The sequence below is a fragment of the Mucispirillum schaedleri ASF457 genome (assembly GCF_000487995.2).
Lineage (GTDB): Bacteria > Chrysiogenota > Deferribacteres > Deferribacterales > Mucispirillaceae > Mucispirillum > Mucispirillum schaedleri.
The window spans coordinates 1,477,742-1,593,084 of sequence record NZ_CP097562.1; the positions used below are offsets into that span (position 1 = coordinate 1,477,742).

General features: G+C 31.5%; 108 protein-coding genes and 1 riboswitch (1 of these 109 cut by a window edge). Of the genes, 53 read left to right on the top strand and 55 right to left on the bottom strand.

Translation table 11 applies throughout. The annotated features are described in order from the left end of the window. Positions 1 to 27: 27 nt before the first annotated feature. The 7 genes from N508_RS06985 to N508_RS07015 form a co-directional block, all read right to left on the bottom strand. On the bottom strand, positions 28 to 3,237 hold the full coding sequence (locus tag N508_RS06985; RefSeq protein WP_023275712.1) for an efflux RND transporter permease subunit: 3,210 nt from the start codon (positions 3,235 to 3,237) through the stop codon (positions 28 to 30). Positions 3,238 to 3,240: 3 nt separating this feature from the next. Further along, a complete protein-coding gene (locus N508_RS06990) occupies positions 3,241 to 4,284 on the bottom strand; it encodes an efflux RND transporter periplasmic adaptor subunit (RefSeq protein WP_023275713.1) in 1,044 nt (347 codons plus the stop codon). Positions 4,285 to 4,394: 110 nt separating this feature from the next. Continuing rightward, the gene (locus tag N508_RS06995; protein ID WP_023275714.1) at positions 4,395 to 4,538 is read right to left on the bottom strand and encodes a CcmD family protein; all 144 of its coding nucleotides are present in this window, start codon (positions 4,536 to 4,538) and stop codon (positions 4,395 to 4,397) included. A 13-nt stretch (positions 4,539 to 4,551) separates the two neighbouring features. Further along, positions 4,552 to 5,226, bottom strand: a complete 675-nt coding sequence (locus N508_RS07000) for a cytochrome c biogenesis protein (RefSeq protein ID WP_023275715.1) — start codon at positions 5,224 to 5,226, stop codon at positions 4,552 to 4,554. Between the two features lie 157 nt (positions 5,227 to 5,383). Beyond that, positions 5,384 to 6,058: a heme exporter protein CcmB gene (locus tag N508_RS07005; RefSeq protein ID WP_023275716.1), complete on the bottom strand. Its 675-nt coding sequence runs from the start codon at positions 6,056 to 6,058 to the stop codon at positions 5,384 to 5,386. After that, on the bottom strand, positions 6,045 to 6,791 hold the full coding sequence (locus tag N508_RS07010; protein ID WP_023275717.1) for an ABC transporter ATP-binding protein: 747 nt from the start codon (positions 6,789 to 6,791) through the stop codon (positions 6,045 to 6,047). The genes N508_RS07005 and N508_RS07010 overlap by 14 nt, the downstream gene beginning before the upstream one ends. 360 nt (positions 6,792 to 7,151) lie before the next feature. Then, positions 7,152 to 7,589 (bottom strand): cytochrome c maturation protein CcmE, encoded by a 438-nt coding sequence (locus N508_RS07015; protein ID WP_023275718.1) that lies wholly within the window; start codon positions 7,587 to 7,589, stop codon positions 7,152 to 7,154. 177 nt (positions 7,590 to 7,766) lie between these two features. Between N508_RS07015 and N508_RS07020 the strand changes: the two genes are divergently transcribed. After that, positions 7,767 to 8,522, top strand: coding sequence for a cytochrome c biogenesis CcdA family protein (locus N508_RS07020; RefSeq protein ID WP_023275719.1), 756 nt, complete (start codon positions 7,767 to 7,769; stop codon positions 8,520 to 8,522). Between the two features lie 282 nt (positions 8,523 to 8,804). On the opposite strand, the gene N508_RS07025 is transcribed toward N508_RS07020, so the two are convergent. The 9 genes from N508_RS07025 to recJ form a co-directional block, all read right to left on the bottom strand. Next, the gene (locus N508_RS07025) at positions 8,805 to 10,700 is read right to left on the bottom strand and encodes a motility associated factor glycosyltransferase family protein (protein ID WP_023275720.1); all 1,896 of its coding nucleotides are present in this window, start codon (positions 10,698 to 10,700) and stop codon (positions 8,805 to 8,807) included. Between the two features lie 10 nt (positions 10,701 to 10,710). Then, positions 10,711 to 11,748 (bottom strand): pseudaminic acid synthase, encoded by a 1,038-nt coding sequence (gene pseI / locus N508_RS07030; protein ID WP_023275721.1) that lies wholly within the window; start codon positions 11,746 to 11,748, stop codon positions 10,711 to 10,713. After that, positions 11,745 to 12,218, bottom strand: a complete 474-nt coding sequence (pseH, locus tag N508_RS07035; RefSeq protein ID WP_023275722.1) for a UDP-4-amino-4,6-dideoxy-N-acetyl-beta-L-altrosamine N-acetyltransferase — start codon at positions 12,216 to 12,218, stop codon at positions 11,745 to 11,747. The genes pseI and pseH overlap by 4 nt, the downstream gene beginning before the upstream one ends. Positions 12,219 to 12,323: 105 nt before the next feature. Next, on the bottom strand, positions 12,324 to 12,509 hold the full coding sequence (locus N508_RS07040) for a hypothetical protein (protein ID WP_023275723.1): 186 nt from the start codon (positions 12,507 to 12,509) through the stop codon (positions 12,324 to 12,326). Next, the gene (locus tag N508_RS07045; protein WP_023275724.1) at positions 12,506 to 13,321 is read right to left on the bottom strand and encodes a cytidylyltransferase domain-containing protein; all 816 of its coding nucleotides are present in this window, start codon (positions 13,319 to 13,321) and stop codon (positions 12,506 to 12,508) included. Before N508_RS07045 ends, N508_RS07040 begins: the two co-directional genes overlap by 4 nt. After that, a complete protein-coding gene (pseC, locus tag N508_RS07050) occupies positions 13,321 to 14,460 on the bottom strand; it encodes a UDP-4-amino-4,6-dideoxy-N-acetyl-beta-L-altrosamine transaminase (protein ID WP_023275725.1) in 1,140 nt (379 codons plus the stop codon). The genes N508_RS07045 and pseC overlap by 1 nt, the downstream gene beginning before the upstream one ends. A gap of 1 nt (position 14,461) precedes the next feature. Continuing rightward, entirely contained in the window at positions 14,462 to 15,463 is a 1,002-nt protein-coding gene (pseB, locus tag N508_RS07055; protein WP_023275726.1) for a UDP-N-acetylglucosamine 4,6-dehydratase (inverting), read from the bottom strand. Between the two features lie 15 nt (positions 15,464 to 15,478). Then, positions 15,479 to 17,620, bottom strand: coding sequence for a RelA/SpoT family protein (locus N508_RS07060; protein WP_023275727.1), 2,142 nt, complete (start codon positions 17,618 to 17,620; stop codon positions 15,479 to 15,481). A 147-nt stretch (positions 17,621 to 17,767) separates the two neighbouring features. Next, complete coding sequence (gene recJ / locus N508_RS07065; protein ID WP_040636854.1) at positions 17,768 to 19,525, bottom strand: single-stranded-DNA-specific exonuclease RecJ; 1,758 nt, start codon at positions 19,523 to 19,525, stop codon at positions 17,768 to 17,770. Positions 19,526 to 19,715: 190 nt separating this feature from the next. Between recJ and N508_RS07070 the strand changes: the two genes are divergently transcribed. Genes N508_RS07070 through N508_RS07095 form a run of 6 tightly spaced genes read left to right on the top strand, consistent with a single transcriptional unit; the run spans position 19,716 to position 24,372 of the window. After that, the gene (locus N508_RS07070) at positions 19,716 to 20,675 is read left to right on the top strand and encodes a biotin--[acetyl-CoA-carboxylase] ligase (protein WP_023275729.1); all 960 of its coding nucleotides are present in this window, start codon (positions 19,716 to 19,718) and stop codon (positions 20,673 to 20,675) included. Beyond that, the gene (locus tag N508_RS07075) at positions 20,672 to 21,232 is read left to right on the top strand and encodes a biotin transporter BioY (RefSeq protein WP_023275730.1); all 561 of its coding nucleotides are present in this window, start codon (positions 20,672 to 20,674) and stop codon (positions 21,230 to 21,232) included. The genes N508_RS07070 and N508_RS07075 overlap by 4 nt, the downstream gene beginning before the upstream one ends. Continuing rightward, positions 21,216 to 22,184 (top strand): biotin synthase BioB, encoded by a 969-nt coding sequence (bioB, locus tag N508_RS07080; protein WP_040636856.1) that lies wholly within the window; start codon positions 21,216 to 21,218, stop codon positions 22,182 to 22,184. Before N508_RS07075 ends, bioB begins: the two co-directional genes overlap by 17 nt. Then, the gene (gene bioD / locus N508_RS07085; RefSeq protein WP_023275732.1) at positions 22,181 to 22,852 is read left to right on the top strand and encodes a dethiobiotin synthase; all 672 of its coding nucleotides are present in this window, start codon (positions 22,181 to 22,183) and stop codon (positions 22,850 to 22,852) included. Before bioB ends, bioD begins: the two co-directional genes overlap by 4 nt. Before the next feature lies 1 nt (position 22,853). Next, positions 22,854 to 24,209: an adenosylmethionine--8-amino-7-oxononanoate transaminase gene (gene bioA / locus N508_RS07090; protein WP_023275733.1), complete on the top strand. Its 1,356-nt coding sequence runs from the start codon at positions 22,854 to 22,856 to the stop codon at positions 24,207 to 24,209. A gap of 1 nt (position 24,210) precedes the next feature. Continuing rightward, positions 24,211 to 24,372 (top strand): hypothetical protein, encoded by a 162-nt coding sequence (locus N508_RS07095; RefSeq protein ID WP_023275734.1) that lies wholly within the window; start codon positions 24,211 to 24,213, stop codon positions 24,370 to 24,372. Positions 24,373 to 24,575: 203 nt separating this feature from the next. Here N508_RS07095 and N508_RS07100 read toward each other — a convergent pair whose 3' ends face one another. The 6 genes from N508_RS07100 to modD form a co-directional block, all read right to left on the bottom strand. Beyond that, positions 24,576 to 24,872 carry an FAD assembly factor SdhE gene (locus N508_RS07100; protein ID WP_023275735.1) on the bottom strand — a complete coding sequence of 99 codons (297 nt, stop codon included), beginning with the start codon at positions 24,870 to 24,872 and terminating at the stop codon, positions 24,576 to 24,578. Positions 24,873 to 24,877: 5 nt separating this feature from the next. Then, positions 24,878 to 25,423, bottom strand: a complete 546-nt coding sequence (locus tag N508_RS07105) for a 2-oxoacid:acceptor oxidoreductase family protein (protein WP_023275736.1) — start codon at positions 25,421 to 25,423, stop codon at positions 24,878 to 24,880. Continuing rightward, the gene (locus N508_RS07110; RefSeq protein ID WP_023275737.1) at positions 25,423 to 26,250 is read right to left on the bottom strand and encodes a 2-oxoacid:ferredoxin oxidoreductase subunit beta; all 828 of its coding nucleotides are present in this window, start codon (positions 26,248 to 26,250) and stop codon (positions 25,423 to 25,425) included. The genes N508_RS07105 and N508_RS07110 overlap by 1 nt, the downstream gene beginning before the upstream one ends. Then, positions 26,250 to 27,377: a 2-oxoacid:acceptor oxidoreductase subunit alpha gene (locus tag N508_RS07115; RefSeq protein WP_023275738.1), complete on the bottom strand. Its 1,128-nt coding sequence runs from the start codon at positions 27,375 to 27,377 to the stop codon at positions 26,250 to 26,252. The genes N508_RS07110 and N508_RS07115 overlap by 1 nt, the downstream gene beginning before the upstream one ends. 1 nt (position 27,378) lies before the next feature. Then, positions 27,379 to 27,570, bottom strand: a complete 192-nt coding sequence (locus N508_RS07120) for a 4Fe-4S binding protein (protein ID WP_023275739.1) — start codon at positions 27,568 to 27,570, stop codon at positions 27,379 to 27,381. A 124-nt stretch (positions 27,571 to 27,694) separates the two neighbouring features. Next, entirely contained in the window at positions 27,695 to 28,546 is an 852-nt protein-coding gene (gene modD, locus N508_RS07125) for a ModD protein (protein WP_023275740.1), read from the bottom strand. Between the two features lie 131 nt (positions 28,547 to 28,677). Here modD and N508_RS07130 point away from each other — a divergent pair, with 131 nt between their 5' ends. After that, positions 28,678 to 28,911 carry a hypothetical protein gene (locus N508_RS07130; protein WP_023275741.1) on the top strand — a complete coding sequence of 78 codons (234 nt, stop codon included), beginning with the start codon at positions 28,678 to 28,680 and terminating at the stop codon, positions 28,909 to 28,911. A 171-nt stretch (positions 28,912 to 29,082) separates the two neighbouring features. Next, positions 29,083 to 29,979 carry a hypothetical protein gene (locus N508_RS07135; RefSeq protein WP_023275743.1) on the top strand — a complete coding sequence of 299 codons (897 nt, stop codon included), beginning with the start codon at positions 29,083 to 29,085 and terminating at the stop codon, positions 29,977 to 29,979. 279 nt (positions 29,980 to 30,258) lie between these two features. Here N508_RS07135 and N508_RS07140 read toward each other — a convergent pair whose 3' ends face one another. Beyond that, a complete protein-coding gene (locus N508_RS07140) occupies positions 30,259 to 30,567 on the bottom strand; it encodes a hypothetical protein (RefSeq protein WP_023275744.1) in 309 nt (102 codons plus the stop codon). Positions 30,568 to 30,811: 244 nt separating this feature from the next. Between N508_RS07140 and N508_RS07145 the strand changes: the two genes are divergently transcribed. The 3 genes from N508_RS07145 (at position 30,812) to N508_RS07155 (ending at position 33,410) form a co-directional block, all read left to right on the top strand. Further along, entirely contained in the window at positions 30,812 to 31,003 is a 192-nt protein-coding gene (locus N508_RS07145) for a hypothetical protein (RefSeq protein ID WP_251930596.1), read from the top strand. Positions 31,004 to 31,029: 26 nt separating this feature from the next. Continuing rightward, complete coding sequence (locus N508_RS07150) at positions 31,030 to 32,802, top strand: ankyrin repeat domain-containing protein (RefSeq protein WP_251930598.1); 1,773 nt, start codon at positions 31,030 to 31,032, stop codon at positions 32,800 to 32,802. Positions 32,803 to 32,996: 194 nt separating this feature from the next. Further along, complete coding sequence (locus N508_RS07155) at positions 32,997 to 33,410, top strand: hypothetical protein (protein ID WP_023275746.1); 414 nt, start codon at positions 32,997 to 32,999, stop codon at positions 33,408 to 33,410. A 6-nt stretch (positions 33,411 to 33,416) separates the two neighbouring features. Here the strand turns inward: N508_RS07155 and N508_RS07160 are convergent, their stop codons facing one another. Further along, the gene (locus N508_RS07160) at positions 33,417 to 33,716 is read right to left on the bottom strand and encodes a hypothetical protein (protein WP_023275747.1); all 300 of its coding nucleotides are present in this window, start codon (positions 33,714 to 33,716) and stop codon (positions 33,417 to 33,419) included. Then, positions 33,709 to 34,542 carry a sulfite exporter TauE/SafE family protein gene (locus N508_RS07165; protein ID WP_023275748.1) on the bottom strand — a complete coding sequence of 278 codons (834 nt, stop codon included), beginning with the start codon at positions 34,540 to 34,542 and terminating at the stop codon, positions 33,709 to 33,711. Before N508_RS07165 ends, N508_RS07160 begins: the two co-directional genes overlap by 8 nt. Positions 34,543 to 34,874: 332 nt before the next feature. Between N508_RS07165 and fmt the strand changes: the two genes are divergently transcribed. The 6 genes from fmt (at position 34,875) to N508_RS07195 (ending at position 41,813) form a co-directional block, all read left to right on the top strand. Beyond that, the gene (gene fmt, locus N508_RS07170; RefSeq protein ID WP_023275749.1) at positions 34,875 to 35,801 is read left to right on the top strand and encodes a methionyl-tRNA formyltransferase; all 927 of its coding nucleotides are present in this window, start codon (positions 34,875 to 34,877) and stop codon (positions 35,799 to 35,801) included. A gap of 370 nt (positions 35,802 to 36,171) precedes the next feature. Further along, positions 36,172 to 37,053, top strand: coding sequence for a zinc metalloprotease HtpX (gene htpX, locus N508_RS07175; protein WP_023275750.1), 882 nt, complete (start codon positions 36,172 to 36,174; stop codon positions 37,051 to 37,053). 242 nt (positions 37,054 to 37,295) lie between these two features. Next, the gene (locus N508_RS07180) at positions 37,296 to 38,780 is read left to right on the top strand and encodes a hypothetical protein (protein WP_143815587.1); all 1,485 of its coding nucleotides are present in this window, start codon (positions 37,296 to 37,298) and stop codon (positions 38,778 to 38,780) included. 81 nt (positions 38,781 to 38,861) lie between these two features. Next, positions 38,862 to 39,605 (top strand): DUF4241 domain-containing protein, encoded by a 744-nt coding sequence (locus N508_RS07185; RefSeq protein ID WP_023275752.1) that lies wholly within the window; start codon positions 38,862 to 38,864, stop codon positions 39,603 to 39,605. Positions 39,606 to 40,296: 691 nt separating this feature from the next. Further along, positions 40,297 to 40,527 carry a hypothetical protein gene (locus N508_RS07190; protein ID WP_076654127.1) on the top strand — a complete coding sequence of 77 codons (231 nt, stop codon included), beginning with the start codon at positions 40,297 to 40,299 and terminating at the stop codon, positions 40,525 to 40,527. Positions 40,528 to 40,538: 11 nt separating this feature from the next. Further along, the gene (locus N508_RS07195) at positions 40,539 to 41,813 is read left to right on the top strand and encodes an SH3 domain-containing protein (RefSeq protein WP_023275754.1); all 1,275 of its coding nucleotides are present in this window, start codon (positions 40,539 to 40,541) and stop codon (positions 41,811 to 41,813) included. Between the two features lie 14 nt (positions 41,814 to 41,827). Here the strand turns inward: N508_RS07195 and N508_RS07200 are convergent, their stop codons facing one another. Next, on the bottom strand, positions 41,828 to 42,769 hold the full coding sequence (locus N508_RS07200) for a radical SAM protein (protein WP_023275755.1): 942 nt from the start codon (positions 42,767 to 42,769) through the stop codon (positions 41,828 to 41,830). A gap of 236 nt (positions 42,770 to 43,005) precedes the next feature. After that, positions 43,006 to 43,944: a DDE-type integrase/transposase/recombinase gene (locus N508_RS07205; RefSeq protein WP_076654125.1), complete on the bottom strand. Its 939-nt coding sequence runs from the start codon at positions 43,942 to 43,944 to the stop codon at positions 43,006 to 43,008. Positions 43,945 to 44,114: 170 nt separating this feature from the next. Between N508_RS07205 and N508_RS07210 the strand changes: the two genes are divergently transcribed. Continuing rightward, positions 44,115 to 44,471 (top strand): hypothetical protein, encoded by a 357-nt coding sequence (locus N508_RS07210; protein WP_023276935.1) that lies wholly within the window; start codon positions 44,115 to 44,117, stop codon positions 44,469 to 44,471. A 10-nt stretch (positions 44,472 to 44,481) separates the two neighbouring features. Here N508_RS07210 and N508_RS07215 read toward each other — a convergent pair whose 3' ends face one another. Continuing rightward, a complete protein-coding gene (locus N508_RS07215) occupies positions 44,482 to 44,841 on the bottom strand; it encodes an Hpt domain-containing protein (protein ID WP_023276936.1) in 360 nt (119 codons plus the stop codon). Between the two features lie 222 nt (positions 44,842 to 45,063). Here N508_RS07215 and N508_RS07220 point away from each other — a divergent pair, with 222 nt between their 5' ends. The 4 genes from N508_RS07220 to N508_RS07235 all read left to right on the top strand — a co-directional run bounded on the left by N508_RS07220 (position 45,064) and on the right by N508_RS07235 (position 49,056). Continuing rightward, positions 45,064 to 45,660, top strand: a complete 597-nt coding sequence (locus tag N508_RS07220; protein ID WP_023276937.1) for an HD domain-containing protein — start codon at positions 45,064 to 45,066, stop codon at positions 45,658 to 45,660. 249 nt (positions 45,661 to 45,909) lie between these two features. Continuing rightward, positions 45,910 to 46,395 (top strand): TlpA family protein disulfide reductase, encoded by a 486-nt coding sequence (locus N508_RS07225; protein WP_023276938.1) that lies wholly within the window; start codon positions 45,910 to 45,912, stop codon positions 46,393 to 46,395. Positions 46,396 to 46,397: 2 nt separating this feature from the next. Further along, entirely contained in the window at positions 46,398 to 48,038 is a 1,641-nt protein-coding gene (locus N508_RS07230; RefSeq protein WP_023276939.1) for a putative manganese-dependent inorganic diphosphatase, read from the top strand. A 94-nt stretch (positions 48,039 to 48,132) separates the two neighbouring features. Beyond that, positions 48,133 to 49,056 carry a GmrSD restriction endonuclease domain-containing protein gene (locus N508_RS07235; RefSeq protein ID WP_051350822.1) on the top strand — a complete coding sequence of 308 codons (924 nt, stop codon included), beginning with the start codon at positions 48,133 to 48,135 and terminating at the stop codon, positions 49,054 to 49,056. Positions 49,057 to 49,150: 94 nt separating this feature from the next. Here N508_RS07235 and N508_RS07240 read toward each other — a convergent pair whose 3' ends face one another. Both N508_RS07240 and N508_RS07245 read right to left on the bottom strand, forming a co-directional pair. Next, a complete protein-coding gene (locus N508_RS07240) occupies positions 49,151 to 50,221 on the bottom strand; it encodes a Fic family protein (RefSeq protein ID WP_040637439.1) in 1,071 nt (356 codons plus the stop codon). Positions 50,222 to 50,344: 123 nt separating this feature from the next. Further along, entirely contained in the window at positions 50,345 to 51,283 is a 939-nt protein-coding gene (locus N508_RS07245) for a DDE-type integrase/transposase/recombinase (protein WP_023276087.1), read from the bottom strand. An 824-nt stretch (positions 51,284 to 52,107) separates the two neighbouring features. Here N508_RS07245 and N508_RS07250 point away from each other — a divergent pair. After that, complete coding sequence (locus N508_RS07250; protein ID WP_023275756.1) at positions 52,108 to 54,057, top strand: methyl-accepting chemotaxis protein; 1,950 nt, start codon at positions 52,108 to 52,110, stop codon at positions 54,055 to 54,057. Between the two features lie 348 nt (positions 54,058 to 54,405). On the opposite strand, the gene N508_RS07255 is transcribed toward N508_RS07250, so the two are convergent. The 5 genes from N508_RS07255 to rpsF form a co-directional block, all read right to left on the bottom strand. Then, positions 54,406 to 55,347, bottom strand: a complete 942-nt coding sequence (locus N508_RS07255; RefSeq protein ID WP_023275757.1) for a cation diffusion facilitator family transporter — start codon at positions 55,345 to 55,347, stop codon at positions 54,406 to 54,408. After that, entirely contained in the window at positions 55,331 to 56,368 is a 1,038-nt protein-coding gene (locus N508_RS07260) for a DUF2232 domain-containing protein (protein ID WP_023275758.1), read from the bottom strand. The genes N508_RS07255 and N508_RS07260 overlap by 17 nt, the downstream gene beginning before the upstream one ends. A gap of 61 nt (positions 56,369 to 56,429) precedes the next feature. Beyond that, positions 56,430 to 56,660, bottom strand: a complete 231-nt coding sequence (rpsR, locus tag N508_RS07265; protein ID WP_023275759.1) for a 30S ribosomal protein S18 — start codon at positions 56,658 to 56,660, stop codon at positions 56,430 to 56,432. 29 nt (positions 56,661 to 56,689) lie between these two features. Continuing rightward, entirely contained in the window at positions 56,690 to 57,103 is a 414-nt protein-coding gene (ssb, locus tag N508_RS07270; RefSeq protein WP_023275760.1) for a single-stranded DNA-binding protein, read from the bottom strand. 20 nt (positions 57,104 to 57,123) lie between these two features. Next, positions 57,124 to 57,564 carry a 30S ribosomal protein S6 gene (rpsF, locus tag N508_RS07275; protein ID WP_023275761.1) on the bottom strand — a complete coding sequence of 147 codons (441 nt, stop codon included), beginning with the start codon at positions 57,562 to 57,564 and terminating at the stop codon, positions 57,124 to 57,126. A 178-nt stretch (positions 57,565 to 57,742) separates the two neighbouring features. Here rpsF and N508_RS07280 point away from each other — a divergent pair, with 178 nt between their 5' ends. From N508_RS07280 to N508_RS07300, 5 genes are all read left to right on the top strand, one after another. Continuing rightward, positions 57,743 to 58,642: an RluA family pseudouridine synthase gene (locus N508_RS07280; protein ID WP_023275762.1), complete on the top strand. Its 900-nt coding sequence runs from the start codon at positions 57,743 to 57,745 to the stop codon at positions 58,640 to 58,642. Position 58,643: 1 nt separating this feature from the next. Further along, on the top strand, positions 58,644 to 59,381 hold the full coding sequence (locus tag N508_RS07285) for a tetratricopeptide repeat protein (protein ID WP_023275763.1): 738 nt from the start codon (positions 58,644 to 58,646) through the stop codon (positions 59,379 to 59,381). A 14-nt stretch (positions 59,382 to 59,395) separates the two neighbouring features. Then, entirely contained in the window at positions 59,396 to 60,505 is a 1,110-nt protein-coding gene (locus N508_RS07290) for an AI-2E family transporter (RefSeq protein WP_023275764.1), read from the top strand. 192 nt (positions 60,506 to 60,697) lie between these two features. Continuing rightward, on the top strand, positions 60,698 to 61,480 hold the full coding sequence (locus N508_RS07295; RefSeq protein ID WP_023275765.1) for an IclR family transcriptional regulator: 783 nt from the start codon (positions 60,698 to 60,700) through the stop codon (positions 61,478 to 61,480). Continuing rightward, positions 61,480 to 61,950, top strand: a complete 471-nt coding sequence (locus N508_RS07300) for a pyridoxamine 5'-phosphate oxidase family protein (RefSeq protein ID WP_023275766.1) — start codon at positions 61,480 to 61,482, stop codon at positions 61,948 to 61,950. Before N508_RS07295 ends, N508_RS07300 begins: the two co-directional genes overlap by 1 nt. Here the strand turns inward: N508_RS07300 and N508_RS07305 are convergent. The 4 genes from N508_RS07305 to N508_RS07320 all read right to left on the bottom strand — a co-directional run bounded on the left by N508_RS07305 (position 61,945) and on the right by N508_RS07320 (position 65,713). After that, the gene (locus tag N508_RS07305) at positions 61,945 to 62,178 is read right to left on the bottom strand and encodes a helix-turn-helix domain-containing protein (protein WP_023275767.1); all 234 of its coding nucleotides are present in this window, start codon (positions 62,176 to 62,178) and stop codon (positions 61,945 to 61,947) included. The two genes, N508_RS07300 and N508_RS07305, sit on opposite strands and share 6 nt — an antisense overlap. A 625-nt stretch (positions 62,179 to 62,803) precedes the next feature. Then, positions 62,804 to 63,307 (bottom strand): hypothetical protein, encoded by a 504-nt coding sequence (locus tag N508_RS07310; protein WP_023275768.1) that lies wholly within the window; start codon positions 63,305 to 63,307, stop codon positions 62,804 to 62,806. Next, positions 63,300 to 64,433 carry a homoserine O-acetyltransferase MetX gene (metX, locus tag N508_RS07315; RefSeq protein WP_023275769.1) on the bottom strand — a complete coding sequence of 378 codons (1,134 nt, stop codon included), beginning with the start codon at positions 64,431 to 64,433 and terminating at the stop codon, positions 63,300 to 63,302. Before metX ends, N508_RS07310 begins: the two co-directional genes overlap by 8 nt. Continuing rightward, on the bottom strand, positions 64,433 to 65,713 hold the full coding sequence (locus tag N508_RS07320) for an O-acetylhomoserine aminocarboxypropyltransferase/cysteine synthase family protein (protein ID WP_143815585.1): 1,281 nt from the start codon (positions 65,711 to 65,713) through the stop codon (positions 64,433 to 64,435). Before N508_RS07320 ends, metX begins: the two co-directional genes overlap by 1 nt. 76 nt (positions 65,714 to 65,789) lie before the next feature. Further along, a riboswitch (SAM riboswitch) is annotated at positions 65,790 to 65,900 on the bottom strand. Between the two features lie 113 nt (positions 65,901 to 66,013). Between N508_RS07320 and N508_RS07325 the strand changes: the two genes are divergently transcribed. Further along, positions 66,014 to 66,484, top strand: coding sequence for a hypothetical protein (locus tag N508_RS07325; RefSeq protein ID WP_023275771.1), 471 nt, complete (start codon positions 66,014 to 66,016; stop codon positions 66,482 to 66,484). Here N508_RS07325 and N508_RS07330 read toward each other — a convergent pair. Both N508_RS07330 and N508_RS07335 read right to left on the bottom strand, forming a co-directional pair. Next, complete coding sequence (locus N508_RS07330; RefSeq protein ID WP_023275772.1) at positions 66,481 to 67,758, bottom strand: MFS transporter; 1,278 nt, start codon at positions 67,756 to 67,758, stop codon at positions 66,481 to 66,483. The two genes, N508_RS07325 and N508_RS07330, sit on opposite strands and share 4 nt — an antisense overlap. A gap of 1 nt (position 67,759) precedes the next feature. Continuing rightward, positions 67,760 to 68,044, bottom strand: a complete 285-nt coding sequence (locus N508_RS07335) for a hypothetical protein (protein WP_143815584.1) — start codon at positions 68,042 to 68,044, stop codon at positions 67,760 to 67,762. A 471-nt stretch (positions 68,045 to 68,515) separates the two neighbouring features. On the opposite strand from N508_RS07335, the gene N508_RS07340 reads away from it, so the two are divergent. Continuing rightward, a complete protein-coding gene (locus tag N508_RS07340; RefSeq protein ID WP_023275774.1) occupies positions 68,516 to 68,926 on the top strand; it encodes a hypothetical protein in 411 nt (136 codons plus the stop codon). On the opposite strand, the gene N508_RS07345 is transcribed toward N508_RS07340, so the two are convergent. Then, positions 68,923 to 69,555 carry a MarC family protein gene (locus N508_RS07345; protein WP_023275775.1) on the bottom strand — a complete coding sequence of 211 codons (633 nt, stop codon included), beginning with the start codon at positions 69,553 to 69,555 and terminating at the stop codon, positions 68,923 to 68,925. The two genes, N508_RS07340 and N508_RS07345, sit on opposite strands and share 4 nt — an antisense overlap. Positions 69,556 to 69,998: 443 nt before the next feature. Here N508_RS07345 and N508_RS07350 point away from each other — a divergent pair, with 443 nt between their 5' ends. From N508_RS07350 to N508_RS07360, 3 genes are read left to right on the top strand one after another with little or no spacing between them, the layout of a single operon-like run. Further along, positions 69,999 to 71,519 carry a hypothetical protein gene (locus tag N508_RS07350; RefSeq protein WP_023275776.1) on the top strand — a complete coding sequence of 507 codons (1,521 nt, stop codon included), beginning with the start codon at positions 69,999 to 70,001 and terminating at the stop codon, positions 71,517 to 71,519. 13 nt (positions 71,520 to 71,532) lie between these two features. Beyond that, entirely contained in the window at positions 71,533 to 72,048 is a 516-nt protein-coding gene (locus N508_RS07355; protein WP_023275777.1) for a hypothetical protein, read from the top strand. A gap of 23 nt (positions 72,049 to 72,071) precedes the next feature. Then, on the top strand, positions 72,072 to 72,875 hold the full coding sequence (locus tag N508_RS07360) for a cytochrome c3 family protein (protein WP_023275778.1): 804 nt from the start codon (positions 72,072 to 72,074) through the stop codon (positions 72,873 to 72,875). A 313-nt stretch (positions 72,876 to 73,188) separates the two neighbouring features. On the opposite strand, the gene N508_RS07365 is transcribed toward N508_RS07360, so the two are convergent. Further along, entirely contained in the window at positions 73,189 to 74,085 is an 897-nt protein-coding gene (locus N508_RS07365) for an IS3 family transposase (RefSeq protein WP_143815547.1), read from the bottom strand. Continuing rightward, the gene (locus N508_RS07370; protein WP_023275779.1) at positions 74,016 to 74,573 is read right to left on the bottom strand and encodes a hypothetical protein; all 558 of its coding nucleotides are present in this window, start codon (positions 74,571 to 74,573) and stop codon (positions 74,016 to 74,018) included. The genes N508_RS07365 and N508_RS07370 overlap by 70 nt, the downstream gene beginning before the upstream one ends. Before the next feature lie 171 nt (positions 74,574 to 74,744). Between N508_RS07370 and N508_RS07375 the strand changes: the two genes are divergently transcribed. After that, positions 74,745 to 75,119, top strand: a complete 375-nt coding sequence (locus tag N508_RS07375; RefSeq protein WP_023275780.1) for a RidA family protein — start codon at positions 74,745 to 74,747, stop codon at positions 75,117 to 75,119. Between the two features lie 99 nt (positions 75,120 to 75,218). Here N508_RS07375 and N508_RS07380 read toward each other — a convergent pair whose 3' ends face one another. Then, a complete protein-coding gene (locus N508_RS07380; protein ID WP_023275781.1) occupies positions 75,219 to 76,721 on the bottom strand; it encodes a catalase in 1,503 nt (500 codons plus the stop codon). A gap of 633 nt (positions 76,722 to 77,354) precedes the next feature. Between N508_RS07380 and N508_RS07385 the strand changes: the two genes are divergently transcribed. From N508_RS07385 to allE, 5 genes are read left to right on the top strand one after another with little or no spacing between them, the layout of a single operon-like run. Continuing rightward, positions 77,355 to 78,338 (top strand): ABC transporter permease, encoded by a 984-nt coding sequence (locus tag N508_RS07385; protein ID WP_023275782.1) that lies wholly within the window; start codon positions 77,355 to 77,357, stop codon positions 78,336 to 78,338. Further along, a complete protein-coding gene (locus N508_RS07390; RefSeq protein ID WP_023275783.1) occupies positions 78,325 to 79,188 on the top strand; it encodes an ABC transporter permease in 864 nt (287 codons plus the stop codon). Before N508_RS07385 ends, N508_RS07390 begins: the two co-directional genes overlap by 14 nt. Positions 79,189 to 79,190: 2 nt before the next feature. Further along, positions 79,191 to 81,866 carry a M66 family metalloprotease gene (locus N508_RS07395; RefSeq protein ID WP_023275784.1) on the top strand — a complete coding sequence of 892 codons (2,676 nt, stop codon included), beginning with the start codon at positions 79,191 to 79,193 and terminating at the stop codon, positions 81,864 to 81,866. Then, complete coding sequence (locus tag N508_RS07400) at positions 81,866 to 82,573, top strand: outer membrane beta-barrel protein (RefSeq protein WP_023275785.1); 708 nt, start codon at positions 81,866 to 81,868, stop codon at positions 82,571 to 82,573. Before N508_RS07395 ends, N508_RS07400 begins: the two co-directional genes overlap by 1 nt. Before the next feature lie 60 nt (positions 82,574 to 82,633). Further along, on the top strand, positions 82,634 to 83,422 hold the full coding sequence (gene allE, locus N508_RS07405; protein WP_023275786.1) for a (S)-ureidoglycine aminohydrolase: 789 nt from the start codon (positions 82,634 to 82,636) through the stop codon (positions 83,420 to 83,422). A 162-nt stretch (positions 83,423 to 83,584) separates the two neighbouring features. On the opposite strand, the gene ilvC is transcribed toward allE, so the two are convergent. The 4 genes from ilvC to ilvD are packed head-to-tail and all read right to left on the bottom strand — an operon-like array spanning position 83,585 to position 88,573. Continuing rightward, positions 83,585 to 84,601, bottom strand: a complete 1,017-nt coding sequence (ilvC, locus tag N508_RS07410) for a ketol-acid reductoisomerase (protein ID WP_023275787.1) — start codon at positions 84,599 to 84,601, stop codon at positions 83,585 to 83,587. Between the two features lie 48 nt (positions 84,602 to 84,649). Further along, positions 84,650 to 85,180 carry an acetolactate synthase small subunit gene (ilvN, locus tag N508_RS07415; RefSeq protein ID WP_023275788.1) on the bottom strand — a complete coding sequence of 177 codons (531 nt, stop codon included), beginning with the start codon at positions 85,178 to 85,180 and terminating at the stop codon, positions 84,650 to 84,652. 6 nt (positions 85,181 to 85,186) lie between these two features. Beyond that, the gene (gene ilvB / locus N508_RS07420; protein WP_023275789.1) at positions 85,187 to 86,881 is read right to left on the bottom strand and encodes a biosynthetic-type acetolactate synthase large subunit; all 1,695 of its coding nucleotides are present in this window, start codon (positions 86,879 to 86,881) and stop codon (positions 85,187 to 85,189) included. A gap of 33 nt (positions 86,882 to 86,914) precedes the next feature. Continuing rightward, positions 86,915 to 88,573 carry a dihydroxy-acid dehydratase gene (ilvD, locus tag N508_RS07425; RefSeq protein WP_023275790.1) on the bottom strand — a complete coding sequence of 553 codons (1,659 nt, stop codon included), beginning with the start codon at positions 88,571 to 88,573 and terminating at the stop codon, positions 86,915 to 86,917. Positions 88,574 to 89,371: 798 nt separating this feature from the next. Here ilvD and N508_RS07430 point away from each other — a divergent pair. From N508_RS07430 to N508_RS07440, 3 genes are read left to right on the top strand one after another with little or no spacing between them, the layout of a single operon-like run. Next, positions 89,372 to 89,773: a hypothetical protein gene (locus N508_RS07430; protein WP_023275791.1), complete on the top strand. Its 402-nt coding sequence runs from the start codon at positions 89,372 to 89,374 to the stop codon at positions 89,771 to 89,773. Next, positions 89,773 to 90,792, top strand: coding sequence for a restriction endonuclease (locus tag N508_RS07435; protein ID WP_023275792.1), 1,020 nt, complete (start codon positions 89,773 to 89,775; stop codon positions 90,790 to 90,792). Before N508_RS07430 ends, N508_RS07435 begins: the two co-directional genes overlap by 1 nt. A 17-nt stretch (positions 90,793 to 90,809) precedes the next feature. Beyond that, positions 90,810 to 91,229, top strand: coding sequence for a leukotriene A4 hydrolase C-terminal domain-containing protein (locus tag N508_RS07440; protein WP_023275793.1), 420 nt, complete (start codon positions 90,810 to 90,812; stop codon positions 91,227 to 91,229). 81 nt (positions 91,230 to 91,310) lie between these two features. On the opposite strand, the gene N508_RS07445 is transcribed toward N508_RS07440, so the two are convergent. After that, positions 91,311 to 92,603 (bottom strand): NCS2 family permease, encoded by a 1,293-nt coding sequence (locus tag N508_RS07445; RefSeq protein WP_023275794.1) that lies wholly within the window; start codon positions 92,601 to 92,603, stop codon positions 91,311 to 91,313. A gap of 204 nt (positions 92,604 to 92,807) precedes the next feature. On the opposite strand from N508_RS07445, the gene N508_RS07450 reads away from it, so the two are divergent. From N508_RS07450 to N508_RS07495, 10 genes are all read left to right on the top strand, one after another. Beyond that, positions 92,808 to 94,658, top strand: coding sequence for a M1 family aminopeptidase (locus N508_RS07450; RefSeq protein ID WP_023275795.1), 1,851 nt, complete (start codon positions 92,808 to 92,810; stop codon positions 94,656 to 94,658). A gap of 9 nt (positions 94,659 to 94,667) precedes the next feature. Beyond that, on the top strand, positions 94,668 to 96,842 hold the full coding sequence (locus tag N508_RS07455; protein WP_023275796.1) for a ChaN family lipoprotein: 2,175 nt from the start codon (positions 94,668 to 94,670) through the stop codon (positions 96,840 to 96,842). Positions 96,843 to 97,031: 189 nt separating this feature from the next. Continuing rightward, entirely contained in the window at positions 97,032 to 97,532 is a 501-nt protein-coding gene (locus N508_RS07460; protein ID WP_023275797.1) for a thioredoxin family protein, read from the top strand. 251 nt (positions 97,533 to 97,783) lie between these two features. Next, positions 97,784 to 98,026 carry a hypothetical protein gene (locus tag N508_RS07465; RefSeq protein ID WP_023275798.1) on the top strand — a complete coding sequence of 81 codons (243 nt, stop codon included), beginning with the start codon at positions 97,784 to 97,786 and terminating at the stop codon, positions 98,024 to 98,026. A 2-nt stretch (positions 98,027 to 98,028) separates the two neighbouring features. After that, positions 98,029 to 101,766 (top strand): DNA polymerase III subunit alpha, encoded by a 3,738-nt coding sequence (gene dnaE, locus N508_RS07470; RefSeq protein WP_023275799.1) that lies wholly within the window; start codon positions 98,029 to 98,031, stop codon positions 101,764 to 101,766. After that, positions 101,766 to 102,605: a bifunctional hydroxymethylpyrimidine kinase/phosphomethylpyrimidine kinase gene (gene thiD, locus N508_RS07475; RefSeq protein WP_023275800.1), complete on the top strand. Its 840-nt coding sequence runs from the start codon at positions 101,766 to 101,768 to the stop codon at positions 102,603 to 102,605. The genes dnaE and thiD overlap by 1 nt, the downstream gene beginning before the upstream one ends. After that, entirely contained in the window at positions 102,598 to 103,332 is a 735-nt protein-coding gene (locus N508_RS07480; protein ID WP_023275801.1) for a class I SAM-dependent DNA methyltransferase, read from the top strand. The genes thiD and N508_RS07480 overlap by 8 nt, the downstream gene beginning before the upstream one ends. A gap of 1 nt (position 103,333) precedes the next feature. Continuing rightward, on the top strand, positions 103,334 to 104,707 hold the full coding sequence (locus N508_RS07485) for an LPP20 family lipoprotein (protein ID WP_023275802.1): 1,374 nt from the start codon (positions 103,334 to 103,336) through the stop codon (positions 104,705 to 104,707). Between the two features lie 8 nt (positions 104,708 to 104,715). Beyond that, positions 104,716 to 105,840 (top strand): WD40 repeat domain-containing protein, encoded by a 1,125-nt coding sequence (locus N508_RS07490; protein ID WP_023275803.1) that lies wholly within the window; start codon positions 104,716 to 104,718, stop codon positions 105,838 to 105,840. 141 nt (positions 105,841 to 105,981) lie between these two features. Continuing rightward, entirely contained in the window at positions 105,982 to 107,139 is a 1,158-nt protein-coding gene (locus tag N508_RS07495; RefSeq protein WP_023275804.1) for a Fic family protein, read from the top strand. A 30-nt stretch (positions 107,140 to 107,169) separates the two neighbouring features. Here N508_RS07495 and N508_RS07500 read toward each other — a convergent pair whose 3' ends face one another. From N508_RS07500 to rhuM, 5 genes are all read right to left on the bottom strand, one after another. Further along, positions 107,170 to 107,862, bottom strand: coding sequence for a M48 family metallopeptidase (locus N508_RS07500; protein ID WP_023275805.1), 693 nt, complete (start codon positions 107,860 to 107,862; stop codon positions 107,170 to 107,172). A 3-nt stretch (positions 107,863 to 107,865) separates the two neighbouring features. Further along, positions 107,866 to 111,042 carry a type I restriction endonuclease subunit R gene (locus N508_RS07505; RefSeq protein ID WP_023275806.1) on the bottom strand — a complete coding sequence of 1,059 codons (3,177 nt, stop codon included), beginning with the start codon at positions 111,040 to 111,042 and terminating at the stop codon, positions 107,866 to 107,868. A gap of 26 nt (positions 111,043 to 111,068) precedes the next feature. Beyond that, positions 111,069 to 113,237, bottom strand: coding sequence for an AAA family ATPase (locus N508_RS07510; protein ID WP_023275807.1), 2,169 nt, complete (start codon positions 113,235 to 113,237; stop codon positions 111,069 to 111,071). Between the two features lie 33 nt (positions 113,238 to 113,270). Continuing rightward, on the bottom strand, positions 113,271 to 114,470 hold the full coding sequence (locus tag N508_RS07515; RefSeq protein WP_023275808.1) for a restriction endonuclease subunit S: 1,200 nt from the start codon (positions 114,468 to 114,470) through the stop codon (positions 113,271 to 113,273). Between the two features lie 61 nt (positions 114,471 to 114,531). Next, positions 114,532 to 115,343, bottom strand: the 3' portion of a protein-coding gene (gene rhuM / locus N508_RS07520) for a RhuM family protein (RefSeq protein ID WP_023275809.1). 178 nt of this gene lie beyond the right edge of the window; 812 of the gene's 990 nt are visible here — the last part of the coding sequence; its start codon lies beyond the right edge, outside the window; it ends in the stop codon at positions 114,532 to 114,534.

A 115,343-nucleotide genomic window follows, 5' to 3' on the forward strand; every position in this document is an offset into this window, starting at 1 on the left:
ATCTAGAGCCTTTGCCCCCCCCCTAGCTTATTTCCCCTTATTCAGCAGGCGTTTTATATCCCTGTTTCTGCCAAAGTTTTTTAGCGGCAGTATATTTTTCAGTCTTGCAAAAAAGTTCTGTTTTTCTGTATCCTGCATATCTCCTGTATTTTCATCTTTTTTTAATCCGCCTCCTGTAAAAGAGTAAAGCACTGGAACTATAATCAATGTAAGCATAGTAGAGAATGCAAGCCCAAAAATTACTGCATTTGCCATAGGTCCCCAATACTGGCTCATTTCAGCTCCTGTTACAAACTTCATATTTTTAAAATCTATTCCATAGCCTGTAGCCATAGGAAGCATACCTAAAATAGTTGTCCATGCTGTAAGCATTACAGGGCGGAAACGGACTGCTCCTGCTCTAATTATTGCATCTCTTGCTGCCATTCCTTCTGCCCGCAGCTGGTTTGTATAATCTATCAGCACAATTCCATTATTTATAACAACTCCTGCCAAAGAAATAGTGCCTATACCTGTCATAATAATGCCAAAATTTGTATTTGTTATAACAAGCCCCCAAAATATACCGCCTATTGAGAGCACAATAGTAAATAATATTATAAATGTTTGAGATACAGAATTAAACTCTATTAAAAGCACCATCAGTATTAAAAACAATGCTGCAAGCAGAGCCTGTCCTAAAAACATACCTGCTTCCTGCTGGTCTTCTGTTTCTCCTGTATAGTTCATTGTATATCCTGACGGCAGTTCAAAATCTTTTAATATTTTCATAACATCCTGCATAACTTCCACACTGCTTCTGCCTTCTGCATTGGCTGTAACATTAACAACTCTTTTGAAATCTATCCTTGTAATAGTGCCAAAACCTGCACTTAATGTTACATCTGCCACAGAGGATATAGGCACATATTTACCCTGCGGTGTATTTATCATAAGGTTTTTTATATCGTCTATACTTTTTCTCTGTTCATCTGGCAGCCTGACTTTAATGTCATATTCATCATCGCCTTCTCTGTATTTGCCAACCTCAATACCATAAACAGAGCCGCGAACAGCCTGAGCTATACTTGAAGTATTAAGACCTAATAGTGCTGCTTTTTCTCTATCTACATCTATTCTTATTTCCGGCTTTGATTTTACATAATCATCCTTTAAATCCACAAGTCCCGGTATCTGCTCTATTGTTTTTTTCACTTTTGCTGCAATACTTCCAAGCACATCAACATCTCTGCCTGATATTTCTATACTTACAGCAGCACCAGTAGGAGGCCCCATCTGCTCTTTTTCCCACACAACTTCTGTACCGGGGAAGAAATTAAGCCGTTCCCTAATCCTGTTTATAGTGGCAGGGGATGGCTCGTTTCTATCTTCAAAATCTAAAAACTCTATTGTAAGCCTGCCTCTGTGGGTTGCTGTCCCACCTGCATCTGAATAGTCTGCAGCAGCACCACCAACTTCTCCAAGTGTAAGTTTTATATCATTTTCATTAAGAGTGGCTTCTCTAAATTTATTTACAAATCCGTTAGTTGTGGCAGCATTTGTGCCTTCTGGTGCATTTGCTCTTATAAAAACACGGGCAGGGTCGCTTTCTGGGAAAAACTCCACTCCAAGCCCTCTTGCCCCAAATAAAAACATAGGCAGTATTACAAAAAATATGGCTGCAAATAGTGCTGTGATTCTATGATTTAATGCAAAATTTACAGTTTTCATATAAAACTGTATAAATTTTCCAAACTTTAAATCGTTTTCTTCCCCTATGTGTTTATCATTTACCCGCATAAAAGTTGAGCTTATAACAGGATTAAAAACAAGTGCGACAAATAAAGATGAAAGTAGAGTAATAATAAGTGTAATTGGCAGGAATTTCATAAATCCGCCAATAACACCCGGCCAGAATGCCATAGGCAGAAATGCAAATACTGTTGTTAATGTGGAAGCTACAACAGGCCAGCCTATTTCTTCTGATGCAGCAATTGCCGCTTCCACTCTGCTTTTGCCTTCCTGCATGTGTCTGTATATATTTTCAACTATTACAATGGCATTATCCACAAGCATACCAAGAGCCATAATTAATGAAAACAATACAAGCATATTTAATGTTATTCCTAGAGCCTGCAGCACCATAAAAGATATAAGCATACTAAAAGGTATAATTACAGCTGCAAAAAGTGAATTTAATTTACCTAAAAATAAAAACAGCACTAGAAATACAAGTATAAAACCTGTAATCATATTATTTTCAAGTTCATTAACCATTGATTTAATGTCTTTTGATATATCAGTAGTCAGTGTAAATTTAACAGCCGGTGGATACTCTGCCTCTGCATCTTTTATAGCATTTTTAACATCGTTTGCCATTTCTAATATATTTGCACCAACCCGTTTTTTAATAGATACGGATATGGCAGGCACACCATTTAATGAAGCATAGGAATCTTTATCTTCAAAAGAATCAAGCACTCTTGCAACATCTCTTAAATATACAGGTATTCCATTCTTTACTGTAACAACTATATCTTCTATTTCCTTAGCATTAGTATATTCTCCGGGTATGCGGACAAGATATTTACCCCTGCCAATATCAAGAGAACCGCCGGGGATATTGATATGCTCACCCTGCACAGCATTTGCTAAATCATTCATTGTAAGCGAATAAGACTGCAGCCTTTCATAATCAAACACAATAAGTATTTCTCTATCTCTTGTTCCTGATAAATCTACTTCTAAAACACCTTTTATGCTTTCAAATTTATCCTGCATTTCATCAGCTATTTTCTTTAAATCATGTTCAGGCACATCGCCAGAAATGGCTACAACAAACACAGGGAAATCGCTCATACTGATTTCTGTAATGATAGGCTCTTCTGTTAAATCCTGTGGCAAATCACTCTTAGCCTGGTCAACCTTATCCCTTACACGCTGTAAAGCCATATCAACATCAACATCAGGATTAAACTCTATACTGATATTAGAAACACTTTCAGCACTGTATGAAATAATCTCTTTTACACCCTCTATGCCGCGTAATTTATTTTCTATTTTAAATGTAACAAGAGATTCCATATCAGTAGGCGAAACACCAGAATATATAGTTGTTATAAATATATATGGTATAGGAACATCAGGATTAGCTTCTCTAGGCAGGCTGATATATGCAGATGACCCAAATATAATAAACACCATCATTAAGAGAAAAACAGCTTGTTTCCACTTTATAGCAGCTTTTGTTATAAGCATGGTTTACTCTCCCAGACGGACAGGTGAACCGTCTGATAAAAACTGCTGACCGCTTGTAATAAGCTCCCAGCCCGGCTCAATACCTGAAATAATTATTACTTTAGAGCCTATCATATCGCCTGTAACAACCTTTTTTTCTTCTGCTTTGCCATTATTGTTTATGAAAACTACTTTCTGACCATCTTTATCTATAACAGCATATATATCTGCAACCATTACATTTTGAAATGTTTTGCGGACAATATCCACTCTTACTATCCTGCCGGGTCTTATATCTCTGTCAAGAGCAATATCTATGCGGACTTTATGGGTTAAATTGCTGGCACTGTCACTTACTACTGAAATATAGTTAATAACACCCTGCTTGATATTTTTTTTGCTGCCAATTTCAGCCACATAAACATCAACTGTCTGACCAAGCTTTAAATATTTAACATCGTTTTCAGGCACATATACATAAATTTTCAGTTTAGACATATCTATAAGCCTGGCTACTTCTGTGCCGGGAGAAACATACTCGCCAATATCTGGCATAACATCATCAATAATACCTGTAACAGGGCTTTTTATAGTGCTTTTATTATATTCATCAAGAGCAAGCCTGTATGATACTTCTGATAAATTATATGTTTTTTTTGCTGTATCATACTGCTTTTGGGAAACTGCTTTTTGAGCATACAGATTTTTCTGGCGTAAATATTCCTTTTTATCATCTTCTAACTGGACTTTTGCAGAGTTTAGGTTAGCAAGCAGATTATCTGTATTAATTTTTAATATGGCTTCACCCTGCTTTACAAATGAGCCTTCATCTTTTCCTATCCATGTGACAGGTCCAGATATTTCTGATGGAACTGTAATATCATCCCATGCTTCTACAGTGCCTGGCAGAGTGTAATAATCTGTAATATCCTGAAGCACAACTTTTGTAACAGCCACATCAGTTGGTTTTACCTGAGCAGGCATATCATCTGCCTTATTCTCACCACTGCAGGAAGATAGTATTAAAAAAAATGAAAACAGAAATAGATATAAATGAAATTTTTTCATAAAAAACACTTCTCCACATGTATAATAGTAAATGAAATTAAGAGCAATATTATAATATTAATTAGAAAGTGTCAAAGTATAAAAACTTTTTCAAGACAAAACAGCAGGATTTATCTATTTTCTTTTTCATCTTCCAGTATTTTTACTTTTTCTTCAAGCTGCTTTAATTTAGTACCTGATGCATAAAAGTAGTAAGCCAATACTAACCAAATAAGAGCATAAGCTCCAATTAAATATTCAATATTATTCATCATAAATCTGCTCCTTCTAATCTGTTTCTAATAACTTTATACGCCTTTCAATATTTATAAGCCTTAGCCTGCGTATTAAAAGCGAAATATATATAATAGTAAAAATTCCAAGACATACGAGCATAGCAGTAAGCATATCAGGGTGCAGCCCGCCGCCCCCTTTCTGCACTACATTTGGATGTATTGTATTATTCCACCACTGTATTGATAAAAACACAACAGGCACATCAATAAAGCCAATTATACCTACCGCTGCAGAAAATTTTGCACGCCTGTCGCTTTCATCCATAAACTGCCTTAGCATAATATAGCCTACATATATAAACCATAAAAGAAGTGTAGAAGTAAGGCGTGGGTCCCAAGTCCAGAACTTGCCCCATGCAGGTTTCGCCCATAAAGGACCTGTTAAAATAACAATAGTGCAGAAAGCAAGCCCTATCTCTGCTGAGGCTGCTGCAATATCATCAAAAGTATATTTTTTTGTAATAAGATACAATATACTTGCCACAAATGTTACAAAAAATGCAGCAAATCCAATCCATGCAGAAGCCACATGAAAATAAAATATTTTTTGCACTATTCCCATAATTCTTTCAACAGGTGCATAGAAAAAAGCAAAATAAAGCCCAATAGGCACTGCAGCAAAAAGAAGTATAGAAAATATTTTGTCTAGTTTTGCAAGTTTAAACATATTAACTCCTATTAAAAATTTTTAAAGCGGCTTTTCTTTTTCCTTACTATTCGGGCGGGAAAAGACACCTCTCGCAAAAAACACTCGTCCATAAAATTTTTAAAACACACTCTGCCAAAATAATTTTGACTATTACTTTCATACAGCTTCAATGATATTATTCTTCTATAATGACACCAAATATGCCAAAAATAACAGCAGTAAATATTATATCAAATACTGCCATAAGTTTTATCCAGTTGTAACTGTATGTTATATCATGACCCAGCAAAAATATATTTGTAGAAAGTATTGCTGCAATAATCACTGGTATTAATACAGGCAGCATTAAAAGTGGCAGCATAATCTCTCTTGTTTTTGTGCGGACACTAATCATTGAAAATAATGTGCCAGTTACTGAATAACCATAAGTTGCAAGCAGAATTATTATAATCATAAGCCAGTGAGAAATAAGATTAATATTATAAAACACTAAAAACAGCGGAACTAATATTATTTCAAGTATAGTTAAAAATAAAAAGTTAGAAATCACTTTTCCAAAAAATACAGCACTTCTGTCAATTGGAGCAAGCATTAATGCTTCAAAATTACCGCCCTGTATTTCGCTCATCATAGTTTTATTAAGCCCTAAAATACCTGAAAATGTAACAGCCATCCAAAAAATACCGCCTGCTATTTCCTGCTCTGTTTTACTTCCCGGCTCACTTATAAAACTAAAAACAAGTGTAATAAGCACACCAAAAACTAATGTTGCATTAACTGTTTCCTTAGTTCTCAGCTCCATTAATATATCTTTTTTCAAAATGGCAAAAACTGCTTTAAAGTAATTCATCTTTTAAATCCTTATTACCTGCCACATCTAAATACATCTGCTCAAATGATGCAGTATCTATCTCTGACTTTAACTTGTTAAATACTATTTTTCCGCTTTTCATAATAATCACATTGCTTGCTAAATCAAGCCCTGTATGAATATCATGAGTAACCATTAAGATAGTTTTATTATGGCTTAGCTGCTCTTTTAAAAGGTTTGAAAGCTTATTGCCTGCAAGACTGTCAAGTCCGGTATATGGCTCATCTAAAAATATAATTTCTGGTGAATGGATTAATGCTCTTGCAATAGATATTCTTTGCAGCATACCCCGCGAATAAGTGCGGATAGCGTCATTTCTTCTGGAATATAAATCAAGCTGTTTTAAAAGACTTTCTGCTTTCTGCCTTACATTTGATACATTATAAAGTGAGCCATAAAACTCTAAATTTTCCACAGCAGAAAGACTTTCATATACAAAAGGCTGGTGAGAAATAACACCAAAATTTGCCCTGTAAACATCAGCCAGCTTCCTGCTTTCCACTCCGTTATATAATAGTGTGCCAGAAGTCAGCCTTGTCTGCATAGAAAGTATTTTAAGAAGTGTAGATTTTCCTGCCCCATTTGAGCCAAAAATTGTAATAGATTGACCTTTATATATATCTAAATCTATTTTTTTTAAAGCTGTAACTGTGCCATATATTTTACCTGCTTTTCTTAAAGAAATAAGACTTTTTTCACTATCTTCTGCCATATAAAAAAGTTTACCCTTTCCCTTTAAATTTTTTAGACTTGCTTCATAAGAAACATACTATCTGCCACTTTGCTAAAAAGTATAAATTTTAATCTCTAAATAGTATCCTAAATATATTAATTTTGCAATATAGATACTTCGCTTTAGGCTCAGTATGACATCATCACAGCAGTTCTACTGCAAATTATCTATTATAAATTATTTTTCTACACTAACCACTGTCTATTCTGAGAATCTGATGTGATTAGCTGCAATTAACATTATAAACTTTTTTAGTTACTATCTCAAAAACAGCAATATACATAAATAAGGCTCGGTGGGGAGACCGAGCCTTATAACAGCTAATATCTTTTGAGGAGTTTATATATCTGCGTTTATTTCCGCCATTGCTTTATTATGTTCTTCCACATCCATACCATCATAGCGGGATGGACATTTTGCTAAAAGTGAGTTAGCAACAAACTTTTTATTTGCTTCATCATAAATGCCTTCCACAATAACTTCTACTTCTTCTTGAAAAGCATCAGGCACTATGCCTTTATATTCTACCTTAATGAAACTGTCATCATTTTTATCTTTCATATCAAAAGCTAAATCAAGCTGGGCTTTTGTAACAGTGCCGCTCATAACAGTGCCGCTTACTTTTATGCCCTTGTCTTGAAATTTTGCAGGGTTATTAACTATTTCAGAAACTTCTGCATCATGCAGTGAATGGTTTGCAAAACCGCTTGCTAATAAATAGGTTAATGCTCCAACTACTACAAGACCAACTGCAATAAGTTTTTTTCTGCTGTTCATAAATACCCCTTATTTTCTATGATATTAATTTATATCAAAAAGTTTTATTATTAAATTCAAAAAAAAATTAACTACACAATATCTACAACTTTTCATTGTATTATAATGAAAATCTATATATTGCCTACACAATCTGTTACTATAATGTTAATGCGTAATATATAAACGGAGGATATATTGTTTGTATCAGAAATACCATCAATGTTTGCATCATTTATTGCAGGCATTTTAACATTTTTATCACCCTGCATTTTTCCACTGCTGCCGGGATATATATCATTTATGTCTGGGGAAAGTTTAGAAAACTTAAAAACAGATACTGCAGACAGCAGCAGATTTTCTCCAAGATTTAAAGCATTTTTAGGTGCACTTTTCTTTGGGCTTGGGTTCACTATTGTTTTTGTGGCTCTTGGTGCTACTGCCACATCTTTTGGCAGGGTATTAAACAGCTATCAGACACTGCTTTCGCAGATAGCAGGGGTTATTGTGATTATTTTTGGACTGCATATGATAGGTGTTTTTAAGATAAAGTTTTTAATGAAAACATCAAAAATTAACTATGAAAAAAAATCATTTCCGTTTTTTTTAAATGCATTTTTTTTAGGGATAGCTTTTGTGCTGGGCTGGACGCCATGTGTGGGTCCTATTCTTGCAGGCATACTGGCTGTTGCATCGCAGGAATCATCAGTTACTCAAGGCATGCTGCTTTTGTTTGTTTATTCACTTGGGCTGTGGATTCCTTTTCTTGTGGCAGCATTAGCAGTAAATGAAGTAATCAGTGCTGTCCGAAAAGCTGGCAGATACCTTATATGGGTGGAAAGAATAGCGGGAGCACTGCTTATTATAATAGGACTGCTGCTTTTAACAAATAAAATGACTGCTCTTACTGTCTGGTTTACAAAAGTTTTTTCTTTTCTGCCAGTTGTTGGATAATATTTTTTATAATTTGAATTTACCAAAAAAACTTAAATAAAGCTATATAATGAATATAGCAAGATAATTAAGTCCATAAGGTCATACTGAGAGTGATAATGCGAAGTATCTAAAAATATAGATAATTTAAATATATTATACATTACTGCAATATATGTAATTTAGATTTTTCGCCTTAAAATCAGGCTCAAAATGACTGTAACTTGAAAAATGTATGTCAATCCTGAGACTGCTCCTGTGTCTTACTGAGCCTTATATGACAATATTTTTGTTAAAGTCCATCTATTTTACTTTTCTTTCAGTAAATTCTACTTTAAATTTTTCCATAATCTCTATAGATATATCAAACTCTTCAAGCAGTTTTTTAATTAAGCTGCCTAAAACAGAGTAAAGCTCTTTATATTTTAAAAGCAGCAGAACATCTCTTTCAGGGCTGTCACTTTGCTTATGTTTAATGCTGTTTATATCCTGCACTACTTTTATATAAATTGACTGCACATAGTGCATTAAAATTAAATAGAAATCATTTGTAGCAAACTTCTGGACAGTATCTTCTACTATTTTCATATTAGCTTTATATGCAGTATAGTCTTCCCCTTTTGGTGCAACATCTGTGCATCTAAGTATTTCTTCAACTACAGCACATTTCTCTAAACTTTCGTTACATATATCAATAGTTTTATTACAGAAATCTTTAGCATGATAAAGTTTTTTTAATGTTTCTTTAATCTGCCTTTCTTTTTCTTTATGTTTTATCTGTTTTAAATGTTTTTTAATTTCAGAAGTAGTATTAATATCTTCTTTTATATACTTATCAATAGCTTCTTTAAATGTCATAATTTGAGTGCCATGTATTTTTGCACCACCTTCTGTTGCATTAATAGCTGTCCCTTGATATGTGGCAATATCTCTTTCATAATGCAGCAGAAACTGCTTATAAACTGGTCTTGTTTTAACTCTTTCCTGATAATTGCCTTCTACTTCAATAAGGTCTTTTTCTGTTAATTTATCGCTGCCGTAATGGAAACCTGCTGCATGGGTAACTAAATCATCAGTAATAGCTAAATCCTGCCCTATCATAATTATAGGGTCACATCCTAAATATTCCAGCACTTTAAAAGCCATATTACCTGCTGATGGTCCAATATCCAATATGCCTTTTTTAATATCAAGCCATTCAAATGTTGCAAACTTACGAAAAACAATAATTTTTTCGCCGGGAAAATTTGCATAAGTTTCAGGCACAACAACAGGACATGCTGCTAAATATGAATCTTTTACATCTTCTTCTGTTAAGCCTTCAAAAAGATAAGATGTTGCAATAACACGCTCTAAACTTGTAACAAAATGAGCAGGGGGCAGATTATGATGTTTTAAAATTTTTACACTTCCATCTGCTGCACATATTACAGCTTTCTCTCTTAATCCTTCTAATAATTTAACATTTTTATCAAGAGATGGACCAGAAGCAACAACGATACCCGGTTTCCCTTTAAATACATCTTTCAAATCAGCAATACCTGTATAATCAATAATAGTAGGAATGTTTCTTAATGTAAATTTTATACCTAAAAGGCTGTCGTATGGGTCATTTCCATAAAGCAGAAGAACCTGATTTATTGCTTCTTTAACCATTTGCAGAGAATTAAGATAGTAATCTTTATTTACTGCAAAAGATACTGGCTGCTCTATGACATTTATGGCTTTTAAAAAATACATATTAGCAGTCATATTAAAAAAATTAAATATTACAGGGTATGACATTCTTATATCTTCACATCCTGCAAAAAAAACATTTGAACTGTTTATTAAATCTAGACAATTATGTGTGCTGAATACTGTTTTTAAAAGTTCAGGGTCTCTTTCAATAATTAATAATCTTGCTCTTGGACACTGCCTTATATACTCACAAGCTTCATAAGAAAGCCCAAAACCTAAAAATACTGCCAAATCAGGAACATTTAATTTCCTTTGTTTTATGTCCTGCTCAGCAACACGATATGGATCTATATTATTATAAAAATTTTTATTAAATTTTATATCAATAAGAGAAGGAAGTTTATCTTTTCTTTGAGATGGTGCAACTACATATCTGCCAGTAAGCTGTGTATTATCAATAATTTGAGCTAGTCGTGGGTTGCGTTTTGCAAGTGCTTCTATATTTTTCTTATAAAGCATATTGTTCTCCTTAATCTATTAATTCATTTTTCAAAGGTGTATTTGCTTTTATATCTTTACCTGCTTTTCTGCCTAATATTTCATTATAATATTTTGGACTTATTCCTAAATTAGGACGAAATGAGCCAATATTTTCAGAAGTAAATTTTTCCCCTTTCTTTATATCTTTTATAACATAAAGGCTTCGCATAAAATGCCTGTTTTTCTGCACTGCCTTATTTATGGTATAATCTATATATCCAAGAGATTTTTCTGCTGTTCTTATATCATCTACAAAATGCTTAAATTCTTTTTCATCAAGAGAAAATGCAGCATCTGGAGAGTTGATTGATTTATCAAGTATAAAATGCTTTTCAATCACTTTTGCACCGAGTGCTGCGGCTGTTACAGCTGTAATATTGCCTAATGTATGGTCAGAAAGCCCTGTAATGCAGTTAAAATCTTCACTGATTTTTTTTATCATTAAAAGATTTGCATCTTCCACAGGGGCAGGATAGCTGCTTGTGCATTTTAAAAGTATTATATCATTATTGCCAGCTTTTCTGCATACATTAACTGCATCTTCTATTTCCTGATATGATGCAACACCTGTTGACATTATTACAGGTTTATTTTTTTTAGCAGTATATTCTATTAAAGGCAAATCATTTATTTCAAATGATGCTATTTTATATGCAGGCATATTTAATTCTTCTAAAAAATCTACTGCCACTTTATCAAAAGGGGAAGAAAACAGTATAAGCCCTGACTTTTCAGCAGTTTCTTTTAATGTTTTATGCCACTGCCATGGTGTGTGTGCTTTATCATAAAGCTGATAATATGTTAAACCGTCCCATAATGAGCCTGATTTTATAATAAAATTCTCGTCATTAGAATTAAGTGTAATAGTATCTGCCCTGTAAGTTTGCAGTTTCACAGCGTCTGCTCCGGCACGGGCTGCTGCTTCAATAGTTTTAACAGCTAAATCAAGGCTGCCGTTATGGTTTGCAGAAAGCTCTGCTATAATAAATGTTTTGTCTTTTCCTATTTCAAAATCTGCTATTTTCATCTTTTGCCATATTTATTTAACTTTAATATATATTCTATTACTTCATCATCTCTTTTATTTTCAGTAAAACCGCATTGTGTTATGCAGTGTATGGAAATTAAATTTGTTTTAAATACTTTCATTATTAATAATTCTAGGTTTAATGTAATAGCAGCATATTCACAAGCCTTATTTATAAGCAGTTTTCCTATACCTGTTTTTTTTGTAAAAGGATTTTTATAATACCCTAGATTTGCCGTTCTGTTATGTATATCAGTAAATCCAACAACTCCCACAGGCTCATTATCAAGAACTGCTAAAAAATATTTCTTTGTAATATCTTCATTTAATGATTTAATGAACTCTCTATGCTCAATAATTGATATTTCATTTCTATTAAATGAATTAGAGCGGACTATATCACTATTTCTCCATATATATATATCATTTATGTATGTTTCAGAAAGCATTTTAAAATCAATAAAATCCATCTATTAATTTCCTTCTTATATTATTAAGAAGAAAATTAATATAATATATTTCTTCTTAACTTGTTTATTTTATATACTGCTTTATACTTATCCAAAAATTTTGAACTAAACCACTAAATAAATTTCTCTTTTCTGCAAAGGTGTAAGTCCACAGGCTGCATACCCCCCCCCATACATATAATTTATATTATTAATAGTTTTGGGTAATATCAATCTGTCGCAGCTTGTTTTTAGTGAAAGTATTTTATAAATAAGCTGATTACTTTTTTTGCCTAAAAGATATATATTCATTGGTTTCTCTCTAATAATTTAAAAGCATTATTCATACCATTTAATTTAAGCAGTTTTAATGCTTCTGCTATTTCTTCCTGCTCGTTTTTCCATACATATTTTTGATAAATTTGATTATTTAATATTTTAAGCCATTTGTTTTTCTCAAAAAGGTTTATAATATCTTTATAATTAAAATCACTGCCCAGCATAAAATAAACAATATTCATTAAAGCATAATCTTCATAAGTATCAACTGTAATGCGAATATCAGAATAATCATGCCCGCTTTTCTCTAAAAAATCTATTTTTATATAACTGTCATTTTTTCTTGCATGCCATGTAACATGCTCTCTGACTTTTACATCTTTTTCTTCCCTGTCAGTTCTTTTTAAAGCAGCTAATGTTATTACTTCCGTATCAAGCCCGTGCGGAAATGTTCTTTTTTCTACATTTGATACATAATCAGCAGATGAATTTTCATGAATTTTTATACATTCTTTTATAACTTCATCATCAATGCACGGGCAGTCTGCTGTAATTCGCACAACTCGTTCTATACCATATTTTTCGCATGCTTTAATATAACGCATAAGCACATCGTCAAGGCTGCCCCTGAATACATCTGCACCATATTTTAAGGCTTCCTGCTCTGTTAAATCATCATCTTGATTATCACTTGTTGCAAGAATAACATTATCACATACTTTTTTAGCACGCATTATTACTCTGCCAAGCATAGATATACCGCTTCCTGCAGGAAGCTCCATTAATATTTTATCTTTAAGTCTTGTTGAAGAACGCCTTGCTTGAATAACTATCCCTGTTTTCATTACAATACCTTTAATGCAGTGCTGATTTTATCTATTACAAAATAAACTTCTTCGTTAGTTAAAAGTGGATAAACAGGCAGAGAAAGCTCCCGTCTGTAAAAATCATAGGCAAGCGGTGTTTCTTTATAATCATATCCTAATATTTCATAATAAGGGTGCTTATTTACAGGCATATAGTGGATTTGAGTAAATATATTATTTTCTTTTAAATAATAATATACTTTATCTCTTAACTCATTAGTTTCAAAAAGCACTGGAAATAAATGATGAGAGTTAAGTCTGTCACTATATTTTTTCTGCATAGTTATTTTATTATTATCTTTAAAAGCATCATAATATATATCTGCAATATCAAGCCGTCTTTTTATAAAATCATCTGCCCTTTTCAGCTGACTTATACCAAGAGCAGCTTGAATATCAGTCATTCTGTAATTATATCCTAATAACTGCATTTCGTGATATGTGGGGCTGTCTGGAACATTTTTAAAATTTACTTTTTCCATACCATGACTGCGAAGTAAAATGCTTGTTTTATATACTTCTTCATCATTTGTAAGTATTGCTCCGCCTTCTGCTGTTGTAATATGCTTTACAGGGTGAAAGCTGAAAACTGCTGCATTAGAATATTTGCAGCTGCCTGTTTTGCTGTTTTTATAACAGCTGCCAAGTGCATGACATGCATCTTCTACTATTTTAATATTATAGTTTTCAGCAGTTTTGCTAATCTCTTCCATATTGCATGTAAGCCCTGCATAGTGAATTGGCACAATAATTTTTGTATTTTTTGTAACAAGTGGATTTATTTTATATTCATCTATTAAAAAGTCATCAGGCTTTATATCTGCAAACTTAACTTTTGCTTTTATATAAAGGGCAGCATTGCCTGTTGCAGCAAATGTATTAGCACATGTTATTATCTCATCATTTTCTTTTAACCCAAGAGCAGCATAAGCAATGTGTAAAGCAGCTGTGCCAGAAGATACTGCAACTGCATATTTTGCACCAGTATATTCTTTTAATGCTTTTTCAAAAGCAGGCACATATTCGCCTTGAGTAATTGCAGAAGAATAAAGTGCTTTTACTACTATATCTTTATCTTCCTGACTGATTGTCTGCCTGCCATAGGTAATTTTTTCCATTTTATTTTGCCATTTCATTTATTTTTTCTTGAACATCTTGTGCTATTCTGCATAAAAATTCAGGGTTTATTTTTTCAGGATTATTATCGCTTGAATAACAAAAATCATCAGGCAGAGATTTTCCATTTGTAGACTTTGATATTGTTTCCCAGTTTCTAAATTCAGGCATAATTCTATAATGGTCATCAAATTCCAAAGTGTGCCTTGCATCATCACTTGGTATCATTACTTCATGCATTTTTTCACCGGGTCTAATGCCTATATCTTCTATTTTACATTCTGGTGCGATTATTTTTGCAAAATCTTCCATAGTTGCAGATGGAATTTTAGGAACAAATATTTCCCCGCCTTCCATTTCGTGAAATGCTTTAATCACAAGATTTATTGCCTGTTCAATAGTTATCCAGAACCTTGTCATATATCTATTTGTTATGGTAATCACACCTTTTTTCTTCTGCTCTAAAAATAATGGCAGAACAGAGCCGCGGCTGCCAAGCACATTACCATATCTAACAACGCTGAATCTTGTAACTCTGCCGCCTGCATAAGCATTACCTGCTACAAAAAGTTTATCACTTGCAAGTTTTGTTGCACCATACAGATTTATAGGGTTTGCAGCCTTATCTGTAGATAAAGCAACTACCTTTTTTATACCTGCATCAATAGCAGCTTCTATTACATTTTCAGCCCCTATTATATTTGTTTTAATAGCTTCAAAAGGGTTATATTCTGCTGCAACCACTTGTTTAGAAGCTGCTGCATGAACTATATAATCTACACCGTAAAATGCACGGTTTAACCTATCCCTGTCTCTTACATCACCAATAAAAAAACGAAGATTAGCTATATTTTTATATTTTCTTTCCATTTCATACTGTTTAAATTCATCTCTGGAAAAAATAATTATCTTATTTGGTTTATATTTTTCAGCAACAAATTTTACAAACTGCTTGCCAAAAGTCCCTGTTCCGCCAGTAATTAAAATATTTTTTCCATCAAACATATAAATCTCCAAAAATTAACTTTGTTTTACTGAAATAACATGCTTATTGCTGCATATTTTTTCAGAAAGCATATCTGACTGCTTTTTATTTTTAACCATTACAACAAATTCCATTTTTGCTGTGCCGTCACCATAGTTTTTTATATTCATTTCATGAATATTTAAGCCCATATCTTTTATGATAGTGGATATTTCAACAAATACACCAGATATATCTTCAAGTATCGCTTTATATTTAACAGGCATACTCAGCTTATCAGAGTTATCCCATTCAACATCAACTATCCTGTCTTTATTTTCTTCCAGTCTTGTAATATTTGGACAGTCTGCTTTATGGACAATTATTCCCCTGCCTGTAGAAACATAGCCTTTAATAGCATCTCCCGGCAAAGGCGAGCAGCATTTAGCAGTTTTAATCATCATATTATCTACACCGCTTATCTTAAATGGCTCTAGTTTCCTGTTAATAACCTGCTTTACAACATCTATTTCTTCTTCTCTTATATCAGGTAAAAAAAGATGTAGCAATTTCCTTGCCGAAATTTGACCAAACCCAACATGAGTGATTAATTCATCAAGACTATGCACTGAAAATTTATCAAGGGCTTTTTTCAAATCCTGCTTATCTGAAATGATTTCTTCAAAATCAAGTCCAGAATGTTTAAACTCTTTATTTAAAATCTCTCTGCCTGTTAAAATAGCTTTTTCTGTATCTTTTTTCCGTAAAAAAGCACTAATTCTTGAATAAGCTCTGTTAGTTTTTACAATATTCAGCCAGTCTTTTCTAGGCTCCTGAGTTTGTGATGTTAAAATCTCTACTTTATCACCACTGTTTAATTTTACCTTTAATGGTGCTATTCTGCCATTGATTTTTGCACCAACACAAGTATGACCAACCTGCGAATGTATTGCATAGGCAAAGTCAATAGGTGTAGAATCCACAGGAAGCTCTACCACATGGCCGTGTGGTGTAAAAACAAATATCTGCTCCCTGAATACATCTTCTTTAATAGCATTAACAAACTCTGTAGGTGATTTTTCTTTATTATTATCTTCTAATGCATGCCTTAACCATGCAAACTGTTTATCTTCTTTAGGGTTAAATATACGACCTTCTTTATATGCCCAGTGAGCTGCTACCCCTTCTTCTGCTATTTTATGCATTTGTCTTGTGCGGATTTGAAACTCTACCATCATACCACCCGGACCCATAACAGTAGTATGTATTGACTGATACATATTTGCTTTTGGATTTGCAATATAGTCTTTTATTCGGTGCGGTATAGGTGTCCATAAAGAATGAATAATACCAAGAGAAGAATAACAGTCTGATTTTGTATTAACAATAACACGAAGTGCAAGCAAATCAAAAATATCTTCAAATGATGTGCCTTTTTTAATCATTTTAGAATATATACTGTAAAAATGTTTTGGTCTGCCAGATATTTCCCCTTCAATATTTGCTTTTTGCAGAGCAAGAGAAATAATATCTTTAACTTCACTTAAATATTCTTCCCGCTCACCCCGTTTCATTTTTACTTTATGGTGTATTTCATAATACATTTCAGGGTTTAATATGCGGAATGCTCTATCTTCTAACTCCCATTTTATCCATGCAATACCAAGCCTGTCTGCAAGTGGAGCATAAATATCCATAGTTTCTCTTGCAATGCGTTTCTGTTTATCTTCTCTCAGGCTTTCAATAGTTCGCATATTATGCAGTCTGTCTGCCAGCTTAATAATAATAACTCTTATATCATCACTCATAGATATAAGCATTTTTCTAAAAGATTCTGCCTGTTTTTCTTCTTTTGACTGGAATGGAATTTTGCTGATTTTTGATACTGCATCTACTAAAAATGCAACAGATAAGCCAAACATTTCTTCTATCACTTCATAAGTAGTATCAGTATCTTCAATAGTGTCATGCAGAAGCCCTGCAATAATACAGTCAATATCCATTTTCATTTCAGCAAGAATGTAGGCAACATTTAACGGGTGGGAAAGATATGCCTCACCGCTCTGCCTAATCTGCCCCCTGTGCTGCTGGGCTGCATAAACATAAGCAATATTTAATTTATCTATCTGGGCTTCAGGATTATTGCTTACAACTTTATCCTGAATATCCATAAGTCTGATTGTTTTTTGAATACTCATTAGCAAATACCATAAAAAATAATATGTATTATAAAATGGAATGATATAAGTATCAAGTAATTTTACAAAATTTATTTGCTTTTCTGTTTTTTAAAATATAAAATATATAAAAGATTTGATAGTGTATTACAGATATATACTTTTGTATTAATCAGATTTTTTTATATCTTTTAAGTTAAGCTGTATAACTTTTGTATTTTTCCATGTATTATGAACAAGAGAAAAAAGAATATCAAATTTATCATTTTCTGCCATTAATGACTTATATTCTTTCATATTATAGCCTATTGCTTCAAAAATAAGCCCATTTTTTTCAAAAACACATTTTAAATGGTTAAAATTCTTGCCAACAAATGTTTCTACCTGATATTTAAAAACTTTTTTCATAAAAAATACAGGCTCTTTATTGCCCTGACCATAAGGCTCTAATTTTTCAAGCCACTGCATTACTTCATTTGTTATATCTTTTGAATCTATTTCTGCATCAATATATATTTCTGGTATAAAATCTTCTTCTTTTAAGGAAGTTTTTACTACTTCATTAAACCTGTTTCTAAATTCTTCAAGATTTTTCTTTTCAAGTTTAACTCCAGCAGCATATTTATGACCCCCAAAAGATATTAATATATCTGATAAGCTGCTTAACCCATCATATAGATGAAATCCCGGTATACTTCTTGCTGAGCCTTTATATACTCCATTATCTTCTGTTAAAATAACTGTCGGTTTAAAGTATTTATCTACTACCCGCGATGCTACTATCCCTATAACACCCGGATGCCAGTTATCAGAAGCGATTACAAGACCTGACTGAAGCTCTGCATATTGGTTTTTCTCTATTAAATCATAAGTCTGCTGCAAAATGTCTCTTTCTATCATCTGCCTGTATTTATTTTCATTATCAAGCTCTAATGCCAGCTGTTTAGCTTCACTTCTGTTTTGAGTAACAAGCAGTTTAAAACTTTTCTCTGAACTTGCCATTCTACCCATAGCATTAATACGCGGAGCAAGCTGAAAGCCTATATTTGATGTTTTCATTTTTTTAGATGCTGATAAATTTTCAACTGTTTTTTTAAGCTCATCTATCCCTATACGGACATTTTCCCCGCTCATAAGCTCTAAACCATGGCGGACAAATATCCTGTTTTCATCAACAAGGGGCATAACATCTGCTATTGTGCCAAGAGTAACAATATCTAAAAGGTTTCTTATATTTGGCACTTCCTGCTTAAAAAAATCATATTTTTTAAGCACAAACCTTAATGCCATGACAGTTTTGAAAGCTACACCTACTCCAGCTAATGTTTTATTAGGATAAGTATCGTCTTCACGCATAGGGTTTATGATAGCATAAGCTGCAACAGGCAGTTCTTTTGATGGCTGGTGGTGGTCTGTAATAATAATATCCATTCCATGTATAGATGCTTCAAGCACTTCTTGGACAGCACTTATGCCGCAGTCTACTGTAATAATAAGGTTTGTTTTCCTTGCAGCTATTTCTTTTACAGCTTCCTTATTAAGCCCATAGCCTTCTTCTAATCTGTTTGGAATATAGTAAGATACATTTGCACCACACTGCATTAAAAATATATATAATAAAGCTGTGGCAGTAATGCCGTCTACATCATAATCGCCATAAATACATATTCGTTCATGATTCATAACAGCTTTTGCAATACGCTCTGCTGCCTTTTCCATATCACTTATTTCAAAAGGATTTCTTAAAGATTTTAAAGAGCCGTTAAAAAAGTTTTCAATATCATCTGGAGATGATATTCCTTTTTTCAGCATTAATTCTGCAACAGGCTTTGGCATATTATGTTTGTATGCAGTTTCTTCAATTAGATTTTTATCAACAGAATTATATATCCATTTGTATTTTATACTTTTAAAGTTACTATTCATTTTAATATGATATATCATTTTTATAAAAATATACAGTATAATTTATTGATTTATCAATATTTTTCCAAAATTGGCTGCTGAATATATATTTTACTTTGTTATTTCATAAATATTGTTCTATTATCAACTAATAAAATAAAAATAGTTGACAATAATATTTTTGTGTGTATTATTATTGAAGTGGTGGAAAATGAATTTAAAGGAAAAAATATTTAATCTTCTAAACGAAAAAAATACAGAATTTATTTCTGGTCAATATTTGGCAGAAGTTTTTAATGTAAGCCGTAATGCTGTATGGAAAGCAGTAAACAGTCTTAGAAAAGACGGGTGCAATATTTATGCTGTTCAGAATAAAGGCTATACACTAGACAGTGGCGGCATATTTACTGGGGAAATTATTAAGTCATATATGCAGCTGCCTGTAAAAATAGAATATATACCTAATGTTACTTCTACAAATGATATTATTATGGAATACGGCAGACAGGGTGCAGAAGAATTTATAACAGTTGTTGCAGACAGCCAAAGCAACGGCAGAGGAAGAAAGGGAAGAATATTTTATTCACCTGATAATGCTGGCACTTATTTTTCCATACTTTTAAGACCAAATGTTCATTTTTCTGAAAGTTTATATATTACAACAGCAGCAGCTGCTGCTGTTACAGAAGCCATTAAGCAGCTTTATAATATGGATACACAAATAAAATGGGTAAATGATATATTTTATAATGGCAAAAAAATATGCGGCATACTAACAGAAGCCCATCTTGATATGGAAAGCGGCACTGTTGACTATGCTGCTCTTGGTATAGGCATTAATGTTTTTGAGCCAAAAGAAAGCTACCATAAAGATATAAAAAATATTGCAGGAGCAGCTTTTTCCCGCAGTTTGTTTGATAATAAAATAAGATGTGAAATTACTGCAAAAGTCATAGAAATATTTTATGAATACTATAAAAATCTTTCTGATATGACATTTCTAAACACTTATAAATCAAGGTCTTTTTTAACTGGGAAAAATATAACTGTTGAAAAAGATGGTATTATGCAGAAAGCATTTGTAAAAGGTATTGATGATAAATGCAGGCTTTCTGTGCTTTTTGAAAATGGCATAGAAGAAAATCTTTTATCTTGCGAGGTAAGTTTATGACACAAAATAACACACGGTATGCAGCTTATACTGGCCTGTTTACTACATTAATTATACTTGGAGCATTTATTAAAATTCCAGTTCCTGTTATCCCTTTTACACTGCAGTTTTTATTTGTTTCGCTTGCTGGTCTTTTACTGGGTGCAAAATACGGCGGATTAAGTGTGTTTATATATGCAGCACTTGGGCTTGCAGGACTTCCAGTATTCACAGCAGGAGGCGGCATTACTTATGTTGTTTTTCCTACTTTTGGCTATATTATAGGTTTTATTTTTTCTGCATTTGTAACAGGCATAATATCAACTAAAATGCAGCCGAATACAAAAAACTATATGTTTGCTTCTTTCTGCGGGCTTATTATTTTACATATTATTGGCATCCCTTACTATTATATTATTTCCCATTATGTAATACAAAATTCGTTAACTTTTAAAGAGATATTTCTTTTCTGCTTTGTATATACTGTGCCGGGCGATTTACTTTTATGTCTTTTATCTGCCCGTATAGCTTTAAAATTAAAACCATTTATAAATAAAGGCAATGATGATGGTAAATAAAATAAAAAACAAAATTTTATCAGAGGAAAAAATAACTTATGGTGAAGCTCTTTCATTAGCTGATGCTCCCATAAATCAGCTGATAAGTGCAGCAGATGAAATTAGAAAGCATTTTTGCGGCAATATTTTTGATATATGCTCAATTATAAATGCAAAAAGTGGAAGATGCAGTGAAGACTGTAAATTTTGTGCACAGTCTGCCCATTATAAAACAAATATTAATGAGTATCCTATACTTGATAAGGATGAAATTATAAAAAATGCTTTATATATGGCTGAAAAAGGTGTGCTGCGTTTTTCTATTGTAACATCAGGCAAAGCATTAACTGATAAAGATGTGAATATATTAGCAGAAACTATAAAAGAGATTAAATCAAAATCAAATATTTCAATATGTGCTTCTCTTGGACTGCTTTCAGACGAAAACTTTAAGAAATTAAAAGATGCAGGGCTTGAAAGAGTGCATAATAACCTTGAAACTTCTAAAAACTTTTTTCCAAAAGTCTGCTCTACCCATACTTTTGATGATAAAGTAAATGCTTTAAAAGCTGCATTAAAATCCAACCTTTCTGTATGCAGCGGCGGTATTATAGGGCTTGGAGAAAGTATGCAGGATAGAATTGATTTAGCTTTTTCACTTGAAAAATTAAATATAAAATCTGTGCCTTTAAATATACTTTCCCCTGTAAAAGGCACGCCTTTTGAAAACAATAAGCCATTAAGCGAAGAAGAAATATTAAAAACTACAGCCATATTTCGTTTTATTATTCCTGATGCTTTTATCCGCCTTGCTGGTGGCAGGTCTATTTTAAAAGATAAAGGCAAAAAAGCATTTTTATCTGGTGCAAATGCTGCAATTACTGGCGATATGCTTACAACCTGCGGTATATCTGTTGATACTGATATGCAGATTATAAAAGAAACTGGATATATTGTAGAGCTGATAAATTGAGTAAATCTATATTTATAACAGGCACAGGGACAGATATAGGCAAAACTTATGTTTCTGCTCTGATTATGAAAAAAATGATAAATGAAAATATGAATGCCTGTTATTTTAAACCAGTTTTAAGCGGTGCTGAAAGAAGACAGGGCAGAATATATGCAGGGGATATTGAATATGTTAAAGAAATAAGCGGATTAAATGAAGATACTAAAAATATGGGCTCTTTTATTTATGAATATCCTGCATCGCCTCATCTTGCTGCAAAACTTGAAAATAAGCCATTTAATATGGAAAAAGTAGTAAACAGCTATAATAAATTATCAGAAAAATATGACTATATTTTAATAGAAGGTGCAGGTGGCATTTTTTGCCCATTTACTGATGATTATAAGCCTATTTATACAAAGGAAATTATAAAATCTCTTAATACTTCCTGTATTTTAGTTTCAAATACAGGACTTGGAGCAATAAATAATGCAATGCTTTCTGTATACTATATGAGAGATAAAAAGATAGATATAAAAGGCATAATATTTAATGACTATAAGGACAGTCTTATAGAGCAGGAAAATATAAAATTTATTACAGAAAATTCAAAGCTCAGGCTGCTTGCAGTAGTAAACCATAAAGACAATAATATTAATATTGATTTAAAAAACATATTTGGAGAATAATATGGCACAATATACATCCCTTGAAGAAAAGGACTTAAAATATATATGGCATCCCTGCTCTCAAATGAAAGATTATGAAAGCCTTGCACCAATGATTATAGAAAAGGGCAAAGGTATTTATTTGTATGATATATATGGAAAAGAATATATTGATATAATAAGCTCATGGTGGTGTAATCTTTTAGGTCACTGTAATGAAAAAATAAGCAGTGCAGTTAAAGAGCAGCTTGATAAGCTGGAACATGTAATATTTGCAAATTTTTCTCACACTGGTGCAATTAATCTAAGTGAAAAATTAGTTAATATTGCACCTCGTGGTTTAAATAAATGCAATTTTTCTGACAACGGCTCTGCTGCTGTTGAAAGTGCATTAAAAATGAGCTTTCAGTATCAATATCAAAGCGGTCATCCAGAAAAAAGAAAATTTATGTGTTTAAGTGAAGGCTATCATGGTGAAACCATTGGTGCATTATCTGTTGGTGCCCTTGATTTATATGCTAAAATTTATGAGCCTATTTTAATAGATTCCATAAGAATTACTGCACCAGACTGTTACAGATGCCCTTTTAATAAGCATAGAGATACATGCAGCACAGAATGTTTTATATATGCAGAAGCAGCATTTGAAAAATATGGAATGGAAACTTGTGCTATTATTTTAGAGCCACTTTTACAGGGCAGTGCAGGTATGAGAATATATCCAAAAGAGTATCTTGTAAAATTAAGAGATATTTGCAATAAATATGGTGTTATTTTAATAGCTGATGAAATAGCCACTGGATTTGGAAGAACTGGCAGAATGTTTGCCTTTGACCATGCAGGTATAAGCCCTGATATTATGTGTATATCTAAAGGTTTAACAGGCGGATATATGCCTATGTCTATTACTATGACAACAGATGAAATATATTATGCTTTTTATGATGATTATAATAAAGGTAAAGCCTTTATGCACTCTCACACATACAGTGGCAACCCATTAGGATGTGCAGCAGCAAATGCAGTGCTTGATATTTTAGAGCAGGATAAAATAATAGAAAAAGCACAAATCACGGCAGAATACCTTAACAGAAAAATGGTGGAAAGATTTAAAGACCATAAAAATATTGGAGAAATACGCCATATTGGTCTTATTAATGCTATGGAGCTTGTGGAAGATAAAAACACTAAAAAGCCTTTTAATGCAGAAAAACGAATAGGATACCAGATATATAAAAAAGCACTTGCAAATGGCTTAATATTAAGACCACTTGGAAATGTGCTGTATTTTAACCCTGCCTTAATTATTACAGAAGAACAGCTTGATACTGCCATAGATATTGCCTATAATGCACTAATAAGTATTCTTGGAGAATAAAATGCAAAAGTGCAGTAATAATGCAGATAAGAAAACAGATAAAAATAAGGATAAAAAATCCAGTAAAACTGTAATCTGTGATGGTTTTTCCTGCAAAGTAATAAATGATAATAAAAATCTTAAAATCAGCAAAAATATAATGATAGATTTAAATATTAAATGATTTTATAGATACTTCGCCTTTCAGGCTCAGGACGAGCCATCTGAAAGTAAGCGATAGCCGAACTTGTTTCGGCAGAGTGTAATTTAAAAAATACAGGGATGTATTTTTTAATAAAAGATAAATTTATTTACTTCGCATGAATACTCAGTAAGACACAAAGACTATAAAACTATACAATATGCAAAAATCTATGTCAAATTACCTTATATTACTGCTTCACCTTTTGCCTGCAGCTCTTTTGCATATACTTCTATTTCTCTGCATATTTCATAGTCATATAAATTTTTTAAATCTTCTGCTGATTTTGTCCCCATTATTAAATCAAACATATCATTATCATACATTTTTGTAAGCAGCTCATTTAATCTGATTAATTTTTCGTCGCTGTAACTATCTTTTACTTTTTCTGCAATAAATTTTTTCATTAATACTTCATTTTCAAGTATTGCTCTTCTTGCACATTGAAAATATGCCTTTTTATAAAGCGGGTTTTCACTCATTTAAATTATTCTCCTAATGCTTTTTTTGCCAGTTCTATACCTATATTGTATGCTTTTTTGTTATTTTCAGCAGCACGAGCTGGAAAGTTATCAATAATAACATCTAAAAGATACTCATGTTTTACAATAGAGCATATTTCATTTACTACTCCAAGAACAGCAATATTTGCAGATACTGAACTGCCTAATTCTTTTGAAACTGTTGTAATTACTGGCACATTATATATTGTATATTTTGTATTATCATATTCATGCACCATTGAAGCATCTACAATTACTACTGCATCATCTTTTAAATCAACTGCATATTTATTATAAGCTTCCTGTGTTAATGATATTACAATATCAGGATTTACTATTTTAGGATAATTTATTTCATCATCACTTATGATTACTTCTGCTTTACTGGCACCGCCCCTTGCTTCTGGACCATAAGACTGGCTTTGCACTGCATTTTTACCGCCCTTTATAGCTGCAGCCTGAGCCAAAAGAATACCTGCTGTAATAATACCCTGACCACCAGAGCCTGAAAATCTAATATCGTATCTCATTATTTACCTCCATGCTCCAGAGTAAACCCAGTAACTTTATCATAATTTTCTACATATTCATCTTTGCTTGTATCATGGTGCAGAATGCCAGTAATAAATTTACCTTCTAGTTCTTCCGCACTCATATTTTCAGCCATTTTTTTATTAACTGTATGTTCTTTCTGCCACAAGAGCATACTTGCAGGTGTTTTTTGGTTATTTTTTCTGCCAAATCCTGTTGGACAGCCTGTAATAATCTCCACAACGGAAAGACCTTTATGCGAAAAAGCTTCTTTAAAAAGTTTTTCCATAGGCAGTGCATGGTAAGATGTGCTTCTGCCAACAAAGGTTGCTCCTGCTGCAATGGCAAGTTTACATAAATCAAAATCAGGCTCAAGCATACCAAAAGGTGCAGTAGATGCTTTTGCCCCAGCAGGAGTAGTTGGCGAATACTGACCGCCAGTCATACCATAAATATTATTATTAAATATAATCACTGTCATATCTATATTTCTTCTGCATGCATGTATAAAGTGGTTGCCGCCAATAGCACTCATATCTCCATCGCCACCAAGAGCAACTATTTTTAAAGCTGGATTTGCAAGTTTTATACCTGTTGCAAAAGCTAAACTTCTGCCGTGAGTTGTATGCAGTGTATTAAAATCAAGATAACCGGGCAGGCGGCTTGCACAGCCTATACCTGAAGCGATAACTGTTTCATCTTTACTCCAGCCCATAGAAGCTATTGCTCTAATCATTGATTTCATTATAATCCCATATCCACAGCCGGGGCACCATATATGCGGCAGTCTGCCTTTTCTTATATATTCCTCATAATTATAAGCCATTACATCGCCTCCACTGCTTTTTTTATTTGTGCAGGTGAGACAGGCTCACTGTCTACCCTGTATATATGCTCCACTCTGCATTTACCATTTACTGCACGGCTAACTTCTCTTACAGTTTGACCAAGGCTTAATTCTGGAACTAAAAACCCTTTCACTTTTCCTGCATATTTAAGTATATCAATATCTGGAAACGGCCATATAGTTAATGGTTTTAAAAGTCCTGCTTTTATACCTTTTTTTCTTAAATTAAGCACTGCATCTTTTGAAGCACGAGCAGAACTTCCAAAAGCAAAAATAATATATTCTGCATCATCACAGTGAAAATGTTCTGTTAATACTATATCATCATAATTTTTTTCTACTTTTGATAAAAGTCTTTCTTCCTGTATACCTATTAATTTAGAGCTGTTTGTTGGAAAGCCGTATTCATCATGATTAAGCCCTGTAACATGGTAGCGGTAACACGAGCCAAATGGTGCAAGTGGTGAAACAGGCTGGCTGTTATCATAAGGCTTGTAATCTTCTGCACTGCATACTGGTTTTAATCTATCTATTATTTCAAGCTCGCCTTTTGCAGGTATTTCTATAGCTTCTCTCATATGCCCTATAATCTCATCTGATAAAATAATTACAGGCATGCGATATTTTTCTGCTAAATTAAATGCTCTGACTGTCTGGCTGAACTGCTCATAAACTGTTGATGGTGTAAGAGCAATACATGGATGGTCCCCATGAGTTCCCCAGCGAGCCTGCATAATATCTGCCTGTCCAGGACCTGTTGGAGTGCCTGTTGACGGTCCGCCACGCATAACATTTAAAACAACACATGGCACTTCTGCCATATATCCATATCCTAAATTTTCTAATTTTAATGACATACCAGGACCGCTTGTAGCAGTAAGTGATTTAGCACCAGCAAGGGAAGCTCCAATAACTGCTGCCATTGCACTAATTTCATCTTCCATTTGTATAAACCTGCCACCATGAGATGGAAGCCATGCAGCAAGACGCTCTGCAACTTCTGTTGACGGAGTAATAGGATAGCCTGCAAAAAATTTACACCCTGCATATAATGCACCTAATGCAACAGCATCGTTGCCTTGTAAAAATTTACGCTCTTTTTCCATACTATAACCTCGTAACTTCTATTGCAAAATCAGGACATCTTAACTCACACTGCATACATGCTGTGCATTTTTCTATATCTGCAATATGCACTTTAAAATCCTGCATATCAAGCACCTGTGCAGGACAAAGCACAACGCATATTTCGCAGCCTTTGCACCTTTCTTTATATATTTTTATTTCACTTTTTGCCATAGCACAACCTCATATTTTAAATATAAATATGCTTATCTGATATTATAATCTTTTTTTAATTTTTGTAAAGTAAGTATGTGGATAAAAAACTATAAAAATGAGTAACTTATTATACAAAAAAATACTACTTCTTTCTTTCAATTACAGCTTTAATATCAAGTGGTAACGCATGAAAAAAAGCTGATGATACTATCACATCTGCCTCTGATGCTGCATATTCTTTTATATTGCCTTTATTTATACCACCAGCTGCAAGTATAAGCATTTTAGGATTTATGCTGTTTCTTTCTTTTACAATATTTTTTATTTCATCAGGACTTAATTTATCAAGCTGCAGACCGTCAATAAAATCATAGTGAAGAGCTTTTAAGCTGTCCTGCATATTTTCTGTTTCTAATATTATCTTTTTTTCCACCATTTTATGATTTGATGATTTTATTACTCTTTCTATATTATCAAATCCGCCAATAAATTCTATATGCTGCTTAAAGATAAGCACAGTTTCTGAAAGTCCTAATCTATGAGCAGAAACACCACCTGCCTGAAATGCAAGAGTTACAAGCTCCCTTGAAAGCGGCATAGATTTCCTTGTAGCTGCAAGTATTATATTTTGATTCACTGAATGAGCAATGTCCACCATTTCCCTGCAAAGAGTTGCAATACCTGAAAGATATTCTAATGTATTCAAAGATACTTTCCAGCCAGTATGCAGTGCTTCAGCTTTCCCTTTTGCTTTTAAAATAAGACTTCCTGTAGAAAGTTTTTCTCCGTCTTTAACTTCTGATAATATTTCACATCCTAGTTTTGTGAAAATTTTTCCTGCCAGCCCTGCTCCAGCTATTACACCTTCGCTTCTTGTATAAAAAGAAATAGTACCATTTTCTTCACCAATGCCAAGCATTTCTGTAGTAATATCAGAATAAGGTACATCTTCCTTTATTATTTTATCTATTATTTCATCAGTAATATATAACATATTATATTATGCTCCCTTTATGCTTTACAGCTATAAAACTTATTATGTTTTTACAATCATATATAAAAATATCTAATAATTCAATTAAGAAAAAATAATATTATCCGATAATATGTATGGAGGATGATACTATGAGTAATTTGGCACATTATTTGCAAAACAGTCTTCATGATGAAAACATTATGGAGCGAGCTATGAATGAGATTATGAGAAAAGAATACAATATTTCAAATGATATTGAAATATCTTATTCACTTATTAATACAGCACAGCAGACACTTTCTGATTTAGATAAATCAATTGATGAACTTTCTATGCTTGTAGAAAATCTTCGCCATCAGTCATTAAAATTAACCAAAGACTAATATGCAGGCTGTAATTTTTGCCTGTATAGCTGATATTTTTATATACATTTGTTTTTAATTTAGCAAGATTAGTGTATATAATCATAATAATCCTATGTATAGTTTTTTATTTACTTTTTATCTGCTTTAATATAAAAATAATTCATAGATATTTATATGGTATGGTGTGTTATGACCCTAAGCAAAAAGAAAATAATTATATTTGTAGTATCTATTTTAATCTGTTTAATAATAATTGCTCCTATAACTGCATATTTTATTGCAAATGCTAATGCAAAATCAAAAGTTGCATCATTTACAAAATCAATACAGGGCGTATGCTCTATCAATTATGGGGATGTTTCATATAATATATTAAACAGACACTTAAAAATATCAGATATTCTTATTTCATGCTATGATGAAAAGGCTTTTTTTATTAAAGAAACAGAGTTTAATCATATTGTTTCAGGCATACCGGTTCCACTAAATGTTCAGGCTGATTTAAAAGGCGGCACTGCATATACTGCTGCAAAAGTTTTTAAGCAGTATGGAGAGTATGCATCTAAATTAGGGTATAACAATGTAAACTTTCAAGGACGCATATCATATACACTAGGCAAAGTATCTAAGGAATTTAAAATAGTTACCTTTAATATCAATGCAGATAATATTGGTTTTTTCCAAGGTCAAATGAAAGTCCCTAATGTTTATGATAATGATTTAAGAGTTATATATAATAATATTTTAAATAACAGTCCTGCATCATTTGCACTTGATTTTAGTGATAAAGGCTTAAAAAACACTGTAATATCAAAATTTGTGCAGATTTCAGAATTTGATAATAATACAATCAATGAGAAAATAAAAAATGCTTTTTATAAAAGAGCAGTAGATAGTGATAACAGAACAAAAGAAAACTATACACAGCTGGAAAAATTTCTTATAAGCAGTAATACAATATCCATAAATTTATTAGAAAATAGTAATAAATCAATATTGGAAACTATTAACTCTTTTGATATTACAGGGTATAGAAAAATGCTTAATTCTATAAAAAATGCAGAAGTAGAGTTATTTACAAAATAAAAATATGTTTTTAGATATTTCGTTATAAATCAAGCTTAGTGTGATTTTATGAACTTTAAATTATCTACTATATTTATTATGGGTATATATGTATTTCAAACCTTGAACTTACTCAAAAATTTCACATTTAAGTGATTTTGAGCCTGACTTTAAAGGCAAAAAATCTAAATTATATATATTGCAGTAATGTATAATCTACTTAAACTATCTATTTTTTTAAGTAAGTCCATATAAAAGCAGGAAATAATTACAGAATAATTATTAAAATTTATAATAAAGTTACACAGTCATATCAAATCTTCTAGCTGCCTGAGCCATAGCAGAATAAGCACTGCCAGTCTTTAACGGTTTATGATAATTAAGATTTGGCTTTGGTGACCATTGACCATTTTTATTAAATCTGTTAATAGCAGCTATTGTTTCAGATTCCATTTCTATTCTTTTATTTACTGCCATTTTAGAAAGCTTAATACTTTCACTAAAATAATCTCTGCGTGCTTTTGCAACAGCTAAATTTTTATTGACATAATCTCTTGGACGAGGATTAGAAGTTATAACGGCTCTAAGCCCGATTGTTTCGATACTCATATTTCGCTCCTAATATGATAAAAAAATATACAAATATACCGCCGTTTTTCTGCTGATATATAATATCCTGCATAAGATAATTCTCGTGCAAAAATCACCTTATATATAATAATGTATATTAATTATTAGTTTTATACAAGTAGTTCTTGAATTTTATATAAGATTTTATTAAAATTGTTTAAATTTATTTAATGGCATATTTCTTGCTTTACTATTTATATTATTCAGTAAGGAGCTTATGAGCATGCGCAGAATATTAATTATACTTGCAGTAATTTTAACAGCATTAGGCTGTGCTAATAAAAATAACATATTTAAAGACCCTTCTACTCAGAAAATTGCTTCTAAGGAAACTTTTTTATATAAAATCAATAAAAAAGAAGTAAATCTGCCTGTTTTTTTCAGACTTCCACAGGATAAAAAAATATTCCATTAACTTTTGAAAAAATCGGCTCATCTTCTGTGCCTGTAATACTGAATAATGATATTAACGGCTGGAATGCTTTCAGCAGCAAGGCTCTTTCATCAAATGGTGATGATTTTGGTATCATTATAGATTTTGCTGGTGGCGGTGTATATGAGATGCCGCAGGATGATGTTAAAACCTATTTAAGTAAATTTGCTCCACAGGATGCTTTTATTATAAAAGAGCTGATTCCAAGTAAAAATAATAAAGGCTTTACTAAAATGATAGCAGTTGATGCATCAGCTTTATATAATAAAGAAGAATTAAATCATCTTGTCCTGCTTAATGATTTAGATTTAGCCAACCAGTCACAAAATATGTATTCCTATCAATCTGAAATAAGAGAAACACCAAAAGTAGATGGTGATAAAACATTTAATAAAATAAATAAAAATGCTGTTGTGTTAGACAAACCGTTAATCACTGCTGCTACAAATGGGCAGTATGACAGGCTTTTAAAACTTTTAGAGAATAATGCAAACATTAATGAATTAAATCCTGAAACTCTTGATAATGCGTTGATTGCTGCTATTGGCAACGGTGATGAAGATATTGCAAACCTTTTACTTGATAAAGGAATAAATGCAAAACATAAAAATAAAAACAACCAGTCTGCCTTACATATTGCATCAAATTTTGGTCTTTATAATACAGTAAACAGGCTTTTAAAAACAGGACTTCCTGTTAACGACAGAGATAATGGCGGCAATACTCCATTAATGTATGCAGCTGCTTCGCCAAATACTTATGTTACTGACTTATTAATAGATAATGGTGCAAAACTAGAAGACAGAAACAGTGACGGAGAAACACCGCTTCTTATAGCTGCAAGAGCAGGCAACACAAAAACAGTTGATAATTTAATGAAAAAAGGTGCAAATCCATCCGTAGTTGATAATAAAGGCAATGGTGCAGTTATGAAAGCTGCTGTAGAAAATAATAAATATACTCTGCAAAATCTTTTATCAAAAGGGTTAAACCCTGATTTAAAAAACAGGAAAGGTTATACTCCGCTTATGATGACAGTGCAGCAGGGAAATACTGATATTACAAATGACCTTTTGAAAGCAGGTGCAGATATTAATGCAAAAGACCCTATAGGTAATACTCCACTTATGACTGCCACATTATCTGGGGATACTCCAATGGTGAGAGAGCTTTTAAAACATAAACCGAATATTCAAGTTAAAAATAAAGAAGATAAAAATGCTTTTGATTTAGCACGCGATAACGGATTTGCTCAACTTCAAAGAATACTGGGGCAGAATATGAAAACTTTTGATGATGCTTCTATTGCATTATTTGATAAAGCTGCAAAAAATGATACAGACGGTGCAGTTTATGCTATAAAAATGGGAGCAAATCCAAATGCAAGGGATAAAAACACAGGAAATACTCCACTTTTTACAGCTGTTGCAAATAACTACCTTTACTTAACTCAAAGTTTAATTGCAAACGGTGCTGATGTAAATATTAGAAATAATCTTGGCAATATACCATTAATTATTGCAGTTACTTCTGCAGATACTGCTATGGTTGATACACTAATAAAAGCAAAATCAGATGTAAATGCTGCAAATAAAAATGGAGATACTGCTCTTATATGGGCAACTAAATTAAAAAATATTGATATGGTCCGTCTGCTTTTAACTGCTGGAGCTGACCCAAACAAAAAAAATAATGACGGAGTTTCCCCTTATTTAATAGCATATAATGAAAACTCTGATGATATTTTAGGGCTTTTACAGGCAGCAGGCGGCTATAAATAAAACATCTAAACTAAATAGTTCTGCTCTAAATAAAGGGAGCAGAACATATTTTTGAATCTATTTTTTATTTCTTTATTATCAATAATTTATATTTAATAACTTTATTTTTTTTGCTTGCTTTTATATTTTTATGATTACAAATTAAAAAACTTATGCTATTGTATTTAACATACTTAAAAAAGGAGTATGTTACATTGTTTAACAGATTATTTAATTTCAGAGCAAAACGGTTGGGACATATTTCAATAAAAGCTAAAATGTGCGTTTTACCACTTGTCTCTTATGATGATAAAACAGAAACTCTTGATTATGGTCAGTGCTTTACCATTGATGTTATAAGTATGTCTTTAAACTCTATGACTGTCCGCCATAATGATGTGCTAAAAAAAGGTAATATTTTAGAATTTAGAACAAAACATGCACTTGAAGGTAAAGAGTGCCTTAAATGTATGAATTTTCAAACACTGCCTGAAACTCCATCTTTCAGCTCTTTTATAGGTAAAGTAATATGGCGAAGCAGTGGAGAAGCTGGCATTAATATTATTATGATGAGAGAGCAGGATAAAACTGCTATCTTAAAAATGATGGCAAACAAATCAAAAAAATAATTTATACTATCCTACACTCTTCATAACAAATGAAAGCACAAGCATAATAAATAATACTGCCCCCATAAGTGCTGCTTTATATCTTGCTTTTAACATACAGCCTGTTATAAAAAGCAGTGTCCATATAAATGGAGAAATACATACAATAATCGCAGAAATAAAAAACAACTGTTCACTTTTAGCAGATATAAACTTTATATCAAAATATTCAAATATATTTATACAAAAAGAAAACAGTATCATAAAAAGTATGAAATAAAACATATATTTCATACAAAGTGCTATAATATTTCTTACATCAGTCAAGCAAACTCACTCCCTCATAAAGCATTTGAAAAGCTACTAATAAAAGCAGAGCTATCAAAAGATATGATACTTTCTTATCTGTTATTTTAGAAAAATAGCGCATACTTATTGTTGTGCCTGCATATATACCTAATATTATAGAGCATACAACTTTTACATCAACATATCCTGCCTGCATATATACAATACTGCCTGCTGCTGCAGTAAAACCTATTATAAAAGAGCTTGTTGCAGTTGCAGCTTTTATTGGTATATCTGAAATTAAGTTCATTCCGGGTATAATCATCGCACCACCACCTGCACCGCTTAAACCTGAAAATACCCCAGAAAAAACACTGAATAAAAAGTTATATCCTGTTTTTACAGGGTTGTATTTAACAATATCCCCTGTTGCTTTGTCTTTATATTCACCATAAAAAAAACTTTTATTTTTAATATCTGCAATGCTGTGATTTTTAGAGCCTTTTTTCATTTTAATATATGTAAGATATGCCATAATAAACTGGATAACTCCAAGTATTATCATAACTGCACTTTGTGGAAGATGAACTGCCGTTTTACTGCCTATTAAAGCACCTGCAACTGATGCAATAGACAATGCTATGCCTAAATTTAAGTTTGTTGCACCTGTTTTTAAATAAACTGCTGATGTGGACATACTGTTTGCTGTAATTACTACAAGTGAAACTGCAATGGCATTATGCACAGGCATATCAAACAAAAAAGTAAGAACAGGCACCATAACTATGCCGCCGCCTATTCCTAAAATAGCACCTAATATACCAACAATAACCCCAAGCAGTAGTAAAAGAAATGTTGTAATCATTTTATTTATTCTCTGACTGCAATATTGTTACAATAGCTGTGTTAAATATATACATATAAGAATATCCTCTTTATACATTTTGATAAATCATTCATTAGATATACCTTTTTTATACCTATTCCCCTTTTGATTTGCATTTTTCATAATAGTAAGCAGCAAGCCTTTTAAGTGTAGGCATATAACTTTTTATATTAAACAAAAATTTTTTGCTAATATCAAGCTGTTTTTTGTTTCCTGCATTTTTCTATATGTCATAAATTTTTTTAAAAAAGAATAGCTGATAATGTTATTTTTTCTTGATAAATTATTTTCTTAATATATAATCATAGCTTATGAAAAAAATAGTATTTATGGGGACACCTGATATTGCAGTCCCATCATTAAAAGCATTAGTTGAAAATGGATTTGATATTCCATTAGTAATTACTCAGCCAGATAAACCAAAAGGCAGAGGACAGGCAGTGCAGTTCCCACCTGTAAAAGAGTATGCATTAACTGCTGGTTTAGAAGTATATCAGCCTGAAAAAATCAAGAATAATACTGAAGTTATGGAGAAACTTAAAAGTATATCACCAGATTTTTTTGCTGTTGTAGCTTATGGAAAAATACTGCCGCAGGTTGTGCTTGATATTCCTAAAACTGCTCCAATTAATGTGCATTTTTCACTTCTTCCAAAATACAGAGGTCCTGCTCCTGTAAACTGGGCAATTATGAATGGGGAAGAAGAAACTGGTGTTGATACTATGCTTATGGATGCAGGTATGGATACTGGTGATATTCTTTTAACTGCGAAAACTCACATACTTAAAAAAAATGCAGGGGAGCTTGCAGATGAACTTGCAGTTACTGGTGCAGAACTTCTTATAAAAACATTAAATGAATTTGACAGCATTATACCAGTTAAACAGGATAATAACAAAGCTGTAAAAGCACCTATGATGAGTAAAGAAATGGGGCTTATTGACTGGTCAAATAATGCAGTAAATATAGAGAGAATGGTTAGAGCATTCACTCCATGGCCTGCAAGCTATTCTATGCTTGATAATAAAAAAGTAAAAATATTTAAAAGCGAAGTTGCTGAAATATGCCATAATGCAGTTGCAGGCACTGTTATAGATATAGAAAAAGACAGCTTTACTATTGCATGCGGAAATAATGCTTTAAAAATATTTGAGCTGCAGCTTGAAGGGAAAAAAAGAATGGATACTAAAAGCTTTTTAGCTGGTTATAAGTTAGAAAAAGGCAGTGTATTAGGTTAAGATAATTATATCTTACTGAGCCTGAAAGGCAAAGTATCTAAAAAGATAATTTAAATATATTATGTGCTGCTGAAAAATATATAATTTAGATTTTTGCCTTTAAAATCAGGCTCTAAATAACTGCAATAAAAATTTTAGTTAAACTATATGCTGTTTTTAGCACAAGCAAAAAATCTAAAATATTAATGCTTAAATAAATAATCTTTTGTTACTGCATTAATATTTAACATTATCATTATTTTATATTTTTGTAAAAATTATGTATGATATATGAAATAATATTGCATATAAAGTTTTATTCAATATATTTCTAGCTATATCAGAAGTGGCTTACACTTATGAATATATTAAACTATGTAAAGGAAATAAAATGACAACAGTAAACACTTTAAAAACAGTTTTTTTAATTACCTTAATGACTGTATTATTAGTATTTATAGGTAATCTGATTGGTGGCAGAACAGGTATGATTATAGCACTTGTTTTTGCAGTAGGTATGAATTTTTTCTCATACTGGTTTAGTGATAAAATTGTCCTTAAAATGTATAAAGCTGAAGAAGTAAATGAAGCATCTAATCCTAGATTATACAGAATAGTCAGAAATCTTGCTACTCGTGCAGGACTTCCTATGCCAAAAGTATACATTATTATGAACGGCACACCTAATGCATTTGCCACAGGCAGAAACAAAAACCATGCAGCAGTTGCTGTTACAAATACATTAATGAATATGCTGGATGATGATGAACTAGCTGGTGTTATAGGTCATGAACTTGCTCATATTTATGGTAAAGATATTTTAATAGGCACTATTGTTGCAATGATGGCAGGGACAATTATGACTATTGTTGATATTTTCCAATGGTCTATGATATTAGGCGGTGGAAATAGTGATAATGAAGACGGTAACCCACTTGGCTTTATAGGCTCTATTGCTATGATAATACTTGCTCCACTTGCAGCAACATTAATACAAATGGCAGTTTCCCGCTCAAGAGAATATATTGCAGACCAGCGTGGAGCAGAGTTCTGTGGTAACCCTAAAGCACTTGCATCTGCTTTACATAAAATAGCATACGGAATAGAAATGCATCCAATGGCAGAAGCTAAACCAGCAACTGCACACATGTTTATTGCAAATCCATTTGCCGGACAGAAAATGATGAGCTTATTTTCTACTCACCCACCAATAGATGATAGAATAAATAAACTTGTTACTATGGCAAATTCCAGAAGCGGCAGAGCATACTAATTTATAAATAAAAACTTAATCAGCGGGCTTAAAAAACCCGCTTTTTTTATATATTATTCTAATGTTGGACTTACTAAAAATTTGGTATGGCAGTCATTTTAAGCCTGATTTTCAAGGCAAAAAATCTAAATTATATATAACAGCAGTGTATAATATATTTAAATTATATGTTATTTATAATAATACTTGAAGATTATAAGTATCTTATTTATATTATTTTTATGCATTTAATGGAAAATGATATGAAAAAATTATTTGTTATGCTGCTTTTTCTAATATTACCTGGCTGTGCTGATGATGAAGTAAATAATTCCGCTGCTACCCCTATTGTTTCAGAAAATCCACTTGTATTAGGTATTAATCAGGTAAATTATAACAAAAGTAAAACTTTTAATACTCTTATTTATCATGTGCAGGCAAATGCTGATGATAATGATTATATAATAAAAAACAGTTACAGTATTTTTGCAAATGAAAAGCATGTGCAGTATATAAAACCAGCACACCATATTCTTCCTAAAACATTTGATGTGGGAAACAGTATAAAAGAAAAGATAAATGACATTAATAAGAATTTACAGCAGTTTACTTATGATAATAACATTATGCCAATAAATCAAAACAGCAGCATTTTAAAGCGAACTATACCACAGATTATAAAAATTGGAACAAAATGGGAGAATATTAACCTTTTAAATGTAAATAATAACACATTTTCTACAATTAATGCAACTTGTATAGCTGTATCTAAATATGCCTATTTTTTCCTGCAGGATGGACTTAGTAATTTAACTGATGAGCAAATTAATGCAGTTACAACTGCTTTTGATAAAGATTATGCTATAATACACAAATATTATGGAGAAGAAACAGATACTGATGGCAATGGAAAAGTTTCATTTTTAATTGCAGATTTTCCACAATATTTATTAGGCTTTTTCTATACTGCTGATAAATACAGGTTAAAAGATTTACCTGATAATATTAAATCTAACGAAGCAGATGTGCTTTATGTAAACCATTATTATTTCAGAGATAATAACTGGGTAGATAATGAGATTAATTTAAAAGCTACTTTTATACATGAATTTCAGCACATGGTGCTTTTTGACAGCAGAAGCAGACATAATTTGAACCCTAACCTTAATACATGGCTGAATGAAGGGCTTTCTATGCTTTCAGAATATTATGGCGGATATGCTGCACCACATTACCGCTATATAAGCAGCTATTTTGATAAAAAACAGGGTATATCATTAATAACTAATAATTCATCACAAGATTACGGCTTAAGCTGTCTTTTTATGAGATATTTGCAAATAAGATTTGGTGATGATGTTATTAAAAAAATATATTTATCCAAATATACTGGAATGAAAGCTGTAGAAGAAGCAGTGAATATGAATTTTAATGAACTGTTTTTAGATTTTACAAAAATGATTTTAGTTACCGGCAGAAATATAACAACAGATACAAGATATAATATAAAAGAATTTAATTATCCAGAAGACAGTGACGGTTATAATAAAAACGGCTTTAATCTTGCTTCACTTATTGATGAAGTTTATTCATATAACAGGCAGGACAGTCACTTTATTACATATTCAGGCTATAATAATAAACAGATTAGTATGTATGGATTTGTAATAACTAAATGGAATGGTAATATTGATAATATTACATTATCAGGCAGTGACGGTATTGCAGGAATGTATGCTGCATGGTAAATGATAAACATGCCAAAAAATTATGCATTTGACAAACTATACAAAATATATGATAATAAAGAAAAAATAATGGAGAAAGATATGAAAGTTAATAAAGAATGGCTTGAAGTTTATAATAAAAAGAAATCTATAATGTGTCCAGAAAACTCTCTTGAAAAATATTTCACAGATAGAAAAATAGCAGGCTGCAAAATAGATACTTTGGAGCTTGGAAATATAAAAATAACTTCCGGCGAAATTGTTGCCTGCGACCCAACTGCATGCCTTGATAATGGAGTAAGCCCGTTTTTTGATACTTTTCCAAAGGGAGAGTTCCCTGTTACTGCATCAATAGTAGTTGATGAAGAAGAAGAGATGGCAAGCCCTATTGCTCTTGTCCGCATAAAATTTACAGACAATGTCCCTGTTTCATATAGAGAAGCATTATATGGTGATGAAGATTTGTCAGAAATAGAAAATCAAGGTGACTTTTTTGGTATAATAGTTGACACTGGTCTTGCCTGTTTTATTGACAGGGATGGTTATAATGTATTAGCAGAAGAGCTTACAAAAAGAGAAGAAGCTGATGAAGATTTTGATGCTTATACAGATATTTATTCCATTGAGCTTGAAAAAAGTGCAAAAAAGCATCCAAAATATCAGTATCCAGATGGCGACTGGGTAAATTATAGTATAAACGAAAAAAATAATGCAGTGCTTTTTTCTTCCCCTTATGGCGAAGGCTACTATCCTGTATATGTGGCAGAAGATAAAGACGGAAATATATGCCAGCTTGTAATTCAGTTTATTGATGTAGAACTTAGCGATGACGAAGATGATGAATAGTTAAATATATTTTATACAGTATAATATACATCTGCTTATATCCCTTGCTATCATATATCAGGGGATATTTTTTTTATGCAGAATGCAGATAAAATATATGACTTATCCAAAAATTTTGTCATATAAGTCATTTTGAGCCTGCTTTTACAGGCGAAAAATCTAAATTATATATATTGCAGTAATGTGTAATATATTTAAAATATCTATCATTTTTAGATACTTCGCCTTTGGCTCAGCATGACAGGGGGGGGGAGAGCAGGCTCAAAATGGCTGTAAAATGAAGGTTATATACATAAAAAAAATCATATAAAATATACTGCTTAAAAAATAAGCAGCATGGTAAAGGGCTTGTTAAATCAGAAAAAACAATCTTTATCAACAGAAGTTATCCACAGCTTAACCACAATATAATTTTAAAAAAAAGCTTGACAAAAGATTTGCCTTATATATCAATACTTTTCTATAAACTATTGATATATAATGATAAAAATATATATCCTTGAATTATCAATAGTTTCAACAAGTATTACAGCAAAAAGTTATCCACAGGTTATCCACAAAAAAATATAAGCAAATGTAACAGCAGTTCATTAGCTTTTATTTATAAATATTTAATAATAAATATAAAAGAATAAAATTATTTACTTAATTTTTATTGCATTTTGCCGAAAATAATATATTATGGCTTTATATGGTAAAGATTAGAGAATATAAAAGCAGAAAAGCTGCAGATAGTGCATCATCATATTTAATGTCAAAAGGTATTCCTGCAGTAATTAAAGGATATGTAGTCGTTCCAAAGGCTTTAGAACATTTAAAAGACAGCATGGTAGAGTTAACTGTGCCAGAGCATTTATTTGATAAAGCAGCAGCATACTTATCTGAATATGAAAGCAGAATTGAAAATAACCACAAAAAATAACTGGAGGTTATATGAGAAAAAAGATATTATTAGTCGCAGCATTTATTTTAATCTCAATGATACTTTCCTGTTCCAACACATCAGTTGGTAAAAGCAAGTTTTCACCTTATTATTTTTATACAGATACAAACAAATATTTATTTGAAATCAGCCGCTATGAATTAAGCAAGCTGGTTACATTTGACAGGCTTACATATAAAGGCTCATATCTAGATAACAGAGCAATGACTAAAGAAGACTTAGAAAATATAAAAGATAATAGAAATGTAAGCAATATACCATCTATTGTAGTGCCGCAGGTAGGCTTTACCACTGAAAGCCTTAATATGCGTCTTTATCCTACACACCATACAATACACAGGGGTAATGAAAAATTTGATTCTAATCAGTATACAAGAATAAGTGCCTTTGCACCAGTGTTTGTGCTGCATAAATCAAAAGACAAAGAATTTTACTATATTATGACAGAGTTTATGCGTGGCTGGGTGCCTGTTTCAAAAATTAAAATATATTCTCAGGTTGCTTTTTCTGGTATTCAGCAGATGCCTTTTATAAGAGTAATAAAAGATAATATAACAATAGGCAGTGTGAAATATGGTATTGGTGATAAAGTGCCGCTTCTTTCTCAGGATGATGATAAAGCAGTAGTTTTAACTCCTGATGGCAGCTATACAGCAGTATTAAAAGACGGCTCATTTGTTATAGGCAATGCAGTATATGATGAAGAACTAATGAAATCTATGGCAGAAAGCCAGCTTAATAATCCTTATGACTGGGGCGGAAAAGCAGGGTTTAGAGACTGCTCTGCTTATGTTCGTGACTTATGGCGTGTTTTTGGTGCAGATATTCCAAGAAGTTCAGGGCTGCAAAAACTTGTAGGCAAAAAACTAATAGATGCTCCAAAAAGTGAAGAAGAATTTTATGCAGTTCTTCGCAATGCTAAGCCATACAGAACATTAATATTTTTTAAAGGTCATGTGATAATGTATGGCGGCATGGAAAATGACGACTATATAATTTATCATGCAGTAAACAGCCTTGTAAATGATAAGGGTAAAAAAGTGCTGATTGCAAAGGTAGCAAAAAACAAACTTCGTGAAGAGCGATTTATAAATATATGGAAAAGGGTAATACGAGTATCAGAAATATCTCCACTTATTTCACCAGAGCTGCCAAAAGAGCCTGAACTAATTGAGATAACTAATATTATGGATAAAATCTCAAAAATAGGCTCTTATGAAAAAGAAATGGCAGAGCAAAATATACAAAATAAAATTAAAAAATAATATACAGGCTGACATTATACTGTGGTATAGTATTTATCAGAGTTATAATATTCAGCCTTTATTTTGTTTGCTTTTATTAAATTATCTATATGTTCTTTTATTTCGCTTTCACTTTTGCCAAAAACACCACTCATATCAAGCAAAGTGCATGGACGCATTTTAAGAAGTGCAGGTATTAAATCATCTAAATCAAGAGAAGCAGATGTTTTATATATATTTTTAAAGCCGCCTGTTACTTCTGCTGAAATATTGTGTTTTAAAAATAATTTTGCAGTTTCAAGTAAAAATTCATCACTTACAGGGCAGGCAGTGTTATATGCAGGTGGTCTGTGAATTGTTCCAATCTGCACTTTACTGCATTTAATGTTTTTTAATACTTTTATAAGACTTTCAATATGCTCTTTGCTGTCATTTACATTTTTGCAGAAAAGTATTTCTATAAAAAGTTTTCCATTATATTCTTTAGAAAATTTTTCAAGTCCTGCAATAATATTTACAGTATCAACAGATTTTTCTGGCAGATTAACTGCTTTAAATATATTGTCAATAACTGCATCCAGACTTGGAACAACTATATCAAACTTTAAAAGGCTCATAAACACTTCATTTATATGAATAGTTGTAGTATTTGTAAGAATTGCACAAGGTTTATTTGTAATTTCTTTAATGCCTGTAATAATATTATCAAGCTCAGAATTAAGTGTAGGCTCACCTGCACCTGTTACTGTGATAACATCGCATAAATCATCAAATTTATCAAAATTTTCTTTAAATTCTTTTAATATATCTTCAGCTTTATAATATGCCTTTCTCCGCATTGTAGTCGTTTTTGTCCTGCCTGCTTCACAGTAAAGGCAGTCAAGAGAGCATATTTTTGCAGGCACTATATTTATGCCTAATGACCTGCCTAGTCTTCTTGATGGTGCTGGACCAAATAAATATTTTAATTCACTCATATATCACCTTAAAAAGCAAAAACCTGCTTTAAACAGCAGGCAGTTTTATAATACAGGCTGCAGCTAAACTTGCAGACATATCTAAATGCTGTCAAAGTATAATATATTAAATATAATATTATGCAATAAAATAATACTTCTGAAATTAATAGTCAATAATCATAAAATACCTTTATTTAGAAAATTCTTAACTAACAGGACAAATGTTACATTTTTAATAAAAAATAAATCTTAAATTAATATAAATCAAGCAATAATTTATTTTCAATAACAATCTCATATGGAGATTTAAAATTTAAGCATGTTTTAGCAGTATTATTATATCTATCTTCATGCTTTTTAAGAGCCTTAATTAATTCATCTTTGGAATAGAATTTATTATTTGCATATAAAATTTTTCCATCCTCTCTATGACTTCTTTCCACCTTTCCATTCTGCCAAGGTGAATAAGGTCTTATTCGTTTAATAGTATATCCTTTCTTTTCAGCTGTCTCTTCAAAATAGCTTTTCTTGTTTGTAACTTCCTTATCATTTACAAACTCATAGCCATTATCCACTTGAATTGTTTTTAGTGGAAAGCCAAATTTATTTTCCAGTTCGTCTAAAAACTTACCTGTTTCAAATGTGCTTTTTTCTTCTACTATTTCTAATACTCTCATTCTGCTGTATTCATCTATCGCTGTTATCTGATAATATTTTTTACCATAGCTGGAAAACATTATACATTCCTGTGGAACATATTTTATATCTATCTGAACCTTGTCGCCTATATACTGACCTGTTATTGGTTCATATCTTGTATAGCTCTTTTTTGACTTGTTTAATGACTTTAAGCCTTTCTTCCTTATCTGCATACACATACTGCCAAAACTACGATTATAACCAATTTCTAGAAGTCTGACATATACCTCCGCATTACCATACAAACCATGCTCGGCATATGTGTTAAATATTAAATCAAGCTCTTCTTTACTATGCTTATTTGGACTGGTTCTTGGTCTACGACTTTTAAAAGATAAACTCTGAACTGTTCCATCATATTTCTTTAAATGCCTGTATACAAACATACGGTTCACTTGATATTTGCGGGCTGCTTTCGTTGCTCCTTTTTTTAATGCATACTCACATAACCGTTGACGAAATCGCATTTCTTCTGTTATTATCACTTTATTCATTGTGATACCTCTTAGTTTAGTTTAGTTTTTTGCTTAATTTTATACTATATACTAAGAGGTATTTTGTTGTACTTATTTTTGTAACATATGTCTTATACTCTTACACATAAAATACCTTTATTTAGAAAATTTCTTTTAAGTATTTTTATATACTGCCGATTAATCTATGTATGGAAAATAATGGTAAATTAGTAAATAAAATACTGAAAGATTTTTTAAAAGGTGAAGCAGAGACTACTGATATGCGTATAATATCTATACGCCATTTTTTATCTGCTCTAAATAATGCTGTTGATAAATATATTGCTGAAAACTATGACGAAAAAAACAGCGAAGACAAAAAGAAGCTTGCAGCAATGCTTGATGACATGGCAGAAATATACCGTAATGAGATTTCTGATTTGCTTGTAAAAAGAGGTAAGCTGCAGCATTATTTAGAAATATTTAATGATGAGTATAAACCAGATGCCAAAACTAATAAACAGTTTACAAAGGTAAAAGAAAGCCAGTCTAATTATATAAATTAAAACAGTTTTTTTATAAGCCGTAATCAGCTTTTACTGAATCAAACCATTCTTCAATAGACTGCTTTTCTGTGCCAAGTTGTTCAAATGCAGCTTTGTAGTCAAAATCTAAATCGTTTCTTGCATGCTGCTCTAAATCTTCACAAAGTTTTCTAAAATATTCAAAACCAAGATTAGCTGATGAGCCTTTTAATTTATGGCCTATTTTGTGGATAGCAGACCTGTCATCAGCTGCAACAGCTTCTGCAAATGCAGGAAATTCATCATTTACAGATGAAACAAATATACCAATAAGAGAAGCAATAATTGTTTCATCTATACCGCCCCCTAGAAACTCCACTATTTTTTTAATATCATATTTTAATTCATTCATAAATATTTTTTATCATTGTCAAATAAATTAATCAAGAAAAAAGTTAATGAAATATCAAAAAAGATTTACATTTGTAACAATTTATTATTAAGCCACAGACAGTGTTATTTAATGCCTGCAATAATGGTGTAGAAAATGTGTTAAATCAGTAATAGTTATTAAAAAATATAAGTTAGTAGTAGACAAACATTAATATTAAAATTAATATATGAAAGGTGATATATGGAAAATCTTGGCAAATTGATAACAACTGCTAGAAAGTTAAACAATATTGGCAGGTGGGCAAATGAGTTTTTACATCAAAGGTCATCAGTTGCAGAACATTCTTTTTCTGTTGCACAGATTGCCCAGCTTTTAGGGATAATTGAAGAAGAAAATGGCAGACAGATTGACTGGAAAAGGCTTTATAGAAAAGCCCTAAACCATGATATACCAGAAGCTGTTATGGGTGATGTAATAAGCACTACTAAAAATTCTAATGCAGAAGTAAAAAAAGCATTAAGCATTGTAGAAGAAACTTTGGTAGAAGAAAACCTGCTTAATTCTATCTCTGAGCCTTATAAATCTATATACAGAGAAATTATTTTTGACGGAAAAGATGACAGTATTGAAGGTCTTATTTTGACAGCAGCTGATAATTTAGATGCCTTAATTGAATGTATTCAGGAAATTAAACTTTCAAATTGTGAGCCATTTCTTGAAAAATATACATATATCCTTGATAAAATAAAAAGCATAGACTTATATTCTGCTGGCTATTTCGCTCAGCATATTCTGCCATATATTACAAATAACTGTGATGCTTTAAAAGATAAGTAAATATTTCAACTGAAATTATTTTTAAGACTGTATTTTTATTTTAAGAAAATATTAATATTCTTATGCATTTTTTACATAAAATCCAGCTTATTATATTTTCTGCTTTTCTGCATCAAAATATTTACAATTTAATATAAATATATTATTTTAAATGTTTGAAATACTATTTTAATATATAAGAATAACTTTTAAGTTAAAAATTTACTGACTTTTTCAGTATTTTAAACTATGATAAATAAAGGAGTTTTTATGAAAAAAATATTATTACCACTTTTGTTTATTTTATTGCTTTCTGTCATGTCTGGATGCAATAAAAATCAAAATACAAGTTCAGTATCCAGTATGGAAATACTTAATACTGAAAGTTTTAAATCAGTTTTGCAGGAACATAACGGTAAAGTTGTGCTTGTAAACTTTTTTGGCTCATGGTGCCCGCCTTGTAAAGCAGAAACTCCTGATTTTGTTCAAGTTTATGAAAAATATAAAGATAAAAGCAAGTTTGTAATTATTGGTATTGCTGTTGATAAAAACCAGTCAGATGCACTTAAATTTGTTAAAGATTTTGGCATTACCTATCCTGTCTATCAGGCAGACAACAGTCTTCTTGCATATTTTCAAATAAATCCTATACCTACATCATTTGTGTTTGATAAAGATGGCAGTTTATTAGACAGTATGGTAGGGTATATAAGTAAAGATATAGTTGAACAAATAGCACAATATGGGGGAGAATAGCTATGAATAAAGTGTTTATCTGCGGTCATAAAAATCCAGATACTGATTCAGTTGCATCAGCTGCTTGCTATGCTTATTTAAAATCACAGATTAATAAAGAATATGAGTTTGTGCCTATAAGGTGCGGCACAGTTAATGACCAGACAAAATTTATATTCCAGAAAGCAGAAGCAGCACTGCCTGCATATATGAAAGATATATATCCAAAAGTCATAGACAGTATGACTACAAATGTTGTTACTGCAGAAGAAAATGACCCACTCTCAAAATTTTTAAGAATTTTAAGAGAAAAAAATCTCCGTTTTATACCTGTAATAAATAAAGAAAATGTATATGAGGGTATGCTTGGAGTAAACGATGTAACAGAGCTTTTTTTAAGAGATGACAGGGCAGCAAAACCAGTATTTTCTTTAAGAGCAGATTCTCTTCGCCGCTCACTTAGGGGCACAGTGCTGAATGTTGGTGAATTAGAAGAATTTTCTGCATCAGTTGTTGTTGCAACAATGGCCTATGATGATTTTCACAAGCATGTATCAAATGTTTCTAATGAAGAAAACACTCTTTTAATTACAGGTAACAGGCAGGATATTCTGCAGGATGCATTTACAAAAAAATATCCTGCTGTTATTATTGTTGGACTTAATGAAGAAGCATGTAAACAGCTTGATTTTGGCAATTATAAAGGCTGGGTGTTTTATTCTCCATTTGATTCATCTCAAACTATACGCTGTGTAGAAATGGCTACCCCTATTGGTAAACTTTTAAATAAAGTAGAGCCATGTGCACCTTATGATTATATAGACAGTGTAGCAGAAGCAATCAGTAAATCAGCTACAAAAAGCCTGCCTGTTGTATCAGATGGTAAATTAATTGGTGTTATTACTGGCACAGATATTTTAAAACGCAAAAGAGCTAAACTTATTATGATGGACCATAATGAAGCTACTCAGGCGATAGACGGCATTGAAACAGCAGAACTTATGGAAATAGTAGACCACCACAGGCTTGGCACTATAAAAACAAGCAGTCCTGTTACATTTTATGCAAAACCTGTTGGCAGCACATGCACACTTGTTTATCAGCTTTTTAAAACATACAAAGTTGATATTCCTAGAAAATATGCACTTCTTCTGCTTGGTGGAATGCTCAGCGATACAGTTATTATGAAATCGCCAACAACAACACAGGATGATATTAATGCTATTAATGATTTAGCATCATTATGTGAAGTAGATGCAAAAGAATATGGTGTAGAGATATTCTCAGCAACAGATTCTCTTACTTCCCGCTCTGCAAAAGATATTATAGGCACAGATTTTAAAATATTTGAAGAATACGGCATTCGTTTTGGTATAAGTCAGGCAGAGACAGTAACATTAACTCAGCTTGGAGAAGTAAAAGACAAATTGAAAAATGAATTATCCAACATAAAGGAAAATAATAAACTTGACTGGATGATGCTGCTTGTTACAGACATTATTAAAGAAGAAAGTCAGCTTTTAACAACAGGCTTTGCTCCAGCTGAACAGATATTAGGCTATAAAAAATTAGAGGATAAACTGTTCTTTCTTCCGGGTGTCCTTTCAAGAAAAAAACAGCTTCTGCCAGAAGTATCAAGAATATTAGAAGAAATCAGCAAATAAATACTAGATAAAGGGAGCTTTTGCTCCCTTTTTTATGTGGAAGGACTTAGAGAATATTTATAAAGAGATATTCGCTGTAACTTATGGTGCTCCAATGGATGAGCTATTTACACGCTACATGTATTATAAAAGAGCTAAACAAAAAATTAGCAATACAACAGTTGAAGGATTACGCAAATTTTATGAAAAAAACAACTATGAACTATTATGCAGTGAAGATACTTTTAATGATTTAGAATTTTTAGCTGATTTTTGGTTAAAGATATACAGACAAGATGATTGTTTTTCTAAGAGAATATTACAAAAATTATTTGTTTTAAAATACTCCCCTAATAGTATGTGGACATATTTAGTTACAACTTATTTTTTTAAATATAAAAATAAAAATAATGAATTAGATGAGAAAGATTTTTGTTTCTTTTTAGATAAAATAATTGCATTTATTTTTGGTTATTCATTAATAAAACCAGGAATAAGTGCATTAAAAATTCCAGTATTTGCTGAATTAGTAAATATTATAAATAATAGTCAAATTGATTTTAAAAGACATAGAATTAATAAAGAATTAATTGCTCAAATGTTTGCTGACTATAATACATTTACTAATAATAGACCAATTACTAAATCAATGCTTGCATGGTGGGCATTTTATCAGAAAGAGCAAAAAATATTTGATTCAGATAAAAGTTTTCATATAGAGCATATTTATGCTAAAAAAAGGTATGATATAGATGGTGATTTACAGAATAAAAAGAATATTGAACTAATTGGTAATAAAATATTACTTGAAAATTATGTAAATATTAGAGCCGCAGATTATAGATTTAAAGAAAAAAAAATATATTATCAAGGGTATACTACTAATGATGGGGTACAAAAGGAAGGTACTGGAATTGAAGAATTTCAAATATTAATGACTAAAGAAGATTTTAATGAAAAAGATATTATTGATAGAACAGATGAAATTAGAGATTCTTTTATAAATTATTTAGAAAAAATGAATCTAATAGAAAGTTAATTTATATACATTATCTAATCTATGGGTAAATTTTTGAAAACTTTACCCATAGATTAAGTTTGGTGTGTAAAAATCAGCAGATTTTACCCATTACTTATGTATTAGATAATATATTAGCTAATGTTTCATTTATATAATATACATTATTGCCTAATTTATGTTTAGATAAAATATTATATTCACATAATTCGTTTAAATATTTAGCTGATGTTCTTCTAGTAATATTTAAATATTCTTCTATAAATGCAATTTTTGTATATGGCATATAAAAAAGAGCATTTATAAGTTCCTGAGAATAGTAATTGAGTTTTAATTCATCTCTTATTTTATGTTTTACTTCCATCATTGTTTTTGATATTTTCTCAACAATACTGATAGTATGGCATGAAGTTTCATAAACTGCATCAAGCATAAATAATATATATGGTTCATAATCATTTGTTTTTGTAACATAATCAATTTTACTGTAATATTCCTGCTTATTTTCTATAATATATTTACTTAAATATAAAACTGGACTGTCTAAAAGTTTTTTTAAAGTTAAGTATAGCACATTGATAATACGACCAGTTCTGCCATTACCGTCAAAAAAAGGATGAATTTTTTCAAACTGATAATGAATTATTGCCATTTTAATAAGATTATCAAGTTCTGGATATAAAGCATCATTATTAATAAAGTTTTCTAAGTCAGCAAATAATATTTCTATTTCCTGTTTTGTTTGTGGTGGTTCATAAATAACTTTACCTGTTGCAGCATTTAATATTTTAGTTCCACTTTGACTTCTAATTCCAGCATTATTTCTTTCAAGTATAGACTGAATTTCACATATTCCATTTATTGTTAAAAGCTCAGTATTTTTAATAATATCATAGCCACTGTATAGTGCTTCTACATAATTTTCTACTTCTTTTGCTGCAATATGTTGTGATTTATCAAAAATAAACTGTTTATAAAGTTCATCATGTGTTGTAATAATATTTTCAATAGCAGAGCTGTCTTTAGCTTCCTGTAAAAATATGAAGTTAATCAATATTTTTTCATTAGGAATTGTTTTCACAATACCTTTAAGCTCTGCAAGCTTTTTATTTGCAATATTAACTTTTTTTAATATGGATACTGTTTCCATATTATCTGTAATATTTATTTTATCCAAATGATACACCTTAATATAATTTTAATTATATATAAGCAATCAAAAAAATCAATAGATAATGGGTAAATTTTTTAAAATTTTTCTTAACTAACAGGACATATGTTACATTTTTAATAAAAAATAAATCTTAATTTAATATAAATCAAGCAATAATTTATTTTCAATAACAATCTCATATGGAGATTTAAAATTTAAGCATGTTTTAGCAGTATTATTATATCTATCTTCATGCTGTTTAAGAGCCTTAATTAATTCATCTTTGGAATAGAATTTATTATTTGCATATAAAATTTTTCCATCCTCTCTATGACTTCTTTCCACCTTTCCATTCTGCCAAGGTGAATAAGGTCTTATTCGTTTAATAGTATATCCTTTCTTTTCAGCTGTCTCTTCAAAATAGCTTTTCTTGTTTGTAACTTCCTTATCATTTACAAACTCATAGCCATTATCCACTTGAATTGTTTTTAGTGGAAAGCCAAATTTACTTTCCAGTTCGTCTAAAAACTTACCTGTTTCAAATGTGCTTTTTTCTTCTACTATTTCTAATATTCTCATTCTGCTGTATTCATCTATCGCTGTTATCTGATAATATTTTTTACCATAGCTGGAAAACATTATACATTCCTGTGGAACATATTTTATATCTATCTGAACCTTGTCGCCTATATACTGACCTGTTATTGGTTCATATCTTGTATAGCTCTTTTTTGACTTGTTTAATGACTTTAAGCCTTTCTTCCTTATCTGCATACACATACTGCCAAAACTACGATTATAACCAATTTCTAGAAGTCTGACATATACCTCCGCATTACCATACAAACCATGTTCGGCATATGTGTTAAATATTAAATCAAGCTCTTCTTTACTATGCTTATTTGGACTGGTTCTTGGTCTACGACTTTTAAAAGATAAACTCTGAACTGTTCCATCATATTTCTTTAAATGCCTGTATACAAACATACGGTTCACTTGATATTTGCGGGCTGCTTTCGTTGCTCCTTTTTTTAATGCATACTCACATAACCGTTGACGAAATCGCATTTCTTCTGTTATTATCACTTTATTCATTGTTATACCTCTTAGTTTAGTTTAGTTTTTTGCTTAATTTTATACTATATACTAAGAGGTATTTTGTTATACTTATTTTTGTAACATATGTCTTATACTCTTACATAATGGGTAAATTTTTTAAAATTTTACACATTGATTAAGTTTAGTGAGTAAAAAAAGCAAATTTTGACTTATCTAAAAATTTTATATTAAAGTCATTTTGAGCCTGATTTTAAAGGCTAAACATATTACATTAATATATTACATCAGCTATACTTATAATAATATCTGGTTAAAGAAATATAATCATTATAAAGTCTTGAAGATAATGCCCCAAAATATTTAAGTTGTAATCACTGCATAAGTATCTACTATGAATGAAAATGAATAATCTATATGATAAGTTATAGTTAAAATTGCAAACTTTTTAGAACACTGTCTTTTTAAATAACACATGCAAAATATATATAGTATATATTACAGTATGATACTTTTAAAGATGAAATGGCAGCTGATTTATTGAGAAATAGTAATGCAGTCATAAATTATAAGCATAGAAAAATATTTTAATAAAAAACAGCTATTGAAAAATTAAATTATTTATGACATAATGCAATAATTAAGATATTTTTAATATTATTACAGAATATTATAAAACAAAAAAATAGAAAATCAGGTAAAGCACCAAGAGCAGATACAGTGCAGAATGTATATATAAAGGCTTGTTGAATGCTGTTAATCAGCATTACATTAGCACTTGTTAAATAATTTCAAAATATATTATGAATATGGCTGCTTATTATAAAGCTGGCATATTTATATTAAAATAAAGAGGTTGTTTTATGGATGTGAAAAAAAGAATAGTAATATCTCTATCATTAATTATTGCAATATGTGTTGTTTTATTATCATTAATCAATTATTTCTTAATGAAGAGAGATACTTTGTATTTGCTAGAACACTCTCAAAATGCAACAGTAAAAAATGGCATAATCATTCTTGAAAACTTTGCCAATGAAAAAATAGGGATAATAAAAGGTCTTTCCGAAATTATAAAAACAATGCCTGAAAACGATATTGATAAAATGACAGAATATTTGTATGCTGCAAAACAACAGGGTGATTTTGGGCTTGTATTTACAGGAAATACAAATGGCAGAATGATTCGCTCTAACGGCAAACATGCTACTCCTGATACAGGATATGATCCTAGAACAAAAGACTGGTATATTGATGCTGAAACAAATATGAAATCTGGAGCAACAGCACCTTATGTTACAGCAACAGGCGGGAAGAATGCCATAGCATTTTATAACCCTATATTAGAAAACGGCTTTAAAGGCTCTGTAGCAGGATTTGTTACTCTGGATTATATTCAAAATGCCATATTAAGTATAGAAGTTGAAAAAGGCGGAAGAGTATGGGTATTTGACGAAAAAGACAGAGTTGTAATCCATGATATAGAAAATCTTATTATGAAAGAAAATGCAAGTGCAAAATTTATTAATAACAAAATAAAAAGCAATAATAACAGCGAAAACTTAATTAAATATGTAAATACAAGAAATGAAAAATTTGTAGCTTCATGTGCAGTTTCTCCTACTTTAAGATGGACTTTATGTGTATCTTTGCCTGAAAATATATACTATGAACCTGTAAACAGACAGTTAAAAATTTCCATAATTTTAGGGATAACTTTTATTTTGATAGGCGTTATACTTATGTATCTTCTTGTTACAATTACTCTTAAACCTTTAACACATATAAAAAATGGACTGGAAAACTTTTTTCTTTTTCTTAATTTTGAAAAAAATCATGTAGATAAAATACAAGTAAAAAATAATAAAGATGAATTTGGTATTATGGCATATCTTATTAATCACGAAGTTGAGCTTATTGTAGAGAACAATAATAAAAACAATGAAATGGTTAAAGAAGCTATTACTATATTTAATGAAATTAAACAAGGTTTTCTTGATAAAACTATTCAAATACAGCCTTCCAACCCTCTTTTAAAGGAATTTGTAAGCCTTGTTAATGAAACGATATTATCTTTAAAAGGTAAAATAGGTGCAGATATTAATCATATTGATAATGTTATACAAACTTTTGCACAAGTTGATTTTACACCTAGATTTAATCCTGCACAGTCCAATTTAGAAGTAGCTTTAAATAAAGTTGCTGATGAAGTTTCAGAAATGTTACGGGATAATGTTAATGTAGCAAACACATTAGAAGAGAAAGCAGAATTATTAAAAGATAATATGAATAAATTAACAATTGGCTCTAATGCTCAATATAATTCACTATCTGCAAGTGTTTCTGCAATGGAAGAGATAGATGAAGCTATGGCAGAAATTAATGATAAAGCACAAAATATGATACAGCAGAGCGATGCGATAAAAAATGTAATAACTATTATCCATGATATAGCAGACCAAACTAATTTACTTGCATTAAATGCTTCTATTGAGGCAGCAAGAGCAGGAGAGCAGGGAAGAGGGTTTGCAGTTGTTGCAGATGAAGTGCGAAAGCTTGCAGAAAAAACATCTCAGTCATTATCTGAAATAGAAAAAAATACAAATTCACTTATTTTATCTGTAAATGAAATGTGCAGCAGTATTACAGAGCAGGTTTCTAGTATAGACTCAGTAAGTAGTACTTTCAGTGAATTAAATGAACTGACAAAAACAAATGCAGACATTGCTAATCAAACAGACGAAATAGCGAATACTGTTCATACTAATGCAAAAACTATTTTTGAAGTTGTTTCAAAAGGAAAATTTCAATAACAATAATCAATGGGTAAATTTTTTAAAAATTTTACCCATTGATTAAGTTTAGTGGGTAAGAAACAGCATATTTGGAATTAGCCAAAATTTTGTATATCAGTCATTTTAAGTCTGATTTTTAAAGGCGAAAAATCTAAATTATATATATTTAAAGCAGCATATAATATATTTAAAATATCCAGCATCTTAGTTGCTTCGCTTTTTAGGCTCAGCATGACAGAGGTGGGGTGGAAGCAGGCTAAGTATGAATTTATGGATTTTAAATTCTTTTGCAATATTCATTATGAGTAAAGCTATAATTTAAACTTAACTTGCCCTTTAATAGATTTTCACATCAAAAATTCTTAATTACTTTTGCAGTTTTTTAAGACCTTCCCTTATGCGTGATGAGTTGCATTTTCCATGGTCATTATCTGTATGACTGCATGGCTCTGGGTGGATTGTAATATCTGCACCTGAAATTTCTTTTGATATGGCATTTTCTATTACATCTGTGATTTGATGCACTTCATCAAGAGTTAGTTTTCTGCATAATGTTAAGTGCATATCTATAAAAATTTCATTGCCTGCACTTCTTGTGCGGAGTCTGTGAAAATCAAGATGATAGCTGCCAAAGCTGTCTAATACTTTTAACAGTTTATTATATGCTTCTTCTTCAATACGAGAATCAAGCAGCTGTTTTGAAACCTGAACACTTAATTTAATAGCTGAAAAAATAATATATATTGCAACCAAAGCTGCAACAATAGAGTCTATTACTGTCCAGCCTGTAAGTTTGATAATAAAGAGAGCTGCTAAAATGCCAATATTTGTGTATAAATCTATGGAATAGTGCATTGCATCAGCTTCTAAAACTGATGATTTTTCTTTTTTTGCCACATATCTTAAATAAATTGTTAAAAATATAGTTGCTGCAATAGATATACCCATTACAACAAAACCTGCACTTGATACTTCAGGGTGTTTATTGTGTATAAACTTATCCCATGCAGAAAGCAGAATAAAAAGTCCTGATACAAAAATTATTATTGACTGAATAAAAGTTGCCATAGCTTCATATTTGCCATGACCATACTGGTGCCCTGTATCTGCAGGCTCTTCCGCTTTTTTTATAGCAATAAAGTTAAAAAATGATGCAGCAATATCTAAAATAGAATCTACTGCAGAAGAAAGAATAGATAATGAACCAGTCAAAAAACCAACTGCTGCTTTTGACACTGCAAGACAAAATGCTACACTCATAGCTACTTTTGCAGCTTTCGTTTTATTTCCCTTAAAAGTTTCTGCCATTATCATTTTCCTTTTTATCTGTATTAGAGCTGTCTTTTTCAAGCCATTTTGGCTTAAACCAAATGCTGAATATTCCTATTAAAACTATAATAGAAGCTACAACAGTAAAATAAAGAAATATAAATAAAAAAAGTAATGACCTTATAAAAATTGAAACTTGAAATTTATCAAATGCTTTGTTTACTACCTGCAGACCTTGGAAAAAATATAATAATGCAAATAAAGCAATTACATTATATGATACATATTTTAATCCTTCATTTTGTGCAAGTATTAAAAAACCGCCTAAAATTAATATCCATACTAAATTATCAGGAAGTCTGAATTCTCTAATTATAAAAGCATTATCTTTGAAAACTGGCTTCATTCTGTCGCACATGTATGTTATCAAAACAAATACAGAAGAAATTGCGGCAGGTATCATATAAACAGTCTGTTTTGCAACTGTTTCTTTATTTAATATAAGATATGAAAGCATATCTGCATAATAATCTGATATCTGCATTGTTTCTTTCATTTTGATTAATGTGTCAATAATGCTTGTCTGTATAATATTTGCAACTGCTGCAACTGCACCGTTTCTTATATCTGCAAAAAATATTAGTAATGCACCAGTTAATAATGCAGGCACTGCTGCAGAAATCACTACTGGTATATATAAAGGTTTGTTACTTTTTCTATTTTTATAAAGAAAAAAGACAGGAATAAAAATTGCAGCAATATATAAAGGCATCCACCATATTTTAAGGTTTGCACTGTTTAATAAAAGCCCAGTTTTTTCTATCATGCTTCCAGCACTTGGAAGTATAAAAAATAATGCTGTAAAAAGTATATATATTATAAAAGATATAATATCTGATTTTCTGTTTCTTTCACTGGATTCAAGATATGCAAGGAAAGCTACGCCTGCAGCAATATATAAGAATATACCAAAAACTGCAAAATAAGTTTTTGATGATATTTGTATCATATAAAATGTTAAAAAACTTAAAACAGGGTAAAGCTGAATTGATTTATTCATTGACTGCCACAATATATATTAATTAAGCTGGCTTAATGCCAGCTCATATATTACAAAATAATTATTTATTAAGAGTAAACGGAACAAGTGCAATAATTCTTGCAGTTTTAACTGCAGCAGCTAAGTTCCTTTGGTGTTTTGCACAAGTGCCAGTTAACCTTCTAGGCATAATTTTACCTCTTTCTGTGATAAACTGGCGTAAAAGTTTTGCATCTTTATAATCAATATCTATTTTGTCTACACAAAAACGGCAGACTTTTTTCTTTTGAAATCTTTTTTTAATAACAGCCATAACTATCCTCCGTTGTATTTAAGCTAAATTTAAAAAGGGACATCTTCGTCACGAATCATACTATCATCAGCAGGCATTTTCAAATCATCTTTATCTACCATGCTTTCATCAAAATCCGTTCTGTCTTTGCGTCCTCCCATCATTTGGAAAGACTCAACTATGACTTCATGTTTACTGCGTTTTTGACCTTCCTGCTCCCACTGTCTGAAAGATAACCTGCCTTCAACTAAAAGTGGTGTGCCTTTTGTAACATACATACCAATAGTTTCTGCCTGTTTGCCATAAACTACAATATCTATAAACATCACTTCTTCTTTATCTTTATATCTGCGGTTAGTAGCAAGCCCTGTTGTTGCAACAACAGTTGCACTGCCGGGCAGGTTTCGCACATCTGGTGTTCTTGTAACATTACCTAATAAAACTACTTTATTGTAAGAAGCCATAATTTACTCCCTGATAGAAACTACTTTTCTTCGTTTTCAGTAACTTCAACAATATCTTCTGACGGTATACCATCAGTATCTTCTTCATTTTCATTTCTTGGTTTACCTGACTTTTCAGCAGCAGGTCGTTCTTTACGAACTGGCTCTTTGCGTGGGTTTTGTTTAAACCTTTTTTCATCAAGCATAACGATAACATAACGAATGATATTTTCATTAAACTGAAAGCGTTTTTCTAACTCATCATTAGTGTAGTTAGTATTTGCTGTAAATTGGATTAAAACATAATAGCCTTCATTATGTTTTTCAATAGGATAAGCAAGTGTCTGCCTGCCCCATACATCTACTTTCACAATTTCGCCACCGTGAGAAGTGATGTTTTCTTTGTAAAACTCAATGTGTTTTTCATGCTCTTCAGCTGATAATTCTGGCTTCAGAATAAAAATTGTCTCATATGTCCTCATCAGGACCTCCCTTTCGGTTTTTAGCCACAGGTATATATCATCCTGCAGCAAGAGTGAACTGTATTTTTATCAATTTATTATAATATAGTCAAGTAAAAATAGCAGTAAATGTGTAATTTTTTTAAATATTTTATGTTTTGCTTGTTTTATTTTCTTTTTTGCTTATAACTATATTATTATGGAAGAAAAAGACTATATCAATGATATAGATAATGAAAGAGCTGATGCAGCATGTGCAAGGCTTTCTGAAAAAAGCAGGTCCCTTATTATAAGTCTTTTTGAAAAAGGTCTTATTTTAGTTAATGATAAACCTGTTAAAAAATCAGCTAAACTTAAAGTCGGGGATAAAATACATATCACATTTCCTAATGAAGAACTGCCCAGCTTAACACCGCAAAATATACCCTTTGATATTATATTAAATAAGGAAAACTATGCAGTTATAAATAAACCTGCGGGCTTAACAGTGCATCCTGCTCCGGGAAATTATGATAATACTCTTGTAAATGCTCTGCTTTATACATTTGTTATAGAAGATGATGATAATGATTTCCGCCCCGGCATTGTTCACCGTCTTGATAAAGATACATCTGGGCTTATGATAATAGCTAAAAATGCAGAATATAGAATGAAGCTTTCAGAGCTTTTTTTAAATAGAAATATTACTAAAAAATACCTTGCATTATGTCATGGAACACCTGCATTTTTAGAAAAAAAGATAGAAGCCCCTATTGGCAGAGATAAATACAACAGGCAGAAAATGGCTGTAAGGGATGATGGCAAAACAGCTGTCAGCCATTTTAAAGTATTAGAAAAATATAAAAGAGCCTTTTTAGCAGAAGTTACTATTTTTACAGGCAGAACACATCAAATCAGAGTTCATGCTGCAAATATGGGTCATTCATTGATAGGTGACTGTTTATATGGCGGAAGAGAGTTTTACGGATTTAAACGGCAGGCACTTCATTCTGCATTTTTAGAATTTAAGGAGCCAGATACAAACGAGCTTATTTCTATATCTTTACAACTGCCAGAAGATATGGTATTCTTGCAGAGAAATTTAAAGCAGGAGAGTTAATATGGATAAACTTCATGCAGGTATTGATGAATACTTATCAGGTGATTTACATAAAGCTGTTACTCTATTAACTGAGCATATAGATGAGAATGGTTATGATATTGCTGCTGCATATTACCATATTGGGCTTTGTTACAGTGATTTAAACCAGATGACACCTGCATGCCAGAACTTTGCAAAAGCAGCAGAAATTGCACCTGATAAATCAATGTATCTTTATAAACTCGGGCTTTCATATTTCCGCCTTATGGCTCTTGACAAGGCTGCTGCTGCCCTTAAAAAAACAATAGATTTAAACCCAGAGCATCAGCGTTCAAGATTTTTATTAGGTCAGGTATATTTTCAGCAGGGGCTTATGAATGAAGCAGAAGCAACTTTTTCTGATGTGCTTGCAAAAAGTCCTGATTTTGCGGATGCTTTTTATCACAGAGCTTTAGCAAGATACCAGCTCTCAAAAGATAATGAAGCATTAAATGATTTACATAAGTCAATAGAAATAAATCCAGATTATAATGAAGCACTGCTTGAAGCTGCTAAAATTAATTTTGAAAATTCTAATTTTGAGCAGGCGGCTCTAGACTGCAAAAAAATATATGAAAAAGGATACAGAAATTTCTCTTTTATAAAATATTATTTAACAATACTTTTAAAAGCCTGTAAAAAAGATGAGTTTGAAAACTTAAAGGCAGAAGCATCTATACTTTTCCCTAACAATATGGATATTGAAAATATACAATAGTAATGGAGCAGTAGATGAAATTTAATGAAATTGATTTTAATCTAAGAAACATAATTATATTTACATCAGCAATAGTAATGCTTTTGCTGCTTTATGCTACAAGAGATATAATTTTATTATTTATTGTATCAGTTTTAATTTCCTATCTTTTAAATCCACTTGTAGAAATATTTGTCCGTATGCATATACCAAGGTTTTTAAGTGTGCTTTTGCTTGTAATTATACTGCTGCTTATGATTATAGTGCTTGTTGCTGTAATGGTGCCTGCTATGATAAAAGATATTACATATATGATTACCCATACACCACAGTATATTAATAACATTTTTATATGGCTTGAAGATACTTTGGCTAAATATAATATCCAGTCATCATTTGATTTAGAAACAAGTAAAAACTATGTTACTGAAAGGTTTGGGGTTATATCAAAATATATTTTAAACACTCTTTCAACTGCTGCAGTTTCTGTTAAAAATATTGCAGGTGTTTTAGTGAATATATTTGTTATGCCAGTTCTTGTTTTCTTTTTGCTTACAGATTTTCCTGATTTTAAAACTTATACAAATAAACTTGTTGAGAGATTTAATATGCAAAAAATAGTTGAACATTTATCACAATTTGAAGCCTTAATAGGTAAATATTTTAGAGGAATGTTCCTTGTAGGGCTTATACTTTCATGTCTTTATGGATTAGTCCTTTTGATTGTAGGAGTAAAAGGCTGGCTTTTCTTTGGCATGCTTACAGGCTTTGGAGCTATGATACCTTATGTTGGTTTTACAATAGGTTTAGTAAGCTCAGTTATTGCAGCAATATATACATTCCATGATTTTATGCACCCACTTTATACTGTTATAGGTTTCATTATAGTGCAGGTGCTTGAAAGTATGGTTATCACTCCAAAAATAGTGGGTGACAGTTTAGGAATAAGCCCTGTCGTAGTTATCGTAGGATTAATGGTAGGTGGTGCGTTAGCTGGATTTTTAGGTATGATTATTGCTCTGCCTATTGCTGCATTTATTAAAATTTTAATAGATACTTATATTTTTAAAAAGCCTATGCCGCAGGTGCAGAATAAATCTGCAAAAAAAGAAGAAAAGAATATTAAATTAGAAGAAAATAAATAATAACAGCTGGTTTTTATAACCAGCTTTATCGCCATAATATATTAATAATACATAATTTTTATTATGTTAAATCAAATCAATACAGGTTTAAGTGCAGCATTCTGTTTCATTTTATAATTATTTTCTTGCATAAACTATAATATTGTTCTATAATCATATTGTATCATATATCTATATCTGATGGAGTTGTGTATGTATAAGCCTAATGTAAATTCTATCCAATCAGTCCAGCATGCCCTGCAGCTGTTTGAAGTATTTAGAACAAACTATGATAAAGATGAGTTTGGTGTTACAGAGCTTTCTAAAACTTTAGGGCTGCATAAAAATAATGTATTCCGTTTGCTTGCCACATTATCATCCTGCGGATATATTGAGCAAAATCCTGCCACAGAAAATTACAGGCTTGGTATAGGTATATTTAATCTGGGGCAGAAATTTATTAATAAATTAGGGTTTCTGCGGCTTGCTCGTCCATTTATGGAGAAAATAGTTTCAGAAATTGGCGAATCCTGCTATATTGGCATACTTCGTGAAGGCAATGTTATTTATCTTGATTTAGTGGAAGCTGACCACCCTGTCCGCATTGTATCCCGTGTTGGTAAAGATGTCCCTGCATACTGCACTTCCATTGGTAAAGTCCAGCTTGCTTTTTCTGGAGAAGATGAGCTTAATAAAATATATCTTGGTGCAAGACTTAAAAGATATACAGACTATACTATTACATCGCTTCCTGAATTAAAAAAACATTTAAAAGAAGTTAATGCAAATGAATATGCAATAGATAATCAGGAATTTGAAAAAAATGTGTGCTGTATTGCTGTGCCTATAAAGGATTATCTTGGCATACCTGTTGCGGCTATAAGTGTTGCAGGTCCATGTTACAGAATGAGCCATGACAGGCTTATTAATGATATACTTCCTATTGAAAAAAAATATGCAAAAGAAATATCTAAACGGTTAGGGTATCAAAATTAATGAGCAAAAAAGAAAGAATAGTTACTGATTACAATATTAAAACAGCAACTTTAAAATCTATGGATATTATCCGACTTGGACTTGTGGATAATGGCATATCTTATATTGTTCCAGTAAATTTTGCTTATTATAATAATGCAATTTACTTTCATACTGGGTTAAAGGGCAGAAAAATACCGCTTTTAAAAAAGTCTGAAAAAATATCTTTTCAAGCTGACAGGTTTGACAGCCTGAAAACACATGATACCGCCTGCGGTCATTCGTCATATTTTGCATCAATACATGGGGAAGGAATACCTGTATTTTTAGAAAGTAAAGAAGATAAATATTTTGGTCTTGATTTACTTATGGAAAAATATACAGGTAAAAAATGGAATGATTTTTCTGAAAAAATACTTAATGTTACTAATGTTATCCGCATAGATATTACTAAACTTGAAGCAGTCATACATAAACCAAAAGATTTATAACTGCTTTCTGCCTTCTTCAATAAATGTGACAAATTCTGTTAAAGTTATACCAAGACCATGAGATAATTTTTCAAGAACGGATAGTGATGGCGATGATGGATTTTTACTTTCCAGCTTTTGCAGATATTTATAATCAATATCTGACATTTCCGCCAGTTTTTCCTGCGTAAAACCTTTATTTTTTCTTAACTCCCTAAGCCTTTTTGCAAAAATATTATTTATATCCATTGACAAATATTAATTAAAATAGTATTATTCAAACACCGTGTATATACGGTTATATATTTTTAGATTACAGGTGCTTATAATGCGATGGTATATTTTTATACTCACTGTTTTATTTATCTTTATAGGCTATGTAGTTTCAGTCTTAATTGAAGATATGTAAATAAATAATACATTTTCTATTCAATATAATATCTCAAATTTAATCATCAAATATGAAGTGTTATAAATTTTAAACAATGGCAAACTAGATGGGTTTGTAAAAATATACTACGAAAGCGGCGCTTTAAATATAGAAGTGAATTATAAAAATGGTAAAGCTGTAAGTGCTAAATGTGCTAATGGCAGAACATTGAATAATGAAGAACTTTCTAACTGGAAGAATGGTTTTAAAGCAATATGTGATTAGTTAATAAACAGTAGAAGTTTTGATATTATTTTTTTATTGACAAATCAGTTCATACCCTTATATTACAAATAGGGAGAATAGATGAGAGCTATTGATATTGCTAATTTTTTTATTGATTATAACAGTCATTGTGTAGATGAAACTATTACTCAATTTTAGGCTTTTAACAGGATGGCAGAAAATAAATTTTGCCAGTATGTAATTTCAGCTGATAAATTATTATTTTTTAATCAGTATAAAAACAGCTGCATTTGCTTCAAATGAAACAAGTCTGCCATTTTCTTCTTTAAATGATAAAAGATTTTTTACACTATCAGGAAAATCATTTAGAAGCTTAACTATTTCATATTTCACTGTGTCATCTTTTGCCTGCTGTATTATATTATCAATATAAACAGTTTCTTTAAAATTGAGAAAACAGCTAAGTCTTGCATCATCCTTAATAAAATCAAGGATTTCATTAACAGTATAAAATCGTCTGTGGTTATCATATATCTGTGCTGCTGCAGCATTAATATAAGCATCTTCATCATATACTATAGTTTCAGTAATAACAACTATACTATCCTGCTTAATATCCTTAAAGAAATCATTTAAATATTCTTTTGGATTATCTTGAAATGATAGTTTATGTCTTAAAAAATATATATTATTTTTATTAATATTGTAGTCATTAATATACTTATCTACAATCTGCTTGTCTTTATTAAATAAGCTAAACATACTTTTTTCTCCTTGCCTTTTCTAAAAATGAAAAAGTAACAGCAGATAAATCATCAAACTCCAGTAGAAAAGCATCATGACCGTAGTCAGAATCTATTGTTACTCGCTCAACTTTATTATCATATTTTTTCATAATATCATACATTTCATCCATTTGGTAGGCTGGAAATAAAAAATCTGTGGTAAAATCAATTAAAAGAGTATTAGCTTTCAGCCTTTTTAAAGCATCTTCATAAGAGCCGTATCCATAGGATAAATCAAAAATATCCATAGCTTTTAAAATATATAAGTAGCTGTTTGCATCAAATCTTTCAGTAAATTTATATCCATTATATTTTAAATAGTTTTCTACTTCATAGCTGCTGGAAAAATCAAATATAGAGTCCTGATACCCAAGCCGTCTGCCAAATTTAGCATTAAATGAAGCATCAGAAAGATAAGTAATATGGCCTGCCATTCTGGCTATTGCAAGCCCATCTTTTGGGGTTGTTTTGCCATAATAATTACCTTCATTCCAGTTTGGGTCTTTTGTGATTGCATATCTTGCAACAGTATTAAAAGCCATTGCCATAGGTGTTATTCTTCCTGCTGCAGAAATTATAACAGCATTTTCCACCATTTCAGGAAAAGTTATAGCCCATTCAAGCGACTGCATTCCGCCCATTGAGCCGCCTATAACACAGAAAAGTTTTTCAATATTCAGATAATTCAGCAGTTTTTTTTGTGCTTTTACCATATCTCTAATAGTAACGACTGGGAATTTTAGGGCATATCTGCTGCCAGTATATGGGTCAATACTTGATGGACCTGTAGAGCCGTAGCAGCTGCCTAATATATTTGAGCATATAACAAAATACTTATCAGTATCAATTGTTTTACCTGCTCCAATCATTGCATCCCACCAGCCTGCAGAATTTTCGTTAGCAGATGAAAGCCCTGCAGCATGTGCAGAGCCTGTTAATGCATGGCATACAAGTATTACATTATCTTTATTATCATTTAGTGTGCCGTAAGTCTCATAGGCAATAGTAACAGGGGATAAAATTCTTCCACTTTCTAAAAAAAATTCATCTTTAAATGTTACAGACTCTGTTTTTACTATTCCGATTGAGTTTTCTTTTTCCATTAATTTCCCAGAGCCTTATCAAAATCAGCTGTTATATCGTCTATATTTTCAATACCAACAGATACTCTTATTAAATCTGCAGTAACACCAGAAGAAGCAAGTTCCTGTTCAGACAGCTGTCTGTGTGTAGTGCTTGCAGGGTGAGTAACAATAGTTTTAATATCTCCAAGGTTTGAAACATGCAGTGCAAGAGAAACTTTTTCTATAAACTGTTTGCTTTTTTCAAACCCGCCTTTTACACCAAAAGTTAAAAGTGAGCCGCCACCAAGAGTTAAAAATTTATCAGCATTTTTATGGTTTTTATTATCTTTTAAGCCGTTATAGTCAACCCATGCAACATTTTTATGATTTTGTAAAAATTTAGCAAGTTTTTTTGCATTTTCTACATGTCTTTCCATTCTAAGATGAAGTGTGCCTATACCCTGCTGAATAAGAAATGAGTTAAATGGGCTTATAGTGCCGCCTATATCTCTCATAGCACTTACTCTCATTTTTGCAGCAAAAGCAGCACTGCCAAAATGTTCTGTAAATATAAGTCCGTGATAGCTTTTATCAGGCGTTGTAAGCTCAGGAAATTTTCCGCTTGCTGCCCAGTCAAATTTACCGCTGTCTATAACAAGCCCGCCAAGCACAGCACCATGACCTGCTAAAAATTTAGTAGCCGAATGTATAACAATATCTGCTCCATAATTTACAGGTTTCACTAAATATGGAGTAGCACATGTGTTATCAACTACAAGCGGCACTTTATGCTTTGAAGCAAGTGCTGCAAACTTTTTAAAATTAGGCACAAACCCTTGCGGATTTGCTATTGATTCTATATATATTGCTTTTGTATTATCATCTATCAGCTTTTCAAAATCATCAATATTATGCGGGTCAGCAAATCTTATTTCTATGCCAAACCTTGTAAACTGGTTTGCAAAAAGAGTATGTGTGCCGCCATAAAGCAGATTAGAAGCAACTATATTATCTCCGCATTTTGCCAAAGAAGCAATAGTCATAAATTCAGCAAACTGACCAGTAGCACATGCAACAGCAGCTACACCGCCTTCTAATGCAGCAGCAGTTTCTTCTAAGTGATTAGTAGTAGGGTTATTAAGCCTTGAATAAATATAGCCTGCAACTGATAAATCAAAAAGGTTTGCAGCATGAGCAGAATCTTTAAACTGATATGCATTTGATAAGTATATGGCAGGGTTAGTAGCCCCTGTTTCATCTTTTTTATATGTGCCGTGAACTGCAATAGTTTCAATGGACAGCTTTTTTTTCATAAATATACCTCATAAGAATTATACTGCTTACCGTAAAAGGCTTTATTATAAAGGCAGGTAGAAAAGAACTAAATATAATAAGAACTTATCTCTCTCCTAAATATGGAGCAAGAATTAGCACCATCTGCTGTTAAAGAAATAGCCGGTTGCTGCAGCTTCAAAGGGCCTGTCCCTCCACCGCTCACGATAAGGTATAGAATAGTATAAGATAAAATGCTTATATGTCAAGTATTTTGTTACAATTATTAAATATTGCAAAAAGATGAAAAATAATATAGATATAGTTAAAAAATTTAAAGGTGATGTATGCGGACAATTTTAATTGCAGCAGTTATTGCAGTATTAGCGGGAATAATTTATCAAAAAGTTATTGAAGAAAATATCAGCATGAAAGAGCTGGCAGGTTATGTATTTGGCACTGCATCTAAAATGATAGATGAAGCATCAAAAGCGGCGAGTGGAAAAGACTTAAATGGTGTGGAAAAAAGTATAAATGAAATAACAGCAAGTGCAGGTGCAATTTTGCAGGAAACAAGAGATAATTTTATAAAAGAAAAACTACCTGAAATGATAAATATAGATATGCAGGAAGTATTGCAGAATGTAACATGCGATAAAGCATTATTAATGTATAATGATTATATATCTGGCAGCAGTTCAGCTAAGGACGGCGAAGAAAATATTTATACAATGCTTAGCCTTATGCGGCAGAAAGGGCAGGATGATAAAGAATTAAAAAAATCTATCATAAGCCTTTTTTGTGATGATAAAAATTAAGCTGTTTTATCCAAATCCCTAATTATTGGTCGGATTTCTTTATTGATTTTTTTCATATTAAGAAAAAGATAAAAAGAAGCAAGCATCATTATAAAGCACCATATAAGCATAGTTGCCTGTGGTGGCATATGTTCCGTAATAGAGCCGGCTAGAAAACAGCCGATAGGTCCAAGCCCTAAATTAACAATAGTATATATACTTATAACTCTGCTTCTCATTTCTACTGATGATATAGTCTGAAAAAGTGTGTTTGCTGCTATAAAAGTTGCTACAAGCCCAAGCCCTGCAGGGATAACTGTAATCATAGAAAGAGCAGGGTATGGCGATATGGCAAACACAGCTAAACTTAAAGAGTATAAAAGGCTTACTTTAATCACAGGTTTTGGCATAGCTTCAAGCCTCATAATTGATGCCACAGAGAAAGCACCTATTATTGCTCCAAATCCAAAAAGCCCCATTAAAAGCCCTAAAAGTCTTGAATTTCCGTGAAGAATATCTTTTGCAAATATTGGAAACATGACAGTATATGAATAAGAAAACAGACCAAAAACAGCCAAAAATATAAACATAGTTTTAAGTGCATAAAAGTTTTTAACATATTTTAAGCCGTCTGCTACATCTTTTATCATATTATGTTTTTTATTATCATGGGGCATTTCATTAAATTTTATGCGGTAAAGCACAAACAAAACAGGCAGGTATAGTATGGCTGTTAGTAAAAAACAAAGCCCTTCTCCCGCATAATATACAATAAAACCTGCAATAGATGGCCCTATAAGCCGAGATAAATTAAATGTCATAGACTGCAAAGCAAGGGCACTTTTTAAAGTTTTTCTGCTTTTCACCATTAAAAGAATAGATGACTGCCTTGCAGGCATATCTATTGCTGAAACTATACCAAGATACAGGCTTAAAGCCATAATAAAATAATAGTTTATTATATTTGTAAAAACAAGCACTGCCATAATAACAGCATGGAGCATTGTAAGAAACTGAGTAAGCATTAAAGTTTTTCTTTTATCATGCTGTTCAAGATATGCACCAGCTAAAAGCCCTACAATGAAAATAGGTGCATTAGCTAAAAGCTCAATAAACCCTAGTTTTAAAGGGGATTCTGTCAGCCTGTAAACAAGCCATGAATTTGCAAGTTTCTGCACCCATACACCAGTCATAGCAGCAGACTGACCAGCAAGAAATATTGTGAAATCTTTTGATTTAAGGGCAGAAAATGTGTCTGGGTCCAGCCTGAAAGGAAGTCTTAAATGAAGGTGCATATTATTTATCTCTCATAATACATTTATTCATTCTATCAGGCTCTGGGCTGCATTTATAAAGTGAGCATTCATTTAGAGAGTATGATTTGTATTTTAATATATCATATATTAAATATCTGCTGCTGTTGTTATTTTTATTCCCAGCTTGAATTAACTTCCAGTATTTTACTTCACTATTATTACACACTAATATACGGGAGCCATAAAGAGTGGCTTCATCAAGAGTAAGTGCAGAAATATTTAATGGCATAAGAGATAAAACCAGCAGTAAAATCAATTTATTCATAATAATAATATGATATATATAAAAAACAAAATTATCAATAATATTATAATCATTTAGTGTAAAATCTAAAAACGATTGCAAGAGTTTAAGCATTGTTTTAAGTTCTCATAAAAAATATCATTAGCCTAGAGCCTATGTTAATAATATTAGAAAGTGGCAGTGATATATTAATACTACTAATATGTATTGTTTTAACTATAATATATAACTAATTACCATGTTGAAGTTATGCTTTCATTTATACTTGTTTATGCAGGTTATATTGTGCTGGCATTTTATAAGGAAAATTTTATATAAAGCAGAGTGAAAATTGTGTATATAAAATATGGAAAAAATATTTTATAGTTTTTATTGTGTATAAGTTTTAATAATCAGCCTTTAAGAATATTTAACTATTCTTAATTAGTGTGGCTTTATATTTAATTATATCTTTTTCCTTGCACCTGATTAAATAAAGTATATAATAATGGTATGAGAAAAATTGTATATATATTATTTTTAGTTTTGTTATCAGTAAATTTGTATGCACAGAATATTGGTGGTCCTATTGTGCGAGGTGTGGAGCCAAAAGAGCCAGCAGTGCTTGGCGACCCAAAACTTTTAGACCCATTTAATAATCCAGATGAAGTAGATGAGCCTTATATAGAAGACCCAGATATGACTAGAATGGAGCTGCCCTTTAAAGAGCCTGAAATATTATTTGACAGGGAGCTGCAGGATGAAATGCTTCAAAGATATTATGAAAAAGAGCCTGAAGCCCCCCTTTTATTTGAGCCAGATTTAAGGTATAAAGACCCAATGGCGAAAGAGCCTGAGCCTTTAATAGTTGTGCCTGATGAAAGAAATATTGGCAAGTGCCCTAAAGGGCTTAAATGCAATTAATGTGCAGGGCTTATACCCAGCCCTATAAGCATCATTTTAACACCCATTGCCACGATAAATACCTGCATAATTCGTGCTGTTACAAAAAGGACCAGTTTACCAAGCACTCTTTCTAAAAATGAAGTAAAGTAGAAAAGCACAGACATAAATAAGAATGCTGCAAATATTCCTGCAACAGTGTTTTTCATACCGCCTTCTGCTGCCATAACTACTAATGTAGACAGTGTTCCCGGACCTATAAGCATTGGAAAAGCCATAGGGATAATAGAGCGTCTTATCAGCTCTTCTTCGCTCATATCCTGATATTGAGAAAAATCTTTTACAGTGCCCGGAAAAAGCAGATTTTTTATACCCATAACCACAAGGATAATTCCACCTGCAATTCTTAATTCATTAAGAGATATCCTGAACATATACTCCATTACAACAGGTCCTGCAAAAAGAAATATCATCACTATAACAAAAGCTGTAATAATGATATTTCTAAAAAGGTGCTGCCTTGTTTTTACAGGCATACCGTCAGTCATAGAAATAAACTGCGGCAGGTTTCCAAAAGGATTCATAACTGCAATAATTGCAATAGCTGCTAAAAATACAGCATATATAGCTGATTCAATATTAGTAAACATAGTCTTTGCTGCCTTATAAAAAATATTTTATGCAATATATACTTTTTATAATTAATAGCAAGTAAAAATATATAATCAGCACCCTATTTTAATTTAAAACTAAAGAACTAATAAATCGGACCAAAAAGATATTTTTTAGTTGCAAATATGTAGAAATAATGTATACTATTCAAATGAAGACATATTGAAGGGCAGCATTTTTATTACTTTTGTATGATATATGTATATTATACAGTGGTATTTTTATCCTTTGCCAATCTTTATATTTAATTACCTTATGTATGAAATCAGCAGATAAAATTTGTTTAAAAAGCTGATAATAATAAATAACTCCTGTCTTAATAAGTATTATATTTATGAATATGAAATATGATGTATCTTTATTGATTTATATTTTATTTAATATTGATTAATAAGGCTAAAATATATAAAGGAGGTTTTATATGAGGTTTATGTCCACGGTATGCATTACAGCCTTGGTATCTGCCATTATGCTTCTTTCTGTCACAGAAAGTTATGCATATAAGGGAGATGAGTTTATCACACCAGACAGCTGGAACAGGCATATCACATCAAATGGTATAAAGTCAACAATGAACGGCATATCCTTTGGGGATACGGGTCTTCTGAAAATAGGCTTAACAACCCGTGCAAAATTAAGGTTCAGTGATGAGACAGACTTTCCAATTTATCAGTATGCCCGTCTTAGATTAAGCGGTGTTCAGGCAGGAGAAGGCGAGTTTGTGCTTAATCTTAATATGCGTGGAGCCTATGATGATACCCCAGCAATAGGCGACAGAACATACCACAGGTTTTACAGCGGCCTGTATGCGTCCCGCTCTTATAATGAATATACGAGAAGTGTTAAATCATTAGATGGCGATTTCAGGATATATCAAGGTAACATAGAGCTTAAAAATGTTATTCCAATTACCGATATTTCTTTGGGCAGAATATATTTACAGCAGATAGACGGTTATAAAATAGATGGAGCTAATATTAAATTAACCCCATCAGAATATTTTAATATAGGTGTATACTACGGTTTACCTGTGAGCTATTACAGTGATTTACAGACACAGGTAGTGGGAACAAATATAGAAATCCCAGTAGCATCCAGCGGGACAAGTCTGAAATTAGCATACAGCTATTTTATGAAGCTCAACAGTGGGGGGGGGAATCCAGACACCCATGTAGCTAGAGCACGGCTGGACCAGTCATTAAATTTTAATCCAATATCAGCATCCTTCTACGCAGAAGGAGACCTAATCGGCGAAGCCTTTGTATATGAAGTAGGTTTTGATGCAGACATACATGCAAGCAAAACGGGCATATCAGCATATATCAATGGTCAAGCTACACATAATGAAAACCCAGTAAACACATATGTATCTTTATACGAAGGGATATTAAGCTCCAGCGAATATGTTATGGGCGGTTTTAAAATATCACAAGGTATAGTAGACAAACTTCTTTTAGGCATAGGCTATGAGGGCAGGTTTAATTTCAGCACAGCTTATGGCGACCGAGATTACCACAGAGTATTTGCGAATTTAGACTTAGTGGGCTTAATTCATAGAAACAACTATCTGAGCTTAATAGTAGACTATTACAATGTTCCAGAGATAAAACATCAAAACGGCAATGAGAGAGTAGTAGGCGGCTTTAGAATGACACAGGTATTCCTTGAAAACTTAGAAGGCTGGATAGGAGTAAATGTTCAGAACTTCCAGTATAGAAACAGCCCAGTCAAAATGAACGGTATGCGTGGCATGTGGAATGAAATCAACCAGCGTAAAAACAGCGAAAACACAACCCTTGCCTATATTGGTGGAGTATATAAACCAGCAGAGTGGTGTGCCTTACAGCTGGACTATGTATTTGAATATGCAGACCTTTTTAAGAATGCAGATTTACAGCCAGACAGCCACACAGTAGAAATGTGGGTTAATTTTATATGGTAGGGGGAGTGATAAAATGAAACAATTATTTATAACGGCAGCAGCATTTATGCTTGCAGTAACATTTGTCTATGCAGTAGACAGCACGAAACCAACATATCATACTTCAGACTGGGAGATAAAACATGGTCAGGCAGCAAAAGCTAACGATACAGAATGCTTTACCTGTCACGAAGAGCGAGTAGAATGTATATCCTGTCATGAAGATACTCCGCCCCGCAACCATACCAGTTCATTTGTCAACAGAACTCACGGCATACAGGCAAGGTGGAATAAGACCTACTGCCAGACATGTCACAGGCAGGATTACTGTGATTCATGTCATGAGAATTCCTTTCCATTAAGTCACACAAGGTCAGGCTTTGGAGATATATCAGCAGCAGGCTTTCACTGCCAGACAAGCTGTCAGCTTCCAACATCAAACTGGAACAGCACTCCAGCCCAAAACTGTATTGTGTGCCATAAAACTAGACCTGTAACAACTAAATCAGGCATACCACATCCACAAAGTGATGCTGATATGTATAAATAAAATTATAAAAAAGGAGAAAAAATATGAAAAAATTGCATTTAATAATGTTTACTGCTGTGCTGCTTTTAATTACTGCTTGTGCAGAGCAAAACCCTAATGAAGATTTATATGGTGGGAACCCAAATGACCCTGGCTATTCAGCAGGTCACTATGTATTTGATAACAGCTCTATTTTTAATGGAGGTAGTCCTGCTACTGGCGGTCGTCTAAATGCAAGTATTACTAATGTAGACCAAACTGAATATAGTAGCATTAAAGATAATGCCACTGCATTAAAATATGATTTTGAAGATTATGGGAATAGAAATTTTAATTTGTTATACAGATGGAAATCTTCTATAGTTTATAGTGATGATAAAACAAAAATGTATGGCCCAACAATACAGGCTGGCAGATTACCTAAAGATGGGGCATATATTCCTAAACCTAATGAACTTGTAAGACAAGATACTATACCTGTGGTAACTATGTCAGGCGTTTCTTTCCCACATGAAACTCACCGTCATGTACTTGCTGGTATAAATTTTATGGGTAAAGATGGTAAACATTTTGTTCCTATTAGCAATTGTATGGTATGTCATCCTAACTTTGATTTTCATAATTATGAGACTCCTAGTGCAATATTTATGCAGGATAATTTGACAAAAGGTAATAAAACAATTCAAGGTGCAACTCTTGCAACTAACCCAGCTCACGAGTTTTGCTGGAACTCATGTCATACTAAAATTGCAGAGCCAACAGTGGCACCAAAAACAACAGATTGTAATTCATGCCATAGGATACAGAGTAGTGGCAATATTCAATATCCAACACCAACAGTGAAGTAAAAGTTTATTTATATATTAAGTGTGGCTTATACCATAAGCCACACAATTTATAATATTAGATACTTTACCTTTCAGGCTTAACATGACATGGAAGCAGTCTCAATAAGACCTAACAATACAGCTCTATTATACAATAAACTTATATGTTTGTATAAATCTAAATATATAAGTTACTATACTAATTCACACATATTGTCATTCTGAGCATAGCGAAGAATCTATATGTATAAATTTCAATAATTATAAATACTATTTATAAAACTGTTGCAGTTTTTATATTCTAGATACTTTGAACTTACCCAAAAATTTTGAACTAAGCCACTAAATAAATTTCTTTTTCCTGTAAAGGTGTAAGTCCATTAGCTTTTATTCTGTAATTATTATAGAAATCAATATATTTTTCAAGTTCATATTTAAACTGTTCTATATTTTTGAATTTGTTAATATAAACCAATTCACATTTTAAAGTAGCAAAGAAACTTTCCATAACAGCATTATCATAGCAGTTGCCACGCCTTGACATACTCTGCTCTATATTATTTTCCTTTAATAACTTTCTAAATTGATTAGCCTGATATAATATACCCTGGTCTGAATGTATCATTAACCCTGTTGTATCTTTTGTTTTATCTATTGCCTGTTTTAAATTATCTATTACCATTTCTTCATTATTATATTTGCTTACACTGTATGCTGTTATTTCTCTGTTATACAAATCCATTATTGCTGATAAATACACCTTTTCATTATTAATTTTTATCTCTGCCACATCTGTTACCCATTTTAAACATGGTTTCTCACTTGTAAAGGCTCTGTTTAATTTATTGCTGCATATATGACTTACTCTGCCTTGTTTATACCTTTTCTTAACCCTGATTAGTGATGAAATTTTTAGTTCTTTCATCAATTTATACACTGTCTTCCTGTCATAAGTATAACCCAGTTTCTCTAATGCCTTTGTTATTCTTGGATAGCCGTAAGTCTTGTTAGATTTTTCATATATTTCTAATATATATGCCTTGACTTCTGCATATTTATCTAATGCAGCAGGCTTTTTAACATTATAATAGTAAGTGCTTCTTTTCATATTACTCACAGACAACAGGATATCCAAACTGTAATACAGCCTTAATGCAGTTATTATTTGTGCTTTTTCTGTTGAACTCTCTGTTCCTTTGACTGCATTAAGGCTTCCAGCTTTTTTAAATATGCATTCTCCGCTGACTTGTAATAAAGCTCTTTTTCAAGCTCTGATATTCTCTCTTTTAATTGTCTTACTTCTTCACTATCATCTGATTTAGTGAGTTTAATATCAGTAGAGTTTGAGTGTTTACTCTTTTTACTGTTCGGGATATTCTTATCTGACATATTATCTCCAATAAACTTACTGCAAAACTTATTCCAGTCATATATTACTGATGCTGATGGTATATTAAAATATAGTGCTGTCTGCTCATAACTTAAATTATTTGATGCCTTATAAGTTAACACATTTAATTTAAAATCTCTACTATATTCATTGCGGGTAAAGCTATGATGTAAACTTGATTCGCCTGAATGCTTATATCTGTTATAGATATTACATATTACTCCTTTATGAATTTTACAGCATCTTGATAATTCACTGGCACTCATTATACCGCTTTCTAAGACTGTTACTATAAACTTCTTAAACTCATAGCTGTATTTTCTTGCCATATACACTCCTTATATGGCTCGTCCAACTTTTTTGGGTAAGTTCACTTTGCTTAAAAATCAAGCTCAGTATGACACGGCAGCAGGCTCATTATGATATTTAAGTAAAAGTATTGACATTTATTCTATAATAAAAGATATTATTATAAATAAAAAAATTAGGAGTTTTAAAATATGAAAAAGGCAGTATCTACTAATAAAGCACCGCAGGCAATAGGTCCGTATTCACAAGGTGTCTCTTTTGGAGATTTAATTTTTACATCAGGTCAAATTCCTGTAAACCCTGCATCATCTGAAATTCCATCTGGTATTAAAGAGCAGACAAAACAGGTATTATCAAATATTTCTGCAGTGCTTGAAGCCGCAGGCAGCTCTATGGATAAAGTATTAAAAACAACTGTATATATTAAAGATATGAATGATTTTGCAGCTATGAATGAAGTATATTCATCATTTTTTAAAGAGCCGTTTCCTGCCCGCACAACAGTAGAAGTATCAAGACTTCCAAAAGATGTATTTGTTGAAATAGAAGCTGTAGCTTATAAATAAAAAGTTCCGCCTGCTTTTTTGCAGGCGGAATAGGAGAGTGGGACAGCCAGCTGGATAAACTGGCTGTTTAAAACAAGATATAAAATGGAAGTCGTTAAGCTATTTAGTAGCCTCAACTCTTTCCTGTTGAGTTAAAGAAGCAAGTTTTTTTACTTTTTCAACATCAAGTTTTAAAGCATTTGCAACCTTTGTGCCGTAATCTGCACTGGCTTTATAAAACAATGCTGTCTGCCTGTATTGTATATTTTCTTTTGCATCCCCTAAATGACCTGCGATATTTGATACAGTATTTGCTTTTTCGCTGTCATTCATTACCCTGTCAAAAAGCACGCCTGCTTGAATAAAGTCTACATCTTCTAATGGTCTGTCGTGCATACCAAGAGATGCAGATATGTCTATAAATGGCGGGTTGAATTTTGTATCAGTTATTGTATTAGTAAGTGAACTTGGGAAATAATGATATTCTGCACCGCTGTTTCCATCTACACTCATAGCACCATCTCTTTGACCATTGCTGAAAGGACAGCGTGGTTTATTCACTGGTATTTGATGTGAGTTTGCGCCTAAACGATACCTGTGAGCATCGCCGTAAGCAAAAAGCCTGCCTTGAAGTAATTTATCTGGAGATGCTGCAATACCCGGCACTAAGTTTGCAGGTGTAAATGCAGCCTGCTCAACATCTGCAAAAAAGTTATCTGGATTTTGGTTTAATGTAAGCCTGCCTAAAGGTATAAGCGGATAATCGCTGTGATACCATACTTTTGTAACATCAAATGGGTCAAATTTATATGTTTTTGCTTCTTCTGGTGTCATTATTTGAACAAAAACATCCCATGACGGATATTCTTTGTTTTTGATAGCATTAAACAAATCTTCTGTGGAATGGTCGGGATTAACACCTGCCATTTTCTGTGCTTCTTCATTTGTCATTGTTTTGATACCCTGATTTGTTTTAAAATGATATTTTACCCATACGAATTCATTTTTTTCATTATACCACATAAAAGTATGGCTTGAATGGCCGTCCATGTGCCTGTGGCTGTAAGGTGTGCCTCTATCAGAAAATAGTATTGTAACCTGATGTATAGACTCTGGTGTCAGAGAGAAAAAATCCCAGAACATATCAGCATCATGCAGATTTGTCTGCGGATTTCTTTTTTGTGTATGTATTAAATCAGGAAATTTGAGAGCATCTCTTATAAAAAATACTGGTGTATTATTTCCTACTATATCATAGTTGCCCTCTTCTGTGTAAAATCTTATGGCAAATCCGCGTGGGTCTCTTGCAGTATCTGCTGAGCCTCTTTCACCGCCCACAGTAGAAAATCTTAAAAATACATCAGTTTTTTTGCCTACTTCTGAAAACAGTTTTGCTTTTGTATATTTTGATAAATCATTAGTTACTTCAAAATATCCTTTAGCACCAGTACCTTTTGCATGAACTATGCGTTCAGGAATGCGTTCTCTGTTAAAATGAGCAAGTTTTTCAACCAAATGGAAGTCTTGTAATAATGTGTAGCCTTCTTTTTCACCTGTTGTCATGGAAGATAAATCTGTTCCAACAGGTATGCCTTGTGATGTAGTTAAATATTTTTTATCCATATTGGACCTCCTTATAAATATACTTTATCATAATAGTAATGATTATCAATACTATTTTTGATTAATTCAACAATTTAACCATAATTGTTGAATTTAAAGCATATATAAATAAATTATAAGCTGTAAAATCTGCCTTGATTTTATATTTTCATTATAAATTAAAGTAATTATTTGGCATCAAAAACAGCTTTTTACTGCATTACATATAGTTTTGGACTTACTAAAAAACTTACATATCAGTCATTTTGAGCCTGATTTTAAAAGGCGAAAAATCTCACATTACATATATTACAGCAGCATATAATAGATTTAAATTATCTTACTTTTTAGATATTTCGCTATATTCCAAACCCTGTATTATCTTATAAATCTTATAAACTATACTCATATTGTTTTGCCTGAGTTTTTTGGTTAAATCCATTTAATATATAATTAAGTCGCATAAATAATAAATTGGTGACATTTTTTTTAATAATAATTATACATATTCCATTATTTATTAAATATTATGCTTCTTTATTCCTTATGATTAATATAAATTGCGAACTTTTTAGAACATTATTAAAAATCATTTGACAGCAGTTCAAAGTATCTATTTAATATAATCAAGAATATTTATGTATAAGGAATGAGATGCTTTCATACACTATCCGCAGGCTTTTAATGATGATACCAATGTTTATAGGTATTACTATAATATGTTTTATAGTTATCCATTTAGCTCCGGGGAATGCTGCAGAAATGCGGGCAGCTATGGGTCCAAAATATTCTGAAACTGCACGGGCAAAGTTTGAAAAAATGTATGGGCTTGATAAGCCGCTTTATGAGCAGTATATAATATGGCTTAAAAAAACAGCAGTTTTAGATTTTGGCGAATCTTTTGCAATAGATGGCAGAAGTGTAAAAGAGAAAATTAGGGAGCGGATACATATTACTGTTGGATTAAATCTTTTAAGTATGTTTTTCATATTTTTAATAGGGCTTCCCCTTGGTATAATTTCAGCCTACTGGCAAAACAGTGTACTTGATAAAGCCATAACAGTTATAGTTTTTATAGGGTTTGCTGTGCCTGCTTTCTGGCTTGCAGTAATATGTATGTATTATTTCAGCATTTATTTAGGTGTTCTGCCTATTTCCGGACTTTATACAGAATATATTTATGATACAATGAGTTTTTGGGAAAAGGTAAAAGATATTGCTGCTCACTTAGTTCTGCCTGTTTCTATTTCAGTTTTTGGCTCTCTTGCAGGCATATCACGGTTTGCAAGAACATCCACCCTTGATGTTCTTCATGAAGATTATATTACAGCAGCAAGAGCAAGGGGTATAGGGGAAGGCAGGATATTATTCAGCCATGCTTTAAGAAATGCTTTACTGCCTGTCATTACTATTTTAGGGCTTTCTATTCCCGGGCTTATTGGCAGCAGTGTAATTTTTGAATCAATATTCAGCATACCGGGTATGGGGCAGCTTTTTTATAATTCTGTAATGATGAGAGACTATCCAGTTATTATGGGGATATTAGTAATAGGAGCACTTCTTACATTAATAGGCAATTTTATTGCAGATATTGCTTATGCTTTTGCAGACCCAAGGATACGCTATGGAAAGAAATAAAATACGAAGTAAAATATTTTCAAACACAAGCAGCAATATACTTCTTATAAGCGGAGCATCTATTGTGCTGTTTTTTATAATTATAGCAGTATTTGCACCACTTATTGCACCATTTAACCCAGCACTTACTAACTTGAATGAAGTTTTTACAGCACCTAACAGCACATATTTATTTGGCACAGATGCTCTTGGCAGAGATGTATTTTCAAGAGTAGTATATGGAACAAGAATATCTTTATTTGTGGGCTTTATTGCTGTGGGTATATCTATAACTATTGGTGTGATTTTAGGTTTAATTGCTGGATATTATGGCAGAATGGTAGATAGTGTTATAATGCGGTTTACTGATATTATGCTTTGCTTCCCGTCATTTTTTCTTATTTTAGCAGTGATTGCTTTTTTAAAACCATCAATAGTAAATGTTATGGTAGTAATAGGTGTAACAGGCTGGATGGGAGTAGCCAGATTAGTAAGAGCAGAAGTGATGAGTGTTAAAAACAGGGAATATATTACAGCTGCAAGGCTGCAGGGTTTAAGCCATATTAAAATAATGTTTAAACATATACTGCTTAATGTGTTATCGCCTGTATTTGTTGCCGCCACATTAGGTGTTGCAAGTGCAATTTTATTAGAATCATCACTAAGCTTTTTAGGTCTTGGTGTGCTTCCACCTACTCCGTCATGGGGTAATATATTAACAGAGGGGCAGAATAATATAATTAATGCATGGTGGCTTTCTCTTTTTCCGGGTATAGCAATAGTAATAACTGCTCTTGGCTATAATCTGCTGGGGGAAGGTTTAAGAGATGTGTTAGACCATAAAAATAATAAATCAAATATTAAGGATTGAGGATGAAAAAAAATATTTTATCAATATTTTCAGTTATATTGCTGTTTTCATGCAGCGATACTGGCATAGAAGTAATTTCTTATTCAGATTATTCCAGTGATATATCATATCAAGTGGGAAGCCCGCGGGACAAAAGGCTTACTTTTTTTGATATTAATGAATTTAAGCAGATAAGAAGTATCCCAAATAATTTATCAACTGGCAGTCTTTCAGGCAGGGTGCAGTTTGCTCAAACCCATACTATTGACCCTAATAATAATGAAGCAAGAAAAGAGCCGTCATTAATACCATATAGAGCAGCACTTTTACTTTTTACTCCACAGGAAGAATTATATGAATTATCTGTTAAAGTAAGTAACGGCAAAAACACTTCTGTTTTTAAAATGGTGCCGCCAGTAAATATGCCAAAATCTGATTATATGGATAGAAGCGGAACAAAACCAGATATTACATATTCTAAACGCTCTTGGAGTGTGCAGCTTCCTTATGACAATGTTACTCCTGAAATGCAGCTTGATTTTATGGGCAAAACAACATCGCAGGTTGAGTTATCAGGCACTCTTTTTGGTAATGATATAGAGTTTGCAGCACCAATAGAGGGAGCTTTTCTTGTTGTAAGGCTTGGTATGCTTACAGATAATGTTGCAACAGGTCAGCATTCAACATCTCAGGCTATGACATACGATATAGCTCATGGTATGCAGGAATATTTCCAAACAGTCCCTTTTGCAAGGTTATTTCATGGATATTATGAAGACAGAGTGCTAAAAAAAGTAATCATTAATAATGGAAAAATATATGAGAATAAAAGTGATTATGTAGGGGCAGATTATTACAGTGGAGATATGCGTGAAAATGTGGCAAAAGCACAAGTGAGTGTTGGTATAGATTTGGCAAACAAAGGGGTTGCAAGCAGTCCATTAGACCAGTCTCACCAGCTGGGAAACGATATGTTTTATTTTACAGTGCATCATGCAAAAGGAAGATATACTAATGGCGAAGGTAAGCCGGTAGATGTTCCGCATGGGTTAAGCGGCGGCAACGGAATAGGCACTCTTGTTGATTCTACTGGCAACGAATTCAGCCATGAAGTAGGACATGGATATGGTATGGGGCATTATCCATTTTTAAATGATGCAAGTGATGGTTCTGTGCATGGATATACTACTTCATGGGGATATGATGCTTATAAAAACAGAATGCGGGCTAATGTAGCATGGAACAGCACTCCGCAGGCTGTTATGTATCAGGATAAATGGTATATTACACCTTTTCAAAATTATTACGGCTGGAACAGGGACTGTATGGCAGGCGGTGTTGCTGATAGTGCAATATCACGATATACTCATAATACTGCAAGAAGCACAAGGCAGGTGCAGAAAAATATAGAAAACAGATATTTTTTAAGTGATGATAAAAATAATAATGGTGAATATTACTATATTAGCTGGGATAAAGAAAGCAGGACATATAAAAAAGTAACAGATGAAAAATTTTTAAACAGCAGAATAAGCCCGACAAGAAAAGGAGTGCCAGTGATTACTATTTTAGGTGGTTATGACCCTACCCCCCCCCATAATGCTGTGATTTATCAATATTTCAGAGGAAACTGGGGCAATGTATTTGATTCTATATTTCAAGACAGTCCTGCTGAAGCCACATCATATTTGGAAATAACATATTATGACAATAAGCCAAAGAAATATGTAGTGCTTAGTGATAAAAGATATAATGCAAAAATAATTAACAAGCTGCATGTAAATATTGCAGAAGAAGATAAACCTAAAAGCATTACTCTCTATGTAAATAAGGTTAATAAAGGCTCTACAACAATAAAAGAGACGGTATATGATAAACCGCTTCTAAAAGCTGTTGAAATAGGCAAAGCAAATGGCTATCAAGATGTTATAGATAACGATACCATATTTCTTAATGACAGTCTTGCTAATAAATCTATTGATAATTATATTCTTTCTGCAAAAGAAAAAGAGCTTATTGAAATTTTTGCAAGATATAAAGCATTAAATAAACTTGATGCAAACCCAAAAAAGATAGCTGATGATTATATTGCAAAGAAAAATAAGGCTGATAATATAAATATGTTTATAGATAATAACTATATAAGCCTTGAAAATAATGATATATCAGCGGATGAGGCTTTGAAAAAGCTGTTTGCAGAAAACGGGCTTGGCTCTGTTATATTTAAATTTAATCAGGCAGAGCTAAATGGTAAATGTATGGAGGTATATCAATCAGAAACAAGCAGCTATGCTGTTAGATTATCATCTAAATGTAATGAGAGTAAAGAGCAGCGGTGGGCGATAGATAAATCAGGACGGATTCATTCGGCTCTTTATCCCGGCTATTGTCTTGATATGAAAAATATGTCTGTTTTACAGCTTTGTTCAGATGATACAAGCCAGCAGTGGAAAATAAGAAATCCTGAAAGTATTGCAAATGGTGTTTTTTATGAAAATATGGGGACAGCTGGAAAATGTATAGATAACAGCGGTGGCAATTCTGATAAAATAATCAGCTATAATTGCACTAATGGCAATAACCAGAAGTTTAAAAACAAAATAACAGAAGATGAAAATTTATATTTAAGTTTATTTGGTGGCAGCTTAATAGAAGAAATATGGAAATATATTCCTGCAGAAAAAGTGGAGATTAAATAATGAAAAAAATAATTATAATATTTGCGTTAATATTTGCAGTTAATATTCCTTTTCTTTATGCTCAGTATGGTGACTATTATGACGGCAAAAACAGTTACAGCTATGGAGATATGCCTTCGCCTAAAAAAAGCAGCAGGAAAAAATATGAAAATAAAAATCATTATATAGGAATATCGCCGTCTATCTATATACCAACAGGGAAAAATGCTTATATAAAAGATTATACAGGTGTAGGCGGTGGTGTTGATTTACGGTATAAATACAACCTGCATAAAGTGTTTGCTCTTGCTGGAACATTTAGATATAACTATGCAGGTGGCTCTAATTTTAACGGCGATAATAAAGTGGATACTAAACATCATTTAATTGATATGCAGATTTTAGCAGTTTTGCAGTATGATGATGTGAAAGCAACAAAAGGTTTTATCCCTTATATATCTGCTGGTATGGATATTGCAGTTAATGTTATTGATTCTGAAACCACAGCTTATAGAAAAGATGCAGATGGTGCCACATACCCTGTTTATAAAATCATTTCAAAAGGAAACGATTCTGCAGCTAATGTAGGCTTTGTTGTTGGTGCAGGGCTTAGGTATGCATTTTCAAATAATTTTACAACAGGTTTTGGTGTTGATTATACCCATGTCTTTACAAACCATGATTACTCAGGCATTAGAGTATTTATAGATGCAGGATACAGATTTTAGCAGATAATATTATAAATTCACATTATTTATATTCTAAAAGCAATTTTAAAGGAGTGAAATATGGGTTATATCAATAATAATACTGGTTATTTGGAGCATCATACATTATCAAGCCGTTCAGTCATTAAAAAGAATATGTATGCTTTAATTACACCAGATGGACTTGTCAAAAACAATATATATGGCTTTGAAAACTGTGATATAAGCATACTTTCATCTCCCCTTTTAGGTGCTTCTTTTACTGATTATATTATAACAGTAAAAGAAAATGGCAGAAATTTATGCGGCATAGGAAATGAGAGCGAAGAAATATTTTTATTTGTAATAGAAGGCTCATTATTAGTTTATAATGATAATGAAAAAGCAGGGCTTACAGCAGGCGGTTTTTTCTTTTCCCCTGCATCTTTTAAACTTTATTTTCAAAATAATTCCAATAATAATGCAAAAATACTTTTATATAAAAGAAAATACAAGCCACTTAATAATTTATCACCAAAAACAATATCTGGAAATATTAATAACATACCATATAAAAATTTTGAAGAAATGGATAGTGTATTTATAAAAGATTTACTGCCTGCAAATGATTTTGCTTATGATTTTAACTTTCACATACTTATGTTTAAAAGCGGTGCAGGTCATGGCTATTTAGAAACTCATATTCAGGAACATGGAGCATATATTTTATCTGGTAAAGGAATGTATAACCTTGATAACAAATGGTATGGGGTAGAAAAAGATGATTATATATTTATGGCTTCATACTGCATACAGGGCGGATATTGTGTAGGCAAAGATGATTTTATATATATTTATTCAAAAGACTGCAATAGAGATGCAGAGCTGTAAAAGATAGGTTTAAAATATTTATTAAATTAGATACTTCGCCTTTGGCTCAGTATGACATAAATGAATAAATAGCAAAATAATTATAAAAAAAGCAGTTTTAACGCATATATCGCTAAAACTGCTAATAGTATTTTTTATATATAAATAAATCTGTTTAATTTATTAATTTTTAGATTTATCTACAATTTTGCTTTTACCAAGCCAGCTCATCATGCCGCGAAGTTTTTCACCAACTTCTTCTATTTTATGGCTGTTAGAAATATTAGATAATGCATGGAAATGTGGTGCATTTACTTTGTTTTCCATCATCCATTCTTTTGCAAAAGTGCCGTCCTGAATTTCTTTTAATACTTTTTTCATTTCTTCTTTTGCAGCAGGTGAAACTACTCGTGGACCTCTTGTTAAGCCGCCATATTCTGCTGTGTTAGAAATAGAATACTGCATATTTTTAATGCCGCCTTCATATATTAAGTCAACAATTAATTTCATTTCATGCAGACATTCAAAATATGCCATTTCTGGAGCATAGCCTGCTTCAGTTAATGTTTCAAAACCATACTGGATAAGTTTTGCTAAACCGCCGCATAATACTGCCTGTTCACCAAAAAGGTCTGTTTCAGTTTCTTCTTTAAAAGTTGTTTCAATAACACCAGCTCTTGCACCGCCGATAGCTGCAGCATAAGCAAGTGCAACTTCTTTAGAATCACCTGCTGCATCTTGGTAAACTGCAATTAAGCATGGAACACCGCTGCCAGTTTCATACTGCTGACGAACTAAATGGCCGGGACCTTTTGGAGCTATCATAATAACATTTATATCTGCAGGTGGCACAATCTGTCCAAAATGTATATTAAAACCATGAGCAAATGCTAAATAAGCACCAGATTTTAAGTTTGGAGCTATTTCATTTTTATAAATTTCACCTTGTAGTTCATCTGGTGTTAATATCATAACCAAATCAGCCCATGTAGCTGCTTCTGCTACTGTCATAACTTTTAAACCAGCATTTTCTGCTTTTTTCCATGATTTACTGTCTTTTCTTAATGCAACAGCAACATCACAGCCAGAATCTTTTAAATTATTAGAATGGCCGTAACCTTGGCTTCCATATCCAATGACTGCTATTTTTTTGCTTTTAACAGCACCTAAATTGGCATCTTTTTCATAATAAACTTTCATTTGTTTACCTCATATATTTATATTTTCCCAGCTTTTATAAGCCTTATATTATTTATTATTATGTATCTGCTTAATTTTTTCCATCTCGCTTGTAGCCTTTGAGCCTCTGCCTATTGCAAGACAACCTGAGCGGATTAATTCTATTATACCATAAGGGCGGACAAGCTCTATAAAAGCCTGCAGTTTGTCATTATCACCAGTGATTTCAATTACCATGCTTTCTGGTGTAATATCTACCACATTGCCACGGAAAGTATTAACCATATTATAAATATCGCTTCTGTATTTTTGAGTAACATATACTTTTACAAGCACTAATTCTCTTTCAATATGGTTATATGATGTTAAGTCCCTTACTTTTAAAACATTAATAAGTTTACGCAGCTGCTTAATAATCTGCTCTATAATTCTATCATCACCATAAGTAACAATAGTCATCATAGATACATCATGCTTATCAGTAGAGTTTACTGTTAAACTTTCAATATTGTAGCCTCTGCCAGAGAAAAGACCTGCTATGCGGGCAAGCACACCAAATTTATTTTCAACAAGGACTGATATAATATGTCTTTTTTCCATAGCAAACTACCTTATTATCATTTCATCAATTGATGCACCTGCTGGCACCATAGGATATACATTTTCTTCCCTGTCGCACACAAAATCCATAAGCACAGGTATATCTTTTACTTTAAGAGCTTCTCTTAAAACAGCTTCTACATCTTCTACTTTTTCAGCACGCATTCCTATACAGCCATAAGCTTCTGCCAGCTTAACAAAATCAGGCTGCACTTCAAGGCATGTATCAGAATATTTTTTATTAAAAAATAACTGCTGCCACTGCCTTACCATTCCTAAAAACTTATTATTGATGATAACTGTTTTTACACCTACTCTATACTGCACACATGTTGTTAATTCCTGCATATTCATTAATATGCCGCCATCACCTGATACACAAAATACTTCTTTATCTGGTCTGCCTATTTTAGCACCCATTGCAGCAGGAAGCCCGTAACCCATTGTGCCCATACCGCCTGATGATAAAAACTGTCTTGGAAAATTATATCTGTAAAACTGGCCTGTCCACATTTGATGCTGGCCTACATCTGTAGCAATAATTGCATCGCCATTTGTAACTTTATATAATGTCTCTATAACATACTGTGGTTTAATGACTTTATCGCTGAATTTATAAGAGAAAGGTTTTTCCCTGTTCCAGCCTTTTACTGTTTCAAACCATTCATCTCTTTCCTGCCTGCACTTTTCCCACTTATAATCATCAAGATATTTATTTATCATATTCAGAACATTATAACAGTCTCCAACAACAGGTATTTCAATATCAACAGTTTTACTAATAGATGATGGGTCAATATCAATATGAGCTATTTTTGCATTTTTAGCAAACCTGTCAAGTCTGCCAGTGGAACGGTCAGTAAACCTTGTGCCGATAGCTATTATAAAATCAGATTCTGTTACTGCCATATTAGAGGCATAGTTTCCATGCATACCAAGCCAGCCTATCCACTGGCTGTCTGTTGCAGGGTAACCACTTAACCCCATGAATGATGAAACAACAGGAGTATTGACTGCATGGGCAAATTTTATTAATTCTTCTGTTGCACCTTTGCTTACTTTTACACCACCGCCAACAAATATAACAGGTTTTTTTGCTGTTTCCAATGTTTTAAGGAGTTTTTTAACCTGCATTGGATGCCCTTCTGTATTAGGCTGATAGCCTGTTAAATGCACATGTCCATTTGGCTCATATTTTACTTTTGCAGCAAACACATCTTTTGGAATATCCACAAGCACAGGACCAGGCCTGCCTGTTGTAGCAATATGTATTGCTTCATTCATAGTGTCTGCCAAATCTTTTACATCTGTTACAAGATAACTGTGCTTTACTATCGGGCGTGTTATGCCTACAATATCAGCTTCCTGAAAAGCATCTCCGCCAATTAAATTAGAAACAACCTGCCCTGTAATTACAAGCATAGGAACACTATCCATATAAGCTGTGCCAATACCTGTTACAAGGTTTGTCGCACCCGGACCGCTTGTTGCCATACATACACCTATTTTACCAGTTGCTCTTGCATAGCCGTCTGCAGCATGTGCTCCGCCCTGCTCATGACGAGGCAGGATGTGTTTTAAATCAGCATCAAATAATGTATCATAAAAACCAGTAAGAGACCCGCCGGGATAACTGAATATTACATCTACTCCATTACGCTTTAAGCAGTCTATTACAATCTCTCCACCTGAACATATCATATTAATACTCCAATATTATGGTTTACACTAAAACTATTTATCTCTTTTAAATATTGCTCCATCACCGGCACTTGATACACCTTTTGCATATTTTGCTAAGTAACCGCTTGCAGCTTTTGGTGCTGGTGCAGTAAAGTCTGCACGCCTTTTTTCAAGCTCTTCATTACTTACTTCTAAATGAATGCGTCTTTCTGGTATATTAATAGTTATTTTATCATCATCTTTTACAAGAGCAATCATGCCGCCTTCTGCTGCTTCTGGAGAAATATGACCAACACATGGCCCTCTTGTGCCGCCAGAAAATCTGCCGTCAGTAATCAATGCAACCTTAGTAAGACCAAGACCCATAATGGCAGCAGTTGGAGCAAGCATTTCTCTCATACCAGGTCCGCCTTTTGGACCTTCATAGCGGATGACTACTATATCACCATTTTTTATAACACCGCCCATAATTGCTGCCATTGCATCTTCTTCAGAGTTAAATGTTTTTGCTGTGCCGGTAAATATCATCATATCAGGCTGAACTGCACTTTGTTTAATGACAGAGCCACCGGGAGCAATATTTCCACGAAGCACTGCAATACCACCCTCTTTATGATATGGGTTATCTACTGGACGGATAATATCTTCATCATAGTTTTCTGCTGCTTTGCATATTTCTTTCACAGTCATACCGCTTACAGTAATATTATCTTCTAAATGGTTTTCAAGGGATTTCATAACAGCAGGGACACCGCCTGCAAATTCAAAATCTTCCATAAAATATTTGCCACCGGGTAGAAGACTTGTAATATGTGGTGTTTCTTTTGATAAAACATCAAAAGAATCTAAATTTAAATTAATTCCTGCTTCGTAAGCAATAGCAGGAAGATGAAGTGTAGTATTTGTTGAGCCGCCAAGAGCTAAATCTGCTTTAATAGCATTTCTAAATGCTTTTTCATTCATAATATCAAGTGGCTTAATATCTTCTTTAACAAGAGAAACAAGGCGGACACCAGAATCAAAAGCTATCCTGCGTTTTTTTGCCATACCAGCCATAGCTGTTGCACACCCCGGCATACTCATACCCATAACTTCTGTTAAGCATGCCATAGTATTAGCAGTAAAAAGACCCTGACATGCACCTTCACCAGGGCATGCTGTCATTTCCATATTAGTAATTTCATCTTCATCTATTTCACCAGTGGCAGCTTTTGATGCAGCTTCAAAAGAATCAGTAATAAAATCACGCCTTTTCATACGGTAGTTGCCACTCATCATAGGGCCTGCTGTTACAAATATAGATGGCACATTAAGCCTTGCTGCAGCCATAAGCATTCCCGGAGTAATTTTATCGCAGTTAGTAATAAAAAGCACACCATCAAGGGAGTGAGCATTTACAACACATTCTATAATATCAGCAATAGCATCACGGCTTGGCAGGCTGTAACGCATGCCAGAGTGTCCCATAGATATACCGTCACAGACACCCGGAACACTGAATATAAAAGCCTGACCGCCACCTGTATGAATGCCTTTTTCTGCAAACCTTTCAAGTATTCTCATACCGGAATGGCCGGGAATAAGGTCTGTAAAACTTGAGCATATACCAATAAATGGTGCATCCATTTGGTTTTTAGAAACACCAGTGCCATATATTAATGCTCTGTTTGGTGCACGCTGGCACCCTTTTTTTATAATATCACTTCTCATATTATTACCCTTGTATATTCACTTAAAAATTTAAATAATTAATTAAGTTATCACTATAATTTTAATTTAGCAATTACTTTTTTAAATTTTTTGAGTATGTGTAAAATCTAAAAACGATTGTAAAAAAAATGAATCAATAAAAAAGCGGTTGTTAAAAAAATGGACTTCCAAAAAAACTTTAAAAAATATACAGAAGGAGCCTTAAAAAGCAGTAAGTAAAACATTCTTTTATTTATTGCTTATCAACATTTTATCAGACTGAATAAAAAAAATAAACTTGAATACAAACTACAAGTTTGGTCTGCCAGATTAATTTATAAAAATAACTGGCTTACCCCCAAATTTTTAAACTATGCTTAAAAAAGCTATTATTAATAAAATATGTAATAATCATGTTATTAATTAATATGTATATGCAAAATATATTAAAGTATCCTGCCACCGCACATCTCAAGAATCAAAGTTTTTGTTATTTCATTCCTTATGCTCCAATTCCTTAAACATTCGCTGTTTTTTCTCCACTGCCACTGCAACTCGCTTCGCTCAGACAATCAGCTGGCAAATCGTTTCACAAAAACAGCTCATAAGAAATTAAGTCGCAAAGAGAATGAAATAACATGGGGCATCCTTTAAAAGCGGATATTAAGACATATTAATATATACTAATTTTTAAGGTCTATTTTAATTCTAGTAAATATGTTGTTTTAATTATTATATAGTTATAAGTATTATTACAAATAACGCTTGACATCCCCCCCCCGTGATATAGTAGAGAAAATTTTTTAGGAGGCATAACTTATGTTTGCAAATTTTATTCACCCTGTAACTGGTGAAAAAAGACAAGTTAAAATAGGGCTGAGTTGGACTCTATTCTTTTTTGGTGAATTTTTTGGAATTCCATTTTTTATTAGAAAAATGTATTCATTGGGTATAATTATATGTGTACTGAATATAGTTCATATCATAATATCATTTGTAGATGATTATTATCAAACAAAATTTTTAGTTCCATTAAGTTATGGAGAGATTGGTTTGTTATTCGTGTTGTTATTTCAGGGCAATAAAATGACTGCACAATATTATTTAAAGCAAGGTTTCAGAATTGAAAATGATGATGAACTTGTAAAGAAACAAGTAAAAATTGCATGGAAATTTACTGACGATGTATTTGTAGAAAATAATTTGAAGGAAGAAAAGTAATGAAATATTATTTACACAGAATATCTTATGAACGGGAAGTGTCATATCCTTTACTTGATAATGGTTTGTTATCTATTGGGTGGTCTGATTTCAGCAATAGAGAATTTATTGATAAAACAAGATTGGAAAGTATGCCTTATTTGGACAAATGCTTTCAAAAAGAATGGAACTATAAACCTAAAAACAGATATTGCTTATACAGATTTATTGCTGAAATGGATAAAGGGGATATAGTTATCGTTCCTAAATATCAGTCATTTGATGTTTATGAAATTTTAGAAAAAGCAGTTCCAGTTTCTGAAATAAATTTACCAGATAATTTACATACCACTAACAATAAAGAGATAATTTTTAAGAATAATCTGCTTTATATAGATGATGATGTAGTTGATTTAGGTTTTATAATCAAAGTTAAAAAGATAGCGCAAAATATTCCAAGAAATGACTATGCAGATTCCGCATTAACTGCCAGAATGAAAATGTTCCAAACTAATGCGGATATTACAGATTTAAAAGAAAGCATAAATAAAGCTGTTTGGTCATTTAAAAATAACAAGCCTATAAATTTAAGGTCAGAAATATTATATAAAACAAAAGACACTGTGCTTGATACTATAAAAACAAGCTTAAACCCTGATAAACTGGAATACCTTATAAAATGGTATTGTGAAAAAACTGGAGCATCTTCTGTTGATATTCCAGCAAAAAATTATGAAGATAAAAAAGGCGATGTTGATATTATTGCAACATTTGAAAATATAAAATTGATTTTATATATACAAGCCAAATTTCATGAAAAGGAAACAGATAACTGGGCAATAGAGCAGATAAGTGATTATTATGAAAATATATCCATTAGTAATGATGGGTATTCCCGCACAGCATGGGTAATCACAACGGCAGATAAATATAGTAAAGAAGCATTAGAAAAAGCTGCCGAAAAAAATATAACACTTATTACAGGCAGAGAGTTTGCAGAAATGCTTTTAGATGTGGGTTTTAGTGGTATGAATATATAAATATAAGGGGATTAAATATGAAAAAAATATTATTAAGTATATTTATGATAATAGTTACAGCAGGTTGTTTTGACAAAACACCAACTTGCAGTGATGAACTAGTAACAAATCAAGTCATCAAACTTTATAGAGATTATTCTATAAAAGAAATTACTAACAAAGAAGCAGAACTTAAATTTGCAAACTTAATGTTAGGAGGAGATAAAGAAGAAATTAACAAAGAATTTGCAAATATGATTAATGAAATAAAAACTATGAAAATGACTATAGAACATATTAGGACAATAAGTATTGATAAATCTGTAAATAAGCACAGCTGTCTAGGAACATTAAAATATCAATTAGAAGGTGAAAGCAGCAGTGAAGAAATAAGTTACTCATTTCAGCCTACTGATGATAAAAAAAATATATGGGTTCAAATTGATGATATAAAATAATATAAGGATAATTTACTTTCTATAATAACACACAGCTGGTTGAATATTTTATCCAGCTGTGTATTAATCTTATTATAATTCTTATGCAAAAATTTCTTTCAGTATAAATATGATAGAAAGCACAAGCATAGTTTTTGATATTTCTTTATATCTGCCTGTGCCTGCTTTAATTATTACATAAGCTAATATAGAAAGCTCAATACCCATAGCTATATTATATGTAAGCGGTGTCATTATAACAGCGATAACGGCAGGTGCAAGCTCTGTCCAGTCTTTAAAATTGATTTTTTCAACAACAGAAAACATTAATATACCTACAAAAATTAATGCAGGAGCAGTTGCAGCACTTGGCACTATTTGTATTAAGGGAGAGAAAAACATAGCAAATATAAATAAAAGCCCTATGATAACAGCAGTTAAACCAGTTCTGCCGCCAGATTCTACCCCTGTAATACTTTCAATATATGCTCCAACTGTGCTTACACCAAAAATACTGCCAGCTGTTGAGCCAAGTGCATCTGCCATAAATGCTTTTTTAGCTCTTAACATATTGCCTTTTTCATCTACAAAGCCGGCACGCTGTGCAACACCCATTAATGTGCCAATTGTATCAAATACTGCCATAAAAAGCATAGTAAATACAGCCATTAAAAAATTTGAATTTAATATATTTGAAAAATCCATCTGAAAAAATACAGGTGCAGCAGATGGCGGAACAGAAACTATCCCATCAGGCATTTTTGTAAGCCCTAATGGTATGCTGATTATTGTTACAACAACAATGCTTATTAATATTGCACCAGTTACCTTTCTTATATGAAGTATTATCATAAGCAGAAGACCAAATATAGAAAGAAGCATATTTATATTGTGGAAATCTCCATAAGTTACAAGTGTTGCATCATTATTAACTATGATGCCTGCACTTTGCAGACCTATAAACATTAAAAATATTCCAATACCTGCAGGTATCCCCATTTTTAAAGAAATAGGGATAGCATCCATAATTAATTCCCTTATTCTTCCCACTGTAATAAATATAAAAAGAACACCAACAATAAAAACAGCAGCCAAACCTTCCTGCCATGAAAGCCCCATAGATTTAACTATTACAAATGCAAAAAATACATTTGATGTCATACTTGTTGCAAGACCGATAGGATAGTTTGCATATAGTCCCATTAATATACTTGCAAAAGCAGCAGCTAAACATGTAGCTGTAATTAAAGCATCTCTAGGCATACCAGAATTTGACAGTATATCAGGATTTACAAAAATAATATAACTCATAGTCATAAATGTTGTAAGACCTGCAATGATTTCTCTTTTTACAGTGCTGCCTGAAAAAGTTATGCCAAAAAACTTATCTAACATAAATACCCCTTGAAAAAAATTATATAATCTCATAAGAATTCAGCACACATTATAACTATGCAGAATACTTTTATATTTGATAAATATGGTTAAATATCGCATATTTTTTAAATTTTACTTGTATTTAACCACATATTTTATATAGTATAATACTTTAATTTATAATATATATTTTTGCAATAAATTCTTAAATTCAGGTATTACATGAAAAAGACAGCTTTTATTTTATTAATAATTTTTGCTTTTTACTATAAAAGTTTTGCAGCAGCTGCTATAATAAAATCAGAAATAGATATTAATCTTAATATGATTAAAGGAAGTATTACTATAACTTCCACAAAAGCAGAAACTGTTACAGTATCACTTTATCATGATATGCAGCTTTTAAGCAGTGATAAAAGAGTAAAATATAATAAAAACCGTAACGAATACACTATAAGCCTTGATGGCTTATCTCCTGTAATATTATCATACATTAAAAACATTACTGATACATCAGATACTATCAGCAAAGATTTTATTTCAATATATTCAAGCATTGTGCCAGCAGTTACAAATATTGAAAATGCTGAGCTTTATATTAATATACCTGAAAATTTTCAGGGGCTTGCAAGCCAGTTTGTAACATTTAATAAAAACGAAAATACAATGCTTTTTACATATAATTCTCTGCCAGAAAATATATATTTTGCAGCTTCAAGTAACTATATTGTCAAAAAAATAACACAAAATCATATTGATATATATACACTTTTATTTAAAGAGCATGAAAATTTAAGCTATAAACTTCTCCAAAAAGCAGCCTATTATATTGAAATATATGAAAACCTGTTTGTATCACACTTTCCATATCATAATTTTATTGTAGTAGAAGATGTAAACCCTTACGGTCATGCACTTGCTTCTATGGCAGTATTTGGCTCATCTATTATTGATAAAGATTTTGTTGCAGAACGCTCGCTGGGTCATGAAGTGCTGCACCAGTGGTTTGGGGCAGCTATTGAAAGCAGCATGGCAGATGGCAACTTTTTAGAAGCGATTACCACATATTTTTCTGATTATTTCTATGAAAAAGATGACAGAATTAAATACAGAAAAGATATATTGATAAAATATCAGGCTTATGCAGCAGCAAAAAGTTTCCCTTTAAAAGAGTTTATATATAATGCTGGCAAAAAAGAGCAGTCTATAGGTTACGGCAAAGGGCTTATGGTGCTGCATATGGCTAAAAACAAAGCAGGTGATGATGCTTTTATGGCTGGCATTAGAAAATTTATAAATGATAAGCTTTATTCAACTGCATCTTGGAAAGATTTACTTTCATATATTGGTATGGATAATGATTTTTATACAAACTGGATATTAAGTAAAGATAATATTATCCTTGCAGTAAATAATGTTTCTTTTCAAAATAAGATACTTTCTTTTAACTTAATCAGAAAAGGCGGGGAAGATGAGATAAATATTCCATTTACCCATATTTCAGAAAACAATGCTGTAACTGGTAAATTTAAAATAAAAACAGGTGTAAACCAAATAGTATATAACTTAAAATCTGATAATGATACATTTATAATAGATGATAGGTATGATTTAATGCGGGCATTATATCCTGCAGAAATCATCCCGTCATTTGATTATCTTTTTGGTGCTGATGAAATATTATTTGCAGGTAATAAAAATGAGGATAATACATTCAGAGAAATATTTCCTAACATATCAGAAGCTATCCATATTAGAAAACTAAGCCTGCACCATTTAAAAGACAGAAATGTTATTATATCTATGGAAAACACTGTTCCGCAGACTGTGGCAGAGCTTTTAAAAAGCACACTGACTTTTACTTTTGAGATAAGTAATACTACATATAAAGTAGTGAGAAACCCATATTCTCAAGGGGATAAGTTTATTATGTTTTCTTTTAATAACACAAAAGAAAGCCTGAATAAGCTTGCCCATTACGGCTCTTATTCTTATATAGCACTTAATAAAAATCAAGTAACTGCAAAAGAAAAAAATACTACGCCAAATGGAATAAAAATATTTGGCAGATAGAGGAATATAATGAAAAAAATTTTACTTTCAAGTTTAATTTTAATGATGTCATACTCATTCAGCTTTGGTGCTGTGTATAATCAGGATAATAGAATTCCAGTGCCTTATGTGCTGAAAACAATAAAAGATTTTGAAAATAATGCAAATACTTATGAAAAAGCTTTAATGCGTAAAAATATACTTCATAAACTTTCTATATATGGAGTAAATAAAATCCCTGATATAAATGATGAAGTGATAGGATTTATTTTCCACATGATTAAATTAAATATAGGTGAAAAGAAATTTCAGGCTGGCTTAAATAAAATGGCAGATTTAAAAGATATGCCTTCTCTTACATGGCTGCAAATATTAAGATGTTTTGAAGATGTTGATGCAGACAGCTTTTATGATGCTTATTTTTCTAAAAATCCACTTATTAAATTAACAGTAACAAATGCAGAATACATTTCTGAAAAAGGAAACTATTATATTTCATTTACTCTTTTAAGAAAATATGGTGATAAAATAGTAAATATTCCTTATGTAATAGAATATGATGATAAGAAAGAATATGGCAGACTGCAGTCAAGCATAGACAGAGAAGAAACTTTCAAAGTGCCTGTTAATACTGGTGCAGTTAAGCTTGTTTTAGACCCAAACTATCATGTAATAAGAATGCTTAATGATAATGAAAAATCACCTGTTATTGCTGATATTTTAAATAAGGAAAATATCTTGTATATAGACAAACACTATGATAGTGCAGTATATTCTGTATTTAAAAATCTAAAATTTGTGTATGATGATGAAGTAAAATTTAGTGATTTAGAAAATTATGATGTTATTATTGGAAGTTATGATAATAAAATTGCTAAATTTTTTGCAGATAAGCGTATAAGCAGCACAGATAATTCTGAATATTTTATTTTTAAAAATCCTTTAAATAAAGATAAATATATTTTAATTGCCAATAATATACATGCAGGAAGTATACATTTATTAGAAAATTATGCTTTTAATCAGGAATTGATTTTTAAAAATGATAAACTTATTTCTAAATCAAATATGCAGACAGATATGGGTATAACTGTATTAGAGCATGAAAAAGATGTAATAATAGATGTTAAAAAACTTGATACATTTCAAGATATGATGAAAAAAGCTGCTGTATATAAAGTAATATTTGCGGGAGAAAGCCACAATGAATATTCTCATCATGCTAACCAGCTTGCTTTAATAGAATATCTTAATAACTCTAAAAAGAAAACTGCAATAGCTATGGAGATGGTGCAGTATAAATATTTAAATGTGGTAAATGACTTTGTAAAGGGCAGAATTACAGAAAAAGAAATGCTTGATGGCATTGATTATTATAACAACTGGAGCTTTGATTATTCTCTTTATGCCCCAATATTCAGATATGCAAGGGATAATAATATAGATATAATTCCACTAAATATTGAAAGAGAAATTACATCAAAAGTATATCAAGGGCAGATTGATAATTTAACTGAAGAACAGAAGCTTGCTCTGCCTGAACGCATGAGAATTATAAATAATGAATATGAAAATAAAATTAAATCAATTTTTAAAATGCATGCAGACAGCACAAATAAATTTACAGACTTTTTCATATCTCAAAATATCTGGGATGAGATTATGGCAAAACATTTAGCAGATTATAGAAAAGCAAACCCTGATACTTCCATTGTTGTAATATGCGGAAACGGTCATGCAGGCAAAAATTCTGGCATACCACTCAGGTATAAAAGGCTTACAGGGGAAGACAGCTTTGTTATAATGCAGGGCGAACCTATAAACCATGAAGAAACAAATGCAGATGTTTATATTTATCCTGAAGAAATAAAAAGTAAAGGAACACCAAAAATAGGTGTTGTAATCGCTGCAAATGATAAAGAAAATGGTATAGTAAAAGTAGAATCAGTTACTAAAAAATCACCAGCTGATAAAGCAGGTATAAAAAATGGTGATGTAATTGTTAAATGTGGTTACCATGACATAAAAAATATTGGCAGCTTAAAATATGCTCTTTATGAAAAAGGGTATAATGGTATTTTAGAATGTGAAATAAAACGGGGGAAAAACATTCTAAATAAAAGTATCAAACTTTTTGAGTATGATGACAGCTCAGAAATGGATGAAATGATAAAAAAACACATAGAAAAAATGAAAAAGAAATAGTTACAGGATATAGTATAAGGTTACTGTGATGAATAATGCTGTAAAGATTTTTAAAGCACTTGGAGATGAAAACAGGATAAAATCATATATTCAAAGCTATTTTACCACCAGAAAAAAGCAGGCATATTTTAAATAAATATAAAGGCATATCTGCTTAATAATATGGAAATGTTTTTATAAAGGTGATGTATGAAAATAAATATTGCAGGCATTGTAATTATTATATTAATCATTGCAGCTGTGTTCGCATTAAAAAAATGTAACAGCATTGAAAATATATCTGCTGATTTATTAAGTTTTGATTTAAATGTCACAGAAGCAGTTGATTTTGATAAGCTCACTTCCAAAGGGCTGCCTGTAATAGTTGATTACGGTGCAGAGCAATGCATACCATGTAAAAATATGGCTCCAGTTTTAGAAAAATTAAATAAGGAAATGTCTGGCAGAGTGTATATTAAGTTTGCTGATGTTTGGAAATATCCTGATATAAATAAAAATATATATGCTAAAATTATACCATATCAAGTTTTCTTTGACAAAAACAGCAAACCTTATGAGCCAAGTATGGAAGTATTATCTTATGTTAATTTTATTACAAAAACAGATAATGGAAAACATACATTTACTATGCATATAGGTGAATTAAAAGAAAACCAAATGCGAATGATTATAAAAGATATGGAAAAATAATTGGATGGACTTACACCTTTACAGGAAAAAGCAATTTATTTATTGGCTTAGTTCAAAATTTTCGGGTGATTTCACTTCCTGCCCCTGCTGTGTCATACTGAGCCTGCAATATAGCGAAGTATCTAAAAACATAAGATAATATACTATTCACTGTTTCTTAAAATAATATCAAATTGTATAAAATACTATAATTTTATTTTACAAAAAAAAAGCAAAATGATATATATATTTATCATAAAAGAGTGAAATATATGGCAGATATAATATTGTTAGAAATAGAAGAAGATATTCGCCTTGCTGCTCAGATTGTAGCAAAAAGGCGTGGGATAGATTTAAAAGTATATGCAGATTATTCTGATTATAAAAAAAATATGCAAAAAGACGACACTGTTTATTCTTCTAATATAGTAGAATGTAAAGAGCATAACTGCTGCTATATTAAGAAACCTTATACAGCTCATCAGTTATTAGAGATTATAAGCATAGTGAGGTGAAAATGACACAATTACAAGAAAAAGAATGCTTAAAAGGCAGGTTTGTTCATCTTCATCTGCATACTTTATATTCTGCCCTTGATGGTGCAATTAAAATAAAAAAACTGGCAGAAAAGTTAAAAGCAAACGGAATGGAGGCCTGTGCTATTACTGACCATGGCGTAATGTATGGTATAATAGATTTTTATAATACTATGAAAAAAGAGGGTATAAAGCCTATTATTGGCAGTGAGTTTTATATTTCTCCAGACAGCCGTTTTAATAAAAAAGACCATTATAAACAAGGTGATGATACTAACTATCATTTAGTATTACTTGCTGAAAATAATGATGGTCTGCAAAATCTTTACAAGCTTTCTACCATAGGGTTTTTAGAAGGATTTTACAGAAAACCGCGTATAGATAAGGAAACATTAAGGCAGTATTCAAAAGGAGTAATAGCTCTTTCTGCATGTTTAGGTGGAGAAATATCTCGTAAGTTTTTAAAAGAAGGTTATGAAGCAGCCCGTAATGCTGCCCTTGAATATGATGAAATACTTGGCAGAAATAATTATTTTTTAGAGATACAGGAAAATGGTATCCCAGAACAGAAAATAGTAAATAATCAGCTTATCCAAATATCAAAGGAAACAGGTATACCACTTGTTGCTACATGTGACAGCCATTATTTAAATAAGGAAGATTATTCATCACATAATATATTAATGCAGATTCAATTAGGGCAGGTAGGCGATGAAAAACGCAAGCCTAGATTAAAGCCTGTGGATGCTTCTCAGCAGATAAAAACAGATACTACTTCACAAATGAAAGGGGATATTAACGGTTATCTTGCCAGAGAAGATGACTTAGATGATTTAAGCAGAGATACTTCTGATACATTAGACCCTGCAATAATGCACTCCCGCAGCGGCAAAATGGATTATTCCAGTATGCTTTATGTAAAAACTCCAGATGAAATGTATAATGATTTCAGCTACTGCACTGAAGCTGTTGAAAACACTGTTAAGATAGCAGAAAGATGTAATATAAGCATAACTTTTGGCATAAACCACCTGCCACAGTATGAAGTGCCAGAAGGTTATACACTAGAATCATATTTTAGAGAGCTTTCAGCAAAAGGGCTTAAAGAGCGTCTTAAAAAAGTGCCTGAAGAACAGCATCATATATACTGGGAAAGGCTTAATTATGAACTTGAAATCATTATTATGAAAGGCTTTGATGCATACTTTTTAATAGTGTGGGATTTTATTAACTATTCAAGACAAAATCATATTCCAGTAGGTCCAGGCAGGGGCTCTGGTGCAGGCTCTCTTGTTGCTTACTCCCTGACTATTACAGATATTGACCCTATCAGGTTTAAACTTTTCTTTGAAAGGTTTTTAAACCCAGAGCGTGTCAGTATGCCAGACTTTGATATAGATTTCTGCATAAAAGGCAGAGATGATGTTATAAAATATGTAAGCCAGAAATATGGAGAAGAAAAAGTATCTCAAATAGTAACATTTGGCACATTAAAGCCAAAAAATGCTGTCCGAGATGTATGCAGGGTATATAATACTCCACTTGTAGAAGTGAATAAACTTGCAAAATCTATTCCTGATGGTCCAAGTATCACTACATTCCAAAAGGCCTATGATGCAGACCCTGAATTATACAGCAGGTTTGAAAATATAGAGCATGGGGCAGAAATCCGCAAACACAGTGAAAATTTAGAAGGCTCTATCCGTCAGGTTGGTATGCATGCTGCCGGTGTTGTAATAGCAGATAAACCACTTGTAGAATATGCACCACTTGCAAAAGGTCCAAAGGGCGAGGTTATTCTACAGTTTGAAAAAGGTGCGGCAGAAGCTGTTGGGCTTATTAAGTTTGACTTTTTAGGTCTTAAAAACTTAACAATTATTGATGAAGCAGTAAAAAGGATACATGCCACAGTAGATAAAGATTTTGATGTAGACCATCTTCCACTTAATGATAAAGAAATATATGAGATGCTTCAGCATGGAGATACATCTGGAGTATTCCAGCTGGAAAGTGCCGGTATGAAATCACTGCTTAAAAGATTAAGACCTACAGTGTTTGAAGATATTATTGCAGCTAACGCTTTATACCGTCCGGGACCTATTGAAAGCGGCATGCTTGACAGTTTTATAAAAAGAAAACACGGAGAAGAAGAAGTAATATATCCTTTTGAAGAAATCAAAGATATATTAGAAGAAACTTATGGTGTCATAGTTTATCAAGAGCAGGTGATGCAGATAGCTCAGGTTTTAGGCGGCTACTCTCTTGGTGCTGCTGATATGCTAAGGCGTGCTATGGGTAAGAAAAAGAAAGAAGAAATGGAAAAAAACAGAGCCATATTCTTATATGGTGATGAAGAAAAAAATATTCCGGGTGTGCAAAAGTTAGGAAAAGATGTGCAGAAAGCATCAGATTTATATGATTTGATAGATAAATTTGCAGGCTATGGGTTTAATAAATCACACTCTGCTGCTTATGCTTATATTGCATACCAGACGGCTTATTTAAAAGTGAAATATCCAAAAGAATATATGAGTGCATTGTTATCTGTTTCTATTGATAATATTGATGATGTAGTAAAATATATAGATGAATGTTCCAGAATGGGTATAAAAATACTGCCGCCAGATATTAATAAAAGTTACTTTGATTTTAGAGTGGAGGGCGATGCTGTCCGCTTTGGTCTTGGAGCTATAAAAAGTGTAGGTCAGGCTGCTATTGAATCATTTATCATAGAGCGTGAAAAAAATGGCAAATATAAAAGTATATATGATTTATGCGACAGAATGGACTTTAAATCAGCTGCCAACAAAAAAACAATAGAAGCATTTATTTATTCAGGCACACTTGACTGTTTTGGAAAATCAAGGCATCAGCATACATGTGTATATATGTCTGCTCTTGAAGCTGCAGCAAGCAAAGCAAAGGACAGAGAAAAAGGCTTTGGCTCAATAGAAGATTTCTTAACTGGTGAACGAGAAGAATATTATCCAAATGTGGAAGAACCGCCTGCAAAAGTGCTGCTTTTAAAGGAAAAAGAAATACTAGGCTTTTACTATTCAAGCCATCCATTAAAGGAATATAATAAATATATAGAAACTTTTGCAGAAGATATGGAGCTTGTAAACAGTATGCGAAGTGAAGGTGAAGTTTTAGTTGCAGGTATGATTAAAAGCATACGCCATCATATTACAAAAAGTAAAAAGGAAAAAATGGCTTTTTTAGAGCTGGAAGATACAAAAAATAGTGTAGATGTAGTAGTTTTTCCAAAAATGTATGCAGATAATATCATGCACTTAAATGAAGATAATATAATAGCTGTTCAGGGAATGTTTACTCCAAATAATGAAGATGGCACAGGCTCTATTACTGCTAGAAAAATTATGACATTAGGGCATGCATTAGAAGAAAATACTGCCACACTAAAAATCACAATAGATACTGAAAAATCAACACCTGACAGAGTGTTTCAAATAAAAACTCTGATTGCACGGTTTAAAGGCAGACTGCCTGTAAATATAATATTCATTTTGCCAAATAAATACAGGGTATCAATGAGTGTATCAGAAGAATATGAAGTATGCCCTGAAATAGAATTTTTAGAGCTTTTAAAACAGGTGCCGGGTGTTATAGATATTGAGTTTGTGCAGACAGGTGACATCACATATTCATTAGATTTAGAAACAGAAAATTATACAATGGATACATGGAGTATAGCATAATGAAAAAAACACTAACAATAGCGGGAAGCGACAGCAGCGGCTGTGCAGGCATACAGGCTGATATTAAAACAATGGGGGCATTAGGTGTATTTGGAATGAGTGTTATTGCAGCAGTTACTTCCCAAAATACACTTGGTGTTACATATATTGAAGAATTAAGCACAAAATCAATTATTACACAGATTGAAGCAATTTATGATGATTTGGCACCTGATGCTTTAAAATCTGGTATGCTTTTTTCAAAGGATATAATAGAAGCGGTAGCAGATATATTAAAAGCAAGAAATAAAAGCCCTTATGTGCTGGACCCTGTAATGGTTGCCACAAGTGGTGCAAAACTTTTAAAAGATGATGCTATTTCTTATATGGTGGAAAAACTTTTCCCACTTGCTTATATAGTTACGCCAAATATACCAGAAGCAGAGCTTTTAAGCGGTATGAAAATAGAATGTCAGGAACATGTTGATAAAGCATGCAGGAAAATAAAAGATATGGGCGCACAGAATGTTATTATAAAAGGGGGACATTTCAACGACAAAGAATCTGTTGATACATTATTTGATGGTGAAAACCACTATGAAATATCTGCCGTGCGTGTAATAACAAAAAATACTCACGGAACAGGCTGCACTTATTCTTCTGCTATATGTTCATATCTTGCATTAGGCTTTAATTTGCTTGATGCTGTAAAATATGCCAAGCAGTATATAACATCTGCTATAATCTATGGAGCAGAAATGAATATAGGCAGTGGCAGCGGGCCTGTAAACCATTTTTTTGAAAATATAAAAAATAATAATGACGGCACAATATCTTTTGGGAGCTGCAGCTGTGGCTGAAATATATAAGGAATATGACTGCTTTGCTTATTTCTACAATAAATACTGGACTATTAATGCTCCGCTTTATTTAGAAAAAGCATTAGATATTCTTCTGCTTGAAAAATTAGAAGAAAATGCACATATTTTAGATGTATGCTGCGGCACTGGCAATGTGGCAGGCCTTTTGCATGAAAGGGGCTATAACATAACAGGGCTTGACGGCTCAAGCCTTATGCTTGACTATGCAAAAGAAAATGCTAAGGCAGTTGAATTTATTCAGGCAGATGCAAGAGATTTTAATTTAGGCAGAAAATTTCAAGCCATAACATGCCTTTTTGACAGTATAAACCATCTTTTAAATCAAGATGATGTATTATTAGTATTTAAAAATATTTATGAGCATTTAGAAGAACATGGAATATTTGTTTTTGATGCAAACTCGCTTTCATCATCGCAGGATGTAGATTTAAGTGATTTTTCTGCTGTAGAAAGTAATGAAGTTTTTATTTCACAAGGCTCATATAACAGTATAGAAAAATTAATAACATACTCTTTAACTGCATTTATTAATGAAGATAGTAAATGGGTAAGATATGATAACAAAATATATGAAAGATATTATGAAGAAGAGCTTTTAATATCTTTGCTTAAAAAAGCAGGCTTTAGAAATACTGCCTATACTTATGGGGCAGATATTGGAATAGAGCCTTTTGAAGACAGGGTATTTTTTACTGCATGGAGATAGTATGAATAAGCTGATTTTATTTTTATTTATGTGTTTAATTTCCTTCAATGCTTACAGTGCAGATTTACAGGGTATAGGTTATGGCTCTACAATGGAAGAAGCAAAGCAGGAAGCACTGTCAGATTTATCTGCATCAGTGAAAGTGCAGGTATATTCAAAGCATGAGCAGACAACATATAAAAATAAAAACAAAATAAAGTCAGATTATACACGCTGGACAAAGCTTTCAACAAATGTGCCTCTGCTTAATCCATCAATATATTATTCTAAAGAAAACGGAAAGCATAAAGCCACTGCAGTTATTGATAATCCTGCATTATACAGTAAAAAATTGACAGATATTGCAGAGCGTATTGATGAGATGACAAAAAATATAAAAACTGGCAGCGATAAAACATTAAATTACAGAGTATTAAAATCTGTTCAGAGCTTGTATGATGAATATGAAAGCTATCAGGCAGTGGCAGATGTGCTTGGCATAAAAGATTATCTGCTGCCTAGAATAAGCAGTGCAGAAGCATTAAAAATGATACTTGAAATGCAGGAAACACCACCAAGTTTAGAGGTAGCTGCAGAAGTGCTTACAAAAGATATGAATGAAAAAAATATCTATGTAGCACCAGTTATGTATGCAGGCAAAGAAAATATTACAGAGTTTGGTGCATTTTTTAAAGATATGCTTTCAACTAAGGTAAACTCTGTAGAAGTAGAAGAAGACGGCAGAAATAAACTCCGCTGCTCATATACACAAAGCGGAAATGATATAATTATGGCATGCTCACTTATTACCGGCATATCAAAAGTATTAAAATCATCAGCTGTTAAAATACCAAAAGAGCTTGTTACAATGCAGGCAGTGCCAAAAACTGATACATCATCTATTTTAAATACATATACACCACTAAAAACAGATTATAAAATATGGATAAAAATATCCACAGACGGAGACCCGACATTTTTACGAGAAAATGAGCCTTTTACTCTATTTGTTAAAGCAAATAAAGCAGGATATATATATTTTATTACAATGAATAATGCAGTAGACGGAGAAGCTAATATTTTACCTTTAGACTGGAATAATAAGTTTATTAAATATATTGATGAAAAAAATATAAATAAATGGGTATGTATAGGTCATTACAGGGTCAAAGCACCTTTTGGCAGCGAAAGTTTATATGCCTTTGGGCTTGAAAAAGAGCCAATGGCTGAATACATTGTGCCAGAATATACTCTTGATAAAATAGGATATTTAAAAAATGTCCGCCCTGAAGTGCTTTTGCAGGATGTATTATACCTTTTTAAAAGACAGCAGGGAGATAAAACTATGACATCTATTACATTTACAACAGCACCAAACAGAAAGAAAATGCAGTAAGGTGATATATGAAAAAATTATTTATTACAGTAATTATTTTTTATGCATTTAATTTATCAGCTGCACCAAAGATAGATTACAGTAAAGCATATTATATATCAAGCAGCGCAGCAACAGAACAGCTGGCAGTTTTTGGCAGTTTTGACGGCAATATCAGGCTGATAGATGCAGAAACTTCTGATATAATACTTCTTGATAATGCACATAAAAAACCAGTCATATCTATGAGTGTATCAAAAGACGGAAAGTATTTAGTAAGTGCTGGGCAGGATGATGTGATTATTTTTTGGGATATTGAACATTATAAAGAAATTAAGCGGATAGTAAAGCCCGCAATGGGTGTGCGTGCTGTGGCATTAAGCCCAAAAGCAGATAAATTATATATTGCCTATCCTGCTGCCATTTATGAATATGAAACAAAAAACTGGGTGAATACTGGGATTTATGAAGGCTATAAAAATGGTATTTATTCTATTGCAGTAAACGGCAGTGGTAAAATATTGGCTGCTGGCTCAAAAACTGGGGATATTTATATTACTGATTTAGAAAAAGGTGAAATCACTGATACTTACAGGGCAGGCAGGCAGTTAATTATGAGCCTTGATTTTGCAGGTGATAAAGATATTTTAATCAGCGGCGGATATGATAACACAGTCCGAATATATAATCTAGGCAGAGCAAAACCTGTAAAAGAGTTTTCACTTTTTAAAGATGCAGTAAAATCTGTAAAGTTAAATAATGATGGCACTCGTGCTGCAATAGGCTCATCAGACGGCACAGCTTTAATTTATAATATATCATCAGGGCAGGTGATAAATCAAACTATATCTGAAGATGGAGAAATAACATCCCTGTCTGCACCGAAAAGCCTTAATTTTACAGCATATGGCAAAGGCACAGCATTTCAAGAAGAACGATATGGAGTTATAGCATACCCAAATAAAAATGGAGTATTCAGAAAACTTTATTCTATGCAGGAAAGCGATATTATAATATCAGAAAAAGACTATATAAATGGCAGGGGCAGTTTTGGAGAATATATATCGTCATATAATCGGGGAAATAAAGAAACAATGACAGAAATAATGGAAAACTATTTCAGACAGGATAGGCTGAAAGTAACCCTGCCGTAAAATATGTTATTTTAAGATAATAAGCTAACTTAAAATAAGAAAATCCTTATTTTAAGTTCAAGGCTGAAGTTAAAATAACAGCTTGCTTATTTTAAGATAATAGGTTAACTTAAAATAAGAAAATAAAAAAGGTCAGATTTTATGGAAAGAGGTTTACAGGGCAGATATGAGATATTAAGACTTGGAGGAGAAGAAGTTCGTTCATTTATCCCCAATGAATTGCCTTTAAAACAGCTTTTACAGTTAAATACAGAAATTTCTAAAAAGCTGGATAATGCACTTGTATCATTAGGCAGGCTTGACAGTATTTCAGAAATACTGCCAGATTCTTCATTATTTTTATATATGTATGTAAGAAAAGAAGCAGTCCTATCATCTATGATAGAAGGCACTCAGTCTTCAATATCAGATTTATTAGTATATGAATTAGAAGGCATTCCAGGCGTCCCTATGGATGATGCAATGGAAGTAAGTAACTATGTTAAAGCATTAGAATATGGTGTAAAGTGCATAGATGAAGGTTTTCCAATATCCAGCAGATTATTTAAAAAAATACATAATATATTATTATCAAAAGGCAGAGGCAGCAAAAAAGAGCCGGGGCAGTATAGATTAAGCCAGAACTGGATAGGCGGCACAAGACCTGGTAATGCGGTATATGTGCCACCGCCACCAGATATGGTAGATAAATGTATGGGTAATCTTGAAAATTTTTTACATGATATAAAAAGTGTTACACCTGTATTACTGAAAGCCGCCATAAGCCATGTGCAGTTTGAAACAATACATCCATTTTTAGATGGTAATGGTAGATTAGGCAGGCTTTTAATTTCCCTGCTGCTTTATGAAAATAAAATTTTACAAAAGCCGTTACTATATTTAAGCTTATATTTCAAAATTCACAGGCAGGAATATTATGAGCATTTAACAAATGTAAGAGTAAAAGGTGACTGGGAAAAGTGGATAGATTTTTTTGCAGATGCTGTTATCCATACATCTAATCAGGCTGTAAGAACAGCAAGAAATTTAATAAATCTGATAAATGATGATGAAGCAAAAGTAAATAACATAGGCAGGGCATCAAGCACAGCATTAACAGTATACAGATGCTTTGTAAAAAATCCTATATTAAATGCTGGTGCAATACAAAACCAAAGCAGTTTAAGCACAGCAACTATACATTCAAGTTTGGAAAATTTAGTTACTTTAGGTATATTAGAAGAAGTTTCACAAAAGAAAAGAAATAAAATATTTGCATATAAAGAATATATAAATATATTAAATGAAGGCACTGAATAAGATTAAGATATGGTAGATTGTTTTTAAAAATTATCTATAAGTCAATATTTTTAATTCCATCTTATGCTTTATTTCCTGCCAGTTAGGTATTTTGCTAGAAAGCAGGGCATAGAATTCTTTTGAATGGTCTTTATAATAATAGTGGCATAGTTCATGTGTTATCACATATCGGATAGATTTTTTATCTACCATAATTAATGCAGGGTTAAGTATTATTGTATTATTTAAGTAACTGCCCCAGCGTTTATTTAATTGCCTTATTTTAAGTCTAGGTGTTTCCATATCTTTAAATGTAGCAAGGCAGTTTAAAAGCTCTTTATAAAATATTACTTCTGCTTTATGATACATAAATTTATCAAGTATATTTTTATTATATTCTATATTATCATGCTGTTTTGTATAAAGGAAAAACCTATTTTTATTAAATGTAACATAATCACTTTCAGATTTTTCTACTTTTAGCATATACTGCCTGCCAAGATATTTTACATTAGAGCCAGAAACATAACTTTGCACTTGCTTATTTTGGAACTGCTTAAAATATTCTAGTTGTTTAAAAGCCCATACTGTCCGTTTTTCAATAAATTTATTAATAATGCATTCTTCTGCTTCTAATGGTGCTTTTAATGTAATATTTAAATCTGGGTGCACAATTAAAGCAAGTGTTTTTCTATTTTCTTTTTCTATTAATATTTTTTCTTTAATATATTTATAAATATCCATTAATTACCTATTAGCCACAGCAATATTCCATATTTCTTCTGAAAGAGTGCCTATTTTATTATAATCTGTCAGTTCAAGTTCATCTATAAAGTAGTCTTGTATCATATTAAGCACTTTATTTTTAATATCTATTTTCTTATGAAAATCTACTTTTTTATTTTGAGCTATAATATTATAAATATATAAAGTGATTTCCGCTACTTCTTGCAGGTTTTTATCCCTAAATTCATTTTTTAATTTCCTAAAATAAGGATGAGTATTAGTATTATTTCTAATACTATCTGGTAAGTTTTCAGAATTATCTTTATATGCTGTAACTTGTTCTTGCACTTGTTTTACTTCCTGTAAAAGTGCATCAATATCTTCTTCTTTTATAAGTTTAAGCCTTTTAATAATATCATCAATTATATCTGAAAATTTTTGATAAAATTCTTCATCTTGAGAATATCTTTCTTTAATAATTTTTTTAGTTTGTGCAGCGATTGCATCAGCTTGTGATTTTTTAGAAAGCCCTGTTTTATTATCTTCAATAAAGCTATTAAATTCTTTTGAGTTACTAATATTTATTTCTTTTGTAAGTACAGTAACTTCATCAGCTGATAAATGTTCATCTAATATTTTTTTCAGTTGGTTTTTATATTTAGAAAAGTCAATAATTTCAGCCATTGCAATTTTAGTAGCCTTTTTTATTTCCACATAGCTTTTAAGTGTATTTTTATATTCACTAATCGCAGCAGGGGAAAGTTTTGTATAAAAATCTGGCAGTGAAAGGCAAGAATTAAATACATCTATACACTTATTTACATTATTATAAAAAAGTTCTCTTTCAAAAGAGTTATCAGCTTGTTTTAAAAAGTCTACATATTTTTCAATAGGTGCAGTATTAGGAATATTTTTAAATGTTTTTCTCATTTGGTTAAAAATATTTTGTAATTCCGCTATTAAATCATCTGTATTTTTCAGCATATTTTCCACATCGCTTGGGTTAAAGCCAGAAAAAAGCTGCATAGCATCTTTTAAGTTTTGGGCATTAGCAGAATAATCTATAATAAGCCCATTATTTTTTTTCTGTTTGTTATTATCTCCGTCAAACACTCTATTTACTCTAGCTATAGCCTGCATTAAGTTATGGTTTTCTAGCTGTTTTACAAGGTAAAGCACAGTATTTCGTGGAGCATCAAAGCCAGTTAAAAGTTTATTAACTACTATTAATATTTCTATTTCATCAGTATCTTTTTTAAATTTATCTATCGTTTCTCTTTCATATTTTTTAAGTGATTTTTCTTTTTTAATATTTTCTAAAAATTTTGCTACCACATTATTATAGTCTATATCTTCATCATCAGTAGAGCCAGTATTATCATATTTATTATCATCAGAAATCACTACTGCCGTATTAAGCACTTTATCTTTTTTTACAGACTGATGATATTCTTGAAACCATTTGTGAAAGCATACTGCTGCATATTTAGATGGTGCTACTATCTGCCCTTTAAGCCCTGAGCCTTTAAAATTAGCTATAAAATGCTCATATATATCTGTTGCCACCACATATATATATTTACTATTTTCTTTCATTAAAGTGCTAGAAACATATTTTTTTATTAAATCTTGCTTTTGTTTTTCATTTAATGTTTTAGTGATTCTATCAAACTTAAAATCAGCCATTATTTTATCAAGTTTTTGTTCTGCAAACCTGCCTTGATATACAAGCTCACATACTGCCTTATCAATTTCAGCATCTTTCATTTTATATGTATCTATTAAGTTATTATTAAATTTTTGTATTGTTCTACTTTCTGTTTTTGTCATAAGCGGTGTGCCAGTAAAGCCAATAATACAGGCTTTTGGCATAACTGCTCGCATAGTGGCATGTGTAATACCATCTTGAGTTCTATGGGCTTCATCTACAAATATAAAAATATCGCTATCATCATCTATACATTCAGTAATATTAAATTTATGTATAAGTGTAGTAGTAATAGAGTTATATTCTTTTGTTTTTAATCTATCTACTAAATCTTTTCCGCTACTAGCTTTTTCTATTTTTGTACCAAGGTTATTATTTACAAAAGTATCTTTTATCTGCTCATCTAAATCTATTCTATCTGTAACAATGAATATGCGGGCAAGTGGTATTTTTTTAAGTATAAGTTTTGCAAGTATTACCATAGTAAGAGATTTGCCACTACCTTGTGTATGCCATATAAGCCCACCATTTCGCACACCATTTTCATTATATGTGCTAAGGCTTGCAAATGTTTTTTTCACTGCAAAATATTGGTTATAACGGGCTATTTTTTTAATATTTTTATCAAAAAGTATAAAGTTTTTAATAATATCTATAACCCTTTCTTTTTGTAAAAGCCCATATATACCTATATCCTGCTCTGATGGTTCATCATTTATTGTATAGTTATATTTTTTTATGCTTAAGTCTTTTAATACCTTATTTAGAGTATCATCATCTAATTTATTATTTATAGTATATAATAGTTTATCATTATATTCATCAGTAGTATATTTTTCTTTCCACATATTATAATAAGCATTTGGAGTTTTATATGTGCCATATTTTAAGTTAGTAATATTTGTAGCTATATATATCTGCGGAAATAAGAAAAAGTATAGTGCATCACTGCCAGTGCTATTTTTTATAATCTGCTTAATTGCTTCATCAACTGCAACAGAAGGCTTTTTATTTTCTATAATTGCACAAGGTATGCCATTTATAAATACTACAATATCTATACGGATATTCTTTTTATCTATAATATTATATTCTGTAGTAACATGGTATATATTATTTTCTACATTTTCCCAGTCTATTATTTTTATACTGCCATCAGTTTTTTTACCATCTACAAACTCTTGGGCACTTTCTGCCATAGTTAGCATATTATATATATTTAATGAAGCACTTTCACTACCATTATCAAAGTTCGTTTTTTGTATCTCATATATTCTATTTAATATACTTTTATCAGAAACACTTTCATCATTTAGCTTCCGCATAGCTTGGAAAGTGATTTCTTCTAACAGATATTTATAGTCCTGCTTATGTAAAATATCTCTAACTTTTTCCCTAGTAAGATAATTATAACCCATATTTATAAGCTGCTTAACAGCAGAAAATTGAGATGTACTTTTTTCATCGTAATTAGGTAAGGTGTTATTCATGGTTAGGCTCCGTAAGTAACTATATATTATTCTTTAATCATTGCCTTGAAATGATGTGCATAATTTTTATCTTTAAATAATTGTTCAAAAAGAGCAATATATTTATCAACTGGCAATGTTTCATATTCATCAGTAAAGAAATGTGTTTCTTTATTAACAAATCTATATAGGCTTGAATATTTAGAATCATTTTTTAATTTATTAAAATCATCTTTCAAAATAATAGAGTAAAAAAATTCAAGTATATTTCTCATAGTATTTGGTAATAAAATTTGATTTATATTTTTTTTGATAGTTATTTCTTTGTAAGTTTGCCAAAAAGCAAGATATTTATATAAGTTTTTCTCATTTAGAGAGCCAATAATGGAGCCTTTATCTGTTCTATAAATTTGAAATAGTTTACTAGCATCATGATTAATAGTCCTTTTTAACTCATCAAAAAAATAGATGTTATGTGTCAATATAAAAAATTGTTTAAATAATTCAGTTTGTTGATTTTTTAATTCAGTTAATTTTCTTATGATAAAAGCTATTTCAAATAAATTATTATTTGAAATACTGCTGATTGGGTCATCAATAACTACAATAATATTTTTTATTTTTGCTGCTGACTTACATTTTTCTATGAAATATAGAAAGCTAATAATCATTTTTTCGCCTTCACTAAAAGAATGAAAGTCTTGATTATTATTTTGGTCTTTTCTTACTAATTTATATTTATGTTTATCTTCTTCTGGACTATTAATAATTGTTTCATCTATATAGTTATCAATATAAAAATAATCAAATCCCATATTTTTTAATTGATTATTAATATTTTTTTTTGCTTCTTCTACATTTTTAAATTTTGTAAGATTTTCTTCATATTCTTTTTTAAGTGTAGTTAATTCTTTATTTTTTTCTATGATTTTATTGTTACATACAATTATTTGTTTGTCAAGTTGCTTAATTTCATTATTTATATCATTTATATATTGTTGCAATTCTGTTTTTTTGATACTCCAAAATATGTTAACTAAATATGTTTTTGTTGCTTCTTGATTATTAATTTCATTATTATCATTATCAATTTTTTTATTAATATAATTTATAAAATTATTAAGTTGGTCTAACTCATTATCTATATTTTCTAAATTAATTTCTATATTAGGTTTTAAAATTTTTTCTCTTATTTGTCTAGAGATTATATTTAATTTATTAATTAGACTATAATATTTTTCATCAAAAATTTTTATTTCTGCCTGTATATATTTATTATCTATATAATTATTTTTATTTAATAAATTTAACTCATCATCAAAATTATTTAGTAACTTGTTTAATAAATTAATATCATTATTATATGAAATATCAAAATATTCTTTTAAAGAATTAATAAACTCATTAGTTATTGTTTCTTTTTGACAAAATGGACATATATTATTATCTTTTTCTATATAGGCTGTATATCCTTGTTTTACCCATTCTGCATTATTTAATTTTTCAATATATTCAGATATTTTACTATTTTTATTTCCTACAATTATTTTATTGAAAATATCATTAGAAATAATTTTTTTTATATTATCTAAATTCAAATATTCTAAAGTTGGTGTAATTCCTGTATCATTTTTTAATCTGTATAATTTTGTATAAATATCACTACTTGTCACATCGTTATGTTGAATGATTTTCTTGTCTAAAAAAGATTTCAAAAAAAGACTTTTTCCTTTTTTATTCATATCTTTTAATAGTATTGTCCCTATATCTTTTTTCTCAAGTTCTACTTTTATGTTCCATATTAATTTTTCAAGCTTTTCTTGATGGTTTTTCTTCATTATAATAAGCGATGATTTATTAACTTCGTTATTTGTATTATATTCTAATTGTCTAATTTCTTCAGTAATATTATTAATCTTATTTTTTATTGTATCATTTTTTTCTATTATATTCGGATTTTGTCCCATATAAAACACAGGTTCAAATTTTTCTTTCACTTCATAAAAATTTTTTAATATATAATCAGTATTGAATGTAATAATTTCATCAATATTTTTTTCATCCCATTCAATATATTCATTATCTATTTTAATATTTTTTGATAATAATGTCTTGCCCGTTCCATTAAAACCAAAAATAAGATTTATTCTTTTATCTGTTTCTAACTTTGTTTCTTTATAACTGCCTATATTTTTCATAGTAATAGATTTAATCATGTATAAACCCCCTTTTTATAGAAAATTTCTCTTTTACACTTTAACTCTGCCAGTTAGTAAATTTTGCATTAGTCCTTTTTTTTGCTCTGTATATAACTCTAACTGCTTGTTTAATAACTCTATTTCTTTATCTGCTTTTAATAAAATATCTGCAATAGCTTTTTGCTCGTTAAACAAAGTAGGGATGAGTATTCTACCTAATAAAAAATCTTTTGGTTTTACTGCTTTTCGTTCATATACAGTGCCTTCTTCATATCTTCTAATTTTGTCTATAAAAGATTGTTGTGTTAATACAAAAGCTATAAAATCAGTATTATAGTCAGAATTTACTTCAAAAGTTATATATATTGGGGAAAATATGCCTACTCCATAATTATTTTTGCATATAACACCAAATTTTAGATTAGCAGGATTATAACATATATCATCTTTTCTTGTTATCTTATATTCTTTACCTTGTTTTGTAACAAGGTAATCTCTATCATATTTATCATTTTTTTGTATAATACCATATTTAGTTAATGATACATGATGATATTTTCCATTTTTTTCTGCATATATATTTCTTTCTGTTAATACTTCCCCAAGTTCTATGTTTTTCCAGTCATCAGTCCAGCCATGTAATCTTTTTTTGCCTGTTAGTAGATTTTGCATTAAGCCTTTTTTTTGTTTTTCTTTATATGCAATTAATTCTTTTGTATGCTCTATTGCTTTATCCCATAATGATAATATTTCTGCAATTTTTTCTTGCTCCGCAAGTGGGGGTACAGGTATTTTTACACTTTCTAATATAGATTTATATATATGTACTACAGAATCACCTTGTCCTAACCTATTAAGTTGTTTTCTCCCTATGCTATTAAGATAATAAGTTATAAAAATAGATATAATTTTATCTTGTCTTAAAATGATGATATCTCCACCCGCATATGCATACTCTTTGCCTATATATGCAATTGATTTACCAATTTCTTCTTTTGTTTCACCAGAGCCAGTAAATAAAATATCATTTTGATATATCTCTGTTGTATAAGGTTTTAGATTAATTGGAATAAATGATGTAAATTTATCTGTGTAAAAGTCATAAGAAGTATAAATTTGCCCATATATTACACATGGTAAACCATTATCACATAATTCATCTTTTTTTATGCCTTTACCTTTTAAAAAATTACCAATTTCCCCTAATTTTTTTACTTCCCAGCCGTTTGGTATATCTATCTTATTTGCCATATTGCACCTATAACTATTTGATATATAAGCAATGTGCAAATTTTGCACATTGCTTTTTTTATTATTTTTTTTGTTTAATTTCTTTTGTAACTGCTTCTAATTCCAGCATATCCTGCTTGTCTGCTTCTTCTGCTTCAGCTTTTTTACGGGCATTATTAAATATTTTATATTTTTGCTCTGCTATTTTTTTCGCTTCTTGTATTGAAACACTACCATGTGTTTTTAGCACATTATATTCATTAAAATTTAAGAAAGTATCCACTTTTTCTTTCCAGTCATCTATTTTTAATGCTATTTTTTTCATTGCTTGGTTTTCTGCATAGTCTAAAAACATTGTTACAAGCCGTTCTAACTCTTTTACTTCTGATTCTACAAGATAGTTTTTAGCAATAATAACATCAGTTTTTCTTACCCTTGATTTTTCCCATGTTTGCAAGTTCATATTTGGTTTTGTTTCATCAGCTCTTTCTATAATTATTTCAGCAGCAGTTTTTTGTATTACTGCATATAGCATTTTATTCTGTACTTCTGCAAAAAATAATTGTATATCATTGTTTTTAGGGTCATAATCTTGAGATAATGCAAATAAATCTTTAATTTTTTGATAAAATCTTTTTTCACTTGCTCTAATCTCGCGTATTTTTTCAAGTAATTCATCAAAATAATCCCACTTGTTAGGATTTTTAAGCCTTTCAGAATTAATGGAAAATCCTTTTATCATATATTCTTTAATTACTTGGGTTACCCATTTTCTAAAATTTATAGCTATACTGGAATTTGTCCTATATCCAACGGCTAATATTATATCAAGGCTAAAAAGTTCTATTTGCCTTACAGAATTTAACATAGATATTTTTTTTACATTAGTTTCTT

Excerpts from the sequence above, each read along its gene's own strand:
- bioA (WP_023275733.1), top strand. The coding sequence starts at position 22,854 with ATGGCACAATATACATCCCTTGAAGAAAAGGACTTAAAATATATATGG.
- N508_RS07400 (WP_023275785.1), top strand. The coding sequence starts at position 81,866 with ATGAAAAAAATAATTATAATATTTGCGTTAATATTTGCAGTTAATATT.
- N508_RS07350 (WP_023275776.1), top strand. The coding sequence starts at position 69,999 with ATGAGGTTTATGTCCACGGTATGCATTACAGCCTTGGTATCTGCCATT.
- N508_RS07460 (WP_023275797.1), top strand. The coding sequence starts at position 97,032 with ATGAAAATAAATATTGCAGGCATTGTAATTATTATATTAATCATTGCA.
- N508_RS06985 (WP_023275712.1), bottom strand. The coding sequence starts at position 3,237 with ATGCTTATAACAAAAGCTGCTATAAAGTGGAAACAAGCTGTTTTTCTC.
- dnaE (WP_023275799.1), top strand. The coding sequence starts at position 98,029 with ATGACACAATTACAAGAAAAAGAATGCTTAAAAGGCAGGTTTGTTCAT.
- thiD (WP_023275800.1), top strand. The coding sequence starts at position 101,766 with ATGAAAAAAACACTAACAATAGCGGGAAGCGACAGCAGCGGCTGTGCA.
- N508_RS07355 (WP_023275777.1), top strand. The coding sequence starts at position 71,533 with ATGAAACAATTATTTATAACGGCAGCAGCATTTATGCTTGCAGTAACA.
- N508_RS07230 (WP_023276939.1), top strand. The coding sequence starts at position 46,398 with ATGAATAAAGTGTTTATCTGCGGTCATAAAAATCCAGATACTGATTCA.
- ilvD (WP_023275790.1), bottom strand. The coding sequence starts at position 88,573 with ATGAGAAGTGATATTATAAAAAAAGGGTGCCAGCGTGCACCAAACAGA.
- N508_RS07290 (WP_023275764.1), top strand. The coding sequence starts at position 59,396 with ATGAAATTTAATGAAATTGATTTTAATCTAAGAAACATAATTATATTT.
- N508_RS07025 (WP_023275720.1), bottom strand. The coding sequence starts at position 10,700 with ATGCTTTATAAGAAAAATATAGAAGCACTTGCAAAACGCAACCCACGA.
- N508_RS07430 (WP_023275791.1), top strand. The coding sequence starts at position 89,372 with ATGTTTGCAAATTTTATTCACCCTGTAACTGGTGAAAAAAGACAAGTT.
- N508_RS07200 (WP_023275755.1), bottom strand. The coding sequence starts at position 42,769 with ATGAGTGAATTAAAATATTTATTTGGTCCAGCACCATCAAGAAGACTA.
- N508_RS07500 (WP_023275805.1), bottom strand. The coding sequence starts at position 107,862 with ATGGATATTTATAAATATATTAAAGAAAAAATATTAATAGAAAAAGAA.
- N508_RS07060 (WP_023275727.1), bottom strand. The coding sequence starts at position 17,620 with ATGAGTATTCAAAAAACAATCAGACTTATGGATATTCAGGATAAAGTT.
- N508_RS07505 (WP_023275806.1), bottom strand. The coding sequence starts at position 111,042 with ATGAATAACACCTTACCTAATTACGATGAAAAAAGTACATCTCAATTT.
- N508_RS07185 (WP_023275752.1), top strand. The coding sequence starts at position 38,862 with ATGAAAGTTAATAAAGAATGGCTTGAAGTTTATAATAAAAAGAAATCT.
- recJ (WP_040636854.1), bottom strand. The coding sequence starts at position 19,525 with ATGAATAGTAACTTTAAAAGTATAAAATACAAATGGATATATAATTCT.
- N508_RS07115 (WP_023275738.1), bottom strand. The coding sequence starts at position 27,377 with ATGGAAAAAGAGCGTAAATTTTTACAAGGCAACGATGCTGTTGCATTA.
- N508_RS07075 (WP_023275730.1), top strand. The coding sequence starts at position 20,672 with ATGACACAAAATAACACACGGTATGCAGCTTATACTGGCCTGTTTACT.
- N508_RS07205 (WP_076654125.1), bottom strand. The coding sequence starts at position 43,944 with ATGAATAAAGTGATAATAACAGAAGAAATGCGATTTCGTCAACGGTTA.
- ilvC (WP_023275787.1), bottom strand. The coding sequence starts at position 84,601 with ATGAAAGTTTATTATGAAAAAGATGCCAATTTAGGTGCTGTTAAAAGC.
- N508_RS07455 (WP_023275796.1), top strand. The coding sequence starts at position 94,668 with ATGAAAAAAATTTTACTTTCAAGTTTAATTTTAATGATGTCATACTCA.
- N508_RS07040 (WP_023275723.1), bottom strand. The coding sequence starts at position 12,509 with ATGAATATATATCTTTTAGGCAAAAAAAGTAATCAGCTTATTTATAAA.
- allE (WP_023275786.1), top strand. The coding sequence starts at position 82,634 with ATGGGTTATATCAATAATAATACTGGTTATTTGGAGCATCATACATTA.
- ssb (WP_023275760.1), bottom strand. The coding sequence starts at position 57,103 with ATGGCTTCTTACAATAAAGTAGTTTTATTAGGTAATGTTACAAGAACA.
- N508_RS07435 (WP_023275792.1), top strand. The coding sequence starts at position 89,773 with ATGAAATATTATTTACACAGAATATCTTATGAACGGGAAGTGTCATAT.
- N508_RS07360 (WP_023275778.1), top strand. The coding sequence starts at position 72,072 with ATGAAAAAATTGCATTTAATAATGTTTACTGCTGTGCTGCTTTTAATT.
- N508_RS07260 (WP_023275758.1), bottom strand. The coding sequence starts at position 56,368 with ATGAATAAATCAATTCAGCTTTACCCTGTTTTAAGTTTTTTAACATTT.
- N508_RS07395 (WP_023275784.1), top strand. The coding sequence starts at position 79,191 with ATGAAAAAAAATATTTTATCAATATTTTCAGTTATATTGCTGTTTTCA.
- N508_RS07255 (WP_023275757.1), bottom strand. The coding sequence starts at position 55,347 with ATGGCAGAAACTTTTAAGGGAAATAAAACGAAAGCTGCAAAAGTAGCT.
- N508_RS07015 (WP_023275718.1), bottom strand. The coding sequence starts at position 7,589 with ATGAACAGCAGAAAAAAACTTATTGCAGTTGGTCTTGTAGTAGTTGGA.
- N508_RS07045 (WP_023275724.1), bottom strand. The coding sequence starts at position 13,321 with ATGAAAACAGGGATAGTTATTCAAGCAAGGCGTTCTTCAACAAGACTT.
- N508_RS07250 (WP_023275756.1), top strand. The coding sequence starts at position 52,108 with ATGGATGTGAAAAAAAGAATAGTAATATCTCTATCATTAATTATTGCA.
- N508_RS07210 (WP_023276935.1), top strand. The coding sequence starts at position 44,115 with ATGGAAAATAATGGTAAATTAGTAAATAAAATACTGAAAGATTTTTTA.
- N508_RS07280 (WP_023275762.1), top strand. The coding sequence starts at position 57,743 with ATGGAAGAAAAAGACTATATCAATGATATAGATAATGAAAGAGCTGAT.
- N508_RS07000 (WP_023275715.1), bottom strand. The coding sequence starts at position 5,226 with ATGTTTAAACTTGCAAAACTAGACAAAATATTTTCTATACTTCTTTTT.
- N508_RS07190 (WP_076654127.1), top strand. The coding sequence starts at position 40,297 with ATGGTAAAGATTAGAGAATATAAAAGCAGAAAAGCTGCAGATAGTGCA.
- N508_RS07345 (WP_023275775.1), bottom strand. The coding sequence starts at position 69,555 with ATGTTTACTAATATTGAATCAGCTATATATGCTGTATTTTTAGCAGCT.
- N508_RS07515 (WP_023275808.1), bottom strand. The coding sequence starts at position 114,470 with ATGGCAAATAAGATAGATATACCAAACGGCTGGGAAGTAAAAAAATTA.
- ilvN (WP_023275788.1), bottom strand. The coding sequence starts at position 85,180 with ATGGAAAAAAGACATATTATATCAGTCCTTGTTGAAAATAAATTTGGT.
- N508_RS07110 (WP_023275737.1), bottom strand. The coding sequence starts at position 26,250 with ATGGCTTATAATTATGAGGAATATATAAGAAAAGGCAGACTGCCGCAT.
- N508_RS07120 (WP_023275739.1), bottom strand. The coding sequence starts at position 27,570 with ATGGCAAAAAGTGAAATAAAAATATATAAAGAAAGGTGCAAAGGCTGC.
- N508_RS07285 (WP_023275763.1), top strand. The coding sequence starts at position 58,644 with ATGGATAAACTTCATGCAGGTATTGATGAATACTTATCAGGTGATTTA.
- rpsF (WP_023275761.1), bottom strand. The coding sequence starts at position 57,564 with ATGAGGACATATGAGACAATTTTTATTCTGAAGCCAGAATTATCAGCT.
- N508_RS07140 (WP_023275744.1), bottom strand. The coding sequence starts at position 30,567 with ATGAGTATCGAAACAATCGGGCTTAGAGCCGTTATAACTTCTAATCCT.
- N508_RS07330 (WP_023275772.1), bottom strand. The coding sequence starts at position 67,758 with ATGCACCTTCATTTAAGACTTCCTTTCAGGCTGGACCCAGACACATTT.
- metX (WP_023275769.1), bottom strand. The coding sequence starts at position 64,433 with ATGGAAAAAGAAAACTCAATCGGAATAGTAAAAACAGAGTCTGTAACA.
- N508_RS07215 (WP_023276936.1), bottom strand. The coding sequence starts at position 44,841 with ATGAATGAATTAAAATATGATATTAAAAAAATAGTGGAGTTTCTAGGG.
- N508_RS07145 (WP_251930596.1), top strand. The coding sequence starts at position 30,812 with ATGCGCAGAATATTAATTATACTTGCAGTAATTTTAACAGCATTAGGC.
- N508_RS07295 (WP_023275765.1), top strand. The coding sequence starts at position 60,698 with ATGTATAAGCCTAATGTAAATTCTATCCAATCAGTCCAGCATGCCCTG.
- N508_RS07440 (WP_023275793.1), top strand. The coding sequence starts at position 90,810 with ATGAAAAAAATATTATTAAGTATATTTATGATAATAGTTACAGCAGGT.
- pseB (WP_023275726.1), bottom strand. The coding sequence starts at position 15,463 with ATGTTTGATGGAAAAAATATTTTAATTACTGGCGGAACAGGGACTTTT.
- N508_RS07385 (WP_023275782.1), top strand. The coding sequence starts at position 77,355 with ATGCTTTCATACACTATCCGCAGGCTTTTAATGATGATACCAATGTTT.
- N508_RS07105 (WP_023275736.1), bottom strand. The coding sequence starts at position 25,423 with ATGAGATACGATATTAGATTTTCAGGCTCTGGTGGTCAGGGTATTATT.
- pseH (WP_023275722.1), bottom strand. The coding sequence starts at position 12,218 with ATGGATTTTATTGATTTTAAAATGCTTTCTGAAACATACATAAATGAT.
- N508_RS07450 (WP_023275795.1), top strand. The coding sequence starts at position 92,808 with ATGAAAAAGACAGCTTTTATTTTATTAATAATTTTTGCTTTTTACTAT.
- N508_RS07180 (WP_143815587.1), top strand. The coding sequence starts at position 37,296 with ATGAAAAAATTATTTGTTATGCTGCTTTTTCTAATATTACCTGGCTGT.
- N508_RS07135 (WP_023275743.1), top strand. The coding sequence starts at position 29,083 with ATGACCCTAAGCAAAAAGAAAATAATTATATTTGTAGTATCTATTTTA.
- N508_RS07325 (WP_023275771.1), top strand. The coding sequence starts at position 66,014 with ATGCGGACAATTTTAATTGCAGCAGTTATTGCAGTATTAGCGGGAATA.
- rpsR (WP_023275759.1), bottom strand. The coding sequence starts at position 56,660 with ATGGCTGTTATTAAAAAAAGATTTCAAAAGAAAAAAGTCTGCCGTTTT.
- N508_RS07220 (WP_023276937.1), top strand. The coding sequence starts at position 45,064 with ATGGAAAATCTTGGCAAATTGATAACAACTGCTAGAAAGTTAAACAAT.
- N508_RS07195 (WP_023275754.1), top strand. The coding sequence starts at position 40,539 with ATGAGAAAAAAGATATTATTAGTCGCAGCATTTATTTTAATCTCAATG.
- N508_RS07070 (WP_023275729.1), top strand. The coding sequence starts at position 19,716 with ATGAATTTAAAGGAAAAAATATTTAATCTTCTAAACGAAAAAAATACA.
- N508_RS07300 (WP_023275766.1), top strand. The coding sequence starts at position 61,480 with ATGAGCAAAAAAGAAAGAATAGTTACTGATTACAATATTAAAACAGCA.
- N508_RS07130 (WP_023275741.1), top strand. The coding sequence starts at position 28,678 with ATGAGTAATTTGGCACATTATTTGCAAAACAGTCTTCATGATGAAAAC.
- N508_RS07340 (WP_023275774.1), top strand. The coding sequence starts at position 68,516 with ATGAGAAAAATTGTATATATATTATTTTTAGTTTTGTTATCAGTAAAT.
- modD (WP_023275740.1), bottom strand. The coding sequence starts at position 28,546 with ATGTTATATATTACTGATGAAATAATAGATAAAATAATAAAGGAAGAT.
- N508_RS07225 (WP_023276938.1), top strand. The coding sequence starts at position 45,910 with ATGAAAAAAATATTATTACCACTTTTGTTTATTTTATTGCTTTCTGTC.
- N508_RS07235 (WP_051350822.1), top strand. The coding sequence starts at position 48,133 with ATGGATGAGCTATTTACACGCTACATGTATTATAAAAGAGCTAAACAA.
- N508_RS07495 (WP_023275804.1), top strand. The coding sequence starts at position 105,982 with ATGGAAAGAGGTTTACAGGGCAGATATGAGATATTAAGACTTGGAGGA.
- N508_RS07465 (WP_023275798.1), top strand. The coding sequence starts at position 97,784 with ATGGCAGATATAATATTGTTAGAAATAGAAGAAGATATTCGCCTTGCT.
- N508_RS07335 (WP_143815584.1), bottom strand. The coding sequence starts at position 68,044 with ATGAATAAATTGATTTTACTGCTGGTTTTATCTCTTATGCCATTAAAT.
- N508_RS07445 (WP_023275794.1), bottom strand. The coding sequence starts at position 92,603 with ATGTTAGATAAGTTTTTTGGCATAACTTTTTCAGGCAGCACTGTAAAA.
- pseI (WP_023275721.1), bottom strand. The coding sequence starts at position 11,748 with ATGAAAATAGCAGATTTTGAAATAGGAAAAGACAAAACATTTATTATA.
- N508_RS07095 (WP_023275734.1), top strand. The coding sequence starts at position 24,211 with ATGCAAAAGTGCAGTAATAATGCAGATAAGAAAACAGATAAAAATAAG.
- N508_RS07100 (WP_023275735.1), bottom strand. The coding sequence starts at position 24,872 with ATGAGTGAAAACCCGCTTTATAAAAAGGCATATTTTCAATGTGCAAGA.
- N508_RS06990 (WP_023275713.1), bottom strand. The coding sequence starts at position 4,284 with ATGAAAAAATTTCATTTATATCTATTTCTGTTTTCATTTTTTTTAATA.
- ilvB (WP_023275789.1), bottom strand. The coding sequence starts at position 86,881 with ATGATATGTTCAGGTGGAGAGATTGTAATAGACTGCTTAAAGCGTAAT.
- N508_RS07485 (WP_023275802.1), top strand. The coding sequence starts at position 103,334 with ATGAATAAGCTGATTTTATTTTTATTTATGTGTTTAATTTCCTTCAAT.
- N508_RS07010 (WP_023275717.1), bottom strand. The coding sequence starts at position 6,791 with ATGGCAGAAGATAGTGAAAAAAGTCTTATTTCTTTAAGAAAAGCAGGT.
- N508_RS07390 (WP_023275783.1), top strand. The coding sequence starts at position 78,325 with ATGGAAAGAAATAAAATACGAAGTAAAATATTTTCAAACACAAGCAGC.
- htpX (WP_023275750.1), top strand. The coding sequence starts at position 36,172 with ATGACAACAGTAAACACTTTAAAAACAGTTTTTTTAATTACCTTAATG.
- N508_RS07375 (WP_023275780.1), top strand. The coding sequence starts at position 74,745 with ATGAAAAAGGCAGTATCTACTAATAAAGCACCGCAGGCAATAGGTCCG.
- N508_RS07310 (WP_023275768.1), bottom strand. The coding sequence starts at position 63,307 with ATGTTTAGCTTATTTAATAAAGACAAGCAGATTGTAGATAAGTATATT.
- fmt (WP_023275749.1), top strand. The coding sequence starts at position 34,875 with ATGAAAAAAATAGTATTTATGGGGACACCTGATATTGCAGTCCCATCA.
- N508_RS07165 (WP_023275748.1), bottom strand. The coding sequence starts at position 34,542 with ATGATTACAACATTTCTTTTACTACTGCTTGGGGTTATTGTTGGTATA.
- bioB (WP_040636856.1), top strand. The coding sequence starts at position 21,216 with ATGATGATGGTAAATAAAATAAAAAACAAAATTTTATCAGAGGAAAAA.
- N508_RS07510 (WP_023275807.1), bottom strand. The coding sequence starts at position 113,237 with ATGATTAAATCTATTACTATGAAAAATATAGGCAGTTATAAAGAAACA.
- N508_RS07005 (WP_023275716.1), bottom strand. The coding sequence starts at position 6,058 with ATGAATTACTTTAAAGCAGTTTTTGCCATTTTGAAAAAAGATATATTA.
- N508_RS07245 (WP_023276087.1), bottom strand. The coding sequence starts at position 51,283 with ATGAATAAAGTGATAATAACAGAAGAAATGCGATTTCGTCAACGGTTA.
- N508_RS07305 (WP_023275767.1), bottom strand. The coding sequence starts at position 62,178 with ATGGATATAAATAATATTTTTGCAAAAAGGCTTAGGGAGTTAAGAAAA.
- N508_RS07380 (WP_023275781.1), bottom strand. The coding sequence starts at position 76,721 with ATGGATAAAAAATATTTAACTACATCACAAGGCATACCTGTTGGAACA.
- N508_RS07490 (WP_023275803.1), top strand. The coding sequence starts at position 104,716 with ATGAAAAAATTATTTATTACAGTAATTATTTTTTATGCATTTAATTTA.
- N508_RS07370 (WP_023275779.1), bottom strand. The coding sequence starts at position 74,573 with ATGGCAAGAAAATACAGCTATGAGTTTAAGAAGTTTATAGTAACAGTC.
- N508_RS06995 (WP_023275714.1), bottom strand. The coding sequence starts at position 4,538 with ATGATGAATAATATTGAATATTTAATTGGAGCTTATGCTCTTATTTGG.
- pseC (WP_023275725.1), bottom strand. The coding sequence starts at position 14,460 with ATGGAAAAAATTACCTATGGCAGGCAGACAATCAGTCAGGAAGATAAA.